This window comes from Paenibacillus cremeus (assembly GCF_007786445.1).
Taxonomy (GTDB): Bacteria; Bacillota; Bacilli; order Paenibacillales; family NBRC-103111; genus Paenibacillus_G; species Paenibacillus_G cremeus.
In genome coordinates this window covers 1-86379 of record NZ_VNJI01000030.1, presented here as the reverse complement: position 1 = coordinate 86379, position 86379 = coordinate 1, and the positions used below count along the sequence as shown (strand labels likewise).

The following is an 86379-nucleotide window of genomic DNA, read 5'->3' as shown; positions in this document are numbered from 1 at the left end:
CGAATCATGTGCTCTCACCCGCTTTTTGTGATGACTCAATTATACGACAAAAAAGGTACAGCCTCTTCAACTTTCTTGAAGGGCAGTACCTTTTTCTAAGAGCTAGACTTTTTCAGTGGCCTCGTCAATTCCCTACAGGCTTTGGGCGTGTGATTAACATTTTCTGCATGATTGCAGTGATCGTAGTCACCATCATGGCCTATGAAACCATTCTCGAAGGCTGGCATTTAATCCAGCATCCGGTTACCAGCGGCAGCGGCATTTGGCTGAACATCACCGTGTTATTGATGAACCTCGCGATCGACGGAAGCATCTTAATTAAAGCGATGAAGGAAATTACGAAGGAAGCCCGATTGGAAGTCAAAGGCATGGCGGTTGTTGCCGCCGCGTTTAAAAATGTAGGTCGCGCGGCCCCGCCCACTCGATTGGTGTTTTATGAAGATCTTGTCGCCGTGTCCGGCGCCCTGCTAGCCATGATCGCGGTTGTGGTTATTTCCTTGACCTCGTTTCAGCTTCTGGACGGTGTGGTCACCATCCTGATCGGGTTATTGATGGTCGGCGTGGCGTTCCGGGTCGGTTATGATAATATGATCGGGCTGATCGGTGTAGCGGCCCCGGCGGATGTCGAGGAAAAAGTAGCCCAACTGATTCTCTCCGAGAGCTTCGTAACGGATATTTATCAGATGCGGATTCTTCAGGAGGGGCGTTATTACCACGTGGAGGGGCTAATCGAGCTAAAACCGGGACTGGCCTTGGCGGAGGCCGATGATATTAAATTTAAGGTCCGCGCTCTCTTGCTTGAGGATCCCGATATTACGGATGTTACCTTAGGCATTCTGGAAGACAATGGCGTGAGAAACTGGGAGCCGGCCCACAGCCGCGTTTAACCGTGATAAAAAACCAGAGCAGCCTGCTGAATACAGCATGGACACTCTGGTTTTTTTGGGGGGATGTTACCAACCATCCCTTAGGTATGGTTGACCCTTAAGCTGTGATCGGACGGTTGTCCCGCCGCCGCAGGCTTCGGCTTGAAATGCTTCATATTGACTTTAATCAGCTTCGCGAGCTGCAGCAGATGCTCATCCTGGACAGGGATCGTATCGACGCTCAGCTGTCCATCCTTTAGCTCCGCCACCCGGAAGGCCGGGAGATCGAGACAGGCCGCGGTTTGCACAAAATGCCAATGCTCCCGGCTAGCGATCGAATGAATATGATTATGCCCACAGAAGTAATAGCCTGGAGCGGGCGTTTTTTTCAGGCTCGGCCAAATGTCGTCTTCCGGGTGGATGCGCAGCATGTCCAAATCCGATAAAGCCGTGGTCTCCGGGATCGGATGATGCCCGAACAGCAGCACCGGCTTGCTTCCAGCCTGAAGCAGCTCCTTGTCCAGCCAAGCCCTTTGCGCAGGATCGATTTCGCCGCCGTAATCCTTGTGGTCCATCTCCTTCGACGTATCGAGGAAAATCAACCGCGCTTCATCCGTGTCAATGCTGTGGTATCGCTGCTGACCCGTTAGCGCCAAGATGTCCGGCTTCGGCATCGAGTAGGTGTCATGATTTCCTAGCACATGGATGAACCTTCGCTGGCGCTCATCCTGACGCAGAAGGCCGTACAGCGCGCTGAGCTCCTCCGCCGCTCCGAAATTCGAGAAGTCGCCCAAGGAGATGTGGTAGTCCGCTTCGATGTCCAGGAACGCCTGAATCATTCCGCTAAAAAACACATCGCGTGCCTGAAACAGTTCCGAGTCGGCATCGGCATGATCCAGCCTCGGATAGTGAAAGTCACCCATTAACACTAGCTTCATCTTCTTTGTCGACCTCCCGTTTCAAGACTGTGGGCTATTCCGCCTTATCTGGTTTTTTCGCATGTCCTTGCTCCTGCCCATGAATCGCCTCGGCTGGGAGCAGACGGTCAATGGCATATAGATTCGCCAGCCGGGTCGGCGTGAAATCCGAGGCGAAGCCGAACGTGAGTTGCGCCTTCTGCGGATGCTTCAGGTCCGGGATGCGGATCGCCATGCCTTCCGGCTCCCGGAACGTGAGCGACTCGCCGGCCGAAATCAGCTGCTTATCCATCACCTCGCCCGTGCTCAAATCGACCGCGGTGATGTACGTGTTGTTGACAGGAACCGTGCCGTAGGAGGTGCCCTCCAGCAGGTACAGATAGCCGCCGTAGGAAGCGAAGCCCTGGAAGGTGCCGACCTGCGGCTGCGGCACGTCGGCCACCGGCGTGTAGTTGCCCGCCTTAACGTCGCTCAGGTTATAGACGCCGTAACGGAACGAGCCGTTCAAGCGGTATCGCATCGTTAGCAGGTTCGTCGCCGGATCCACGTTGACGGTAGTCCGGTCCGCCCCTTCGATCAAGCGGTACTTGGTAAGCTCTGGGGAGGTCGCAGTCAGCACCTTGCCGTTCTCGAAGGCGAATCGGGCGATCTGCGTTCCCCAGCCGCTGGTGCCCTCGGTAACTGAGTCGGTTTCGGTCCAAAGGTAGGCGGTTTCCCCGTCCGGCTCGACCCCGATCTGCACGCCGTGGCCGAAGCCCTTCAAGTACATATAACCGAGCTCATTGCCGTCCATATCGAGCTGCGTCAGTGCCAGGTCGCCGTTCTTGTCTCGGTTCGCTCCGCTCACCGCAGCGGCTTCCCCTGCCAGCTTCTGTCCGCCGGCCATCAGCTGAACGACATAAATGCGCTGATTGACGTTGTCAATGGCGAAGGATTGCAGCACCGTCCCGTTGTGCAGCTTGCGATTACGGATCAGCTCCGACGCCGGCTCCTGCAGTACGAACATTTTGGATTCCAGCGCTGACCTCTCCGCCATCACACCGGGTGCGGCAATGGGCAGCAGGCTTGTCATCGTCAGTCCGGCCAGTAAGGACAGGAGCCGGCGCTTGCGTAATAATCCACGTTTATTCACGCTCAATCACACTCTTTCCGCTATAGTTTTTACTTGGCCAGACTCTCTTGACCGCGAATTTTCATCGCCGGAAACGGATTATTGCACGTCATTAGCGTAGCCCCGCAGCCGATCGAGTAATAGACCTGGCGGTCATTATCCGGGCAATACGACCAGGCCAAGAGCCCCATCTTCTGATAGTCAGCGACCTTCTGAGGTGTAAGCAGCTTCATGCTCATGGCCACGGCCCACATTTTGGAATAGGTTCCTTCCGGGCCCGGCACGAAGTTGTACATGACCTCCTCCGGAAAGCCCTGCGTCCTCAGGCCGTAGGTGTCATGAAGATATGCGACAAGGTTGGCGTCAAAGCAGGTAAACACGCAGCGCGGCAAATCGCCGTATTCCTTCAGCATGGCGACCGCCTGATCGGCGGCCTGTACTGCGTCCGGACTCGATTTGATTTCCACATTCAGCAGCACGCTTGGGTATGCCCGAAGGAGCTCTAAGAGCTCCGCGAACGTTGGAATTTTGAGTCCCTCGAAGGGCTTGCCGAACCAGCCTCCCGCATCCAGCTGCTTCAGCTCCGCCAGCGTCAGATCGCCGACCCGGCCGGTGCCGTTCGTCGTGCGGTCTACCGTTTCATCGTGAATAACCATGACAACTCCGTCCTTGGAGCGGCGCAGGTCGAACTCGAGCATGTCGACACCGGCTTGCAGCGCCTTCTGGAACGCAAGCAGTGTATTCTCGGGATAGGAGCACTTCAATCCTCTATGGGCCGCCACCACCAGGGAGGCGTCGTTCTGCAACCGATCGATCATGAGTTTCTTCCTTTCTCTCTGCGGTTCAAGCCTTGTGGCATGGGGTGGCTCTACACCAGAATGACGTTCACTCCGGAATCACGGAACGGCTTGGCTTCGATCTCGGAAACGTCTTTGCCGGTAATGAGCGTATGAATAGCGGAGGACGGTGCGACCGCGTGCAGCGAGAGCTTGCCGATCTTCGATTCGTCAGCGACGACGATCACTTCCTGAGCTGCGGCGATCATCCCCTGCTTCGCCAATACGAGCTGGGCTTCCGGGTGAGTGAGACCGTGCTTCGGATGAACCGCCGGCGTGCCGATGAAGGCTTTGGATACGTGCAGCTGACCGAGCACCTGATTCGTGAACATGCCGTTCAGCATATAGCTGGACGGATACAGCTCGCCGCCGGTAACCATCACCTTGACGCCCGGAGCATCGCGCAGCTCTGCGGCTACATTGATGTCGTTGGTCACGACCGTTAGATTGGAGCGGTGCACTAGGTTCTTGGCGATCTGCAGCGTCGTCGTGCCCGAATCGATAATAATGTGATCGCCGTCTTCCACCAGGCTTGCCGCCATATGACCGATGCGCACCTTCTCGTCCAGCCGAACGTTCGAGCGCTCGTTAAACGGGGGCTCCCCCTGCGTCAGCTGCTGGACGATCACGCCTCCATGCGTGCGTTTGAGCGCCCCTTCCTGCTCGAGCTCGGCCAGGTCTCGGCGGATGGTCGCCTCATGCACCTCGAACTCAGCGGCCAGCTTAGCAACCGAAGCTACGCGCTGCAGCCTCACATATTCAATAATTCGCATTTTGCGTTCTGCGCCCAGCATTATGCTTCCCCCTCCTTAGCACATTGCGCCTTTATGTATAATTAATATTTAATTTATGTTTAATATTGCGCAATATTGATTTTAGGTTACTGCCGGAGCTTCAATATGTCAAGACATTTTATATAAATTCACCATTTCTTCGCGCATAGTTATTTTTAATATGAGCATATATGAGCATTTAGCATTTATCCGAATCCCCCTTAATAAATTAGGCACAAAAAAAGGCCTCCGAGACAATCCCCGGTGACCTTCGAACGGTGCCGCTTCTGCTTTATACCTTAATCTGAACCTTGAGTAAATCGGAATTCTTCCCGAGAATCACGAGCGCCTTCATGTTAAGCGGCCTCCCCCTCTAGATGACTTCGAGAAAATCCTTATCCGGTAATGGCGGATGCGGGACATGAGGCTCGACTTGATACCAATAGGCCACAGAGGCGATGTCATCTTGCAGAGGCAAATAACGTCGTCCCGCCGCCTCGCTGCGGCTCCTCCAGCCGAGCGCTTGGATCGTGACCCGCAAATCCTCCTTAAAGCGGATCGGGTCCATGATGTGCCAGCGGTACATGCCGAACCGTTGTTGGCTCTGATACAGACCGTCGGGGCGAATGACCTGCGGCAAGCCTAGATAGGCCGTCGAGAATTCACTGTACCGGCCATTCTCGCCCTTAGGAAACTCGAAGTTCCACGCGCCTCCGAAGTAATCTTCCGTTCCTGTGCCGCATATGGTAGGAAACTCCTTGTCCCCATCCATATAAAATTTGATTTCTCCCTCGCCCCACCAGTTGTTGTTATTCACGCCCCAGGCCATATACGTGCCGACATAATGCCCTTGCCCTTGAATATGTTCGACAATGGTATGTACTTCTTTGTAAGGCAGCGGATTGCTTCGGTGCCAATAGGCGTGAAAATAAGCCGCATCGTCCGGAATGTCCGTCAAGGAATACGTAATCTGAAAGTAGACCGTAGCCGGCTCTTCTCCCAGATTCTCGAGCGTCACCTTCGCCGATTGGCGGAAAGGCATTTCCCAGTAGGAATTAAATCCGCCATCGGGATTGGAGATGATCGGCATCGAGTTGACAGGCGTGTATTCACACCATCCATTGCAGAAAAAATCGCCGTAAGGTACTTGTACGGACGCATCCGATTCGTTATCCCAATAGCAGCGGAATACCAGCTTGCGCCAGTTTGTTTTATGCGTGGTGATCCAAATGTGCTGGATGACTCCCGGTCCTGCAATATCGGCGAGCGTGAATGTCGAATTGCCTGGAAGAACAATGGAAGGGGAGATCTTCCATCCTTGCCCCAAATCTCTACCCGGCTTCGCCCCCGTCCCTTCCGTGGCCATGCCGGCTTTGCCTTTCTCGCCTGTAAAATTCTCAGCGCTTATGGATCTTGTCACGGCATTCGAGATCCGCGAAAGATTTCCTAGTCCCATTCCTAAGCCGTTAAAGCTCATGAGCGATTTCCCTCCAAGCCTACTGCTTTAAACTTTCTGGTTTGCTCCGTGATCGCCACTTCCGTAGGCAGGCGCTCGATGCTGGAGGCTCCGAAAAAGCCTACGACACCGCTCGTTCGGCTAAGCACATATTGCGCGTCCTCCGGCTCTGAGATCGGCCCCCCGTGGCAAATGACCATAATATTCGGATTGACGGATTTGCCGGCGTCATGAATTTTTTGCACCAGCTCAGCCGATTCATCGAGCGTCAATGCGGTTTTGGCGCCGATGCTTCCCTTGGTCGTCAAGCCGACATGGGCCACCAGGACGTCCGCGCCGGCCTTGGCCATTTTCATGGCATCCTGCTCGTTAAATACATAAGGCGTGGTCAATAAATCGAGCTCGTGAGCTAACCGAATCATCTCTACTTCCAGATCGTAGCCCATGCCGGTTTCCTCAAGATTTTGCCTAAACACACCATCGCAAAGTCCGACCGTCGGGAAGTTCTGCACGCCTGAGAAGCCCATCTCTTTCAGCTGCTTCAAATAGACGTCCATCAGACGAAACGGGTCCGTTCCGCACACTCCGGCCAATACAGGCGTATGCTTGACGATGGGCAGCACCTCTCGCCCCATGTCCACGACAATTTGATTCGCGTCCCCATACGGCATTAACCCTGCTAAAGATCCCCTTCCAGCCATCCGATACCGTCCGGAATTGTAAATAATGATCATATCCGCGCCACCGGCTTCCGCACACTTAGCGGACAACCCGGTCCCTGCGCCCGTACCTACAAGGAAGTTCCCCTCTTCCAGCTGGGAACGCAGCCTTTTCAAAGCCTCTTGTCTTGAGATCGCCATCGTCTGTTCTACCTCGTTTCCTTTTCGAGCATATTCAGTAAGTGCTGAGCTATCGTATCGGCTACGGCCGCATCATTAATGTCCTGCTCCATAACCAGCAGCGTAATGTCCGCACGTAAATTGTGCTTGATGCCTTCATACAGTGCTTGCCTTTCCTGCGTGCCCTCGAACGCCTTGGAGGTCATATCCAGCAGCGACACACCGCCCTTCGGGAAAATGACGACTGTCGGCGCAGCGCTTTCGTTCAGCTTGCGCGCCAAAATTCGGCCCAGCTCCCGATTCTCCTCTACCGTGGTTCGCATCAAGGTCGTCGTGGGGTTATGCTGGTAGAACGTCCGCCCCTTAAACTGCTCGGGAACCGTCTCCGGCGGGCCGAAGTTCACCATATCCAATGCGCCGACGGATACGACCTGAGGGATGCGGGCTTGGCCTGCCGCCTCCAGTCGAGTGGGACCCGCGCTGAAGATGCCTCCGACCAATTCGTCCGCCAGCTCCGTCGTTGTAATATCGGCAACGCCCTTGATGTACCCGGCGCGGATCAGCTCCTCCATGGCCAGTCCACCGGTCCCGGTAGCATGAAAGACGAGCAAATCGTAGCCCTTCGCCTCTAAGGTCTCACGGACGCGGGTAGCGCAGGGGGTCGTCACGCCAAACATCGTGATGCCAAGCGTCACCTTGTCCTCAGTCGCTTCCTGCTCAGACTCTCTTTGCTGAATCATACCGGCCAGCGCATAAGCGGCGTTGCTCAAGATCGTTCTTGAAAGCCGGTTAATGCCGGCGATATCGACGACCGAGTACATCATCATAATATCTTTTACGCCGACATACGGTCTTGTATTCCCCGAGGCAACGGTGGAAACCAGAATTTTCGGAACGCCGATCGGTAAGGCCTGCAAGGCCGAGGCGGCTACGGTCGTCCCCGCGGTTCCTCCCATGCCAAACACGCCGCCAACGATGCCCTGCTCTTGAATTGCCGTCATGATCTGGGCTGCACCGCGTGTCATGACCGCGACCGCCGTGCCCCGATCGTTTAAGCTGCGCAGCTCGGCAAGCGCCATGCCGCCGGCCTTCGCCACCTCAACGCTTGAAATATCCGGAGCAAACCGGGGATCACCTAGGACCCCCGTATCAATCACGAACGTTTCAACCCCGCAAGACTCCAGCCTCGTTTTTACGAATAAAAATTCTTCGCCCTTCGTATCCAGCGCCCCGATCAAAACAGCTTTTTTGGCCATCGTATCCACCCTTTCGGATTATTCCCCGATCGTCTGACGATCTGCGGAAGAGTATGCAATAATCATCCGGCACGGCTCCCAGCTGGTGGTCTTGGCATTGTGCGGCACCCCGCGCGGAATGCGGAGCATCATCCCAGGCTCCAGATGGAACGATTCATCGCCCAACGTATGGTCGCATTCACCGGACAGGACGAAAATAAACTCCTCGCAATTCGGATGCACATGTCTTGGATTGGATACCCCTGCGTTAATGTACACCATGCCAAAGGTCATCTCGGCTTCGGGATCGATTTCTTTCCCGCAGAGCCATTGAATTCTACCCCAGTTTTCCTCAATCAACCGACTTGGATCTTGTTGTCTTAAGTCCGAAATCGTAGCCATATCGTCACACTCTCCTTTTTAACCTTCGTTAATAACGGCTTTCGTACCCTCTGGCGTAGTTCGATAAGCTTCGAACAGCTTCGCAATTTCGAGCGATTCCTCCAGAGTACCCTTTTGCGGCGGCTGGCCGGCTAGGATGCTTTCGCAGAAATGAAGCACTTCCGGAACATAGCCGAGATAGAAAATATTTTTGTTATACAGCTGGCCCAGCGAATACTCCGGCTCCCAATGCAGCGGTGCTACTTCATCATCGACAAGGTAGGAGGCCGATCTGCCATAGGCCGGACGATTCGCATTGCGGTAATACGTCAGCTTGACGCCGTTCTCCACGACCACATTGGCTCCATTGCCGACGACCTCCAGCCGCTCCAGCGGACTGCTTCCGGAGATGCCCGCCGTCAAATGCAGCGTGCCGATGGCACCGTTCAAAAACCGCATATTCGTGACCGAACCGCCGTTAAAGGGCTCCCGCTCGTAGGACATCGTTCCGATTTTGCCCATTAAATAGTTGATGATGGCACCTGGATGATATACATGGTCAAGCAAGCTTGTGAGCTTCCTCAAATCGCTGCGCTCGGAGAACTCCGGCATGCTTTGCGGATAGCGGACATAGATCGAGGACGGCGTTCCGAACTCCGGTGAGCTGATGATCTCCTTCGCCTTGGCAATAGCCGGGAAAAACACCTTCTTCAGACCGCTCATCGCAAACCGTCCGCTTTCCCTGCTGGCTTGGATTAGCTGCTGCACCTCATGGACGCTGGAGGCGGTCGGTTTTTCCATCCAAACGTGAACTCCGGCTCGAAGCGCCTCAAGCGCGATATCCGTAGCCTGCACCCGTCCGTCCGGGTGGTAGGATGTAACGATGAAGACAGCGTCCGGTTTTTCCTTTTGCAGCATTTCTCTGTAATCCGTGTAATGTGCTTTGGCGCCGAATTGACGCGCATACGCTGCTGCCCGCTCGGCATTGACGTCGCAGATGGCGGCCAAATCGACGGGAGCATATTGAAAGGTCGGATAAATATTGCGGAACGAATGCCCGCCTGCACCGATAAAGCAAACCTTCACTTTATTGTCGTACTCGAAGTTGTACTTCACTTTGGACTGTTCCACTTGAATCTCTCCTCTAGGCTATTTTAGTGAACCACTGGCAATGCCTCGTACGAATGATTTTTGCAGCAGAACGTAAATCAGGATGGAGGGGATAAAGGCCAGCACCACACCGGCAAACACAACGCCGTAATCCGAGGTGTTAATATTGGAAAACCGCACGAGCCCAAGCGGTATGGTTCTTTTCTCGTTGCTCACCAGCACCAGCAGGGACAGCAGAAACTCGTTCCACGACCCGAGAAAGCTGAACACGGATAGCGCCATAATTCCTGGCTTGGATAGCGGAAGCATCACCTTGCGAAAAACGCCCCAAGTCCCCGCTCCGTCGATGTACGCCGCTTCGACCAGCTCATCGGGCAAATCGCGGAAAAAGTTACGCATGAGATACACAGCGAACGGGACCTCAAGGCCAACCTCCGCAATAATGAGCCCTGCCAGACGGTCGATAAGTCCATAGCTTTTGAGCTGATAAAACAAAGGAATAATGACCGATTGCGCCGGCATCGTCATGCCGAACAGAATCAGGTAGAACACCCACGGATGCTTTCGGAGCCGCATTTTGGCGAAGGCGTAGCCGGCCGGGCAAGCAATGAGGGCAGTAAGCAGCATGACACTAACGGCTACTGTAAGGCTGTTCCAGAAATAAACGCCAAATTTCCCTTCCGTCCACGCTGTATAAAAGTTTTCCCATTGCCACGATCGGGGTAGCAAGGAGGCGCTGCCGAAAATTTCCGATTGGGTTTTGAAGCTGCTGGCGAGCACCCACAGGAACGGGGTGAGGGTAGCCAGCGTTAAGATGATCAAAACGAGGTAGACGGTATATTGATAAGCGCTGATCGAATTTTTAAACACGGACTAATCCCCCTTCCGATCCCGCCATTGGTTAAACAGCACCGTGAGCACGATGACGGCAAATCCGAGCGTTAATGCAGCAGCTGACGCCTTGCCGATCTCCGAGCTTTGAAACGCGTCGCGCCATACGTACACGGCTACCAGCTCCGTCGAATTGCTCGGACCTCCGCCTGTCATCGCCCAAACCGTGCCGAACCCTTTCAGCGAGCCGATGAACGCCAGGCTGAGCACCAATGTCATCGTGTTGCGCAGCGACGGCAGGGTAATGTACCAGAACTTCTGCCAAGGCCTCGCTCCATCGACGACGGCCGCTTCGTACAGCTGCGGGTCGATCCCCTGCAAGCCGGCCAGGAATATCACCATATAAAATCCGTAGGCCTGCCAAGAGCTCGCAATACTGATCGAAGGCAGGGCCAGCGTCGTATCCCCCAGCCAGGTCGTTGCCAGAAAGCCTGCGCCCATTTTTTTCAGCATGATATTAATGAAGCCGATGGTGGGATGATACAGCTGCGCCCAAATGATCCCGACGACGGAAAGCGAAAGCACATGCGGCAAAAAGCTCAAGGTGCGGAACAAGCTCTGACCGACGCGAATTTGGGCAATCAGCAGAGCCGTGACCAGCCCTCCACCGACCGCAAAAACAACGTGCATCACCCACCAAACCAACGTGCGATATAAGGAGGCGAGAAACCGCGGTTCCGACCATAGCGCCGTGTAATTGGAGAAGCCGACGAAGTCCATTCGGGGCATCATCCCGTCCCATTCGAACAGGCTGAGCTGCACGGATACGAGTAGAGGAATGAGAATGATGGCTGCATAAAAACCAAACGCCGGCAAAGAGAACAGGAGCGCCCAGCCATAGTCGAAAAGCTTCTTCCCGGAACGTGAGCGAGCTTTAGAGATTTGCTTGATCTCAGATTCAACGGTCGCATGCATTCATGTCTTATCTCCTTTCTCTAGCAGTTTCTAACTGCACTCACTTCTTAGCCGCAGCTTGCTTGGCCTTCGAAAGCTCCGCTTCGACCGCTTTCATGGCCTCTGCCGGCGGAAGCGTACCTGTCACAATGCCGTCGGCTGCGGCGTACCAGGCATCCTTCGCTTTGGCAGGCAAGTAGACGCTCGGATTGTAGCCTGCGCCGTTTTTCAGCATGGCTGTAGCCGCTTCGATGGCGGGGTCGTTCTTCACCTTGCTGGCCGCTTCAATGACAGGCACCAGGGCTCCCCCGTTGGCTGCGGCGATTTGCAAATATTCCTCGCTCGACACCCAATCCAGCCATTTATCGGCGGCGTCCCTATTTTTCGTCGTGGCGTTCACGACCCAGCTGTGGGCTAGACCCGCGCTTGGCCGTGCAGGACGTCCGGACTCCCGTGACGGAAGAAGGAACGAGTCGAACTTGCTCACATCGCCGCCCTTTTTCCGTTCGGATGCGATAAAGCCTTGCGAGGAAATCGTCATCGCCGCTTGCCCGTTGATGAAGGCGGCTTGCGCTTGGGCCTGATCAATTGCGCTGGCTTCCTTGCCGTCGACATAGCCTCCGTCCACGAGCTGCTTCAGCATTTCTCCGCCAAGGATGATTTCCTTCTGATCAAATTTTCCATTGCCGTAGATGACGTCCGTCATGCGGTCCTTCCCTGCGGATGCTTCCAGCAAGTTGCCGAGCATCCAACCGCCGCCGATGCCTTTGCGGAAGCCTGCAGCTATAGGGGGAACCTTGGCGCTTTTCAGCTTGGCACAAATGTCCAGAAATTCTTCCCAGGTGGTTGGGGGCTTTAAATTGTATTTAGCGAACATTTCCTTGTTGTAGTAAACGGAGAAGACATCGACCCCTTCTACCAGCTCGAACACTTTGCCGTGGCCTTGCGTTCGGGTTTGATCGATAACCCATTTCTGGTAGCGGCTCTCAATGTTGTACTTTTTGAGTGTATCTTCGATCGGAAGAATCAATCCGGCATCCGCTAGTAACCCGATCCGTCCGGGGCCGGAGCTGGCGACCATCACATCCGGTCCGCTTCCGGAGCGCAGCAGCGCCTGAATGGAACCGTCTTCAAAATCGTTATTGCCGGGGTTGAATTCAACCTTGATATTCGGGTTTTTCTTTTGGAAGGCTTCGATGACGGCTTTCGTATACTGGTATTCGATACCGCCGATCTTGAGGGTGACGGGTCCACTGGGCTGGGCGGAAGGCTTGGGAGCTTCGCCTTCTTGAGATTTGGCAGGAGCAGAGGCGGGAGGTGCACTGGCGCCGGGTGCGGCAGCACTGCATCCGATCATGGAGAGCATCGCTAAAGAAGTCACAACTGAACACGAAATTCGTTTCAAGTGAAACACCCCTTAGTTATTAATGGTTTTAAGTTCATCTTCCATACCCTAAAGTCATCTAATTCCTCCTTAGCAGTTTTCGTTTGTTCAACATTCATTATTTTTATTCAACTAAGTTTCATTGAGTTCATTATAATTCCCGTAGGCTATTATTGCAATCGTTTTCTTTCCAAATTTTAGGGCGGATGGCGACTAGATTTCCCAACCTAAAACTAGCCATTTTTCTTAGTTTAATGCTAATTTTCGATATATTTCCCCCTATTTATTATCAATTTGCGAGTCGAAAAGTCATGAAACAAAGTTGAACAACAATAAACTTACAGCAAATCGACCCTCTCCACCAATCACTTCATGCCGCCGATGCGTAGTTGACCTAAATTCAATCTTGTTTCCAGATTATCCTAAGTGATATAGTTTAAATAAACCGTGTTGAATGCCCTATGGAGAGGAGAGTCGCTTATGGACCTGGATCTCGGTAATAAAATCAGAAAACTAAGAATTGAACAAAACCGGAACTTGGCGGAGATCGCCAGCGTGTGCGGCTTTTCCAAGAGCTTGCTTTCCAAGATTGAAAATGGAAAAACGATCCCCCCGATCTCCACCTTGATGAAAATCGCCGAAGCGCTTGGCACCAAGGTCTCGGTCTTACTCGATGATCAGGCGAAGTCGGGCACCATTTTTACCCCCAAGGAGACCAGTCAAGCCAATTTGGTGAAGACGGAAAAGGGATATTCGTTTTTTACGTTTGCCGTTGAACGGGGAGAGAAATTAATGCAGCCCTTTCTCTTCGTCTCGAGGAAGGATGAGAACGATAAACGAAACGTATTCAGTCACAATGGGGAAGAATTTATTTACATTTTGGAAGGCAAAATGAATTATAAGGTGGGGAATATTGAGTATACCCTGAGTGAGGGAGACAGCCTCTATTTCGATTCCGTCGAAAAGCATACGTTATCTCCGATTACGAACGAGGTTAAATATTTGGCCGTCTTTACGCAATCGCAGCAAGCACAGCCCAACTAAAAGCAGCCGCAGCGCTCCAGAAGAGAGGAACGCTGCGGCTGTTCTTTGTCCGATAGGGAAAAGCAGTTGAAGCTATGCTTATTGATGTCTGATTCGCCTCATTTGCTTCATAACACTGTCTGTACGTTTGCCAAATAGATCATGCATTTCTTTATAGCAAGCGTACATTTGCTCATATATTTCCACGTTTGCAGCTATCGGCTTTACCGTCTCCTGCTGCACTCGGGCCATATGCCTTGCCGCTTCTTGAAGGGAGGAATAGCCCCCCGCCTCGGCGCCGGCAGCAACCGCTGCGAACATCGCAGAGCCGATGGCCGGCGTCAGCTCCGTATCGGACAGCGTAATCTCCATCCCGGAGACGTCGGCGTAAATTTGCATCAGAAGCTTGTTGCGCTTGGGCAGACCGCCGCAAGCATAAAGCTCGTCGACGCGTAATCCACCGCTTCGAAACGCCTCGACGATCGTCCGCGTGCCGAAGGCCGTCGCTTCCAGGAGTGCCCGGTACATATCCTCCGGCTTTGTATTCAGCGTCATCCCGAGCAGCATGCCCGAAAGCTCGGCATCCACCAAGGGCGAGCGGTTACCATTGTGCCAATCCAAAGCAAGCAGGCCGTGCTCTCCCGGCTGCTGCCGGGCCGCTTTGGCTTCCAGCAGCTCGTGAACGGATACCCCTTGCTCTCGTGCTTCTTCCGTGATGTAGGCGGGGACCGATTCATCTACGAACCAGGCGAACATATCACCGACGGCCGCTTGTCCCGCCTCATAGCCGAACAAGCCTGGGACGATTCCATCCTCTACAACGCCACAGATACCTTCAACCTCTTGTTCTTCCTCGGATAGCAGCATATGGCATGTAGACGTTCCCATTACCATCACCATTTTGCCTGGGGAAACAACACCGACGGCAGGAACGGCCGCATGCGCATCAATGATGCCGACAGCGACGGCAATGCCCGGGCAAAGCCCCAGCTGCTCGGCGATCTCGGGCAGGAGGCTCCCCGCACGGCTGCCCAGCGGGGATACTTCTCCCCGGAGCTTCGTAGCATACAGATCCGCCAAGCCCGGATGCAGCTGCCTGAGAAAGCTGGGCTGCGGGTAGCCTTCGCTCTTATGCCACAATGCCTTGTATCCGGCAGTACAGCTGTTCCGGCGCAGCTCCCCCGTCAATTGGGCGACGATCCAGTCGGCCGCTTCCACGAACCGGTCAGCCTCCGCGTAGATTTCAGGATCCTCTCTCAAGATCTGCAGACTCTTCGCCAGCATCCATTCGGAGGATAGTCTCCCCCCATAACGTCTCAGCCACTTCTCGCCCCGCTCCTCAGCCAGCTGGTTAATCTCCGTCGCTTCCTCCTGTGCGGCATGATGCTTCCACAGCTTCACCCAGGCATGGGGACGCTCTTTCCATTCGTCCTGCAGGCATAACGGCCGCAGCTGTTCATCGATCGGCAGCATCGTGCAGGCGGTAAAATCGATGCCGATCCCGATCACTTGGGAGGGGGCGACGCCCGAGGCCTGCATGACTGCAGGCACGGAGGTACGAAGCACCTCCAAATAATCATTAGGATGCTGAAGCGCCCAATCCAGCTCCAGCTTGCTCCCTGTAGACGGCAGCGTCTCATCGAGCACGCCATGCCGATAGGGAGTCACATGTACAGCCGCTTCATGTCCGTTCGATAAATCCACCAAAACGGCGCGACCCGACTGCGTGCCATAATCGATGCCAATGGCAAATCGTTTGTGAGAAAAATCGGTCATGAGCTCTCCTCCTCTTGTCCATAGCTTCCTCTTCATAGCCTATATCATTTAGCTTTTTTTGCCAATCAATAAAAAGGTGCTCTGCATCCGCAGAGCACCTTGCTGCAAGCATTATATTCCAGTACCGTCGTCATATGATATCCAGCGGCACTTTCGTCTTAGGGCTCGGGAACGCCGCATCAAGCCGCCGCAGGTCCTCATCGGTCAATTCGACCTGATCGGCGGACGCATTTTGCCTCACGTGCTCCTCGTTTGACGCTTTCGGCACAGCCATGATGTCCCCGCTTCGGATACACCATGCGAGCAGCAGTTGAAACGGCCCGATACCATGCTCAGCCGCGATGCTTTGGACCACTTGATTGTGCATCATTTCCCGCCGTAAGCTGCCGGCCTGCGCCAAAGGCGAATAGGCCATCGTCAGGATTCCGTGCTTTCTTTGCCAAGGAAGAAGGTCGACCTCGATGCCGCGGGAGCCCAGATGATACATCACCTGATTGACGGCGCAGTGAGATCCTTTACTCACCGCATGGAGCTCCTGCATATCATCCGTGTCCAGATTGGACACCCCCCAGCGCACAATTTTTCCCGCTTGGATCAGGCGCTCCATCTCCTCCACCGTTTCACTAAGCGGGACACGGCCTCGCCAGTGCAGCAGATACAGATCGAGCCGGTCCGTCTTTAACCGCTTCAAGCTTTGCTCGCAGCTCCTCGTGAGCCGATCTCGGCCGGCGTTGTGGGGATACACCTTGGAGACAAGAAACACCTGATCTCGAATCCCCGATATGGCTTCACCGACTAGCGTTTCGGACAAGCCCTCACCGTACATTTCCGCCGTGTCGATGGCCTTCATTCCTAGCTCTATGCCGAGCCTCAATGTCGCAATCTCTTGCTTTCGCTTTGAAGGACTATCTCCGATGTTCCAAGTGCCTTGTCCGATAGCCGGTAGAATCGTGCCGTCCGGCAGCTTCACCGTATGCTTCACAGCAATCCCGCTCCTTCATTCTCGTTTTCCATGCACCTCTCATTGCAACCGTTACAACATGGCTCAGTTGTCGGTTGTCAAATATTAGTATACACCTCTTTGAAATAGAGAGCATGCTGTGTTCCACGACACCGACGGCGCCGTAAAAGTTAAAAAATAATCAAATCTTTAAGGTGATTTTGAGAGGGATAGACAGCCCTTTTGTCGAAGATTATGGAATACATTTCACGCAGGGAGTTTTTTTCTATGTCCGACACACAATCATACCTGACGACCTTACGATATCATAAAGACAAAATTATAAACCAATGGTACAAGGGATTAGACGAGCATTATCCGGGCTTTTATGACCGAGAGGCACTGCTGCAGGCGACCCATGCCTATTATGAGTTTTTGTTAGATATCGACATCCCCCTAGAAACCCATCCATTACACAACATCATCCCAATGCAATGTGAAATCCTGTTAAAAAAAGAAATGCCGCTGGCTCATATTATGCATAGCAATCAGCTGTGGGTGGATGCGCTGTTATTTTTTGTACAGGATCCGATCGGCCAAACCATCCCCATGAGCTTGATTCGAACCATTATTCAACGCGTATTTAGCTATGAAAGAATATTCCTCAGTCATTATCATGGCCTATTAAAAGATCAATTAATGACCAATGAACGGACCATAACAGACCTGCACGAATCCCGATTGACCATCGCAGGCAAAATGGCGGCAAGCATGGCGCATGAAATCCGAAATCCGTTAACCGCCATCCAAGGGTTTCTAAAGCTGATACGCAATGATCTTTCAAAACATACGACAGCCAAATTAAGCAGCTACCTCGATATTATAGAAAGCGAATTTGTTAATATTCAAATGCAAATTACAGGCTTCCTCAGCTTCTCCAAAAGGAATATTGTTGAAGAGCCCGCGGTTACGATCTCATCCAACACATTGATCAAATCGGTTGTCGCTATGATCACCCCAAGAATCATTAACGATAATATTCATTTTGAATTTTATGATGGGAATGATATTGAGCTTAAGGTGCAAAAAATTGCGGTTCAGCAGGTGTTATCGAACATTCTCAACAATAGCATCGATGCACTTGCCGAAATCGGGGAGTATAAAAAATTGACCATTACTAGTGAAATGACATCCGATCATACGTACGTCATATCGATCACTAATAATGGTCCTGAGATTCCTGAAGCCATTAAAGATACGCTGTTTGAGCCGTTTGTTACCAGCAAAAAAGAGGGAACCGGGCTAGGCCTCGCCATTTGCAAACAAATCATGACTAAAAATGATGGCGATGTGACGTTTGCTTCGAATGCAAGTGAAACTACGTTTTATATGATATTTCATCTAAGAGCGTAGTCTTCAGCTCTCGGACAAGACCATGCCTTTCACCCGAACGGGACCGAGGAGTCCGCTTGGCTCCTGCTGCGCAAAGGCCGACAAGAAGTCTCGCTGCTCTTTTACCAGCGTATTGGTAACCTCAATGACAAGCTTATTGGGGCCCTTCCGGATCAGGCCGTGGATCTCCAAGCGGTAAGGTGGACAGATGCGTACCCCTGCACGCTCACCGTTCAACCACACCTCAGCCGTTTCGTAAACCTCTCCCAAATCCAGCTGTACAAGGCCTGTAGATTCGTTCCACTCAAATTCCGTTTCATAACGGAAGGTCCCTGAAAATCGTGGCAACAGATCAGGTCCGCTCATATTCGTTAATGCCGCCAGCGGTCCCCATTCCTTGAAATGAGGATATTGCTCCGAATCCGCAGTGGAGATCGTCCATTCGCCATGAAGCTCTAGCTCAAGCTCAGGAATCGCCTTAACGGCGGCATAGCTTGAGGGGAGTGCAGCGCAGCCCTCAAGGCTAGAGCCATGGAGCAAGATAATCGATTCATACGGATGAAGGACCAGCTGCACCGTACGCTCACCGTCCCCCTCTTCTGCACTTAGACCGGTCAACCGATTCAAAAAGGCATCATAAGCATAGACTTCGCCTTGGAGCGGCAGCACCACCTCGGTGCGAATCGTTCGATTCGGATGCTCGTTAAAGAACATAAACACATCCAAACCGTCATGTAGATAGTGATAGCTTCGAAGATACGGCTCGTATTGGCCGGTTCGAATCTCGTAATGACCGTCTGCGAAGAGGCTTGGCGCCAGTTCGTCCAAGGCAACAAGCTTAACGTTCCGATGGGTTGCAAGAGAAGACAGTACGGGAGTGACATCCGTACCCTCGCTCGATCGCAGCGGCAGCCCGTCAACGAAGCGAATGGCTAGTCCTTGCTCGGCAAACTGGACCAACTGCCGAAGCATCGCCGCTGGTAGCGCTTCTGCATAGGGTACGATCAGGCACTCGTAGTCCTCTCGATGGACATGCAGCTTACTGTCTTGCACCCTCGCACTCGCCGCTTCCAATAGAGCATCGACGGGAAGCACATCGCAGTCAATCTGATGCTGCATCAATTGCTTCACCGGCTTGTGAAAATACATCGCTTCCCCGGACCATTCCGCTTCAGCATGATACAAGACGGCCGCGGACGCCACGTGCCTTCCGCCTGAAATCAGGTGGCTGATTCGATTGATATATTGATTGAGCTGCTTGTAGTATCGGTACTGCGGATTTTTTCCGCTCGCATACATATGGGGCGGACAATCCGGATCCGGGAACGCCTTCTGGGTAAACGCATGCGGGACAAAATAATTGACGCCGTGGACCAGCATATGGTCCGTGATCCATTTCATCAGCTTTAAGCCTTCCGTCCAGCCATACGCCCCATACACCTCACACATGGTCCGGCCTTGTTTTTTCGGATCGATGTGGCCAAGCGATACCCCAAGCTTAGCGAGGCCGTAGTGGTAAAATTCGCCATCAGCCTCGCCACTCGTGGGTTGGCGGAAAGACATTTCATCAAAGCCGGGAACGATTTGCCACAGCACCACATCAAGACCTGACATGTCTTGTCCCCAGAGCGATCGGAAGAAATGCCCGGCGCTGGGGCCGAGCCTAGCATGAACGTTATTGTCTTCAAGCACATGTCCAATGTATTCTACCCCGCGGGCTCTGCACCACGCTCCGATTTGATTGCAGAAGTTTTCCCCATAAAGCCTGCTGACGATATTCATATAGGTGTACCGCACCATGCTCGACTGTTCTCCTGCATCATGCCAGAGAAGATGCAGGTACATACGATAGTCCTCACCCAACGCCTGCTCAAGCAAAGCAGGCATTTCGCTGCTCCAGGGAAGTACAATTCCTTTTTTTCCGGGTCTCGAATGGAAGTCAAAGGTTGTTTTATCATTGTAAAATCCAGGCTCGTCCGAAAAAAATCCGGCAAAGGTCTTGCCGAAATCCGCCTTGTAACGTTTATACACAGCCTCATATACCGTATCGAGCAGAATCCGAACGGAAGCCCGATCCAGCGGGTTCAAATAATCCTCCTGAAGCTGACTGCCGCCATCCGTATTCTCCGAAATAATAAATACCCGCCAATACCCTTCAGGGATATCCCAATACAGGATGCCGTCTTGTACATGCTCCGTGATGTCAACCGAGTCTGCGGTCAAGGATCCATCGGATGCCTCTCGGCGGACAGCGACTACGGAGATCAGCTTATTTTTACCGCTCGCGTGCCTAGGATCCGAGATGGTCGGTCGAAGCCCTTTCATCAGCATCGTTTCAAGCAGCAGTGATGCTCCTTTGGCGGGACCGATGGTATCCATATAACGTTCACCCAAAAACTTGCGATGAAGCTCTTCCGGAGCCTCCTTCACCTTGCCTGCCGCATGTCCGGTTGGAAAATGATCGTCATCCAGCAGCCATACCTTCATGCCTCGCTTTCGAGCCTCATCCATAATGATGTCCATATCCGACCACCACTTCGGTCCAAGAAAATCAGGATGCGGCCGCGCCTCGACGCACACGGCGCCGATTCCTGCTTCATGAACACGGGCCATCTCTTCCCGGAGCACCTGCTCATTCTCACCATGCTGCCAGAGAAAAGGAAGGATATAATTCAGTTCTTGCCCCTCAAGCACTTCCCTAAGTCGATTGCTCATATTAACCCCCAGTTATTGAAATATCCGCCCGTCTTCGAATCGAAGCAAGGCGGATATTTGTAATCAAACGATTATTTTTTCATTTTCGCATACCAGTCTCTAGCACGCTTCGTAACCTCTTCGCCACCCGATTTGTTCCACTTGTCTACGAATTCATCAAATTTGCTGATTGGATATTGGCCAAGAATAATCTTGCTCGCGTATTCCACGTACATCGTTCGATTTTGAATGTCCGCGAAGCCGTCGTAAACGTTGGCCGGCATGCCGTCTCCGGCAATGAACTTGGCATATTTTTGAGCTCCCTGCATGTTTCGGACGGATTGATCAACCATCCACATGTCGTCCGCCGATGCCGTGCTCTTAAGAAGATCGGTTGTAAAATCAAGTGTCGCCACACTTGAAGCCGGGTTAAAAAGCCCTATATTCTCTTGGGTGCTCTTGTCATCCGGAAGCTTGACGGCTTTGCCATCCTTCATCGTATAGTGCATTCCTTCTACACCAAGGTACAAATCCTTCCAGTTCTTTTTGTCGTACATATTGTTAAGCAGCTTCAAAGAGGCCAACAGCTTCGCCTGGTCCTTACTGTTCTTGAGGACCCATTGCGGATCCATCCTTCTTTTCGCCGTATAAAAACCCTTATAGCCCGAGACTTCTGGAATGGGGAGTACAGTGTAGTTGCCCTTCACACCGGTGTTCTTTTGCAAACCATCCAAATAAAGATTGGTTTGTTCAGCCCACTGGAAGAAGACGCCCGCCTTGTTAGCCGTGACCTTGCCGTCCCACTTGGCCTTGTCGTTCAGAAGGGATTCCTTATCCAATAATCCATCCTTGTACAATTTTGCAGCGAATTCCAAGGCGGCTTTCATATTCGGTGTTACCGCGGAATATGTCAGCTTGCCGTCGTACAGGTCCCAATCCGGATAGCCCTCGAATATAGCCACACCGTACATGGCGAACAAGTGATCCATCCAACGCGCCTCCTGACGGCCACCGGTAGGAAGGTCATCCTTCTGTCCGTTGCCATTCGGATCCTTATCCCGAAACGCCTCTAGAACTTTTACAAAATCCTCTTGCGTCTTTGGCATCTGCAAGCCCAGCTTGTCCAGCCAATCCTGACGAATCATACCAGCGTATCTTCCGTAGTCAATGATATTAGGAATATAGTAGATTCTGCCCTGACCGGTAGGGTCGTTGGCTTTGACGACATTCCAAACATCCTGCGGAATGGCTTGCCATACATTCGGCGCATATTTGGGCAGAAGATCGGTCAGATCGGCGATAGCACCGTTTTTGGCCAAGTTATTTTCAATGCCCTGATAGGGTAAAAACAAATCGGGCGTTTCGCCGGCTGCGATCTTCAGGTTCAATTGGTTTAAGTAGTTGGTGCCCCCATTCCATTCCACATACGGGCTGATCACACCAACGCCTAGCTTCTGCTTAATAAAATCATACGTCTTACTGCCCTTGGTGATGGGTTTGTAGCCGATATTGGTTCCCCATACTTCGATATCGACATTGTCATCGACGCCTGCGGTCTGATTCTGGGCAGGACTTTCGGAAGATTTCGTGTTTCCAGTACAGCCGGTTACAGCAGTAATAGCAAGGACACCTGCCGCTGATAATAAGCCCATCTTTTTAAGCTTCATGTGATGTTCCCCCTCATGATTTTCTTAATCATTACCCTTTAACAGAGCCGATCATGGCTCCTTTGACGAAATACTTCTGCAGGAATGGATATACCATAATGATCGGGACGATCGCAAAAATGACCGTCGCTGCCCTTAAGGTCCGCTCATTGTAGTTGAGGTCAGCCTGTGAAGCCGCACCCGCCATAATGACGTTGTCGTCCGTGATGAACTGCCGGATCTTGATCTGCAATGGGAACCAGTCGGGATTTTGCAGGAAAAAGAGTGGATGCTGGAACTGGTTCCACAGCACGACCCCGTAGAATAAAGCTAGTGTCGCCAGCACGGCCTTGGACAGCGGCAGCACGAATTGGAACAGCATCCGGAAATACCCGCAGCCCTCAAGGAAAGCGGCTTCCTCCAATTCCTTGGAAAATTGCTTGAAGAAGCTTCGCATAATGATTAGATTGAACGGATTCAAAATATGCGGTACAACCAGAACCAGCGGATTATTGTACAGCCCAATACCGCGAACCGTCAGGAAGTACGGCACAATCGGCGCCTTAAAGATCATTGCGATCACCACGCCAACCATGATGACGCCCCCCCAGCGGAACTCGACCTTCGACAGCGGATAGGCCAGCAACGCGGTCATTAGTAGTGCAAGCACCGTGCCAATCACCGTCGAACCAAGCGTTAGGAAGAACGACTTCCATAGATCCGGACGGTCGATCATATGCCCCCAAGAGTCCAGCGTAAACTGCTTCGGCCAGATCGTGACCAGGTTCATATCCACAGCACTTTTGGAGCTAAACGAGATGGAGATCACGGATAGGAGCGGTATGAGAGCGATGATGGACAACAGGATGAGAATGACCGTAATGGCTGTGACGAATGCTTTTTCCCCTCTCGATTCAAACATGTCTACCAGAGCCCCCCATCCGAAACCTTCTTCGACAGCTGATTGAAAACAAATACCAGAATAAATCCAATGACCGACTGAAACAAGCCTACCGCCGTTGCGAAGCTGTACTGCGCCTGCTGAATGCCTGTCCGGAACACGTACGTATCCAGAATATCTCCTACACTGTAGGTCATCGGGGTGAGGAGATTAAACACTTGATCGAAGCCCAGGTCCAGAAAGTTGCCGATCTCCAGCAGGAACAGCACCAGCACCGTAGGCAGCAGAAGCGGAAATGTAATGTGGCGAATTTGCCTGAATTTCGACGCGCCGTCCATCATCGCCGACTCATAGAGCTGAGGATCGATCGCGCTGATCGCGGCCATATACACCACGGTCCCCCAACCGGCATCCCTCCAGATGGAGGCCGTCACGTAAACGGGCCGAAAAAACGCGCTTTCCTGCATGGCCAGCACCGGCTCGTGCCCGAACCATCCGGCGATGATGTTGAACAGTCCGCTGAGCGAAAAGAAATCGAAGACGATCCCGGCCACGATCACCCAAGACAAAAAGTGCGGAATGTACAACGCGGTCTGGATCCCTTTCTTCAGTGCCGATTTGCGAATCTCGTTGATCATCAGAGCCAGCAGAACCGGTATCGGAAAGACCAGCACGATTTTGAGAAAGCCCAGCATCAGCGTGTTGCCGAATACCTTGGCGAAGTCAGGATGGTGAATCAGAGTCTTAAAATGCTTGAGTCCTACAAATGGGCTATCAATAAACCCTTTGAACACCGAATAATCCTTGAAAGCGATAACCGCGCCGGCCAGTGGAATGTATTTAAACATAATCAGAAAAAGAATTCCCGGAACGGCCATCACATACAGCGGCCAATACACCTTCATTCGATGAAATGCAACGGCTTTCAACTTCTTCCCCCCTCTATCTAGCTGTTGAATTCGCTTACACAGTTACTATACAGCCAGGGGATGCGTCCCTCAATCGGTCATTTTTAAGTTAAAACCGGGTCATTTTTAAGGAGATTTAAAAAACCACCCCTGCACGGAGTGGCTAAATACGCTTATAGTTTCGGCAGGTTCCTGCGGTATTCGCTAGGCTTGCACCCGGTCAGCTTCTCGAACAGCCGCGCAAAGTGCTGGGTATCCGAGTATCCTACCAGCTGGCAGATCTCATACACCTTCAAGTCGGTTTTCTCCAGCAGCTCCTTCGCTTTGCCAATTCGAAGCTGCGCCAAATAATTCACGTACGTGTCCCCGGTCTTTTGCTTGAAAAACTGGCTTAAATAATAGGGGCTAATGAAAAAACGGGCAGCGAGCTCGGCAAGGCTGATCGATTCATTGTAGTGCTTCGATAAGTAATCCTTGATTTGGGTAATCATATCCTTTTTCTTGGGAATATTATGCTCCAGCTTAAACGCAATCATTCGGCGGATCACTTGAATCATCCATTCCTCTAGACGCTCCAGCGTCCGAAACCGGGCAATCCCCTCCAGAGACAGGATATGCCGGCCCAAAAAATCATTCTGCTGTAGCTGCTGGAAGGACATTTTACGAACACTGGAGAGCAGGATGTTCAAGCACTGCAGCTGGAGCTCGGCCGGACTCATGCTGGGTTCTCCTTCCATCCATCGGAAGATCTCGCGGATCGTGCCCACACATTCTACCTCGTCCATGTTGTCGAGGCCAGCCTCCAGCTTCGCTTCGAGCTCTTCAGGAACGGGGTGACTTCGCTCATTCAGATCCATAATTTCCGGATATGGAATCACGGTGTCCAGTCCCTTAACCACTTTATAGCTCAAGGCATAACGGGCCTCCTCAAACGATTGACTGATGCCGGCGGCCCGCTTCTGAACCGTACCGATGCCGACGGTCATGGACAGCTTTAAATCCCTATAGACGCCTTCCTTAAGAGTTTTGATCCTATGAACCAAATCACCATATCCGATGGCTCCGCTATGGCTAACCACCACGGCGACCTGGGAGCCCGAATAACGGAACCGGTACACGCCGCGGTACGGCTTTAAGGCTAGATCGATTTTACACAGCACCTGCTGAAAGCTCATTTCCTTCAAAGCATCGGCATGGCCGTCGAATTCAAGCAGAATGCAGGCGAAGCTGGCCCCATCCGTCGGCAGCTGCGCAGCCTGAAGCAATTCTTCCATCAGCTCTGCATTTTCGCTGCCGACATCCAGCATATCCCTCAAGGCGCTCTCTTGCTTGCGGCTGTGAACCTCCTGCTTCAGATCGTCCACCTCCCGGAGCTTGGCCCTGTCCGTTTGGATCGTCTCCATGACTTGATGCACACAGTCCCGCAGCTGCTCTTCTTCCACCGGCTTGTTGATGTAAAATTGCACGCCCAGCTGCATGCCTCTTCGAGCGTATTCAAAATCAGCATAGCCGCTCAAGAGAATGAATTTCGCCTTGCTGCCCTCATCCCTGAGCATTTGGATCATATCGAGACCATCGGCTTGCGGCATGCGAATATCTGTAATGACAACGTCGGGCTGCAACTTTTGAATTAGCTTCACGCCCTCCAAGCCATTGTGAGCAACGCCGACCACCTTACATTCCGGGAGATAACGTCCGATCATTTTTTTGAGACCGTCCACAATGCCCTTCTCGTCGTCCACCAAAATCAACCTCATCCCAAAGCCCCTCTCCGTCTACTTTCGAATCTGATATCAACCTAAAGCTTGGGGATTAAAATCTCGACCACCGTTCCACGTCCTATTCCAGGACGAATCGTCAAATCATACCGATCTCCATATTGGAGCTTGATGCGCTCTGCGATATTTTTGAGTCCTAGCCCTTTACTTTCCGGTTCGCTGTTCTCCTCGAGCTTGTATTTGTCCGATTCCGCGTCCCCCAATAAGGCCAGCAGCTCCTCTTGCTTCTCTTGAGACATGCCGGCCCCGTCGTCCGTGATCCGGATTAAAATGTCCCCTTCTTCCGTCCAGATCCCTTCCATCTCGATATGCATAGGCTGGCTGTAATCCACAAAACCATGATTAATGCTGTTCTCCACAATCGGCTGAAGTACGAGTGGGATGATGCTGCAATGCAGCATTTCATCCGGGATCCGGAGCTCCAGTCGGAACATATTATCGAAGCGGATATTCTGAAGCTGCAAATAATTGGCTGTATACTCCAATTCATGCTTTATCGAATGGTGTCTGCCTTCCTTGCCTAACGCCAAACGGAACATGCGCGCCAAAATTTTAATCATGCCCGCGGTTTCCTCGTCATCTTTGACCAGCGCCTTCATGCGGATCGATTCCAACGTGTTGTACAGCATGTGGGGGTTGATCTGATTTTGAAGCGCGATGAATTTGGCTTGACGCCGCTTGATTTCCGCGATATACACGTCTTCGATCAAGGTTCGGATCGTAATGATCATTTTGTTGTAGCTGTTTACCAAGCTTCCGATCTCGTCGTTCGCCTGCTCTTTCTCGATGGGCACATATTGGCCTGCTTCCGCCTGCTTCATGCTTCTGCGCAGCGCCTTGATCGGCCTTGTGATCGTATAGCTTAAAGCAAGCGAGATCAGCGTGATGATCAGACAGCTCATCAGAATCACGATGACAGTCATGCCTTTGATCTGATTGATTTTCTGCAGCAGCTTCGAGCGTGGAATCTCAGTTTTGATCAACAGCTCTCCATTCGGGGTGCTTCCGGATAAAACAATCCGATCTTGCCCTCCGCTTTCGTTGATATAATCCGCACCGGATTTGAGCACCTGCTCCCAGGACAGCCGGCCGCTGGCCGCGTCGGAATGGTAGATGATCTCGCGTTGCCGATTGCTGATGATGACACTTATGCCGTACTTGTCCCGCGCCAAGACGAAATCATGATCCAGCTGCAGCAGCGTAAACGGATCCAGATCGATCAGAAGCATACCCGCATAAGCCCCGTTGGAGCTGAACAACACCCGGCCTACCGTCACGACGGCCCCCGCACCTTTATCCTCGTAATAGGAACGATCATGCAATCCGGTAATGAAAAAGGTATCCCCCGAATTGCGGAGCCGCTTGTACCACTCCTGAGATAAAACCATGTTCTCGTTCACTCGGCTTGTGGTCGTCGTATACTGATACACATTGTTATCGCGGCTGACGAGCATCACGGTTCCGATCTCCTGCTTGAGATAGGCGACCCGCATCAGCAGGCGCTGGACGGCCACCCTCTGGTTAATCAGCTCATCCATGGATAATCTTCGCTCATCTCCGAGCTTGTAGATTAATTCACTGTCGACCAAGACCGACTTCGTGACCTTGTCATATTCTTTAATGAATTCGTTTAGCGTAGTCCTAATCTGGGACGTATACAGAGAGGCGAATTCTTGAGAGGAATCCTCGAGCCCTGCTGCCGATTGATGAAAGATGATGGCGCTTACACCTAGCAGTGGAATAAGACAAGCCAGCAGATAGCCTGCGATTAATTTGGTTTGGAACTTCATGTTTCGTATCATTAAAATGGCCCTTCGTATCCATCGATTATGCACCATGCCTAGCCCTTCCTTTGTTCAACGTCTTCTACTTGCCTATTGTACATGCCGCGATGCTTCGACGCTATGAAAGTATTTGGGTGGCGATTGTTGTATCCGTTTACACGACACTATACTTGAAAGCTGCACATGAATCCAAGAGGCATTTTTAAGTTTTTACACGGACATTTTTATGATTTTTTTCAGTTCACCTAGCTAAAAAGCCTGCGAAATTCGCTTCGCAGGCCGCTTCTAAACCTTATATTCACACCGTTTGACGATCTGTTTCAGGCTGTCCTACGCCCAAAATGGGCGGCTTGCGCCGCCTTGATGGACCAAATTGCAGAGATCGATTACCAGCAGCGCCGGCCTTCGGCCGATCCACGTATCCCTCCGGTAAGCCTTGTAAATGTCCGGCAGCTCTTGATTCACAACATCCTTCCAGCAATGGTCTTCAAACCGATCTATCCTGCTTCAGCCTCCTCGTATATTCTGCACTCCGCCGCCGGGGCCTGTACCCGCTTGCGACCGTAAACCCAGCCACGGCTGCGAGCAGAACGGCCCCGCCGGTATAAAAGGCTGCGGATAGCCCCATCGTCTGGCCCAGAAGGCCGAACATCGCAGGACTCATCAGCTGGGATAAGCGATTTACCAGCAGCCTGAGCCCCATCACCTTTCCACGGTCCCCATCCCCGGTATCGTTCACCATGATCATGATGCTGACCGGCAGGTTAAGGCCGACGGCACCTCCCAGCACGACGGTCAGTAGGGCGAAGGTTAGCCCGTGCCAGGATGCTGGAGGGATCACGATCAAGCAGATGGCTGCGAGCCCTCCGGCGGCCAAAAGCAGCCTTTCCAGGCCGGCGCGCCGGATCAACGCATCCAAACAGAACCGGGACAGCAGCCCTGCCAAGCCATTCAAGGAAACGACCAGGGAAATTTGCCAGGCGGGGTACCCGGCCGCATTAAGAAACAGCGGAATAAAGCTCATGGATAACGCCTGAATGAACATGATGAGGAAGGTTCCGGCCAAGCCGAATTGAACGCCTCGAAGTCGGGACAGGCGGAAGCCGCTTGCGTAGCTGTCGATCATCCGGCTGAGCTGGAACGCTTCCCGGACGCTAGATCCCGAAGAAGGGGCTGCAGCTGCATGTTCGCCGCGAACCGGATTCGAAGCAGCTTTCGCACTGGCGCTTCTAAGCATTGAAGCTGCAATCAATGAAAGCGCAGCGGCGATCGAACAGGCCAGCGAGACCCAGAACGCCATCCGGTATGCTTCCGAGCCGCTGCCCGCCATCGATACGACAGCGCCTCCCAGCAGCGGTCCCAGCATCCCCCCGGCGGACATCGCCATGGAATAATTGTTAATGCTCCGGTTGCGGGAAGCAGCCCCGCCGCCGGATACGAGCACCTGCAGAGAAGATGAAGAGATAATGATGGAAGCGCCCATGAGTACCTGGGACAGCCCGAGCCAGAGCGGCGAGGTGCCGGTCGCCATGAGCAGCAGGGATAGCACCAGACTGAGAAAGCCTACGCGGGACATCGTCATGGCGCCGAGCGAATCGATCAGCTGTCCGACCGGCATGGCAATGAAGAGCGGCAGCAGTGAACGAAGCATGACGAGCAAGCCGATCTCGGCCGTGGAAGCACCTAGCGATTCCGCATACAGAGAGAAGAAGGGCTGCGCAACGGACGTCACGGTAAAAAATACAAGTCCCGCCCAAATTCCCACCTTGGCATACAGCCTTTCCTGCGGCGTCAAATCACTTCCCACGGCAGAAGCAGCTTCTTCTGATTCCCCCTTACGACTGAGCAACATGACAAGCCGCCTTTCGTTGCCCAAACTGCATTAGCACGGGCTTCTCCTCCCGGCAGCGGGTCGATACCAGAGGACAACGGCTGCTAAAAGCACAGCCGGCCGGCGGATTCGCGGGGCTAGGCAGATCCCCGGATAACAGCTCGACCGCGCGGCTTCGTTCTTTGACCGGATCCGGGATGGGCACCGCCGCGAGCAGCGCTCTTGTGTAAGGATGCATCGGGGACTGAAACACCTCCTCAGCCGGGCCCAGCTCCACGATCTCACCTAAATACATCACCGCAATCGTGTCGGAGATGTAGCGAACAGTGGACAGGTCGTGGGAGATGAAGACGAAGCTGATTCCCAGCTCCTTCTTTAAGTCGCTGAGCAGGTTGATCACTTGGGCGCGGACAGATACATCCAAGGCGCTGGTCGGCTCATCGGCCACGATGACGTCAGGCGAGAGGGCCAGCGCCCTGGCAATGCCTACCCGCTGCCGCTGTCCGCCGCTCAGCTGACTCGGAAACCGCTCGAGATAGGCCGGATCGAGCCCTACCTTTTGAATTAAATCGTAAGCTTTACGTCTGCGCTCCGGTCGGGTTCCGATTTTCATCACATCAAGGGGCTCGCAGATGATCTCGGAGACCGTCATCTTGGGATTGAAGGAAGCATACGGGTCCTGGAACACCATCTGCACCCGCTTGCGGTACGAGAGCCAGCTCTCTCCCTTCAGCTCCGTCAGCGGCTCGCCGTTTACGGCAATCACCCCGTCCGTCGGCTCCTCCAAGTGAAGCAGCAGCCTGGCCGTGGTACTCTTGCCGCAGCCGCTTTCGCCCACCAGCCCGATGGTTTCTCCGCGGCGCAGCCGAAGGTCGATGCCGCTCACAGCCTGAACCTTCACCGCCTGCTTCCAGGGCACACCCGGCTTACGCAGAAATTGCTTTCGCAGCCCGAGCACGGACAGCACATCGTCACCCGTTGCCGTCGCATCGCTAACGGAACCTGCATGCAGGCTTGAAGACAGCCACTCGTTCCCCTGAGGTCCCAGTGGTCCCGAGCTAGTCAGTCCCCCTTCCACCCAACACGCAGCGAGGTGACCGGCCCCCTCCGTGCTCCCTCTTAATTCAGGCGCCTCCACCGAGCAGCGCCCTTGCGCTGCGGTACATCGCTCCTTGAAGGCGCACCCGCTGACCGGGAGCCGCATATCCGGCGGCAGTCCTTCGATCTGCAGCAGTCTGGACGGCTTGGGCCCGGTCATGCTTGGAATGGTCCGGAGCAGGCTTTGCGTGTACGGATGCTGGGGGCTCTGGAAGACCTCCATTACCGGTCCCATCTCCACGATCTTCCCTGCATACATGACCGCTACGCGGTGGGCAAACCTGGCCACCAGGCCCATATCGTGGGTAATAAACAGCATGGCGCTGCCCGTGGAAGCCGTCAGCTGCTTGAGCAGCTCCACGATTTGAGCCTGGATGGTCACATCCAGCGCCGTAGTCGGCTCGTCGGCAATAATCAGCTTCGGGTGGCACGCGATCGCCATCGCAATGAGCACCCGCTGGCGCATCCCTCCGCTCAGCTCGAACGGGTATTGGCGAAGCCTTGCCTGAGGGTCGGGGATGCCAACCTGGGCCAGGAGCTCGGCCGCCCGGGCGGAAGCCTGCTTGGAGCTTAAGCCCAGGTGCCGGCGAATCGGCACGACCATCTGATCCTCGATTCGCATCACCGGATCGAGCGAGGTCATCGGATCCTGAAACACGGTTCCGATGTCTCCGCCGCGCAGCCGGTTCATCTCCCGCTCCCCAGCCTTCAGCAGGTCTTGGCCTGCAAAGCGGATGCTGCCGGACACGATTTTCCCCGGATAGGAGACGAGACGAATCAAGGACATCGCCATCGCGCTCTTACCCGAGCCGCTCTCGCCTACGATCGCCATTCGTTCGCCCGGGGCCAGCGTGAACGAAACGCCATTCACCGCCCTGACGATGCCGCCCTCCGTCTCGAAATGCGTATGCAGACCGTCAACCTCTAAAACCGCCTCTAACGCTGGTGACGTAACAGAATCCGTAAGCTCGTGCAGAACCGTCGTTTGGTGCTTTAGAATCGCATTTTCCATATCGGCTGCCTCCACTCTCTATTGGCGGGATTTCGGGTCCAACACGATGCGTATGCCGTCGCTGAAAAAATGAAGCGAAATGGTAATGAGCAGAATGACCAAGCCGGGCAGCACGGAAATCCACCATGCCTGCTGAAGGTACATTTGTCCATCATGGATAATATTGCCGAGGGAAGGGGCAGGCGGGGTAATGCCAAGGCCGAGAAAGCTCAGCGCCGCCTCGGTCAGGATCGCATTGGCTGCCGTGATGCTTCCGGCCACCAGCATGGGTGCCAGCGTATTGGGCATGATGTGCTTCCACATCAGCCAGCTCTTGGGAGCGGAGACGATCCGCGCCGCATCGATGAAGGCCCGCGATTTTAAGCTCAGCACGATCGAGCGCTGCAGCCGAATCATCCTTGGCAGGTCGGCTATGGTGATGGCCATGATGACGGGCAACGTGCCGGCTCCGAGCGTCGCTACCAGCCCTATGGCCAGTAATAGCGACGGGAACGATAAGAACACGTCTACGGCAGCCATAATGGACCGGTCCACCCGCCGGCCGAAAAAGCCGGACAACGTTCCGATCAGCATCCCGCCCGCCATCGCCAGAACCGATACGGTGATCCCGACCAACAGGGACACGCGGATCCCGGACAAGGTTCGGCTCAGCACGTCGCGTCCAAGCTTATCCGTGCCGAACGGATGCTGCAGCGACGGTGCATTCAGACTGGCGCGGACATTGGACTCCAGGGGCGGAGACAAAGGTAAAAGCGGCGCAAGCCATGCCAGCAGGATCAAAGGAATGAGCAGCAGCAGCGCCCATCGGGCTTGTTTGTTGCGGAGCAGCGCATGCAAATAGGGAAGGCGCAAGCGAGCCGGTTCGAATAGGGGCCGCTGAGTCACAACAGTAGGTGTTCCCGTTTCCATGGTTTTCCCTCCTATTTTTCCCCGATCATCGACTCGTGCCACTTGTGGCTAGAATTGAACGCGGGGATCGAGCTTTTTGTACACCAGGTCCGTCACTACATTCACCAGGATGAACAAGGCGGCGTACACCAGAATCACGTTCTGCACGAGCGGGTAATCGCGGCTGTTGATCCCGTTCACCAGCAGCGTTCCCACGCCCGGAATCGAGAAAATGAACTCGGTAATGACGGTCCCGTTGAGCAAATGCCCAAAGCTCAGTCCGACGACGGTGACAATGGGCAGCGCCGCATTCCGCAGCGCGTGACGGAAGACGACCGCCAGATTCGGCGTGCCGAGCGCCCGCGCCGTCTTAACGTAGTCCTCGTTCAGCACCTCGAGTACGCTGGTCCGTGTAATCCGGGCCAGACTCGCAATCTGGCTGATGGACAGTACGGCGATCGGCAGCGCCATCCGGCGGAGCATGAACTCCGGGCGATCGAACGAGATCGGGCCGGTCGCCGGCAGAAGGTGAAGGCTCAAGGACAGCAGCAGCATGAGCAGCAGCGCCATCCAAAAGGACGGCATCAAATCGACGACCATGGCCAGCGACATGAGCGCATTATCCAGCATTTTTTTGCCCCGGTTCGCCATATATGCCGCCAGCGTCCCCAAGGGAATCGCCACCAGCACGCTGAAGACAACGGTGCATACTGCAATCAGAACCGTGATCGGCAGTGCTTTTGCGAGCAGCCCTTTAATCGACAGCGAAGTGGTGATGGTATTGCCAAAATCGAGCTGAACCAGATGCCCCAAATACTGCAAATACTGCTGCCACAACGGGCGGTTCAGTCCGAGCTTCTCGCGCAGGTCGGCCATGGCAGCCGCCGAGAGGTGATCTCCGGCGAGCGCCGAAGCGGCGTCGCCGGGGATCAGCCGGAGGGCGAAAAAGACGAGCGTGACCACCCCGAGGAGGGTAAGCGCCATTTGGGCAAGCTTTTTGACGGAATAGAGCACCACGGACAGTCACCTCCTAGCAGAATCGCAAAGCCTTACTTGGTCCAAGACACGTCATGAAAATTGACCTGAGCCAGCTTGTTGATGACGACGCCGCCGATCTCCTTCTTTCCCGGCCAGTAAACATTGCTTGTGTACTGCGGAAGGTACGGAACGTCCTTCATCGCAATCTGCTGCACCTCTTTGTACAGCTCCGTCCGTTTGCCTTTATCGACCTCGGCGCGCGCCGATTCCAGCTTCGTGGTCAGATCCTTATTGTCGTAACGGGCGCCGTTCAAGCCCTTGGGAGCCAGATTATCCGGGTGGAAGAAGCTGAAGAGCAGCGTATCGGGATTAACCGCAGGCAGCAGCCTTGAGGTGGTATCAAAATCACCGTCATTCCGCCGTTTATTGAAGGTAGGAGTATCCACAAGCTCAAACTCTAGGTTAATGCCTACCTTCGCCAGGTACTCCTTCTCCAGCTGCATCGGGTCGGTGACTCCAGTAGCAGAGGTGGTTAACTGCTTAATCATGATTCCCTTATCGTATCCCGCATCCTTCAGCAGCGACTTGGCCTTCTCCGGATCGTACTTGTAATGGACCGTGTCCTCCGTGTACCCGTCCATCCAATCCATTAACAAGCTGTTAGCGGGCGCTTGAAGCTTCGGCGAAATCGATTTGGCGATGGCATTGTAGTCCACGGCGTAGGCGTACGCTTGCCGTACCCGAATGTCCTTTAAATAACGGTTGGACAGATTGAATACCTTCAGGGACGCGGCATAATTGTCCACATGGTTCATTTTGAAGCCGGCGGACTCCAGCTGATCGAGCGATTCCTGCCTGCTGATCCGCATGGCCAGGTCCACTTCCCCATTTTGCAGCGCGATGGTAGCGGTCTGGTCATCCTTGATGATGCTGAAATCGAGCTTTGGAATCGGGGCTGCACCGCCAAAATAGGCTTCATGCCGCGTCAGCACAATGCGGGAATTGGGGTCAATGCTCTCCAGCGCATAGGGCCCCGTACCGACGGGATGCCATTTGAACTGGTCCCCGTATTTCTCCACAGCCTCCTGCTTCACGATTTGGCCCTGATGGTAATTAGCCACTTGATGAAGGAAGTTGCCATCGGGCTTTTTGAGCGTAATGACGACGGTATAATCATCCGGCGACTCGATGGTCGCTACATTGTTAAATTCGGCTTGGTAGGGCGATGCCGTTTTCGGATCCAGGATGCGTTTGTAGCTGTAGAGAACGTCCTTGGCCTTGAGCTCTCCATACCCGCCTTGCCACTGCACGCCTTTTCGCAAATGGAACGTCCATACCTTGTTGTCGGGGCTCTCCCATTTTTCCGCAAGATCCGGGACCACTTTACCGGTTTGCGAATCGTAGGTGGTCAGACCACTATAGATGTTGAAGGCGATATTTTCGTTTTCGATACGGAAAATGGAGGCCGGATCAAAGCCCGCCGGATCGTCGTAAAACCGGACCTTGAGCGCCTTCTGCTCCACAGCGGCTCCGGCTCCGCTTGCTCCGGTTTCTGCCGCAGTTGGCGGTGCGTTTTCTCCGCCGCAGCCGCCCAGGAGCAGCGCCCCGGTGAGCAAGAGTCCAATGACCGATAAGCTGCGTTTAGTTCGTCCTTTTGTATTTTCCATTCGGACTCCTCCTCGTATCGGTTTAGATTTTAGATGGCCTGGGAAACCGCTTTGCGTTCAGCCGCAAGGCTTCGAAAATAGGCGATCGCCTGCTCCTTGTTCACGACGTCGGCGTACTTTTGGTGCATATCATACAGATTCATGTAATGGGAAGCCTCCGTTCGATCGAAGCAGCATTCCGAGACCGCTCCCATTTTGAACCGGAAGGTCGCACCGTCCACTACGGTGGCCCGGACACAGCCGCTGGTCGTTTCCCCGGCACAGATCACCGTATCGATCCCCAATGCGTTCAGTTGGAACAGCAGGGGCGTTCCGTGAAATGCGCTGGCCGCCGCCTTTTCGATCACGAGCTCGCCGGGCAGCGGCTTCACCTCGTCGACAATCTGCGTGCCGAGCCGCTTTTCTTCCTCCGTCAGCGGAATTTCCCCTTTGCGGCCGCCTCCGCGTCCCCAATGCACAACTCCCGTATGTAGGCCTTTCACATGAATGACCGGAATGCCGTTCTCGCGGGCGGCGGCCAGCAGTCCTACCGTTTCATCCACCGCCTGCCAGCCTTCAAGCCCCGTGCTCATCGGCCACTTTCGGACGGATTCGAGGATCGGCTCCCTCGTAAGCCCCAATACGCTGTAGTAAATGTCGATCAGGAGAAGTGCAGGCTTCTTCCCAAAGCCCGCCAGCTCCTTCTTTCCCCACAGCTTGTCGTGCTCTTGATCCCGCTCGCTTAAGTAAGCTTCCCATCCGTACATGTCCGATTCCTCCTCTAATGGATTCCGTTTGGCTTATAGGTTCACAGCACTCTTAGCGGCGATTCGATTAAAATAATTCACGGCATAATCAAGGTCCACCACGTCGGCGTATTTCTGATGCATGTCGTATAAGTTCATATGGTGGGAAGCCTCAGTCCGGTCAAAGCAGCATTCGTCGACGACACCCATTTTGAACCGGTACGTCGCTCCATCCACGACAGACGCTCGGACACACCCGCTCGTCGTTTCTCCTGCACAGATGACTGTATCGACGCCAAGCGCGACCAGCTGGAACAGGAGCGGCGTCCCGTGGAAAGCGCTGGGAGCCGATTTCTCAATGACCAGCTCGCCGGGAAGCGGCTTCACTTCCTCCACGATCTCCATCCCCAGCTTCCGGAGCTCCTCCGTCATGGCCGGGTTTTTCTCGCGCTTGCGGCGCACCCACGGCTCAATGCCGCTCATCCCTTTCACATGAATGACCGGTATGCCGCTCTCGCGAGCCGCTACCAGCAATACGGCCGTCCGGTCAACGGCTGCCCAGCCTTCGAGTCCAGTGCTGGATGGCCACAGCTTCATCGATTCGAAGATCGGCTCACGCTTTAAACCGAGGACACTGTAATAAATGTCGATCAGGACCAGCGCCGGCTTTTCTCCGAAGCCTGCCAGTGCTTTTTTGCCCCACAGCTTGTCGTGCTCCTTGTCGCGTTCGCTTAAGAATGCCTGCCAGTTTGCTTTCATACGGTTTCCCTCCATCGTCTATTTTGTCAAGTTAATGTTAATTTATATAACACTAACTAACCTTGTCATAACTATAAAACGAGACTGTTTCGATGTAAATGACGTAATTTTCATGTTTTCATTCATTAAATGAATATATAATGTTATAATATATAACATATAAACTGGATGGAGGGAGCGCCATGACACTGGAGCAAATGGAAACCTTCGTAGCCATTTATCGTTCGGGCAGCTTTCAGAAGGCGGCTGAGAAGCTCTATATTCCTCAACCGACCGTCTCGCATCGAATCCATCAATTGGAGAAGGAGCTGGGGAAGTCCTTATTCTTGCGAGGAAGACGGGAGATCAGGCTGACACCGGAAGGGGAGGCGTTTCTGCCTTTTGCGCTCAAATCGCTCACAGCGGTCCATGATGGCCGGGAAGCCGTAGAGCTTGTCAAGCGAGGCGCTCAAGGGAAGCTGTCGATCGGCTGCAATAACTCGTATGCCGCATGCGTTTTGCCAGACATTATGGCTTCCTTTCTGTCGAGATACCCGAACATTTCGGTCCAAGTGCATACCTATGCCGCTAATGAGCTGGTCCGACTGATCAAAAACAAGGAATTCCAGGTCGCCATTACCCGTTATACCTCCAACGATCCTCATCTGTCGTATCACCTGCTTCACAGCGAGCCGACCATGCTGATCGTCTCCTCCTCTCATCCCATGGCTCGTGCGGCGTCCGTGTCCCTTGAAGATGCGGTCCACGAGCCCATCATCTCTTATCCGCGCGATACGCAGTACAGCAAGCAGCTGGAGGCTTCCTTCAACAAACAGAACATCAAGTTTACTACGCGCTTCGAAACCAATAACCTTCAGCTGATCAAATGGCTTGTGGCCCGTAACGCTGGCGTATTCTTCTATTCCCCCTCCTATATGAAGCAGGAAATCGAGCGTGGGGAGCTGACCGCTGTTCCGCTGCAGGACGATCCGTTCTTTCAAAGTCAAACGTATCTCATGTATAACGAGGAACCGCTTAACAGCTTGGACCAGCTGCTGATTCGTCATATGAAGGAGCATTATTGGAGCTTGAGCGGCAGTTAACTTGCTTGCGGGACGGGGATAATAAAAAGCCGGACCCCCGTAATCCGGAGTCCGACTCTTATTGGTCTTATTAATACATTGGATTGTTCGTCATGATCCAGATGGAGCCGATGACAACCGTAACGACGATGATCAATCCAAGGATGAGCGTCATTAGGTTGTAGCGTGGTCCCTTTTCCTCACGCAGATGCATGAAGAAGAGAAGCTGTACCGCAAATTGCAGCGCCGCCGTACCCAGAAGTACGACCACTGCCGCCGTTCCATGCAGCCAGCCCTTCATGACTACCATCAGCGGGATGATCGTCAGGATAATGGAGAGGGCGAACCCAAGGACATATTCCTTTAGCGATCCATGATGGCCGCCATGGCCGGAATGGCCGCCGTGCGTGCTGCCGTGCTTCGCCATCTCACATCACCCCCATCAAGTAGACGATCGTGAATACGAAGATCCACACCGCGTCGAGAAAGTGCCAGTACAGGCTTGTAATGTGCACCTTCCGCATGGTAACCGGCGTGATCCCGTGCCGCGCCAGCTGAATGATCAGCGCTGTGATCCAGCACAAGCCAAGCGAAACGTGAAGCCCGTGCGTGCCTACAAGGGTGAAGAAGGCGGAAAGAAATGCGCTGGAAGAGATCGTATGCCCTTCTTCCACCAGCTTGGCGAACTCGGTGACCTCGAGTCCGATAAAGCAGGCGCCCAGCAGTACGGTTACGGCCAGCCAGCCGATCAGACCTTTGCGGTTGCCGGCGTTCATGGCGAGGACCGCGAGTCCGCTGGTAAAGCTGCTGGTCAGCAGGATGAACGTCTCCGCAATGACGCCGGGCATTTCGAACAGTTCCTTCGCCCCCGGCCCCGCAGCTGTATTGCCTCTAAGAACGATATAGGTCGCGAACAGCGCCGAGAATAAGATACAGTCGGTAATCAGGAAAATCCAAAATCCGAATTTACGAAGCTCCTCCTGGTCATGATGACCATCGTGGCCAGCCTCATGAGCATGAGCCGTCGAATGGGATACGTGAGCTGTATGTGCCATTAGGCTGACCTCCTTGCCGCAGCTTCCGTGCGTTGAATTTCATCCACCGGGATATAATAATCGGTATCGTAGTTAAAAGAATGCGCGAGCATCGTCACAGCAACCCCGATGAGCCCAGGAATCGCAATCCACAGCCAGTGGAAGACGAAGCCGAAGCCGACCGCGAACCAGCATACGGATTGAATGAATGGGATCGCCGAATTTTTCGGCATATGGATCGGCTCCAAAGCCGGCTTCGGTTTCGGTGCCATCCCAGCCGCAATGCGTTCCTTCTCCTCCCACCAGTCGTCGCGATCCGTGACCTGCGGTGTTGTGGCGAAGTTGTAAAGCGGCGCCGGGGATGGAATCGACCATTCCAGCGTACGAGCGTTCCATGGATCGCCTGTCGTATCCTTTTCCATGAACTTAATGCTGTGCGCGATCTGCCATACTTGGAACAAGAAGCCGAGTCCCATCAGGAAGCCGCCGATGGTCGACGTGAAGTTCAATCCCCACCAGCCGGTATCCCAGCTGTACGTGCTCACGCGGCGAGTCATACCGTCCAAGCCGACAAAGTACTGCGGCATGAAGCAGACATAGAACCCGATGTTCCAAATCCAAAACGCCCATTTGCCAAGCGTTTCATTGAGCTTGAAGCCGAACATTTTCGGCCACCAGTAGTACAACCCTGCGAAGTATCCGAACGCGACGCCGCCGATCAGCACCTGGTGGAAGTGAGCGATCAGGAAGTAGCTGTTGTGGAACTGGAAGTCCGCCGGCGCTACCGAGAGCATAACCCCTGTCATCCCGCCGACAACAAAGCAGGGGATGAACGCGATCGACCACAGCATCGGTGTGCTGAACGTGATGCGGCCGCGGTACATGGTGAACAGCCAGTTGAAAATTTTGACCCCCGTTGGGATGGCGATGATCATGGTCGTAATGGCGAAGAACAAGTTGACATTCGCCCCGGAGCCCATCGTGAAGAAATGATGCAGCCATGTGAAATACGACATCAAGCTGATGCTCATCATCGCAAATACCATAGAGGCGTAGCCGAACAGCCGCTTTTTCGAGAACGTTGAGACGATCTCCGAGTAAATCCCGAAGGCCGGCAATACGACAATATATACTTCAGGATGGCCCCACATCCAGATCAGGTTGACGTACATCATGGCGTTGCCGCCGCCGTCCATCGTGAAGAAATGCGCCCCAAGATAACGATCCAGGAACAACAGCGCCAGCGTAACGGTCAGTACCGGGAACGCAACGATAATGGTGATGCAGCTGGACAAGACCGACCAGGTGAACATTGGCACCTTCGACCAAGTCATGCCAGGAGCACGCATCTTGAGAATCGTAACGATAAAGTTAATCCCGGTCATGAGCGAGCCGATCCCTGAAATTTGAATGCCCCAGATGTAGAAATCCTGCCCTACACCCGGACTTCCTGTCATCTCCGACAGCGGAGGATACGAAAGCCAGCCGGCATCCGCAGAGCCGCCGATGACAAACGACATGTTAAACAGCATTGCGCCCATGAAAAACAGCCAGAAGCTAAGCGAGTTCAGGAACGGAAAGGCTACGTCGCGCGCGCCGATCTGCAGCGGCACGGCAATGTTGAATAATCCGAACATGAGCGGCATCGCCATAAACAAAATCATGATCACGCCATGCGTCGTGAATACCTGGTTATAGTGCTCCGGCGATAGAAATTTCATATCCGGAAACGCCAGCTGCGTCCGCATCAGCAGCGCATCGACGCCTCCCCGGAACAGCATGAGCAGTGAAGCGATGATATACATAATCCCGACGCGTTTATGGTCGACCGAGGTCAGCCATTCGCGCCAGAGCCAGCTCCACTTTTTGAAATACGTTACAACGAAAATGATGGCGACGGTTGTCAAACCGATGGCGATGTCCGCGCCGTAGATGAGCGGATCGCCGGTAACGAAAAACCACGAGGCAAAGTCTTTAATTTGATCTAACATGGAGTCACCCTCCTCTCCTTACTAATGATTCATAGCTCCGCTTTGCATGTTCATATTCATGTTCATACTGTGGCCGGAATGGCCTCCATTACTTGGAGCTTCTTTTGGCGGCTGATTAGCCGGTGCCGATTGACCCTCGCCAGCTTCTTTAGCGTGCTGCTCGCTGAGCGTTTGCGCTCGTTGGCGAATACCAGCCACCGCGCCGCGGCTCATGGAATAGTCGTGTACGATTCGCCCGAACAACCCATCCGGAATCGAATTGTAGGTGAGCTGCACCGTCGTGCCGGGCTCCGCAAGCTTTTGATACCCTTCTTCCGTCAGTGCTTTTCCGCTGGCTTTCGCTTGCTTGACCCATTGGTCAAAGTCGGCTTGAGTAACAGCCTTGGTATTAAAGCCCATCTTGCCAAAATCACGGCCTGTAAAATTAGCCCCGGTCCCCATATAATTGCCCGGTTCATCCGCTTGCAAGTACAGCGTAGTCGCCATACCGGACATCGTATAAATCATCCCGCCGAGCTGTGGCACCCAGAAGGAGTTCATCGGACCGTCCGAGGTCAGTTCGAAGCGGATCGGCGTGTCTTCCGGAATGACAAGGTAGTTAACCGTAGCAATGCCCAGCTCCGGATACTGAAACAGCCATTTCCAGTCCAGCGATGTCACCTGAATGGTGATCGGCTTGACCTTGGATTCGATCGGTTTGGCTGGATCCAACGCATATGTATAGCGCGCCGTTGCCCCCGCCAGAATCAGAATAATGACGATCGGAATCCCCCACCAAATCAGCTCCAGCTTCGTGCTGTGCGCCCATTTGGGCTGATAAGACGCCTTATTGTCCTTCTTGTCGCGGTAACGCCACACAATCCATGCCGTCAGCAGCAGTACGGGAACCAAGACAATGAGGCAGAGCAGCATCGTAAAATAGATCAGATCGCGCTGCTGAGCGCCGATCGGTCCTTTCGGATCGAACACGATCATCGATTCGCATCCGGAGGCGAGCACGGAGATTCCCGCCAGCATGCCGAATGCGGTGAGCCTTTGCATGATCTTCGCAATATTCATATAATTCATCTCCCAAGTTCACTATGTTAAATTGTCATCCGCCATTCGGATATGACATAAATCACAGTGCGCTATGCGTTTGTGAAAAATATATCATGTTCATCTTTGCTTGTGGGGGGTGTTAACAAATGCGTCAACAGACTGCCTTATTTCCGTAAAAAGTTGTTAACCATTTCGACAAACAAAAAGAGCCGTTTCCAGTTGGAAACAGCCCTTCGATGATGCCGTATGCATGTTATTTAGTTCTCGGAGCCGGAGTTTCGCTTATGCACGAGATTCATTGCCGTACCAATCGTATAAATGAACACGCTGCCTACCATGAAACCGATCCCGGACATGAGGGAGGCATTGTTGTCGCTGAAATCATGGACATTAACGAGACACAATACCAGGCCTATACAAAGAGCCGCCCATGCACCGATCTTCATCGCTAAAAACAGCGACTTTCCTTCTCGTTCGGTTTGAATTGCTGTCGTCTTAGTTGTCACGATATCTTCACTTCCTCAAGAATTAATGAACTTTCTGTGATATAAATTCATTATAACACAAATAAAGCGTTTGCGTTCAAAAAATATTCATTTTTTGATCATTTTTTGGACACACTCTTGAGTTGAAGGAAATCGGGCAGATCAGAACCCAGAACGACCGCGGCGAACGCTCTTTACGTCAAGTGAATTTGGCTCCCGCCTTTGACCTCCACCATCTGATTATCTACATTCAACCAGACCGATGCCGCCGAAGGATTCCATACAAAATCACTGGAGGCTGAGAACTTCAAATTTTGAAAGGCACTCATATAGTCTACGATTTCCATGTTGGTTGCATACCAAATATCCTGTCTGCCGCCCATGTATTCACAGAAGCCCTCGATTAAATCCCAGTTGTGATCGAGATCAAACTCATAGCTGTGTCCCCATACGTACATCATATAGAGATACTGCGTTTTATGCAGGGCTACAAAGCTTTCTGCGAGGCTCATCAAGTTGGCCTTGTGATGGCAAGTAGGTTTCCACTCCATCCAATCGTCAGGCATGCCAAATTGTCCGGTGCTTTGTACCGATCGGGCATACTCGATCCCCAGATAAGGCAGCATCGCTTTGATTTGCTGATTAAACGAACCGTTCGGATAGGAAAGTCCTCTTACCGTATACCCGACGATTTGCTCCAGTCTTTTGCGATCCTCGAATACTTCATGTACAAGCTGCTCCTTAGGACTCCTAGCAATCGTAGGATGCGTCAGCGTATGCGCAGACACCTCGTGCCCGCGATACAGGTCGGCAATTTGATCCGCCGGGATCCGATCCCCCTCGCCAAGCATGCCTGAATTAATATGGAAGCTTCCTTTAATGCCATGCTTGTTAAACAGCTCCACCAGCCGAATGTCTGCAGCTCGGCCGTCATCATAGCTCATCGTTAACACCTTATGCTTTCCCTGGGGGAAAGCCACCATGATTTTGGGCATGGGAATCACACTCCTCTTCAAGTTACTTGATACTTCCTCTTTGGATGATGCCAGCCATCATGGCCGAATTCGGATATTGCACCTGCTCATACAATTCAATGACCTTCTCGTTAGAAAAGGAGACCCGCTCGATCGACGTGCTCACATTTCCTTCCGATACCTCTACTATAGCGTAGGATGCTTTTGGCATGCCGTCAAAAGGAAGCCCTACACTGCCGAGGTTGATCAGCGTTTTTCCACCTATGTACCGAATATATGGCCTGTGAATGTGGGCATACACATAGATGTCGGCCTCCGCCGCGGACATGAGCTTCTCTTCCAGCACCGTGTCCTCCGTGTCCGGCGGAACGATTTCAAATAAGCTGAAAGGGGTAGCATGAAACGCGTGGATGAACACAGCCCCCAGCTGGATATGTAATTCGGTTGGCAAACCGCCCAAATAATGCAGGTCAGCTTCATCTAACTGAGCCACGGTCCAATTGCGCTCCTGATTCATCAGCTCCAGCGCCTGCTCTGGAACCTCGCCTTGACGAACTCCGCGAACAACCCATTCGTCCGCATTTCCTTTAATCACTTCAGTTTGCAGCGAGCGCACCAGATCCAGAGCTCTCTTAGGCTCCGGCCCCCTGAAGATGAGGTCTCCAAGCACATATACCCTACTCACGTCTTTCTTAGCGATATCCGCTAACACCGCTTCAAGCGCCACCGCATTCCCATGGATATCCGAGATAAAAGCAGCCTTCAACACCGTTCCCTCCAAGCGACTTTTTCGATTTCACTGCATCAGGTTCTTTTTTGACATCGGGGTTCATTTTCCCTTTTAATTATACTCGGATATTCCAAAACAAAAAAACTTGCCTGATCACTGGGCAAGTTTAGTCAACGACATACCAAGCAGCGGCGAAGCCTCTTCTAATTTACTTAAGGGTTATTCCGCTCATCCTGCTGCTCCTCTTTAAAAAAATTTCATCGCCACTGGCTGCCCAAGCACCTCGACATTCGGCTTTTCAAGCGCTTCCGGAAGCAAGCTTTCGGAGATCCATATATGCTTTAAATCCAGCGTGTTCTTGATTCGAACCAAGCGGACATGATTCATGTCCATGCAGTTACAGGTTTTGATAGCCGCCCTTATTGCCCCTTCATCGGTATCCAGAACAAGCGGGATTTTGACCATCTCGAGCACCGTGCTGGTCAAAGCGTTGACGTAGCCTTTCGCCGCATCCATCTGCTTGATGGCCCGGCTTGTGGTGATATCGGCCAGTCCAATACCGTTCGCGTTGCCATGCGTTTGCTCCGTTAGACCGAGAACGGCGATCCGCGTTACGGCGGGACCACCGCTGGCATAGGGGGTTCCATAGCGGCCGGTAATATTCGGATCCATGCCGTCGCCCGATATATTTTTGCCGATCTCGTCGACTACAAGGACATCGATGGGATCAAACAAAATGGAGGGCATCAGCCGCTTCGCTTCGAGAAGAAGCTTAGGCTCTTCCACCGCTAAGCGCTCGGATGGAACCGCGACAATGCGGGCCGGCCGATCATACGCATTCTCGATCGTTGCCAGACCGAAGATGACCGGAACCTTGGACAGCACTACCTTGGCCATCTCTACAATGTGCTCGGCCATATATTTAAAGCTGTAGGCATGGGCGGAGTCCGCCCCTTTTTGTTTTCCTAAGCCGATCGTGATCATTTTCGTCAGTCCGCTTTCGACTGGCCCGCGGAAGGCAGTGTGAGGCTTTACTCGGTTAATCACAATCACCTTATCCGCTTCGAGGGCAAGGCGTGACGTATAGACCGGAAGGCCGTTGGGCAGCCTTCCCACTTCAATCACATCCATCTCCGCATGAATGGGTGCCTCAACCGTTGCGGAGGTTACTCCGAGCTGCTCCAGCACCTCCAGCTGCCCTTCAGCGGTAGCCCCTCCGTGACTGCCCATCGCTGGAAGGATGAATGGCTGGCCCCCCGCCATTTTTACAGCTCGGACAACTTCACGTGTGATCAGGGCAATGTCCGCGACCCCACGGCTCCCGACGGCAACGGCCACTCGATCGCCTGCAGCAATTCGGTTTAATACGTCCGCTTGGGCGAGGGCTTCCCGTACCGCCGCCGGTACGTCGGCAATCTCCGGTGCATGAAATGTTTGTTTGACCTCCACCATTCTAGGTAGTGGAATATGATTTAGCAGCTGCTCCATGATGTCCATAGATGACCTCCCGTAACGTTTGGAATTTATTTAAGATTACTCCATTGAACTCAAAAATACTGTCGAAATGAGGCAGAAAAGGCCACCATTCCATCGGCAGCCTCATGATCATGCTACTATCCCATTGTTTATGCTCAAGCTAACTGTTCGTTGAGGAAGGCAAGAGTGCGGGCAAACGCATCCCGAGCGGCATCCACGCGATAGCTTGCTCGAGTGTCGTTGAAGAACGCATGCGGTGCTTCGGGATACACATGCGGGACGAAGCTTTTTCCCGCCGCACTCATGGCTTCGCTAAATGCAGGTACCGCATCCGTGATTCGTGCATCCTTGCCGCCATAGAAGCCGATGATTGGACAAGCGATCGTTTGGAGTTGTTCCGCCCCGGGCGCACTACCATAGAAAATAACCGCTCCAGCCAGCTCCGGATCATGGCAAGCCAGCTGCGCCGACAAGCCGCCTCCCAGGCAAAAACCAACCGATGCAACCCTTCTCCCACGCGAGGTCGGCTCTTGTTCACGCAAAAACGTCGCTGCTTCCGTAATTTTTTGCAAATACCCTTTCATATCTCGTTGGAACATCAGCTTCTGGGTGTCCATTAAGCCGTTCCGTTCTTCCTCCTGCAGTTCGGCTAATGCCTGCGCACGTGCTTCTTCATTCATCCACACCTCGGGGGGCAGCGAATCCCTGAACAGCTTAAACCGTGTAATGCTCTCGGGTGAAAGGGGTTCCGGATGCTTCCCATTGATCGAGTACAAATCGGGTGCAAAGGCGACGTACCCTGCTGCAGCAAACCGTTCCGTCACACTCCGAATATGCGCGTCCACACCCCAAATTTCTTGCAGCACGATGACGGCCGGCAGCGAACCGAAGTCCCCTTCGGGTTTAGCCAGGTACCCGCTAAATTGATCGTCTGCGCCATACTGAATCCAAGTCGTTTGTAAATTCATTTTTATCACTCCTATGTAGGCTTTATCATGAAGTTTATCATTAACAGGACGAGTATTGGTGAGAAATTCCATTCATAACCGAAATTTTATATAGAAAAAAGGAGAAGGAATCACCCTTCTCCTCGCTGCTGCTTCAATTACTCAGAGCTTTCGCGTTTTGCTTAATAAAATTGATCCCCATCCATATGGCGAGAGCCCCTCCATCGTGCCAGAATGAAAATGCTGAAAGGCAATTTCGTAACCGCGTAAACCACAGCCAGTCCAACTAAATTATTCAACATATGAAGGTTCATCAGCATGAAAAAGAGTGGAATCCAGCCCAAGCCACAGTGGACGCAAACAAACAAAGAGCTAGGCGAACATGCCGCATAGCTCCTTGATTTGATCCAAATATCATCTTAATACATCGGGTTATTTTCCAAAATCCAGATAGAGCCGTAGATGACGACGACGACGATAATCAGCCCGAGGATGAGCGTGACCAGGTTATACCGCGGCCCGTTCTCTTCCCGCAGGTGCATGAAGAACAAGAGCTGCACTGCAAATTGCAGAACCGCCGTGGCAAGTAACACAAGGATCGTCGCGGTTCTCCCGAACCAGCCGTTCAGGACCGAGAGAATCGGTATAATCGTCAGGATGATGGAGAGCGCGAAGCCGAGCACATACTCCTTGAGCGAGCCGTGGTGCCCTGCATGGCCGCCATGACTACCGTGGCCTACTGCGTTATTGTGCGCCAAGTCACATCACCCCCATCAAGTAAACGAACGTGAACACGAAAATCCAAACTGCGTCCAAAAAGTGCCAGTACAAGCTCGTAATATGTACCTTGCGCTGGGTGACGGAGGTGATGCCGCGCCGGGTTAACTGGATAATCAGCGCTGTGATCCAGCAGATGCCCACCGACACATGCAGCCCATGCGTGCCGACCAGCGTGAAGAAGCCGGACAAAAACGCGCTGGAGTGAATCGTATGTCCTTCACCTACGAGCTTCGCGAACTCGGTTAATTCCAGCACGATAAAGCAGACGCCGAGCAAAACCGTCACAATGAGCCAGCCGACCAGCCCTTTCCGGCTGCCCGCATTCATCGCGAGCACCGCTAGACCGCTGGTGAAGCTGCTGGTCAGCAGGATGAACGTTTCGGCAATGACCCCGGGCATCTCGAAGAGCTCTTTAGCTCCCGGCCCTCCCGCGGTGTTCTCGTGCAGGACGAGATAGGTAGCGAACAGGGCAGAGAACAAGATTAAGTCGGTAATCAGGAAAATCCAAAATCCAAACTTTCGAAGCTCCTCTAGGTCGTGATGGCCATCATGGCCTCCTGCGTGGGCATGAGCCTGCGCATCATTGTAGGTGTTCGCCATCAGACAAACCTCCTTGCTTCAGCTTCCGTACGCCTAATTTCATCCACCGGGATATAGTAATCGGTATCGTAATTGAACGAGTGCGCCAGCAGCGTCAGTGCCACCCCGATAAAGCCGGGAATTGCAATCCAGAGCCAGTGAAAGATGAGCCCAAAGCCGGCTGTAAACCAACATACCGATTGAATGAACGGGATCGCCGAGTTTTTCGGCATATGGATCGGCTCCAGCTCAGGCTTCGACTGCGGCGCTTTCCCCTTGGCGATGCGTTCCTTCATCTCCCACCAATCGTCGCGATCCGTCACGAGAGGGGTGGTCGCGAAGTTATACAGAGGCGCAGGCGACGGAATCGACCATTCCAGCGTGCGGGCTCCCCACGGATCGCCCGTTGTGTCCTTTTCCATAAACTTGATGCTATGCGCGATCTGCCAAACCTGGAATAAGAAGCCGAGGCCCATCAAAAAGCCGCCGATCGTAGATATGAAGTTGAGCGCCCACCATCCGGTATCCCAGCCGTACGTGCTGACGCGGCGGGTCATGCCGTCGAGGCCCACCACATATTGCGGCATAAAGCACACATAGAAGCCGATGTTCCAAATCCAGAACGCCCATTTGCCGATCGGTTCGTTCAGCTTGAAGCCGAACATTTTCGGCCACCAGTAATACAAGCCCGCGAAATAGCCGAAGGCGACGCCGCCGATCAGCACTTGATGGAAGTGCGCGATTAGGAAATAGCTGTTATGGAACTGAAAATCGGCAGGCGCAACCGAGAGCATCACCCCGGTCATGCCACCCACGACGAAGCAGGGAATGAAGGAAACCGTCCAGAGCATCGGTGTTGGGAACGAAATCCGGCCGCGGAACATCGTGAAGAGCCAGTTGAAAATTTTGACCCCGGTTGGAATCGCAATGATCATGGTGGTAATCGCAAAAAAGAGATTGACGTTGGCTCCCGAGCCCATCGTAAAGAAGTGATGGAGCCATGTAAAATACGACATGAGGCTGATGCTCATCATCGCAAACACCATGGAGCCGTAGCCAAACAGCCGCTTCTTCGAGAAGGTCGCCACGACTTCCGAGAAAATCCCAAAGGCGGGTAGAACGACGATGTACACCTCCGGATGGCCCCACATCCAGATCAAGTTGACATACATCATCGCGTTGCCGCCGCCGTCCATCGTGAAGAAGTGGGCGCCCAGAAAACGGTCTAAGAACAGCAGCGCCAGCGTGACGGTCAGCACAGGAAACGCAACGATGATCGCGATGCAGCTTGAGAGCACCGACCACGAAAACATCGGCACCCTCGACCACGTCATGCCGGGAGCACGCATTTTGACGATGGTTACAATAAAGTTGATCCCCGTCATTAAGGACCCGATCCCGGAAATCTGAATCCCCCAGATGTAGAAATCTTCCCCGACGCCGGGGCTGCCTGTGAGCTCCGACAATGGCGGATACGACAGCCAGCCGCCATTCGCCGAGCCGCCGATTACGAACGACATATTGAACAGCATGGCTCCGAAGAAGAACAGCCAGAAGCTCAGCGAGTTCAGGAACGGGAACGCGACGTCGCGCGCGCCCAGCTGCAGCGGTACGGCGATGTTAAACAAGCCGAACATGAGCGGCATCGCCATGAACAGGATCATGATGACACCATGCGTGGTGAATACCTCATTGTAATGCTCCGGCGTCAAAAATTTCATATCGGGAAACGCGAGCTGCGTCCGCATCATCAGCGCATCGACACCGCCGCGGAACAGCATGAGCAGCGCAGCGATGATGTACATAATCCCGACGCGTTTATGATCGACGGTCGTCAGCCACTCGCGCCATAACCAGCCCCATTTTCTAAAATACGTCAATACGAAGACGATGGCGACCATCGTCAGCGTGATCGCGACGTCCGCCCCGTAAATCAGCGGATCACCCGTCACGAAAAACCATTTAGCGAAATTTAATATTGAGTCCATCCCGAAAAGCCCCTCCTTTCATTTGCCATGATTCATATGCATGTTGTGGCCGGAATTGCCCATCTGATGGATATCCTTTTGCGCATTATTGCCGGGCGGCAGCTGGCCGCCTTCCGATTGCTCCAAGGCTTTCTCCCCGCTAAGCGTCTTTGCCTTCAGGGTTATTCCCGGAGGTGCTCCGCGGCTCATAGAGTACTCGTGGACAATTCGCTCGAACAAGCCGGACGGGATCGAAGCGAACGTCATGAGGTCAGACGCCCCGGGCAGCGCCAGCTTCTGATAGCCCTCTTCCGTCAGCATGTTTTTGCTCGCCTTGGCTTCTGCGACCCATTTATCAAAATCCGCCTGAGCGACGGCTTTCGTAGTAAAGCCCATTCTCCCGAAGTCCCGGCCTGTGAAGTTGGCTCCTGTACCCATGTAATTACCGGTTTCGTCCGCTTGAAGATAAAGCGTCGTCGACATGCCGGACATCGTGTAGATCATCCCCCCGAGCTGCGGCACCCAGAATGAATTCATGGGACCATCGGAGGTCAGCTCAAACTTAATCGGCGTACGCTCCGGAATGACCAGATAGTTGACCGTTGCAATCCCTTGCTCCGGATACTGGAACAGCCATTTCCAATCCAGCGATGTCACCTGGATTCTGACGGGCTTCTTCTCCGATACGAGAGGCTTCGCGGGATCTAGGGCGTACGTGTAGTGTACTGTGAAAAGGGCCAGCACCAATATCACTGCGATGGGGATGCCCCACCAGATAATCTCCAGTTTAGTGCTGTGAGACCAGATCGGCTGATAGGGCGCGTTGTTGTTTTTCTTGTCGCGGAAGCGCCATACGATCCAGGCCGTAAGGATCAGCACCGGGACCAATATAATGAGGCAGAGCAGCATCGTAAGATTAATCAAGTCACGCTGCTGGGCACCGATGGGCCCCTTCGGATCGAAGACGATCATCGACTTGCAGCCCGCAGCTACGATCATGGTACCCGCCAGAATGCCGAACGCAGTGAACCGCCGCATCATCTTCGAAATAGTCATAAGTTCCTCATCTCCTATACATCTCCTTAGATTCACCTAATTTTCCCCAGAATTGAGATCAATATTACAGTGTCTCCAGCGATGTGAAAAAAATTAGGACTGTCTCCAATGAAGGAAACAGCCCTTAATGAACGATGCTGCTTATTCGGACTCCGCCTTGCGTTTATGCACCAGGTTCATCGCCATCCCAATCGTGTAAATGAAGACGCTGCCCACCAAAAAGCCGATTCCAGCCATTAGGGATCCGTTGTGGTCGTTGAATTCATTGATATTGGTAAGGCACAAAATTCCACCTATAATAAGCGCTGCCCATGCGGCGATCTTCATGATTAAGAACAATGAGCTCCCCTCACGTTCTGTATTTTGCCCAGCCGCGGATTTCGTTGTCACGTTCGCTTCACTTCCTCAACGTAGTAAGTAGCGTGCTTTCTCCCGCCTATTTTAACCCAATTGATGTGACTTCAATCACAACCCGAAAGCAACTCCACTTGTTAAACTAGAAATGGAGATCATGCTGCGGGGAGGTACATTAGTATGGCATACATTGAGCGATCTTATTCCGATCAAGGAAGTGAAGAAAGACGAAGCAAAGCCTTCTATATATGAACAGTTTGGGGGAGAGGAGACCAGATTGTAAATACGACTGAAGGTGTAACTATAGAGGGGCGAACGATATGATTTTTAAAATTGACGGCGATTCCATACAGCACCTATCTATCGAATTGAATAACCAGTGTAAAAGTGTCTATTGTCAATCCGGCAATCTGATCTATATGACACCAAATATCCGTTTGCTTACCAATAGTACGGGTCGACTTAGTGAAATGATTAAGCGCGTGATTGCAGGCAACAACCCTTTTATTAACCATTTCGAATTAATATCGGGCACTAGCGGCGAGGTTGTGTTTAGTACTCGTTTTCCAAGCCAAATCATCCCTCTCCAATTATCTGGAAAAGAGATCGCGGTTCAGCAGCATAGCTTTCTTTGTGCCGAAGAGGAGGTTCATCTTGAAACGCAGGCTGGCATTAAGGGAACCGGATTGTTTGGAGGAAATGATGTCATTTATAACAAGCTTTCCGGCCAGGGGACTGCTTTTGTAGCGGTCGAAGGGGAGTTGATTACGAAGAAGCTCGATCACGACGAATGCATTCTGGTTCATCCTGGACACCTAACGGCGTATGAGTCCAGTGTTCGCATGGAACTACAGCGGCAGATCGGGATCAAAAATATGTTTTTGAGCGGCGAAGGCGTCTATTTCTTTAAAGTTACCGGCCCGGGAGAAATCATGCTGAATTCCATCTCGATCCATGGGGTAGCTGAAGTCGTATCCAGTCACTTACTTTTATGAGCTATGTGCAGGCGTGATAGTTCCATAAAAGAAGCTCCCCTTCCAAGTAGCAGGTGTTTAACCTGTCTACCGTAAGGGGAGCATCTCCTTCTCACGGTCATCTTTTTGAAGCATACAAAGGATTGGCCACTCTCACTAAATCTCCATATTCCACTTTCAGCTCTTCAAATGCTTTCAATACATTTATAGGGATATCCACATGGGCAATATAGTTTTTTCCGTTCGGACCATACCCATGGATATCATCTAATAGTCTTGGAATTTCTCCCATCAGTAAAGAAACATATCGTTCTATTTCCCACATCCCCCAAATACCTGTCGGTTCCATTACTAGTTTTTCATTTTTCACTTCCACTCTAGCCTGATAGGAAGCAAAATTTATTACTTCAACCTTTGGATCTTGGAGATATTTTCGAAACCCCGCATCCATCCTACACTGCATCGTTGAGTCTTGGACAATAATAAGGTTGTTTAGGGAAAGATTATTTTGTTTTATAACATCTAACGCGTAAGTAATGTTATTTCCACAATTCGTTGAATTTCGCTCTATTAAAATATTGTCAATATCATACTTCCATTTTATATATTCACTCATTAGATCTGCTTCCATTTTTCCCGTAGTTTCTATTTCAGGAACAGCATTATGAATGGTTCGACGTAAACTTTCCGTAGTATGTCCTTCTCCACCAACAATCATAAAGTTCTTGACAATATGGTTTGAAACGGCTTGTCCAACTACATCACAACCATAGGCTATACTACCGCCAAATAAAATCAGCAAATCCGTTTGTGAAATTCGATATTTTTCTTCTAGAGCCTGACTTGTCAACGTGTCTATATCTCTTTTTCCAAGAAAGCCACTTAATATATTGATATTCTCTGCCATTTGATATAAATCCATTTTACCGGCCTCCGTTCACGAACATAGCTTTAAAGTCAAGTCTATCATTCCCCTTCCATGTAGACAACGGACCTGATGGCATTTCAATACAAGCGAAGGCCTGGCGATCAACCGACCACCAGACCTTTTCATTAATCAAGCAATTCGTATCTTCAAAATATTCAACATAAGCAAAACAACCGACGCTTTAGGAGCTGTGACCGTAAGCTCTGAACCCACATCCGGCGATACGATATGTTTCACCGGTGTAACCTTATACGGTTCCTCAAACGTATTGCCATCCTTATGGCTGGAGGAAGATAAGACGACCATCGTCCCCTCCCTCGCGCATTGTCCGCCATACAGATCAAGCTTAACCTCCTGATCTTCGTCAATAGCTAAGTTCACTAGTGTAATTGCTAATATGCCGTCCTTAACCGATGCAGAGCATGAGATGCTTGGAATGTAGTGCAGCTCGCCATCTATTGTATAGGTGATGTTCTTGCAATCGACCTCTGTTTTAAGGCATATTGCGTTCTGGTGAATTTTATACATATCAAACACATAGTAGCTAGTCGTTGCCACACAAGTATTTCCCTTGGCAAGAAACAGGGAATGAATACAGTTAACCAGCTGCGCTAGGTTAGCCATGACGACCTTATCGCAGTGATTGTTGAAAATGTTCAATGAAAGCGCCGCCAGAACCGCTTCTCGCATCGTGCTCGGCTGCTCAAACAAGTATTTGCCCGGCAGTGGATGCTTGCCGTTCTGCAGGTGCCACACTCCCCATTCATCGACGATAAGTCCTATCGAGCTGCTTGGCATCGCAGTGCGAATCATTTCATACTGCGACTGGATAAACGGCTCCATGTCCAATCCAATGCGTATCATTTCATACCACTGAGCGTCGGTATAGTCCAGCTCCGAGCCCATGTTTCCGGAGTTAGTTACATAGTAGTGAAGCGAGTATCCAAACATCGGGGGGATCCGCCCTACCGTATACATCTCCTGGTATTTATTAAAAAACTTTTCCGTCCACTCTGGAATACCTTCATACGGTCCGCAAGCGATGTATTGAAGATCCGGTCCGACACTTTTACTAATAATGCCGTATTTTCTGTAAATATGGCAGTAATCCTCGGGTGTCATACAACCGCCGCCACCCCAATTTTCGTTGCCCAAGCCCCAATACTTTACATTGAACGGCTCAGGACTTCCGTTCTTTTCTCGTTCTTGGGCAAGTGTGGTTGTCCCCTGCGGCATATTGCAATATTCAATCCAGTTTCTAGCATCTAATACGGTTGTTGTCGTAGCATTTACGGCAAAATACGGTTCGGCATTAACCAGCCTGCAAAACTCGATAAATTCGTGGGTTCCGACCTGATTGGATTCAAATTTCCCGTCATTCATATACCACCAATTCACAGTTGTGGGACGCTGCTCTCTCGGGCCGATGCCGTCTCTCCAGTCGTACGTCTCCGCAAAGCAGCCGCCCGGCCAGCGGATCACCCCGGGTTGAATGGCCTTCAATTTTTCTACGAGCTCCTGCCTGAATCCATGGATATTAGGAATTTCGGAGTCTTCGCCTACCCAAATCCCATCGTACACAACTCCACCCAAGTGCTCGACAAAGTGTCCGTAAATATTGGGATTAATGCGTCCTATCTCTTCATCCAGCCTGATGCTGATGGAGGTCATCGTCGTTCACCCGCTTTTACCATTTAGGAGTTAAAGGATAGGGGCAGACCCTATCCTTTATCTTAGTCCGAATTTGTACGAGACAACCACAATATTTGCATGTCCCACCGTAAACATAACCAGTGCAGCTCAAGCATTGGTCAAGCCGTTTAGCACTCGTTTCCTCATCGGCGAGCTCTACATTCCGGGATGAAATGAGCATTTGCAGCATGGCTTCGACTTTCTCCGGCGAAACCTCTATCGATTCCGAGCAGCCCTTGCATGGACCTTGCTTAGACAACGGACGTCGTCTCCTCCCGGTTTAATGGATGGTCAAGACAACGACAGACATGGGCGGGATATCGGCATAAAATCCTTCTTCCGTCAGCTGTACGCTGGTAAACGGCTCCGGCTTGACTTGATCCGGATTTTCAAATGTATTATGACTATTCATCGAGGACGAGGCCAACATTCTGCCAGCTACCTGCTTACCCGCAAATTCTCCCGTAAGGCAATCCACCGGAGCGGAATGATTCGGATCCGTATTGCAAAGTGTAATGTTCAGCTTGCCTGCGGCATCCACCGAAGCGGATACGCTGAGCTGCGGAATTTCCTCCCCGTTGTACGTGTACGTGCCGCTGCTAATTTCCACCGGCTGCAGGATCGCATCCTGGTGCACGTTAAACATCTCGAAAACATGATAGGTCGGGGTCAGAATCATTTTTTCCCCTTCCGTTAAAATCACCGCCTGCAGCACGTTAATCGTCTGGGCAATATTCGCCATTCTTACACGGTCGCAGTGATTGTTGAAAATATTCAGGCTGATCGCCGCAGATACAGCGTCTCTCATCGTATTTTGCTGATACAAGAAGCCAGGATTCGTTCCGGGTTCAACGTCAAACCACGTGCCCCACTCGTCGATGATCAATGCCACCTTCTTGTCGGGATCGTACTTATCCATAATAGCGGAGTGCTTGGCCACCAGCTCTTCTGTGAAATAGGCGGCCTTCATAATACCGAACCATTCACTCTCGTCGAAGTCGACGGCTTGGCCTCTCACTGCATCTGGTTTTTTCAAATAAATCCGGTTTCCGTCAGGATTTTCGATTACGATGCTGTGATCTCGCAGCCTTGTGTAATAATGGAGCGCCAGCCCGTCCATGAAATGCCCCGCTTCCCGCATAAGCACTTCTGTCCAGTGGTAATTGTCTCCTCTTGGACCCGCAGCAATTTTATAGATCGCATTCTCTCCATAATCTCTTACATACGTGCTGTACTGTCTATACAGATCCGCATAATACTCCGCTCTCATGCGGCCGCCGCAGCCCCAGTTCTCGTTGCCGATTCCGAAATAGGTCAAGTTCCAGGGCTTTTCTCTACCGTTTGATTTTCGCAGGTCAGCCATCGGCGACTCGCCGTCGAAGGTCATATATTCAACCCACTGCTGCATCTCGTAGACCGTGCCGCTTCCAACATTCCCGCAAATATACGGCTCGGTTTCCAGCATGTCGCACAAGTCGAAAAATTCATGCGTTCCGAAATGGTTATTCTCCACCACGCCGCCCCAATGCGTATTAATCATCCGTGCTCTCGATTCCTTGGACCCAATGCCGTCCTTCCAATGATACTCGTCGGCGAAGCACCCTCCCGGCCACCGCAGGATTGGAATTTTCATATCCTTTAACGCTTGAACGACATCGTTTCGGATACCTCTCGTATTGGGAATGTCGGAATCCTCGCCGACCCAAATCCCCTCATAGATGCAGCGGCCCAGATGCTCGGCAAAATGGCCGTAAATGTTTCGGTCGATTTTATGAGCTGCCGCTTGCGTATTGATTTTAATGCTGCTTTTCATAGTGTTAGCCTCCTGAAGTTTAATGGTATATTTTTTAATGGTTTAACCTTTAACGCCGCCGGTGGACAAGCCTGAAATAAAGGCCTTCTGATTTAGCAGGAACAACAGGATGACCGGAATGATTGCGAGCACGGCTCCGGCGATCAGCATGTCATAGTTGTTGCCGTAAGGGGACATCAGTGAGGCTAGGCCAATTGGAACCGTAAACATCGTATTGGTACGCAGAACAATTAACGGCCATATAAAGCTGTTCCAGCTTTGCATGGCGAGCAGGATGCCCATGGCACCGAAGGCCGGCTGCATTAAGGGGGCCATAATTCGGAAAAAGATGCCGAACTCCGAGCATCCGTCAATCCTTCCCGCATCCATAAAGTCTTTTGAGATTCCCGTGACATACTGCCGGAAGAAAAAGATGGCCATGGGCGAAACGACAAACGGTAAAATGACCCCGTAGTACGTATTAATGATCCCCATTTTGACAATGAGCTTATAGAGAGGGAGCATAAGAATTTCAAGCGGCACCATCATGACAAACAAGACCAGCATAAAAATGATATTTTTTCCTTTGAAATGATATGCTCCTAAACCATAGCCAACCAATGAGGATAGGAACAGAGAACATATCGTATGAAGAGCGGTTATGCCCAAGCTGTTCCGGTACCAGTACAAATAAACGCTGCCCTTGCCCGTGAATAAAAGCTTATAGTTGTCAAGGCTCATTAGACTCGGAATAATTCTAAAATCCATCCCGTTACGGAATAGTTCCTTAGAGCTCTTAAAAGAAGCCATAAACATGTAGTAAAGGGGAAACAGGACGATCAGGCATACGATGAGGAAGAAAGCAATCATCAATATCGTCTGCAGCTTTCCTCTTTGTCCAGGATTCACCGTCAGTCCCCCTCCTTTTTAAAAAGTCCGAACAGTTTAAGCTGCACCAGATTAACCGTGAGTACGATCAGTAGCAAGGTAATGCCGATCGCCGATCCCATTCCCATATCATTTCGCTGAAAGGCCTGCTGGTAAATAAACCTGACGATGGTCAGTCCGATATCCCCCGGCATTCCTTCATTCCAGAACACATAGCTTTCGCCGAACATTCTGTACCCTTCAAAAATACCTATCGTTAAGGTATAAATGATAATGGGTTTTAAAAGCGGCAGCGTGATCCAATAAAACTTGGATATGACATTGGCCCCATCCATTTCGGCTGATTCATATAATTCCTCCGGGATGCTTTGAAGCCCGGCAAGGTAATAGACCATGTTAATGCCGGCGACTCTCCATGTATTGAGAATCACCATCAGCATCATGCCCGTACCATAGTTAAGCATCCAATTTTGGGGTGAAATCCCCAGCTTGGCAATAACGGAGTTAATGAATGCCGTATCGGCTTCCCCGAACATGAGCCTAAAGGAAACACCAGCTACGATAACAGAGGTCAACGCCGGGATGAAAATAACCGATTTAAACAGTGTTTTGCCCTTAGCCAATTTCGAATTCAGAAGAACAGCGAACAGAATCGGGATCGGAATTAATAACAATAAGGATAAAACCGTGTAGATCGTATTGGTTTGCAGCGCATTGAAAAAATGCTCATCAAACATTCTCCGGTAATTGTCCAGGCCTATAAATTTGGTGCTGTTAAGCCCGTGAACCTCTTGAAAGCTCATGGTGATCGTGGAAGCCGTAGGGTACAGAAAAAAGATCAGAAACGATAAGACAAATGGTGATACAAAGAGATACGGGGCAAGCTTTTCCGAGTAAAATAACCTTTTCAAGCGGTATCCTCTAGCTTTTTGACCATAAACCTGTTCAACTGTTACTTTAGTCAAATCGTTCACCTCCATCAGCATGACGGCCACCAAAAGCGCTTACATATTCTTTTCAGCAGCCGTCAGCCATACGATCCGCCAACGCCGGGTAAGACTCCTAAAAAGCTATTTCTTTTGCTTGCGAAGCTCATCGGCAGCAGCCTTCAATGCCTGTTCAGGAGTTTGCGACTGGTCCTTCAACGCTTTGAACATGACATTCGAATTAACCAAATCCTGGGAAGCCGAGCTAAGCTCACTCATATTCGGCGATTTGATTTCGTCCTTCATGTCCAGAAGTACATTGAATATTTTTTCATTGCTGAAGTAAGGGTCGGGCTTCTGAAGCTCCGGATCATTCCAAACATCCCAACGGATCGGATCAAACTTCAGCTCCTGCCAAATTCGAATATTGGATTCTTTACTTAATTTCGCATACGCAAGAAACTTCATGGCCAAGTCCTGGTTTTTGCTTTGCTTGGTAACAGCAGTACCCGTTCCCCCCATGCCTGCCGATCTTACATTTCCCTTTTCCCAAACAGGCATCGGTCGAACCAGGACTTTGCCCTTCAAATCAGGCATATACTCCAAAAATCTGCTCATGTACCACATTGGCATAATTAGCGAAGCTGCTCCACCCTTGTTCATATAAGTGAAAAACTCCTCCGCTCCGGTATTTCCACCCGGCATAGGCACAGCAATCTTATCCTTATAGATCATATCCTTCATGGTCTGCAGTGTCTTTACATTGATCTCGTTGTCAAGCGTAACGTCACCTTTGGCATCCAAATAGTCGGAGCCACGCTGAACGATCATAGGCCAGAATGGTCGTTGACCTGTCACCTCGAAAGCGGTCATGGGCTTGCCGGTGGCAGAGACGACCTTTTTCCCTGCCTCGATATAATCGCTCCAGGTCTTGATGGAATCCGCATTCACGCCTGCTTTGTCCAGAAGCTCTTTGTTATAGTAGACTACTGTAGCACCGACGTGGAAATCGATACCATAATACTTCCCATTTTTGCTGTAAATATCGAGTCGTGATTGGACAATCTTATCTTTTTCAGGCTCAATAATTTTGTTCAGTTCTACAAGCTGAATATCCCCTTTAAGAAAGTTTTGGAAGTAGTTAATGTTGATATCAGTAATGTCGGGCGCTCCCACTCCAGATTGTAGGGCGATGAGCAGCTTATTATGCATTTCCGCGTTGGGATACGAGTCAATCGTCAGCTCAATGGGCTGATTGGGGTTATTTTTATTCCATAGCTCCGCCGTTTTTTCATAGTACTTCTTATGAAGATCCTGGAAGGTCCACAATGAAAGCTTGACCGGCTTCGAGGTGCCCGAATTACTTTCCTTGGCCTGGTTGGCACCTTCGCTGCTGCAGCCTGATAAGATGGATGTCATCAGAACCGCTGATGCAACAATAGCAGATGCTTTTCTCATACGATCGTTCCCCCTTGATAAAGAATTTGTTAGGTAAACGCTGCGAAATGATTTACCTAGATCCAATTATAAGAACTACTGCTTTAGGCCGGACTCCATTATATTGCAATACACTATAAATTTTTGATATGTGTTTCGTATTCAAGGGGGGTCATCCCCGTTACTTCCTTGAACACTTTGAAAAAGTAGTTATAATTATTAAACCCGACTCGGCTGACAATTTCCTTCAGCTTTAAATCGCCGTTCTCGATCCACTGCTTGGCATGCTCTACCCTTACATGAGTTAAATATTCTGCAAAACCCATACGGCATTCTTCCCTAAAAAGCCTACTGATATAAGAGCTGCTTGCACCGGCAAAATCAGCGGCATCCTTCAAGGAAAAGTCGCTGCCGTAGTTGCGGTGGATGTACTCGACGGCCTTCTTGGTTATATCGCTTAGTCCGCTCCCTAATTTCATTAGCTTCAGCATAATGAGCAGTTGATTGTATAAATTTACGATCCAAGCTTTAATATCCATTAGGGTTTCGTATTTTTGAATCAAATTATAAGGAATATCCTCCGAGGTATACAGCTTGGAGATCTCCATCCCCGTATCTTTGCAAACTTTGTTTACGATATTGATCAATTCGGCACAAATCATCTGGGTTGATTGGCTGCCTAGCCTCTGACTCGCAATTTTATCGAAAATATCATCTAATCGTTTCATCAGGTCCTTCTCATCCGAGTTTCTCAGGGCAGCATAAATAGCCTTTTCATCCTTAATATCCAAACAGAAAAAGCTATCATTTTTGCTAGGAGGCGTGCTCTCGATAAAAATTCCATTTTTCCCTTTATAAAACTTGTCCTTTAATATGGCATCCGCCTGCTTATAGGCTTGAGGCAATTGGGTAATTTCCGCACAAACCTTGCTTACTCCGAAGCACGCCGTTATATTCAAATATTTCTTGATCTCCGATCTTATCCGGTTCAAGCACGTATACAAGGCATTATAAACATACATTGTGCTTTTAAGATGACCTAAGGAGAAAATAATCGCAAACCTCCCTTTTGCCATAGGTACAATGACGGATTTCTCCCAATCCGTTAGAATGGCTTTGGATATTTCCATGAAGGCTTGGAGCAATACGTCCACTTCTTTCGAGGTGAACTTATCTTCAAGCAGCCGGAAATCATCGATCTCAGCCACGGTCACCATCAGGTTTTCCGATTCCAATTTCATTTCAAATCCACTTAGCTTATGTACGATCTCCTCCCCTTCCGAAATCCCCCCCTCAAGGAGCTTTAGAATAAACTGTTGTTGCAGCACAGCTTTGCTGGTTTTCAGTTCTTTATGAATATCGCTCTGCCTGTCAAGCTCACTTCGGTAAGAGAAGATGGAGCGTTTGACGATATTCAATATATCGATTAAAAATTTTGCGTCCAGGCGATGCTTCAGTACGTAATCCATGGCGCCATTTTTCATGCTTTGCCTCACATAATCAAAATCATCGTAAGCACTCAGCGCAATAATTTTGACTTGCGGGAGGGTTTGTTCCAAATATTCGATCAAGCCGATGCCGTTTAATCCTGGCATATTGATATCGGTAATCACAAGATCGGGGGGGTCCTTTTGGATCAGCTGGATCGCATGGTTTCCATTATGGGCATCTCCCATGATATAAAACCCCTCGCGTTCCCAGTCGATCATCGTCTTCAAATCGGTTCTGGAAACCGCATCGTCATCAACTATAATCACTTTCAGCATAGTTGAAATGGCCTTCGCCTCCCATGGCTGGTATCGTTATTTCGATCGTCGTATACAGATTGGGAACGCTTTGAATGGAAACTCCAAATTTTTCACCGAAGTACAGCTTGATTCTCTCATCAACATTTCTAATCCCAATACCGCTTAAACCGGATGTTTTATTCGATGAAGGCTGCTGCAGCAAACCGTTTAACGTCTCATCGTTAATCCCAACACCATTATCCGTTATTGTAATTTTTAATTCATGGTCATTCCGATAGCCCTTAATAATAATCAGACCCTGTCCTTCCATGGGCTCAAGCCCGTGCAGTAAGCAATTTTCCACGATCGGCTGCAAAGTAAACCTCAAAATACGACAATCGATCATTTCTTCCTCCATCTCAAAATGCACCTTGAACTTGTCATAATACCTGTAAGCCATGATGTTTAAATAGTTTTTAACGTATTCGATTTCCTCCCTGATACTGATGAGCTCACTGCCTTTCCCCATGCATCCATGGAGCAGCTTGATCAGGGAAGTGATGAGGTTCGATATGTTATCAGCCTTCTGGATATTGGCAAGCCATCGGACGGTATTCAAGGAATTAGACAGAAAGTGCGGGTTGATCTGTGCTTGTAACGATTTCAGCTCGGCAAACCGTTTCAATCGTTCCTTCATTTTTACTTCGTCAATCAAATAGTGAAGCTCTCGGACCATTTGGTTAAAATTGGTCGTCACTTTTCCCAACTCATCGCTGCTTGGATCATCAATCTGAACGACTAAATTGCCGAGCTTTACGTTGTTCATAGAATCAACAAGACGCTTCAGAGGATTGGAGATACTTTTAGATACGTAGTAAGACAGAAGCAGCGCAAGCAAAAAACAAACTACACCTAAAACCATGATATAGACGCTGATTTTTACGGATTCATGATCCAGATAGGAAAATGGTATGGTGCTTACCACATACCAATCCGCACGTGGGATATAAGTATACGCGATCAGATTACGCTTGTCTGAAATCGTACTGTTGAACGAATACGTACTGTTTTCCATGTTTAGTTTAAGCTCATCCATCAGCTTAGGATCCGGGTACGCCTCAGCAGCCTTTAGACGCGAATTTTGACTGGATATCACGGTCCCTTTACCGTCTACGATAAAAATATCCGAGCCAGTGCCCAGATTCATATCTTTAAATTTATCAAGAATGTATTTTTCATCTATTCTCATGATCATATACCCGACCGGAAGCCCTTCGAAGGATTTAAAGCTTCTGGACAACAAAATGCCCGCTTCCCCGTAATTACTGGTACGATAGCTCGTATTCCAAGATCGCTCTTCGTTATTCTGATTTTCGATTGACCAGACGGGAACGCCATTATTCGTCGTTGATTCATCTAATAGCCGGTTTAAGTAATCGGATTTCAAATTAAACTTAAAGTAAATATCTCCGTAAGCAATTACTTTCTCTTTACTTCTTGTAAACACCAAAACATCGGACACACTATGAAAAAATGAAAATCGTTTGGCAAGCATCTCCTGCATTTTTAATTGCGCAACGTTCCTTTCCCACTCACTCATTGTATTGAAACCAGTCAGAGTTTGTTGAACAAGATCGGAGAATACGATGTCAACGCTGTCATTTTCAAGCTTAATAAGCTCATTTAAAATATTTTTACTAACTTGGTTCATCAGTTGGATCGACGAGGTGCTAATTTTGGTTTTTATCGCTTCACTTGATATATGGTAAGAAAAAATTCCTATTATTAGCATGGGGAGTAAAGAAAGTAGAGCAAACGAGAGGAACAATCGATTTTGAATTTTAATTTTACGGATCAATCGGTTTATGTTGAAGACCATGGACTATGTCATCCTTTGTCTAGGGAATAAGTGCCGAAGGCAGAACATTCCCGTATGATGGCAGCTAATTTGATTACGGTTAAACGCCAAAGACCAGAGGCTGATCCTCCGGTCCCGATATAGGAAGCCGAGCTTCACTTCATTCGTTTTGAAACGCCAGAACAACGATAGACATCGGCGGTAAACAGACCACGATTCGACCCTCTCTCCGTTCAAAGCCGGAAAATGGCTTGGGAACTACGCTGTCCGGCTGCTCGAATGTATTATGCGAGGTTTGGCTTGCTGCCGTCAGAACGGTTCCATTAATCCTTGCCAGGTCAGCGATGTTCTCTAGCTGAATGTCCAAATGGGCCGGGCTGCCGGGATCCATGTTACAGAGGCTCAAATGAATGTTCCCGGATTTGTCCTTTGAAGCGGACCCGCTAATCTTCGGAATCGTCTCTCCGGTTCTCCCATAGCACCCCTTCTCAAATTCAAAGGTAAGACGCTTGGCATCCTGATGAACCTTAAACATTTCGAACACATGATACGTCGGAGTCAAAATTAGCTTCGACCCTTCAGTCAGAATCATGGCCTGCAAGACATTCACGGTTTGAGCGATATTCGCCATATGAACCCGGTCACAATGTTCATGAAAGATATGCAGGGTAATGCCTGCAACCAAAGCATCCCGAAGCGTATTCTGCTGATAGAGAAAGCCCGGGTTCGAGCCAGGCTCGGCATCTAGCCAGGTCCCCCACTCGTCTACGATCAAGCCGATTCGTTTATCAGGATCGTATTGATCCATAATTTCACCGTGCTTCCGAATTAGCTCATCCATGAACAGCGCTTTCTTCATCGTGATGAACCATTCGTCCTCCGTGAAATCCGTCGCTGCCCCCTTCTTTTGCCATGTACCGGGGATGGTGTAATAATGCAGACTTAGACCGTCCATGTAGCGCGCCGCTTGTCGCATCAAGGTCTCCGTCCATTCGTATCTTGCATCGGGCGCCCCGCCTGCAATTTTATAAATTTTGGAGTCCCCATAATTTCGCACATACGTTTGATATCTCCGGTAAAGGTCAGCGTAGTACTCCGCTCGCATATTTCCGCCGCAGCCCCAATTTTCATTTCCAACACCAAAATACTTGAGCTTCCATGGCTCGTCGCGTCCATTTTGTTTGCGAGCCTCGGCCAGTGTGGAATCGCCTTCCAGGGTCATATACTCGACCCAATCGGACATTTCCTGAACTGTTCCGCTGCCCACATTTCCGCAGATATAGGGCTCACAGCCCAGCATTTCACACAGCTCCATGAATTCATGGGTACCAAAATGGTTATTTTCAATTACTCCGCCCCAGTGCGAGTTTACCATCCGCCTTCTTTCGTTGCGGGGTCCGATGCCGTCTTTCCAATGATATTCATCTGCGAAGCATCCGCCGGGCCACCGGAGTACAGGAATGTTCAGCTTGCGGAGCGCCTCCAGCACATCGTTTCGAATGCCGCTGGTATGGGGGATAACGGAATCTTCGCCCACCCAGATCCCCTCGTAAATACAGCGGCCCAGATGCTCCGCAAAATGGCCATACAGGTTGCGGTGAATGGTTCCCGTTTCCTTGTCCGTGTAGACGGTTGCCTTCAACACATCAACATCAGGATCCCGTTTGTTGTTTCCATTTTCCACTTCAGCAACAGCCCCTTAGCCTGTCTTATTTTCGCATAGCATCCCGATATTCCTGAGGTGTCACCCCGGTCGTTTTTTTGAAAAAACGGGTAAACGAGTGGGAAGCCTCGTACCCGACAAGAACGCCAACCTCAGCAATCTTCAGTTCATCTTGCTTGAGCAGTTCTCTTGCTTTTTCAATTCGGACTTTTTCAATATATTCCGAAAGATTTAGTCCGCACTCCTGCTTAAAAAGCCGCGATAAATAGGAGGGATTAAAGTGAATGACTTTAGCTAATCGTACGAGAGACAGATCCTCGCCAATATGGTTGTCAATGTACAAGCGTACTTTCCCTATCGCCGCAGCCGCTCTATTGCGTTCCCCATTCCGTCTTAGGTCAAACAAGGACTCTGCTGTGCGTTTCAGAAACTCAAAGCTTTCATACCATGAAGTATGCATATCGCTACGCATGAGACTAATGGTCGCAACCTTATCATGGAGCTCCCAGCGGTTGATGTATGATAAAAGAAGAAGGGCGATCGTGAAATAGAGCTCAACAAAGAACTGCCCCCCGCCTCCACGATCATCCAGCACCAGCCCACCTAGCTCTTCCAGCAGCTCGAGGAACTCCCCCCTTCTCCCGCTATCCAAATGTGCGGCCAATGCCTCCGCTTTATCCCGCAGTGATCGCGATTTGGCCGCCGTTTCTACAGTCCCCATGCTAACCGTCTGAACCATCTGAGTGCCGTCGCCCGCGCGCAAGTGCTGCTCTCTTCTAATTCGGTCATACACCTCGGAGAGCTTCTTCCAATCGCAAGGATCGCAGCAAAGGGTAATTGAAACCGTCAATTGCATCGAATCAGTGCAAGCATGCTGGAGAAGCTCAAATTTGCCTTCAAGAAATTTGACCGTTCGGGCAAAATCCTCCTCAGCTCCCATGTCCGTGTCGCGGATCGGTTGGATGAGCCAAATCAGATCGCCGTAACGATCGATAATTCCAAGAGCCGCTGCCCTTTCAGCAAGAAACGACTCTGATAAAAACTTAACGGCAAGCGCTGCCTCCTGTCTGTCGGCGAAGGAATGGTTCGGTGCGTGATGCTGCAGATCTCCAAGCGCAATGAGTACAGGCAAGGTAGGATCTAGGGATATGCCCAGCTTGCGAAAATCGTCTTCCAGCTCCCCCACAGCTCTTGTGCCTTGAAATAAATATTGAAAAAAGCTGCCTTGAGCAAGAGTTTCGAGGGTGGTAAGCTTCTCCTCTGACTTCTGGATCAGATGGTTGAACTTCAGACTGCTTTCAAGTTCTGCAATGGCATTGGTTACCGCATGGATGATCTTCTCGTATCCTTCGCTCTTGAGGAGGTAGCTTACTCCCGTCGATTGAATCGCTTGGTATACATAATCAAAATCATTATGTCCGGTCAAACACTGCCCTTCTTGGGAAAACGGATCATAACCATCAGCCCACCGAGCTCGCTCCGGCGTACTTCCAACCCGTACTTGCCGCCGAACAACATGCATCTCTTTACTTGGTTACCCGTTATTGACAAGATGCAAGCGTTTTCTTTTATACGCAGCCAATGTCTGGTAAGGAGAGGCCTTCCACCCTTATCGATGGGATGAAGCGGATTGGCCTCCCAATTATCGTAACAAGAAAAACATAGTTTGTATAGTAAACAAACTATGTTTTTTCTATTTTCAACTATTAAATTTCGTATCATTCCACGGCTTCGAAGCGTTCAAAGGATTAGGACCATACCCATTGGTATCATCTAAATGCTAGCGCGATAGAAATAAAAAAGGACTCTTTCGAGTCCGAAGCAACCGACAACCACTTCCTTCTGAGCAGGCTCCCCGCTCAATGTGGATTAGAATTATATCCTATTATAGCTTTTCGATATGGGTGCCCTTGATCCCACTCGTTATGTTGGGGAGCAAGCTCTTGCCAGCTTCAGTCCACTGCACGATATGTAGTGAATTGATCTGGTCGACGGCCATCATTAATTTGCCCGAATCCGTTACTTTTAAGTTAAATTGGAGCAGAATCGTCGGCGTACTACCGGATTCATTCGCAGCCTCCGGATCGGGTATCATTTTCACATTGACGATCTGAATACCTTGGTCACCGAATTTGGAAGCAATGGTACCGAGAACGCCCGGATAATCGAGCGCTTTGACCGACACATCGTGGCTTCTCCGGTGGCGCAGCAAATGCTTCTCCCACTTATTCAGCAGCAGCAGACTAATTAGTACCATCAACGTGGCATAGAACGCTGCATACAAAAAGCCAGCACCGACACACAATCCAATCCCAGCGACCACCCACACGGAAGCAGCAGTCGTTAATCCGCTAATGACCGACCCGTTGCGCAGGATAGCGCCTGCACCAAGAAAGCCAATTCCGCTGACGACTTGGGCAGAAAGCCGCGCGGGATCGATACGTACATTAGGTTCGTTTACAAACTGGGAAAATCCGTAAATCGATAGCAGCATAATCGTTGCCGAGCCAAGGCAAACCAAAATATGAGTTCGAAACCCCGCAGCATGGTTGCTCCATTCCCGCTCCAATCCGATTAATCCGCCAAGCACGGCCGCAATCAGCATTCGGAGCAGCAGCTCTCCATGTGAAATGTACCATAAACCTGATACTCCGCTCATCCCTTTCACCTCCTCTCATAACCACCAATCCAAAAGAAAAAGCAGCCCGATCTTTTAAGGAGCAGTGAAGCCGTTAAAATAGGCTACGGCGTCGTGAGCGGTATCCGACGGGTCTGTTCTTCGGTTGCAATTGAACCAGAGATACCCATTGGTACCATCGATGCCAACACTCTCAATCTCAAACAAATCAGGATATGTGCTGGATGTAACGCGGAACGATAGATTATCGTCCGCATAGATCGTGCCTGTGGCCGTAGATATATTATGGTAAACCAATACAATGCTAATGTTTTGATAGGTAAACGGAACATAGAGGGTATCGTTATCATATCCGAAGCCCTGGCCTGCATACGAAGTGATGTTCGATATGGTACTTCCGTTGACCTTGGCATCTTCGATATTTAAGTAAAAGCCATCGGTTACGTTAATTGTGCCGCTGTTTGAGGTCAGTGGGAGTGTTCCCCTATAGTAGGTTCGCCCGGATTTGAAGAGAAAGTAAATGTTGCTTGCGTCTTTGCTGGTAATTTTCACCCCTGACATGGACTTGTCAGCGCCGTTGTATTGAATGGTGTAATTCCCAACCTTGTAATAGGTCGTACCGACATACTTCAGTTTTACGAGGCTCATACTGCCGGCGTTCATCGTGACGACGAACATATAAAATTCCCCGTCGAGCGTGCTGAGCACAACATCATTCGCATGGCCTAAGTAGGTTGCGTAGGTGGTTCCAGTATCTCCGTTGGTCATGAGTGTAGTGGTGCCATCGCTCATCTTTGTTCTGTAAATATCCGCTTTCGTCTCGTCACTGTTGACTTTTACGGAATAGACATAAGTAGATCCCACGGCAAAGCCTTCTGCTGCGTTGGCTCCATTGGCATTGTCAAGCGTTGCGACGGTGGTATAGGTGTTATAGTAGGCTGCACTGGCTGTGATGGGCATCATGACTGTGCATAGGAGAAGGAATACACTGAGAAAAAAATGCTTTCCGGCAAACATACGCTTCATACACCATTCCTCCATAAACGTGATTTTTCCACTTTGCTTTACATCAAACACCTCATATCCATGAATTCAACATGTAACCAATTGCGAAACGGCCGCATCACCCCTTTCAACTGTCGTTCATACCCTAATTACATGGATACCGACGTCGGTAAACGACTTGAGCTCGGCTTCCGACGCCCCATTCCCCGTAATAAGCGTATGTATGCTGTTTATAGAAGCGACGGTATGCGATCTCCTCCGTATCTGAACTGCTTCTCCCATTTGCACGTGCGTCGATTAATTCGCTTTAAAAAAATAAACCTGATCCATCGGGTACTTGCCGGCGGAGCTGTAAATTCCGGCCCCCGATTCAAACGTAACCGCTACCTGGCTGCCGACAGGCTGAAGTCCCTCCGACATGGGCGGCATCGCCAGCTGATCCTTTAGATCGGAGCCGTCCAAGAACCAGAGTGGTACCTCCCGGTCAGCAAGCTTTACCTGAGCATGCGGCTTCTCGCTGCGAACATCGCGATAAATCAGAAGCTGGCTGTCATTGCTCCTGCCGGCCGATTGACTCAGCAGCACCTTACCTTGGGAGACGGCAAAGCCCTGGATTTTGTCTGTAATGGAAAATATATAATCAGGAACAAGCCGCCCCGAATCGGATGGGGTTTCCTTGCGCGGAAGATCTGTTGCGGAATCAAGGCGGTACCCGACCGTCCATGCCTTGTAAGCTTTCTTGTCCGTGCTCTGCATAAGATGGCGCTCGGCCGTCGGGTTCGGCGTATCGTAGAAATCTCCGGCCCAAAGCACGCCGTCAGAGGAATAGGCGATAAACGATGCCTTTTTTTCCGGCTTGAATTTTTCGTTGAAAACAACGTGTCCCCCATCTTCGGCTTGCACGATATCCTTTAAGGAAATGGCCCGAACCAGGTTTTCCGAGCCCACCCACAGATGGCTGGCCGAAGCGGTAATACCGCCGGCGTGCCCTTTGTATGGAGTGCTGTCGTTCTCGAACATCTTCAGGGTTTTGATCAGCTTGCCAGTCGCCAAATCGACAACGGATAGTGTGCTAGCCCCTCCGTCATATCGGTAAGAGGCGAAGACAGCCCAATTTTGCTCCGGCATATAAGTGATTCCTTGCGGTACAAGTCCCTGCTTAAGTCCCGGGATGACCGGTCCGAAAGAGCCTGCTTCAAAAAAACGTTTATAAGCAGGCGGCATGGCGGGCGAGCTCGTAACGGCTTTCTCCTGTGTAAATTCCCCTACCGTAACCTTCTCTAAAAACGGCTTCGCAGCAATCTGCGGTTCGGCTGAGGCTGCCGCCGGCTTCGCCTGTGATATCGGAGCTGCCTGCCGAGGCCCTACGGTGCAGCCGGTCAACAGCAGTGTACTGGCAATCGCCGCTCCTGCTAAATTTCTTACTGTCAGCAACTGAATCGCTCTCCCTCTCTTTTGATAACGCTTACAAATCGTCCATTAAACTTGGTACTCTCTTGCTTCCTGCCTCTTTTATCTTTTCTTATGCACACCAACGCTTAAATATGTTTGTTAGTATGTAAATTATGTTCAATAATGTTTCTTTTTATCATATTCTAGTATTTTAAAAGTGTCAAGACGGATCAGAGACATGCAGTACATGCCGATTTCATAGGCAGTATGGGCGACAAGATCCTTCAGGTGCTCGGGAAGTCTTGTAAACTCCTGGTGCGTTTCAAAGGTGAAATCTCCCTCATAGCCAATTTCGGCCAACACTGGCAGCAGCTCGTGCCAATCTACGCTGCCGTGGAAGGGAAGCATGTGCTCATCTTCTTTGCCATAGTTGTCGTTGATATGGGTCGCCTTCAGCCGTTTGCCGAGCAGGCGGAGCTCATCCCGCTGATCCCTTGTAATGAAATTAGAGTGGCCAAAATCCCAGCAGGCGCCTACGCCCGGATCGTTAATGCTGTCGATCAGGCCCACGAGCTCGGCCGCACGGCTTGAAAATCGTCTCGTCGATCTCTCGATCATGTTTTCAAACGCGATACCGACGCCGCACTTCTTCGCCAGCTCGAGGGCCGGGCCGTGAAACTCCAGGTTTTCACGGATGATGGCTGCTTCATCGAAATCGGCTTCGGGCTTGCCCGGAATCGGATGGAGCACGGCCCACTTGACACCAAGAATCGAGCTGGCTTCTATGGAGCGCCTCATCATCTCGTGATAAATTTCCAGCTTTTCCGCGGTGTATTTGCCGATATGTCCCGTCAAAAATACGGGGTGAGACTGCGTAAACACCACGCCGAGCTTCTCCGCCTCATCGCGCAATTGTTCGATCCGTTCACGCCAGTTATCCTCCGCCAGATCCGAAGCGCCGTTAAGAGACGCGCAAAAATTGACGTCCAGCACATGAAAACCCGCGGCCTTACACCTGCTAAGCGCCTCTGCAAAAGGCGTATACTCTCCACTCAACCGATACGCGAAAAAATTTGTGGACGTCGACAGTCTCATTCGTGAATCATCCTTTCTGCCATATGATCTATTATGTTTATTTAAATATAAGTATTGCTCACAATTGCTTATTTAAAGGTAATATATTTGTTCTTTCAGTGTCAACTAGAATTTGACATAGCAAAAAACGGAACCATGTTTGTGAAATGGTTCCGTTTCGCTGTTATTGAAGCTGTTACTTAACGATGCTTAATCTCGTTCCAATCTCTCGCAGCCGCTGTATCCCGTATCCCGTTCGAATATCACTTATCGGCTGATTAATTGCGCCTTTTGCAGCAATCGCAGCACCACTGCAGCAGTCTCGGCACGAGTAATATTCGCACCTGGCCTGAGCTCATCCAGATCGCCTTGGATCAATCCACGGTTCAGCGTCTCTCTGACGCTTTCCTTCGCCCAATCCGCTACATTAGCCTGGTCCTTGAACGAGGAAAGGCTTATCGGCTGACCTTCTTGAGGGACAGTGACGAGCTTGAGGGCCCGGGCGATCATCACCATCGCTTCTTGCCTTGTAATGCCGGCAGTAGGACGAAGAGTTCCATCCTCATAGCCGTCCATGATGCCATATTCCTGAGCGGCTGCCGCGTAGGGGATGAACCATTCGGAGCCGGCTGCATCGCGGAAGGATGCGCTTGGGGTCGCACTCGCCAGACCTAGGGCCCGAACCATAACAGCACTGAATTCAGCTCGAGTAATCTCCCGGTCCGGAGCAAAGTGTGCGATATCCACGCCCTGCAGAATAAGTCGGCTTCCCAGCTCATTAGCCGCCTTCTGGCTCCAATGGCCATTAAGATCACTGAAGTCCAGACTATGCTGAACCACAGTAAATGTTCCGTTGGTCAAGCTGCTGATGACAGCATAGGTCTTTCCTTCATTCCTCACTAATTTCGTTGGTTCATGTGTCAGCGTCCCGACTTCCTTTACCAGCACGCCGGTAACGACCTCATTCAGATCCATACCTGCGGGAAGAAGGATGCTTCGTTCCGCGTAGCGGCTGAGCTTGGGCAGCTCCACCGTTTTTTCATTCTTGGTGATAGTAACCTGGAAATCAAGCGGTCCCGCTAACATCCTCAAGCGATCTTTTTGGACGCTCTGCTCCACTTGCTGCACCTTAGAGAGAGAAGGCTTCGCAATTCCAATCTTCACTTTCACGTCCTTTGAGCTGCCTTGGCCGCCCAGCTCCGTAGTCAAGGCATCCAAGTCTAGCTGTCCTGCCGTGAGCTTGTAGGAAGCATTGTCCTTCACAATCTCCACCGAAGACGACTTTTGCTCGAGGCTCTTCACCAATTCACCTGTAAGCTCCACGACGGTGAAATCCGCTTGGCTATTTACCGGTACAATCAGAACAGCCTTATCGCCGGATTGCTTCAATAATTCGCTAAGCTTCTGCTCATCCAAGGTGACCTTCGCTAGGGTTCGATTGCCGCTTGCCGTTGTGTCCTCGTGGATCAAGCCGCTGCTCACAACAACCGTCCTTTTCGTGCCGGCGCCGTTCCCCGGATCGCTGCTGACATCCTCGCCCCTTGAGGCAGCGACTTCTTCCGGATTGCCGGAAGTTCCTGTACTGCTTGACGAGCCCGATGCGAAAGGCATACCATAAACCGACACACCTACGGATTCGTCACCAGCCGTATTAACGGTTTTGATTACAAAGTGATAGTTGGTCCCATTGATTAAATTAGGGATGGCCGCCTCGTAAACTCCCTTGGTGACGGTGGTCGACAGCTTTAATGGCTCGTTAGCCGCTGCTGAATAAATGTTGACCTTGTCAAAGCCTTCGAAGGTAGGCTCTGCCCATTTCAGCGCTACCGCCCCATTGCTCGGCTGAACAGCCGCCTGCGTTACTTCCGTGCCTTCCACTTCCATCTTCAAGCTATCGTAAACAATCGCCGAGCCCAGATCCGTAATGCGGGTTCCTTTACTGTCATACATGGTGCGGCCGTAATTCAGCTTCAGCACATTCTCCCCATTGACCAGCAAGCCCGTATCAAACGGGATTTCCAGCAGCTTATAAATCCCCTGGCCACCGGAACGGATCAGTGCGGAATCATCCGGCGCAAAAGCCGCATCGTTGTAGCTGTACAATTTAATGACGGTGTCGTTGAGCGATATAGACAGCTGCGGCGCTCTGGAAGCTGCGATCGCAATCGACAGCAAGCCTTTCCGGCCAACCGGCTTCTGATCCAAATCGAAGCGTACCTTCCAGACCGAAGCTTGATCATTCATCGGCGCCTTCAGCCAATCCCGGGTTCCCGGCGTCAAGGTGGGCAGCTGGGCATATTCCCAATCGTTCGCCTCGACACTTTGACCGATTTTGAAGTCCACGCCATTCGGGATCTCAAACGGATATTGCAGAAACCAGCCCCAGTTTCTAAACTCCTGACCATGCTTAAACTCGGTGCTCTTCCGGTCGGCCACGCCAATCTGCCACAATTTCGGGCCGAACGTCTGGTGATTCCAAACGACATCGCCTACATTTAGCGACTGATTCGCGTCGACGGTAATCGTGGAATCGGATGTGAAGCTCTTGAACAAGCCGGTCTGATAAGCAGAGATGCGATACGTGCCCGGCATCACGTTCTTGATGGTGAAAGAACCGTCCGCCTCGGCCTTGGCGTAATAGTTGTAGCTCGTATAAGCTCTCTGCCAATCCGTATTCGGATCCGACAAAATGACAGTTGCGCCTTCCGCCATGGTTCCGTCGGAGATCACGAGCTTCCCGGAGACCGTCCCTCTCTGATCGGCTTTGTATGCCGTATCGGAAACCCAGCTGTACGGCCATTGGTGCTGCTGCGCTTCCTGCTTGCTAAGGGCGTCCTGGAACGCCTCCTGATACGTGGCTCCTTTATTCGTATACACGAACAACGGTCCCCACACCTTTTTATAGCCGGCCGGAACCTCCGGAACACCGCGACCAAAATGAGCCGAGCTCGGAGTCCAGTTGATAATATTGGAATAGGCGGTCTGATGCGTACCGATCTCCTGTGCCGTTGGCATCCCGTTCACGTAATCATGGCCCGCGTTTAAGAACCAAAGTCCGTACTGTTTGCCTGTGAGGCCATAAACATGCGATTCACTCTCATAAGAGCTGTAATCGTATTTGGAGGAAATGGTATTATCAGGGAGCCTCCATGTGCTGTCTGTTACGGTTGCACGGTCCGTAATGAGACTGGAATCCGGCAGTCGGCGTCCTTCGCCTTGGCCTTCGGTCATCTCATAGAAGAATTTGTCCGTGTCGGGACGGATGGACCAGCGGGTCTGACCGAATCCCCACGCGTATTTGCCCGGTGTTGCAGGCGCCGTCGGATCGTTATAAGCGTTCATGTATACATAAATCCCCGGCTCGGACTTACGAATCACGTAGTGCAGCTCATATTTCATCGGTCCGAAATTGGCATTCAAATCATGCGAGAACGTAATCTCGGCCATATCGGCATTACTTGCAATCTGATATTTGGCCAAAACTGTAGTGGACGTGTTGCTCGTGCCAAAGCTTAACGACAAAGTAGTCTGAGCATCTTTAGTCGGGTCGGTTTTGTACACCGGATTGGCTAGGAAATACCCCGGATTGCCTTGATTTAGCAGAGATACATCCCCCGGGTTATGAAGCTCGACCAAGTTACTATTCGTCTTATCAATGGTTGCCGAGATGTACTTCGTCCTCGTGGTAACCAGATTCCCCTCATCTCGAGTATACAAATAGTCCGCCGTAGAGGAAGGCAATCGATAGACATATACTTTGTAGGTCGTTTTACCGTTTACCACAATCGTAATCGTGTTATCGCCTTCGGTCAGCGGAATCTTGGAGGTACTCTGGCCGCTGGAGACCGGTTGTCCGTTTACAGTGATCGAAGCCGCAGGATCCATGGCTGCCGGCGTTAATACGATATCGCCGGTGCCAGCCGGGACATCAATATAGTGTGTAAACAAGTCGGGACGAAGATCTCTCGGAGCAATCCCCACATCCGAGGTCAAGCTTCTTAGGAAGCTCGCATCATAGCGGTTAAAGTTTAACGTATATTCCGTTTTGTTGGTCAATGCATCGGATTCATATACGGAAACGAAGACGGAGTTGCTTCCGACATTCAGCGGCACCACGGCATTCGTGCCGCTGACAACCTGCTTGCCGCCGACATAAATCACATTCGCCGAATTAGCCGCTGTCGGAGTCAGGATCACCTTATCCACCGCATAATCTTCGGCAATATTATTGTACGATAAGGTTCTTGGCTCGAAGAAGCCCGATGAGCTGTCCGGCTTCCCTTCGCTCAGCTTCAAGTCCAGGAGCAGATTCCGCCCGGTCTTGATCACATTGCGGAATTGATAGGTCCGGTTGATCTCCGGATTCTTCTTGCTTGCAACTGTGATGCCGATATTGTCCAACGCTGTGAGCGAATACGCAAAGAAGTCGGATGCTTGTCCACTGGCTACCGGTACCCCGTTCACAATAATATTGACATCCGCGGGAGCCTTGGCTACTGCGGTAGCTCGAATTTTGGCCACGTCCTCCGGGGAAACCAAGGAGTAGTTAAGATCCACGCCGTTGAAGGGCTGACGAAGCGGCATCTCTACGATATTGCCGCCCGAGTCCAGTCCCTCGAACTTCACCTGCTCCAGACCCAGCTCCACCGGCGGTGTTGCGGAGAGCTTCACCCCGGTCGTTTCTGAGCCGTCAGCCCGGACCCCCCGGATGAGAGTAAAGGAAGCTTTTCCGTTCGTCAGGCCTGTCACGGTATACGAATTTACACCACGGCCCTTAGTATCCAGCAAAGTCGAGGTCAAGGTATTGGCATCATATTTGTAGATCCTTATCGCTGAAACCGAAGAGTCGAGCGGATCGTCCCATAATACGGTATATTGGTTATCCGCATAGGTAACGCGCGCGTTCCTTACGTCCGCTCTACTGCTGTCATCCACGTTTACGGTTGCAGCCGCCGAAACTCCGCTATCGCTCGTAGCGATAATATAAGTGGTCCCAATACCATTGGCTGTCACCTGACCGCCGGCATCCACAATTGCCACGGACGGATTCTTCGATGTCCAGGTCACGTTCTTATAGGCCGCATAGCTCGGAGCCGCCGTCGCCGTGATGGTCCCCGTCTGACCCGGGAGCAGGTTTAGATTGTAGGAATTCAGCGTAAGGTCGGTAACCGGGTATAGATCCGGTTTGCTTGTAATCGTTACGCCGGTTGCTTCCTCATTCAAAGTGCTAACGGCTTTCAATAGGAATGTGTAAGGAGTTCCGTTCGTTAGGCCACTGAATACGGCCGAATAGGTCCCCTTTGTTACCGTAGTCGCGGGAACAGCGGAGCCATTCACGTAAATATTTACCTTGGCATATTGAGCGTCCGCCGGTTCGCTCCACTGCAGGGTTACTTGGCTATCGCTAGGGATTGCGCTTACATTCGCCACATTGCTTACGGCTACAGGAGCTTCTATGACCAGCTGCTGACTGGCAGCAATGGTCAAATCCGAAGTAAGCTGTGCTCGGATCGTGACGGTCTTTGGCGTACTTACCGCTGAAGAGATCGTCACCAATCCGTTGCTATCTACTGTAATTCCACTGGCTGGATTTTCAGCATTTTTATTGTCTGCATCATAGACAGACCACGTTACACTTTGGCCTGAAATCGCGTTGCCCAGCACATCGGTAACGGAGGCTGTGTATTGTGCGGTAACGTTAGCGTTTGGCTTGCTGTTCGTCGATGCGGGACCGCTTACGCCCAGTTGATAATTAGGCACATAAATATTCACATTATCTACATTGAGTACCGCGCCATTCAATCCGGGACGGAATTGGATTTCCCCCACCGTATTTACGGTCGTATTATTGAAGCTCAGGTAGCTGGCCGAGGAAGACAGCTCCGTGCTTCCATCCGTAACGGTTAGTTTATATCTGGCGTTCGCGGGGTCTATAATCGCCTTGAAGTGATACCACTTGGACGTATTGTAGCCGCTTACCACTTTCACTTGCGAGCTTCCGTTATAAGCGACAATATTCCCGCCGCTGTAGGCCAGACGAAAGGTAACGCTGCCGTTATTAAAGGAAGTGCCGCTATACATTTGCACCTCGGACACGGCGGTCGGAGATGGATTGTTCAAATCAAATTCAGTTACGAAAATTCGATTCTGTGCCGAGGCAAAGGGCTTGCCAAAATACCCTTGCGTGGTCGCATTGCTGTTCGTAACGGATGCATACTTCTCAGTTCCGTTATCCTTCGAGGCCACGCTAAGCGTTCCTCCCGTGCTTTTCCAATAATTCGTACTGTTTAGCGGGATGGCTGCATCCGTGGCATAGCTGCTAAAATCATCAGCTACAATGGTCTGCTCAGCCGCAGAAGCAACGGGGGTAAAAAATCCGCCCAGATTTGCCAGCAGCAGCGTGCAGAGAAGCATCCATTTCATCCCGCGCCTAAGCTTGGTTGACATATCCAATTCTCCTTCTCATGTACAAATTCATACATGTTCGTATGAACGACTGAACGTTCTTCAGCATAGGTCACGCGGTATCTGCAATCAATTGAATTTTTTTTGCATTCCGTCCTAACGAAGCCATATCGGTATTGCACTTTTTTGCCTAAATATGAATTCGTTGCATCAGTACTTACAGAGCAGCGTAGGCCATACCTCATCGATCGCTCCGACCTCTCCTCTGTTCATGCAAGCGCTAATAAAGTGCATCATATAGAAAAAGAGCCCAACCTTGGGCTCTTTCACAAAATGGTATTTAATGGCTTCCTTCAATGCTGCCTTGAGAACCGCCGGATGGTCGCTTGGCATTGTCCTGATTGAAGCCTCCCTGCTGCTGTCCGGGCCCCTTGCGTACTTGGCTGCGGTCGGGATGCACCATTTTTCCGCCAAGATCACCCGTATAGGATAGAAGGCCGACACCAACTAACATAACCAGCAGATACACAAACGACTTTCCAATATCTATTTTTTTTCTCCAAAGTACCCCTAATCGGACTAACGTAAGCAAAATGGCAAGGATCATGGTTATCTTCCCGAAGAGCTCATGCTGAGGAAAGAGCGGGTTGCGTTCCCCCTCCGGTCCGGTCGCGACAGCTGCGATAGCACCCAAGGTCCCGACAATAAGGCAAAGCAATCCCGCGGTATGCCAATCCTTCTTCTTGAACATCAAGGCCAGCAGATCAAACACAAAGCTGAACAGCAGCATGGCAATCGGGATGTGAATCACTAAAAAATGCGCATTTCGAATCAGATAACTCATAGTCTTCTTTTCCTCTCCACCATCAAAATGTAAAGCTGAAAATTAGTATCGAATGATTGCACACTACCCTGTACTTCGCCTTTCAGAACGATTAACAGCGAAGCGTGATCTAAAGAAATGATATAGATTTGCGCTAATCAGCCCTGCAAACAAATAAGATAATCCGCCGAAGGCACCATAAACAATTGCCCCTACAACAGCCGCGAGGATACTGTACTGAATTTGATCCTTAATTTTTGCCGGTGAGGTTGGCGGATCGGTCAGCATGAAGAATGCAAAAAAGAGAGACGCGTTTATAAAAGGCGGCCGGAACGCATCCGGAACCTCTTGAACATGACAAATCCCCATAATAAACAGCAAGATGAAATAAACGCCAAGAAATGTAAACACCTGCGGAAACTTATTTACCCGATGGACTACTACATAGCCTCCAAGCACAAGAATAGCGATGGTCCAGGCCGGAAGATCACCGAAGGCTCCCCACCAGCTTTGACCCGAACCGAATAACCAAATGGACATCAGCAGCCCAAAGACAGCGGGATTGAAAATGGGCTTGTTTTTATAGGCTAATACATGCTTGGACAAAATGGATATGACCGAGGTCGCTGCCACGATGTACCAAGTGTTGGCAGTACCTAGGATTAACGAAATAATTAATCCCGTGATGATCGCACTATCAGGCAGAGAATGCTTTCGGTTTCTCTTGGTATATATACCGCAAGCCACATCCGCCGCTATGCATGCCCCGACAGCAATCAAACCGTTCATAATTCCTTCTACACTACGAGCTCCGATGGAAGCTATAACAAGGAAAACCGTCATGAGTAATACGACATATCCCTTAGGTGTTTTGACCCATGAAGCGGCCTTCATTTCAAATCCCTCCAACCGTTACAATTTGCAGATCCGGGGTCACCAGTACCCCTTTCAGTTCCATGTTCTCGATGAATGTCTGCGCTTCTGGCCCATAAACAAATGATGCGGTTGAAGCCGCGTCCGCGAGCATGGCGAATGGGGCGACTACACTGCAGCTGACCCATGTATTCGGCGAATATTTGCTCGTAGGATGAATCAAGTGATGTATTTCTGGGTTTGTCGCGCTTTTGCGTTCGTAGCTTCCGGAGGTGCAAACCGCTTCGTTCGAAAGGGAGAGCTTGTATAGGATGCGCTCCGGCTCTGTCGGGTGCTGAATGCCGATCTCCCAAGGCTCGCCTCTATCGTTATGCCCTCCTGCATAAAGATCGCCGCCGGCATTTACGATAAATCCGTCGAAGGGCTCCAGCTCCTTAGCGGCCAAATCGATCGCGAAGCCTTTAGCGATAGCGCCCAGGTCGATCACGAGCGGTTTGCATAAATACACGGTGCGATCCTGTTCATTTAAGAGAATATCGCGATAGGATGTATGATCCGCGGCAGGGCTCTGAATGCTTTGACCGGTTAAATAATGACGATTGAAGCCATACTCCTCCATCACCTTACCCACGGCCGGATCAAAGATTCCGCCAGTCCATTCAGCAAATTGGAGTGCAAAGCAAAGAAGCTCAAATAACAATGGACTCACCGGAACCGGAGTCATTATCTGCCGGCAAGCCGCCATTAATTCACTATCCGGGCTAAAGCGGCTGCAGGTGTCTTCAACCTTTCGAAAAGCATCGAAAGCCCGTCGGATCCTTGCTTCGGCCTCCTGCTCGGAGTTTCCCGGTATTACTTGAATGTCTACCACGGTGTCCATATACAGCTTGGTTCTTCGCATTAAACGACTCATGGTCATATTTTGGCCTTGGATAGTGCATCTTGAACGGCATCCTCGAAGGCTTGCGTACTGTACGTGGCCCCGGATACGTTATCCACCCTCGCACTTTGTTTTTGCAGCACCTCATTAGGCAATCCCACTACATCTCTCTCCGAATAGTGCATGGCAAAATTGCTGATTTCTACGTCCGTAATCTTATCTTGTTTAATGGTCACCGTCACCCCGATCGAACCGCGGCGGTTTCTCCCGGAGCCAGTGTAAGTACCGTCTTTGTAGACCGCTTTCGCTTTCGTGGTCTGACTAATGCTGGATTGTGGACTGCTGGTTTGAACCGCTTGCGGCGGCAGCTGCATCGCCTGAGATTCCGTTGCGAAATAGCCGGCTGCATAGATTGCACTAATGGCAGTGGAGCATAGGACGATCCACGGCTTGCTCATTTTGGCCATCCCTGTCATCCTCCGTTCTGACTGTAATCTATCATTATTGAATCCTGCATACAGCAGTATACCACTCAATTATTTAATTTTGCTTAAAATCGCTTATCCGCGGGAAACTGGATTAAAATTTCCGCTCCCACCCCCACTTCCGACTTCACGCGGATGGTCCCATGGTGCGCTTTAACAATCCATTGGGCGATCGATAGCCCTAATCCGGTCCCGCCTTCCGTGCGGGAACGAACCTTATCCCCCCGGAAAAATCGTTCAAAAATATGCGGCAGGTCTTCCTCCGGTATGCCGCAGCCGCTGTCCTTCACGCTAACCTGGATCGCATTAGCAGTACTATGACAAGAACATTCGATCGTGCCGAGTGGAGGAGTAAATTTCAAGGCATTGTCCAGCAAAATGATAAACATTTGCCGGAGCCTGCCCTCATCCCCCCACACTACACTCTTTTGACAGTTCGTGTGAATTTGCACATCCTTGGTTTCAGCCAAAAGCCGGAAAGAATCTGCAACTTCCTGCAATACTACATGAAGCGGCACAACCGCGGCATGAATTTGGAGCTCATTGGAGTCGGTCCGGGCCAGTGTAAGAAGATCGTCGATCAACTTGCCCATCCGATTGCTTTCTTTCAAGATAACGGCGATGCTGGGGCTTTCCTCTTCGATGGTATGCTGGGGATGCCGGAACAAAAGCTCCGTTCGGGCTTTGATGACGGCCGTTGGAGTCCGCAATTCATGGGAGGCGTCGGCAACGAATTGCTGCTGCTTTTCCCAGGCGCGCCGAATTGGCTTTAACGAATGTCCCGCCAAAAAATACCCGGCCAGGAGTGAAAACAGTACCCCTACGATGCCTCCTAAAGCGAGATCCGTCTGCAGCGCTTTCAGCATGCTTCGCTCCGACTCTTGATTACGAACAATGGAAACAGCATTCACATGAGTAGTTGATCCCGACGGTGAACCTGGATTAGTAAATTGCAACACCCTATACTGTGTATCCTCATAATAGATAGTCTTGAATTGATTATCCCCCGAAGTTAAATAAAAGGATGCTGCCGGGTTCAATTCAGTAGACTGCCCCGGGAATTGCTTGATTAAACTTCCATGCTCGTCCCATAATAAATAGCTTATTGTCCGGTCGGCTTCAGGCTCGAAGTGATTGCTGCGGAGCATGGAATCAATCGATCGCATCAAGATCCGCTGTTTGACCAGCTTAAGGGCTTCGTCGGCCTGATGGGTCAGTTTGAACTGCATGTGGGTATACAGTAAAAGGCCCAGCGCAAGCAAGATTAGAATAAGAACTCCGGCATTTAAGAGAAGCAAACGTAATCTAATTCTGCTAAACATCGGGCTCCCCCTTGAACAAATAGCCCACTCCCCGGATCGTTCTTAAATATTCATCTACGCCATACGGCGCTAATTTCTTTCGTAAATGATGGACGTAAACGTCGACAGCCGATGAGGCGGAATCGGAATCAAAGCCCCAGATTCGGTCGAAAATCTGCTCCCGGGTTAAGATCTGCTCCTGGTTGCATAAGAAAAACTCGAGCATTTCATATTCTTTGGCTGACAGCTTTAACGATTGCTCTCCCGCCATGGCATCCCGCTGTGATGGATTTAACCGAAGCGGTCCGCAGGTCAATCCTCCTTGATGGTCCAAAGTACCGTATTTCCGGAGGGCGGCTCGGGCTCTGGCGAGCAGTACGCTGACAGCAAAAGGCTTGGTGACATAATCGTCCGCACCCGCGTCCAAGCCCTTTACGCAATCTTCTACGCTGTCTTTGGCAGTCAGTAAGATGATCGGGGTCAATATTTTGTTTTTTCTCAGTCTTCTTACAATTTCAATCCCATCCATTCCGGGAAGCATGATATCAAGGATAATAAGATCATAGGTGGTTTGCTCCGCTTTAAAACATCCCTCATCCCCGGAAGATACTCCTTCGGCCACAAATGATTCGTTCTCAAAGATTTCTTGAATCGCATTCAGCAGCGAAAGATCGTCTTCAACGACCAATACCTTCATTTGGCCTACCTCCGTTTGAATAAATGCCACTATATACTAAACGACTTGTATTCAGTATACGGATTAATTATTGAAATTACCTTAAAACCGTCGGCAGCGGCAGAACACCAAAAGGCCTGCTATGTTTAGCAAGCCTCTTACGACTCTCGACGCGCGTTAGAGTGGAATAATTTCACTGGTTAACAGACCTAATATTAAATAAATAAATTCACTTTTGCATCCGTTGCATCGCCCAGATATGCAGCAACTCCTGCATATTCAATGCCATCCAGCAATTCTTCCTTTTGCAAACCAAGCAAGTCCATGGTCATTGTGCACGCTACTAATTTAACCCCTTGCTCTTGAGCTAATTCAATAAGCTGGGGAAGAGACAGAGCATTGTGCTTTTTCATTACATGCTTAATCATTTGAGGTCCCACTCCGCCAAAATTCATTTTGGATAATCCAAGCTTATTCGCCCCGCGCGGCATCATTTTTGCAAACATTTTTTCCAAGAAGCCCTTTTTAACGAATACTTGGTCATCTTTGCGAAGTGCGTTTAGTCCCCAAAAGGTAAAAAATATGGTCACTTCATGGTCATACGCAGCGGCTCCATTGGCAATAATAAATGCCGCAATAGCTTTATCTAATTCTCCACTAAACAGAACAATCGTAGTTTTTTCTTTATTTTCTGCCATCAGCTGATCATCCCTTCTTTGTTGTGCTTATTGGGTAAAAAAAAGGAGAATGACACCGGATCCTATCATTCTCCGTTCATTTCTTACGCCTTTTTAATCCAAAACTTATATACACCCTTTTCTTCTGCATCACTCAGCAATTCATGTCCCAAACTTGTAGCCCAAGCCGTAAGATCCTTTTTAGCACCTTTATCGGTTGCATGGACCTCTAATACTTGACCGGATTTGAGTTCTTCCATTGACTTTTTTGTTCTGACAATTGGCATCGGGCAGGCCAAGCCTTTAGCATCCAATACTTTATCGCTGTTCATGGTTTTTCCTCCTTATTTATCGTGAACTGCACAGCGGTTCGGACCTATTTCCATTTCTCGTTGTTCTTCTTCATTTGGATTCATTTTCCCCATATTGGTTTGGCGAATTTCTTGGTACGAATTGGGTTGAGGCGGTAAGTTTTCAGTTACTGTTTTACGGAATTCGCTCTCATCTTGAATATTCAATCCCGGATTTTCTTGATACAAAGCTCCTAAGCGACCGGATACAAGTCCTCCTTCACCAAGTTCGGATATATTACCGAAATGAGCAGGCAGTACAACCAGATCCTCGGATAGATCTTTATAGCGGCTGTACAGTGTCTCGCGAAGGTCATCTACCCAATCTTCCGCGAGTCCCGCCAAATCAGGACGGCCGATCGATTCAACGAAGAGAATATCTCCAGTCAAAAGGTACTTATTATCGATAATGAACGATGTCGATCCAATGGTGTGCCCCGGTGAATAAATGGGCTGCACCTTAATCGTTTCATTACCAACGTAAATGTCTTTACCTTCTTCTAGTTTCTCGTATTTAAACGTCACCTCCGTCGCATCCTTTGGCGGCAAATGATACGTGGCACCGTATTTCTCAGCCAGCGCTCTTCCCCCGGAGATGTGATCCGCGTGAAGATGGGTGTCGATCGTGTGCATGAGCTTGACATCTTTTTCTTGCATAAATTGCTCATATTGATCCATCATGCGGCTTGTATCAATAATGGCGGCTTCTCCATTGGAGAGCACCAGATATGACAGGCAGCCTTTCCCAATACGTACAAATTGGTAAAGCTCTCCTCCGCCGGACAGATCCGACACCTTAACAGGCTCAAGGTACTCGCTCCACGATTTCATGCCGCCTTCCAGGTAAGAAACATGATTTCTCCCTGCCTCAGCGATCTGCTCCGCGACCATGATAGACGAGCCTTCTTTCGCGCAAACTACCAGAACCGGCCTACCGTCCGGAATTTTCTCCAGAGCTGGAGTGATGTCATCCAATAAATCAAAGTATGGGATATTAATGATTTCCACACGGGTACCTTCAATTTTCCAATCGATAAAATCAGCTTCATTCCGTACATCGAGGATAAACAATGCTTCGTTACTGAGGACCCTGTTTGTTACTTCTTTTGCTGTCATTTTTGAAATCGTCATTGTTGAATTCATCCTCCTGTTTTAGAGTTTTAGAACGTTAATGTGATGCTCAATCTTTTTCTACTTCGCCAGTCCATTCCGTCATGCCTTGAACCGCATTTTTCACATTTTTAAAGCCTTTCTCCGCTAATGCCTGACAAGCTATATCACTGCGGTTCCCTGAACGGCAAACCAGATAATATTCTTGGTTCGGATCGAGCTCATGCAGCCGTTTTTCAAGCTCGCCTAAGGGTATGGATTGGGCTCCAGGAATTCGGCCGAAAGCAAATTCAGCAGGCTCGCGCACATCTACAATGTTTAATTTTTCGCCAGTGGACAGTTTATTTTGGATTACTTCATTGAAAATCGTATGCGGGAATTTGGTTTCCTCTTTCGTTTCAGTTGGATTCGATTTACGCAGGTAATGGCGATAGATACCATTTTCTTCTTTCAATCCAATATATTGATGCCCGGTACGCTTCGCCCAACTCTGAAGATCCGCCACAGAGCCCCTGTCGGTTGCGCGCACCTCCAACACTTCACCGGTTTTCATCTCCTCGATCGCTTTTTTGGTACGAACCACCGGCAGCGGACATGCTAAACCTTCACATTCCAATGTTCGATCAACTTGTACAATGGTCATTTTATAGCCTCCTAAAGTTTTTTACCGTAAGACACGTCTCCGGACCATTCCAACATGCCTCCAAGCATATTAACGACGTTATAACCTCCCAATACCCCATGGGGTATATTTTTAAGCAAAAAAAATTAGTAGTCCAGTGAACTTATCATTAATTATTAATACCCATACCCGTTAAGGTATGTTAATACTATAATCAATTCTTTCGTTTACGTCAACCCCCTGTTGCGAGTTGGTTTGACGCGCATTTTTCCTTACTCAAAGGGCACAATATAAATGCTTTTATACAACATTTTCTTCAATTGAGGTGACTTAAGCATTGGAATGCAATGTGGGTAAGACTGAGCAAGTGATTCGAATAACCATTGGTTCAGCCATACTTCTTACGGGTTTACTTAATAAAAGTTGGTGGGGCCTGCTTGGAGTAGCACCAATTATTACGGGAACAATCCGGTATTGTCCTTTGAATTCGGCACTGGGAATTAATAATTGCGAAGTCCAGCGTGCTTGAAAGAAAGGTTCACATTTCAGATTGAAATGTGAACCTTCAGGCTGTCGAGAAAGTCTCTCGATAGCCTTTTTAATAACCATAAAATTTAACACGACACCGCGTTAATGTGATATAATTGAGTTACTACTTACGAACGGATGGTGCTTGTTATGCTTCGCTCTAGCCGCGATAAACAACAAAATTACGAGTTGGTCTCCATCGAGGAGTTGGTCCCTGCCGATCACTTACTTCGAAAGATTGATAAGCACATTGACTTCACTTTCATTGATGAGAAAGTTCGTCATCTTTATTCCTAGGACAATGGTCGGCCCGCTATTGATCCTCTTGTTCTTTTTAAAATGATTTTTCTTGGTTACTTTTACGGGATTCGTTCAGAGCGGCAGTTGGAGCGCGAAATTCAGACAAACCTTGCCTACCGATGGTTTCTAGGGCTTGGGTTAACGGATCGCGTTCCAGACCATACCACGATTAGTTGGAACAGACGAACACGATTTAAAGACACGTCGATCTTTCAAGATATCTTTGATGAGATTGTGCTTCAAGCGATCTCTCACCGCATGGTAGGTGGTCGTGTCTTAATTTCGGATTCGACACATGTAAAAGCCAACGCCAACAAGCATAAGCACACCAAAGAGCAAGTGCAGCAAAACACACGGGACTATTTGGATGAACTCAATGCCGCCATT

General features: G+C 50.8%; 74 protein-coding genes and 1 pseudogene. 7 read left to right on the top strand and 68 right to left on the bottom strand.

Going from position 1 to position 86379, the window contains the following annotated elements; all coding sequences use genetic code 11:
• Positions 1 to 8: 8 nt before the first annotated feature.
• Positions 9 to 887 (top strand): cation diffusion facilitator family transporter, encoded by an 879-nt coding sequence (locus tag FPZ49_RS21655; protein WP_391563850.1) that lies wholly within the window; start codon positions 9 to 11, stop codon positions 885 to 887.
• Positions 888 to 967: 80 nt separating this feature from the next.
• Here the strand turns inward: FPZ49_RS21655 and FPZ49_RS21650 are convergent, their stop codons facing one another.
• From FPZ49_RS21650 to FPZ49_RS21595, 12 genes are all read right to left on the bottom strand, one after another.
• Entirely contained in the window at positions 968 to 1804 is an 837-nt protein-coding gene (locus FPZ49_RS21650) for a metallophosphoesterase family protein (protein ID WP_144850850.1), read from the bottom strand.
• Between the two features lie 34 nt (positions 1805 to 1838).
• Complete coding sequence (locus FPZ49_RS21645) at positions 1839 to 2915, bottom strand: phage baseplate protein (protein ID WP_144850848.1); 1077 nt, start codon at positions 2913 to 2915, stop codon at positions 1839 to 1841.
• A gap of 29 nt (positions 2916 to 2944) precedes the next feature.
• Positions 2945 to 3712, bottom strand: a complete 768-nt coding sequence (locus FPZ49_RS21640) for a glycerophosphodiester phosphodiesterase family protein (protein ID WP_144850847.1) — start codon at positions 3710 to 3712, stop codon at positions 2945 to 2947.
• A gap of 50 nt (positions 3713 to 3762) precedes the next feature.
• A complete protein-coding gene (locus FPZ49_RS21635; protein ID WP_144850845.1) occupies positions 3763 to 4524 on the bottom strand; it encodes a DeoR/GlpR family DNA-binding transcription regulator in 762 nt (253 codons plus the stop codon).
• A gap of 352 nt (positions 4525 to 4876) precedes the next feature.
• The gene (locus FPZ49_RS21630; RefSeq protein WP_144850843.1) at positions 4877 to 5980 is read right to left on the bottom strand and encodes a glycoside hydrolase family 172 protein; all 1104 of its coding nucleotides are present in this window, start codon (positions 5978 to 5980) and stop codon (positions 4877 to 4879) included.
• Positions 5977 to 6819: a phosphoenolpyruvate hydrolase family protein gene (locus FPZ49_RS21625; protein ID WP_144850841.1), complete on the bottom strand. Its 843-nt coding sequence runs from the start codon at positions 6817 to 6819 to the stop codon at positions 5977 to 5979. The genes FPZ49_RS21630 and FPZ49_RS21625 overlap by 4 nt, the downstream gene beginning before the upstream one ends.
• Before the next feature lie 8 nt (positions 6820 to 6827).
• Entirely contained in the window at positions 6828 to 8054 is a 1227-nt protein-coding gene (locus FPZ49_RS21620; protein ID WP_144850839.1) for a Tm-1-like ATP-binding domain-containing protein, read from the bottom strand.
• An 18-nt stretch (positions 8055 to 8072) separates the two neighbouring features.
• On the bottom strand, positions 8073 to 8435 hold the full coding sequence (locus FPZ49_RS21615; protein ID WP_144850837.1) for a cupin domain-containing protein: 363 nt from the start codon (positions 8433 to 8435) through the stop codon (positions 8073 to 8075).
• Between the two features lie 18 nt (positions 8436 to 8453).
• Positions 8454 to 9545 (bottom strand): Gfo/Idh/MocA family protein, encoded by a 1092-nt coding sequence (locus FPZ49_RS21610; RefSeq protein ID WP_222429942.1) that lies wholly within the window; start codon positions 9543 to 9545, stop codon positions 8454 to 8456.
• A gap of 18 nt (positions 9546 to 9563) precedes the next feature.
• Complete coding sequence (locus tag FPZ49_RS21605) at positions 9564 to 10394, bottom strand: carbohydrate ABC transporter permease (protein ID WP_144850832.1); 831 nt, start codon at positions 10392 to 10394, stop codon at positions 9564 to 9566.
• Between the two features lie 3 nt (positions 10395 to 10397).
• Positions 10398 to 11330, bottom strand: coding sequence for a carbohydrate ABC transporter permease (locus FPZ49_RS21600; RefSeq protein WP_144850830.1), 933 nt, complete (start codon positions 11328 to 11330; stop codon positions 10398 to 10400).
• Between the two features lie 40 nt (positions 11331 to 11370).
• Entirely contained in the window at positions 11371 to 12714 is a 1344-nt protein-coding gene (locus FPZ49_RS21595; RefSeq protein WP_144850828.1) for an ABC transporter substrate-binding protein, read from the bottom strand.
• A gap of 459 nt (positions 12715 to 13173) precedes the next feature.
• On the opposite strand from FPZ49_RS21595, the gene FPZ49_RS21590 reads away from it, so the two are divergent.
• Positions 13174 to 13737: a helix-turn-helix domain-containing protein gene (locus FPZ49_RS21590; RefSeq protein ID WP_261381525.1), complete on the top strand. Its 564-nt coding sequence runs from the start codon at positions 13174 to 13176 to the stop codon at positions 13735 to 13737.
• Positions 13738 to 13815: 78 nt separating this feature from the next.
• Here FPZ49_RS21590 and FPZ49_RS21585 read toward each other — a convergent pair whose 3' ends face one another.
• Positions 13816 to 15492 carry a ribulokinase gene (locus FPZ49_RS21585; protein ID WP_144850826.1) on the bottom strand — a complete coding sequence of 559 codons (1677 nt, stop codon included), beginning with the start codon at positions 15490 to 15492 and terminating at the stop codon, positions 13816 to 13818.
• A gap of 130 nt (positions 15493 to 15622) precedes the next feature.
• On the bottom strand, positions 15623 to 16474 hold the full coding sequence (locus tag FPZ49_RS21580) for an aldo/keto reductase (protein ID WP_144850824.1): 852 nt from the start codon (positions 16472 to 16474) through the stop codon (positions 15623 to 15625).
• 246 nt (positions 16475 to 16720) lie between these two features.
• Between FPZ49_RS21580 and FPZ49_RS21575 the strand changes: the two genes are divergently transcribed.
• Positions 16721 to 17845, top strand: coding sequence for a sensor histidine kinase (locus FPZ49_RS21575; protein ID WP_186445983.1), 1125 nt, complete (start codon positions 16721 to 16723; stop codon positions 17843 to 17845).
• Positions 17846 to 17848: 3 nt separating this feature from the next.
• Here FPZ49_RS21575 and FPZ49_RS21570 read toward each other — a convergent pair whose 3' ends face one another.
• The 14 genes from FPZ49_RS21570 to FPZ49_RS21510 form a co-directional block, all read right to left on the bottom strand.
• Complete coding sequence (locus FPZ49_RS21570) at positions 17849 to 20539, bottom strand: glycosylhydrolase-like jelly roll fold domain-containing protein (protein WP_144850820.1); 2691 nt, start codon at positions 20537 to 20539, stop codon at positions 17849 to 17851.
• A 71-nt stretch (positions 20540 to 20610) separates the two neighbouring features.
• On the bottom strand, positions 20611 to 22185 hold the full coding sequence (locus FPZ49_RS21565; protein ID WP_144850818.1) for an extracellular solute-binding protein: 1575 nt from the start codon (positions 22183 to 22185) through the stop codon (positions 20611 to 20613).
• A 31-nt stretch (positions 22186 to 22216) separates the two neighbouring features.
• Positions 22217 to 23086: a carbohydrate ABC transporter permease gene (locus tag FPZ49_RS21560; protein WP_144850816.1), complete on the bottom strand. Its 870-nt coding sequence runs from the start codon at positions 23084 to 23086 to the stop codon at positions 22217 to 22219.
• Between the two features lie 2 nt (positions 23087 to 23088).
• A complete protein-coding gene (locus FPZ49_RS21555; RefSeq protein WP_144850814.1) occupies positions 23089 to 23994 on the bottom strand; it encodes an ABC transporter permease in 906 nt (301 codons plus the stop codon).
• Between the two features lie 152 nt (positions 23995 to 24146).
• Positions 24147 to 25730, bottom strand: coding sequence for a response regulator (locus FPZ49_RS21550; protein WP_144850812.1), 1584 nt, complete (start codon positions 25728 to 25730; stop codon positions 24147 to 24149).
• 41 nt (positions 25731 to 25771) lie between these two features.
• Entirely contained in the window at positions 25772 to 27553 is a 1782-nt protein-coding gene (locus tag FPZ49_RS21545; protein WP_261381524.1) for a sensor histidine kinase, read from the bottom strand.
• A 312-nt stretch (positions 27554 to 27865) separates the two neighbouring features.
• Positions 27866 to 28000, bottom strand: a complete 135-nt coding sequence (locus FPZ49_RS36935) for a hypothetical protein (protein WP_261381523.1) — start codon at positions 27998 to 28000, stop codon at positions 27866 to 27868.
• Between the two features lie 22 nt (positions 28001 to 28022).
• A complete protein-coding gene (locus tag FPZ49_RS21540; RefSeq protein ID WP_144850809.1) occupies positions 28023 to 29387 on the bottom strand; it encodes an MFS transporter in 1365 nt (454 codons plus the stop codon).
• Positions 29371 to 31476: an ABC transporter ATP-binding protein gene (locus FPZ49_RS21535; RefSeq protein WP_144850808.1), complete on the bottom strand. Its 2106-nt coding sequence runs from the start codon at positions 31474 to 31476 to the stop codon at positions 29371 to 29373. The genes FPZ49_RS21540 and FPZ49_RS21535 overlap by 17 nt, the downstream gene beginning before the upstream one ends.
• A gap of 18 nt (positions 31477 to 31494) precedes the next feature.
• A complete protein-coding gene (locus FPZ49_RS21530; RefSeq protein WP_144850805.1) occupies positions 31495 to 32385 on the bottom strand; it encodes an ABC transporter permease in 891 nt (296 codons plus the stop codon).
• A 48-nt stretch (positions 32386 to 32433) separates the two neighbouring features.
• Positions 32434 to 33381 carry an ABC transporter permease gene (locus FPZ49_RS21525; RefSeq protein ID WP_144850803.1) on the bottom strand — a complete coding sequence of 316 codons (948 nt, stop codon included), beginning with the start codon at positions 33379 to 33381 and terminating at the stop codon, positions 32434 to 32436.
• Positions 33382 to 33413: 32 nt separating this feature from the next.
• Entirely contained in the window at positions 33414 to 35009 is a 1596-nt protein-coding gene (locus tag FPZ49_RS21520) for an ABC transporter substrate-binding protein (RefSeq protein WP_144850802.1), read from the bottom strand.
• Positions 35010 to 35038: 29 nt separating this feature from the next.
• The gene (locus FPZ49_RS21515; protein WP_144850800.1) at positions 35039 to 35755 is read right to left on the bottom strand and encodes an isochorismatase family protein; all 717 of its coding nucleotides are present in this window, start codon (positions 35753 to 35755) and stop codon (positions 35039 to 35041) included.
• Positions 35756 to 35788: 33 nt separating this feature from the next.
• Entirely contained in the window at positions 35789 to 36493 is a 705-nt protein-coding gene (locus FPZ49_RS21510; RefSeq protein ID WP_186445982.1) for an isochorismatase family protein, read from the bottom strand.
• Positions 36494 to 36675: 182 nt separating this feature from the next.
• On the opposite strand from FPZ49_RS21510, the gene FPZ49_RS21505 reads away from it, so the two are divergent.
• On the top strand, positions 36676 to 37575 hold the full coding sequence (locus FPZ49_RS21505; RefSeq protein WP_144850796.1) for a LysR family transcriptional regulator: 900 nt from the start codon (positions 36676 to 36678) through the stop codon (positions 37573 to 37575).
• Positions 37576 to 37645: 70 nt separating this feature from the next.
• On the opposite strand, the gene cyoD (FPZ49_RS21500) is transcribed toward FPZ49_RS21505, so the two are convergent.
• From cyoD (FPZ49_RS21500) to FPZ49_RS21430, 14 genes are all read right to left on the bottom strand, one after another.
• Positions 37646 to 37981: a cytochrome o ubiquinol oxidase subunit IV gene (cyoD, locus tag FPZ49_RS21500; RefSeq protein WP_144850794.1), complete on the bottom strand. Its 336-nt coding sequence runs from the start codon at positions 37979 to 37981 to the stop codon at positions 37646 to 37648.
• Position 37982: 1 nt separating this feature from the next.
• Entirely contained in the window at positions 37983 to 38609 is a 627-nt protein-coding gene (cyoC, locus tag FPZ49_RS21495; protein ID WP_144850791.1) for a cytochrome o ubiquinol oxidase subunit III, read from the bottom strand.
• The gene (locus FPZ49_RS21490; protein ID WP_144850789.1) at positions 38609 to 40579 is read right to left on the bottom strand and encodes a cbb3-type cytochrome c oxidase subunit I; all 1971 of its coding nucleotides are present in this window, start codon (positions 40577 to 40579) and stop codon (positions 38609 to 38611) included. Before FPZ49_RS21490 ends, cyoC (FPZ49_RS21495) begins: the two co-directional genes overlap by 1 nt.
• 21 nt (positions 40580 to 40600) lie before the next feature.
• Positions 40601 to 41638: a ubiquinol oxidase subunit II gene (gene cyoA / locus FPZ49_RS21485; RefSeq protein ID WP_144850787.1), complete on the bottom strand. Its 1038-nt coding sequence runs from the start codon at positions 41636 to 41638 to the stop codon at positions 40601 to 40603.
• A gap of 239 nt (positions 41639 to 41877) precedes the next feature.
• The gene (locus FPZ49_RS21480; protein ID WP_144850785.1) at positions 41878 to 42126 is read right to left on the bottom strand and encodes a hypothetical protein; all 249 of its coding nucleotides are present in this window, start codon (positions 42124 to 42126) and stop codon (positions 41878 to 41880) included.
• A gap of 173 nt (positions 42127 to 42299) precedes the next feature.
• Positions 42300 to 43100, bottom strand: coding sequence for a polysaccharide deacetylase family protein (locus FPZ49_RS21475; protein WP_144850783.1), 801 nt, complete (start codon positions 43098 to 43100; stop codon positions 42300 to 42302).
• A 22-nt stretch (positions 43101 to 43122) separates the two neighbouring features.
• On the bottom strand, positions 43123 to 43845 hold the full coding sequence (locus FPZ49_RS21470) for a metallophosphoesterase family protein (protein WP_144850781.1): 723 nt from the start codon (positions 43843 to 43845) through the stop codon (positions 43123 to 43125).
• A gap of 210 nt (positions 43846 to 44055) precedes the next feature.
• A complete protein-coding gene (locus FPZ49_RS21465) occupies positions 44056 to 45306 on the bottom strand; it encodes a lactate racemase domain-containing protein (protein ID WP_144850779.1) in 1251 nt (416 codons plus the stop codon).
• A gap of 134 nt (positions 45307 to 45440) precedes the next feature.
• Positions 45441 to 46253 (bottom strand): dienelactone hydrolase family protein, encoded by an 813-nt coding sequence (locus FPZ49_RS21460; protein ID WP_144850777.1) that lies wholly within the window; start codon positions 46251 to 46253, stop codon positions 45441 to 45443.
• A 398-nt stretch (positions 46254 to 46651) separates the two neighbouring features.
• On the bottom strand, positions 46652 to 46990 hold the full coding sequence (gene cyoD / locus FPZ49_RS21450) for a cytochrome o ubiquinol oxidase subunit IV (protein ID WP_144850775.1): 339 nt from the start codon (positions 46988 to 46990) through the stop codon (positions 46652 to 46654).
• Between the two features lies 1 nt (position 46991).
• Positions 46992 to 47612, bottom strand: coding sequence for a cytochrome o ubiquinol oxidase subunit III (gene cyoC, locus FPZ49_RS21445; RefSeq protein ID WP_144850773.1), 621 nt, complete (start codon positions 47610 to 47612; stop codon positions 46992 to 46994).
• Complete coding sequence (locus FPZ49_RS21440; protein ID WP_144850770.1) at positions 47612 to 49579, bottom strand: cbb3-type cytochrome c oxidase subunit I; 1968 nt, start codon at positions 49577 to 49579, stop codon at positions 47612 to 47614. The genes cyoC (FPZ49_RS21445) and FPZ49_RS21440 overlap by 1 nt, the downstream gene beginning before the upstream one ends.
• Positions 49580 to 49597: 18 nt before the next feature.
• Positions 49598 to 50614, bottom strand: coding sequence for a ubiquinol oxidase subunit II (gene cyoA / locus FPZ49_RS21435; RefSeq protein WP_391563849.1), 1017 nt, complete (start codon positions 50612 to 50614; stop codon positions 49598 to 49600).
• A 141-nt stretch (positions 50615 to 50755) separates the two neighbouring features.
• Positions 50756 to 51004, bottom strand: a complete 249-nt coding sequence (locus tag FPZ49_RS21430) for a hypothetical protein (protein WP_144850768.1) — start codon at positions 51002 to 51004, stop codon at positions 50756 to 50758.
• 284 nt (positions 51005 to 51288) lie between these two features.
• On the opposite strand from FPZ49_RS21430, the gene FPZ49_RS21425 reads away from it, so the two are divergent.
• Complete coding sequence (locus FPZ49_RS21425) at positions 51289 to 51963, top strand: AIM24 family protein (RefSeq protein WP_144850766.1); 675 nt, start codon at positions 51289 to 51291, stop codon at positions 51961 to 51963.
• Positions 51964 to 52060: 97 nt separating this feature from the next.
• Here the strand turns inward: FPZ49_RS21425 and FPZ49_RS21420 are convergent, their stop codons facing one another.
• The 26 genes from FPZ49_RS21420 to FPZ49_RS21295 form a co-directional block, all read right to left on the bottom strand.
• Positions 52061 to 52864 carry a YdcF family protein gene (locus FPZ49_RS21420; RefSeq protein WP_144850764.1) on the bottom strand — a complete coding sequence of 268 codons (804 nt, stop codon included), beginning with the start codon at positions 52862 to 52864 and terminating at the stop codon, positions 52061 to 52063.
• Positions 52865 to 52999: 135 nt separating this feature from the next.
• Entirely contained in the window at positions 53000 to 54541 is a 1542-nt protein-coding gene (locus tag FPZ49_RS21415) for an alpha-N-arabinofuranosidase (RefSeq protein WP_144850762.1), read from the bottom strand.
• Positions 54542 to 54557: 16 nt separating this feature from the next.
• Positions 54558 to 54743, bottom strand: coding sequence for a DUF6171 family protein (locus FPZ49_RS36440; protein WP_261381527.1), 186 nt, complete (start codon positions 54741 to 54743; stop codon positions 54558 to 54560).
• Between the two features lie 99 nt (positions 54744 to 54842).
• Positions 54843 to 56375 carry an alpha-N-arabinofuranosidase gene (locus FPZ49_RS21405; protein ID WP_144850758.1) on the bottom strand — a complete coding sequence of 511 codons (1533 nt, stop codon included), beginning with the start codon at positions 56373 to 56375 and terminating at the stop codon, positions 54843 to 54845.
• Between the two features lie 42 nt (positions 56376 to 56417).
• Complete coding sequence (locus FPZ49_RS21400) at positions 56418 to 57224, bottom strand: carbohydrate ABC transporter permease (RefSeq protein ID WP_144850859.1); 807 nt, start codon at positions 57222 to 57224, stop codon at positions 56418 to 56420.
• A gap of 41 nt (positions 57225 to 57265) precedes the next feature.
• On the bottom strand, positions 57266 to 58207 hold the full coding sequence (locus tag FPZ49_RS21395; RefSeq protein WP_261381522.1) for a carbohydrate ABC transporter permease: 942 nt from the start codon (positions 58205 to 58207) through the stop codon (positions 57266 to 57268).
• Between the two features lie 105 nt (positions 58208 to 58312).
• The gene (locus FPZ49_RS21390; protein WP_144850756.1) at positions 58313 to 59626 is read right to left on the bottom strand and encodes an ABC transporter substrate-binding protein; all 1314 of its coding nucleotides are present in this window, start codon (positions 59624 to 59626) and stop codon (positions 58313 to 58315) included.
• A 113-nt stretch (positions 59627 to 59739) separates the two neighbouring features.
• Positions 59740 to 61371: a response regulator transcription factor gene (locus FPZ49_RS21385; protein ID WP_144850754.1), complete on the bottom strand. Its 1632-nt coding sequence runs from the start codon at positions 61369 to 61371 to the stop codon at positions 59740 to 59742.
• The gene (locus FPZ49_RS21380) at positions 61349 to 63211 is read right to left on the bottom strand and encodes a sensor histidine kinase (RefSeq protein WP_144850752.1); all 1863 of its coding nucleotides are present in this window, start codon (positions 63209 to 63211) and stop codon (positions 61349 to 61351) included. Before FPZ49_RS21380 ends, FPZ49_RS21385 begins: the two co-directional genes overlap by 23 nt.
• Before the next feature lie 139 nt (positions 63212 to 63350).
• Entirely contained in the window at positions 63351 to 64874 is a 1524-nt protein-coding gene (locus tag FPZ49_RS21375) for an alpha-N-arabinofuranosidase (RefSeq protein WP_391563848.1), read from the bottom strand.
• 25 nt (positions 64875 to 64899) lie between these two features.
• Entirely contained in the window at positions 64900 to 66279 is a 1380-nt protein-coding gene (locus tag FPZ49_RS21370) for a response regulator transcription factor (protein WP_186445980.1), read from the bottom strand.
• A 459-nt stretch (positions 66280 to 66738) separates the two neighbouring features.
• Positions 66739 to 67512 (bottom strand): MgtC/SapB family protein, encoded by a 774-nt coding sequence (locus FPZ49_RS21365; RefSeq protein WP_144850748.1) that lies wholly within the window; start codon positions 67510 to 67512, stop codon positions 66739 to 66741.
• A gap of 54 nt (positions 67513 to 67566) precedes the next feature.
• Complete coding sequence (locus tag FPZ49_RS21360; RefSeq protein ID WP_222429941.1) at positions 67567 to 68517, bottom strand: hypothetical protein; 951 nt, start codon at positions 68515 to 68517, stop codon at positions 67567 to 67569.
• Between the two features lie 276 nt (positions 68518 to 68793).
• A complete protein-coding gene (locus tag FPZ49_RS21355; protein ID WP_144850746.1) occupies positions 68794 to 69930 on the bottom strand; it encodes a hypothetical protein in 1137 nt (378 codons plus the stop codon).
• A gap of 135 nt (positions 69931 to 70065) precedes the next feature.
• A complete protein-coding gene (locus FPZ49_RS21350) occupies positions 70066 to 70983 on the bottom strand; it encodes a sugar phosphate isomerase/epimerase family protein (protein ID WP_144850744.1) in 918 nt (305 codons plus the stop codon).
• 246 nt (positions 70984 to 71229) lie between these two features.
• Positions 71230 to 77409 (bottom strand): S-layer homology domain-containing protein, encoded by a 6180-nt coding sequence (locus FPZ49_RS21345; protein ID WP_144850742.1) that lies wholly within the window; start codon positions 77407 to 77409, stop codon positions 71230 to 71232.
• A gap of 298 nt (positions 77410 to 77707) precedes the next feature.
• Positions 77708 to 78211: a DUF2231 domain-containing protein gene (locus FPZ49_RS21340; protein WP_144850740.1), complete on the bottom strand. Its 504-nt coding sequence runs from the start codon at positions 78209 to 78211 to the stop codon at positions 77708 to 77710.
• 63 nt (positions 78212 to 78274) lie between these two features.
• A complete protein-coding gene (locus tag FPZ49_RS21335) occupies positions 78275 to 79084 on the bottom strand; it encodes an RnfABCDGE type electron transport complex subunit D (RefSeq protein ID WP_144850738.1) in 810 nt (269 codons plus the stop codon).
• 1 nt (position 79085) lies between these two features.
• Positions 79086 to 79964, bottom strand: coding sequence for an FAD:protein FMN transferase (locus FPZ49_RS21330; protein ID WP_144850736.1), 879 nt, complete (start codon positions 79962 to 79964; stop codon positions 79086 to 79088).
• A gap of 14 nt (positions 79965 to 79978) precedes the next feature.
• Positions 79979 to 80410 (bottom strand): FMN-binding protein, encoded by a 432-nt coding sequence (locus FPZ49_RS21325; protein WP_144850734.1) that lies wholly within the window; start codon positions 80408 to 80410, stop codon positions 79979 to 79981.
• Positions 80411 to 80493: 83 nt separating this feature from the next.
• Positions 80494 to 81750, bottom strand: a complete 1257-nt coding sequence (locus FPZ49_RS21320) for a sensor histidine kinase (RefSeq protein ID WP_144850732.1) — start codon at positions 81748 to 81750, stop codon at positions 80494 to 80496.
• Positions 81743 to 82426: a response regulator transcription factor gene (locus tag FPZ49_RS21315; RefSeq protein WP_144850730.1), complete on the bottom strand. Its 684-nt coding sequence runs from the start codon at positions 82424 to 82426 to the stop codon at positions 81743 to 81745. Before FPZ49_RS21315 ends, FPZ49_RS21320 begins: the two co-directional genes overlap by 8 nt.
• 194 nt (positions 82427 to 82620) lie before the next feature.
• Complete coding sequence (locus FPZ49_RS21310) at positions 82621 to 83103, bottom strand: DsrE/DsrF/DrsH-like family protein (protein WP_144850728.1); 483 nt, start codon at positions 83101 to 83103, stop codon at positions 82621 to 82623.
• A gap of 83 nt (positions 83104 to 83186) precedes the next feature.
• Positions 83187 to 83414 (bottom strand): sulfurtransferase TusA family protein, encoded by a 228-nt coding sequence (locus tag FPZ49_RS21305; protein ID WP_144850726.1) that lies wholly within the window; start codon positions 83412 to 83414, stop codon positions 83187 to 83189.
• A 12-nt stretch (positions 83415 to 83426) separates the two neighbouring features.
• A complete protein-coding gene (locus FPZ49_RS21300) occupies positions 83427 to 84563 on the bottom strand; it encodes an MBL fold metallo-hydrolase (RefSeq protein ID WP_144850724.1) in 1137 nt (378 codons plus the stop codon).
• Positions 84564 to 84612: 49 nt separating this feature from the next.
• Entirely contained in the window at positions 84613 to 85185 is a 573-nt protein-coding gene (locus FPZ49_RS21295) for a sulfurtransferase TusA family protein (protein ID WP_144850722.1), read from the bottom strand.
• Positions 85186 to 85513: 328 nt separating this feature from the next.
• Here FPZ49_RS21295 and FPZ49_RS21290 point away from each other — a divergent pair, with 328 nt between their 5' ends.
• Complete coding sequence (locus FPZ49_RS21290; protein ID WP_261381526.1) at positions 85514 to 85693, top strand: YgaP family membrane protein; 180 nt, start codon at positions 85514 to 85516, stop codon at positions 85691 to 85693.
• 149 nt (positions 85694 to 85842) lie between these two features.
• Positions 85843 to 86379 (top strand): annotated as a pseudogene (locus tag FPZ49_RS21285) (transposase); the annotation flags it as partial.

Excerpts from the sequence above, each read along its gene's own strand:
- FPZ49_RS21650 (WP_144850850.1), bottom strand. The coding sequence starts at position 1,804 with ATGAAGCTAGTGTTAATGGGTGACTTTCACTATCCGAGGCTGGATCAT.
- FPZ49_RS21640 (WP_144850847.1), bottom strand. The coding sequence starts at position 3,712 with ATGATCGATCGGTTGCAGAACGACGCCTCCCTGGTGGTGGCGGCCCAT.
- FPZ49_RS21635 (WP_144850845.1), bottom strand. The coding sequence starts at position 4,524 with ATGCTGGGCGCAGAACGCAAAATGCGAATTATTGAATATGTGAGGCTG.
- FPZ49_RS21630 (WP_144850843.1), bottom strand. The coding sequence starts at position 5,980 with ATGAGCTTTAACGGCTTAGGAATGGGACTAGGAAATCTTTCGCGGATC.
- FPZ49_RS21625 (WP_144850841.1), bottom strand. The coding sequence starts at position 6,819 with ATGGCGATCTCAAGACAAGAGGCTTTGAAAAGGCTGCGTTCCCAGCTG.
- FPZ49_RS21620 (WP_144850839.1), bottom strand. The coding sequence starts at position 8,054 with ATGGCCAAAAAAGCTGTTTTGATCGGGGCGCTGGATACGAAGGGCGAA.
- FPZ49_RS21615 (WP_144850837.1), bottom strand. The coding sequence starts at position 8,435 with ATGGCTACGATTTCGGACTTAAGACAACAAGATCCAAGTCGGTTGATT.
- FPZ49_RS21600 (WP_144850830.1), bottom strand. The coding sequence starts at position 11,330 with ATGCATGCGACCGTTGAATCTGAGATCAAGCAAATCTCTAAAGCTCGC.
- FPZ49_RS21590 (WP_261381525.1), top strand. The coding sequence starts at position 13,174 with ATGGACCTGGATCTCGGTAATAAAATCAGAAAACTAAGAATTGAACAA.
- FPZ49_RS21585 (WP_144850826.1), bottom strand. The coding sequence starts at position 15,492 with ATGACCGATTTTTCTCACAAACGATTTGCCATTGGCATCGATTATGGC.
- FPZ49_RS21575 (WP_186445983.1), top strand. The coding sequence starts at position 16,721 with ATGTCCGACACACAATCATACCTGACGACCTTACGATATCATAAAGAC.
- FPZ49_RS21570 (WP_144850820.1), bottom strand. The coding sequence starts at position 20,539 with ATGAGCAATCGACTTAGGGAAGTGCTTGAGGGGCAAGAACTGAATTAT.
- FPZ49_RS21565 (WP_144850818.1), bottom strand. The coding sequence starts at position 22,185 with ATGAAGCTTAAAAAGATGGGCTTATTATCAGCGGCAGGTGTCCTTGCT.
- FPZ49_RS21560 (WP_144850816.1), bottom strand. The coding sequence starts at position 23,086 with ATGTTTGAATCGAGAGGGGAAAAAGCATTCGTCACAGCCATTACGGTC.
- FPZ49_RS21550 (WP_144850812.1), bottom strand. The coding sequence starts at position 25,730 with ATGAGGTTGATTTTGGTGGACGACGAGAAGGGCATTGTGGACGGTCTC.
- FPZ49_RS21545 (WP_261381524.1), bottom strand. The coding sequence starts at position 27,553 with ATGATACGAAACATGAAGTTCCAAACCAAATTAATCGCAGGCTATCTG.
- FPZ49_RS21540 (WP_144850809.1), bottom strand. The coding sequence starts at position 29,387 with ATGTTGCTCAGTCGTAAGGGGGAATCAGAAGAAGCTGCTTCTGCCGTG.
- FPZ49_RS21535 (WP_144850808.1), bottom strand. The coding sequence starts at position 31,476 with ATGGAAAATGCGATTCTAAAGCACCAAACGACGGTTCTGCACGAGCTT.
- FPZ49_RS21530 (WP_144850805.1), bottom strand. The coding sequence starts at position 32,385 with ATGGAAACGGGAACACCTACTGTTGTGACTCAGCGGCCCCTATTCGAA.
- FPZ49_RS21520 (WP_144850802.1), bottom strand. The coding sequence starts at position 35,009 with ATGGAAAATACAAAAGGACGAACTAAACGCAGCTTATCGGTCATTGGA.
- FPZ49_RS21515 (WP_144850800.1), bottom strand. The coding sequence starts at position 35,755 with ATGTACGGATGGGAAGCTTACTTAAGCGAGCGGGATCAAGAGCACGAC.
- FPZ49_RS21510 (WP_186445982.1), bottom strand. The coding sequence starts at position 36,493 with ATGAAAGCAAACTGGCAGGCATTCTTAAGCGAACGCGACAAGGAGCAC.
- FPZ49_RS21505 (WP_144850796.1), top strand. The coding sequence starts at position 36,676 with ATGACACTGGAGCAAATGGAAACCTTCGTAGCCATTTATCGTTCGGGC.
- cyoD (WP_144850794.1), bottom strand. The coding sequence starts at position 37,981 with ATGGCGAAGCACGGCAGCACGCACGGCGGCCATTCCGGCCATGGCGGC.
- cyoC (WP_144850791.1), bottom strand. The coding sequence starts at position 38,609 with ATGGCACATACAGCTCACGTATCCCATTCGACGGCTCATGCTCATGAG.
- FPZ49_RS21490 (WP_144850789.1), bottom strand. The coding sequence starts at position 40,579 with ATGTTAGATCAAATTAAAGACTTTGCCTCGTGGTTTTTCGTTACCGGC.
- cyoA (WP_144850787.1), bottom strand. The coding sequence starts at position 41,638 with ATGAATATTGCGAAGATCATGCAAAGGCTCACCGCATTCGGCATGCTG.
- FPZ49_RS21475 (WP_144850783.1), bottom strand. The coding sequence starts at position 43,100 with ATGCCCAAAATCATGGTGGCTTTCCCCCAGGGAAAGCATAAGGTGTTA.
- FPZ49_RS21465 (WP_144850779.1), bottom strand. The coding sequence starts at position 45,306 with ATGGACATCATGGAGCAGCTGCTAAATCATATTCCACTACCTAGAATG.
- FPZ49_RS21460 (WP_144850777.1), bottom strand. The coding sequence starts at position 46,253 with ATGAATTTACAAACGACTTGGATTCAGTATGGCGCAGACGATCAATTT.
- cyoC (WP_144850773.1), bottom strand. The coding sequence starts at position 47,612 with ATGGCGAACACCTACAATGATGCGCAGGCTCATGCCCACGCAGGAGGC.
- FPZ49_RS21440 (WP_144850770.1), bottom strand. The coding sequence starts at position 49,579 with ATGGACTCAATATTAAATTTCGCTAAATGGTTTTTCGTGACGGGTGAT.
- cyoA (WP_391563849.1), bottom strand. The coding sequence starts at position 50,614 with ATGACTATTTCGAAGATGATGCGGCGGTTCACTGCGTTCGGCATTCTG.
- FPZ49_RS21425 (WP_144850766.1), top strand. The coding sequence starts at position 51,289 with ATGATTTTTAAAATTGACGGCGATTCCATACAGCACCTATCTATCGAA.
- FPZ49_RS21420 (WP_144850764.1), bottom strand. The coding sequence starts at position 52,864 with ATGGATTTATATCAAATGGCAGAGAATATCAATATATTAAGTGGCTTT.
- FPZ49_RS21415 (WP_144850762.1), bottom strand. The coding sequence starts at position 54,541 with ATGACCTCCATCAGCATCAGGCTGGATGAAGAGATAGGACGCATTAAT.
- FPZ49_RS36440 (WP_261381527.1), bottom strand. The coding sequence starts at position 54,743 with ATGCTCATTTCATCCCGGAATGTAGAGCTCGCCGATGAGGAAACGAGT.
- FPZ49_RS21405 (WP_144850758.1), bottom strand. The coding sequence starts at position 56,375 with ATGAAAAGCAGCATTAAAATCAATACGCAAGCGGCAGCTCATAAAATC.
- FPZ49_RS21400 (WP_144850859.1), bottom strand. The coding sequence starts at position 57,224 with ATGATTGCTTTCTTCCTCATCGTATGCCTGATCGTCCTGTTTCCCCTT.
- FPZ49_RS21390 (WP_144850756.1), bottom strand. The coding sequence starts at position 59,626 with ATGAGAAAAGCATCTGCTATTGTTGCATCAGCGGTTCTGATGACATCC.
- FPZ49_RS21385 (WP_144850754.1), bottom strand. The coding sequence starts at position 61,371 with ATGCTGAAAGTGATTATAGTTGATGACGATGCGGTTTCCAGAACCGAT.
- FPZ49_RS21380 (WP_144850752.1), bottom strand. The coding sequence starts at position 63,211 with ATGGTCTTCAACATAAACCGATTGATCCGTAAAATTAAAATTCAAAAT.
- FPZ49_RS21365 (WP_144850748.1), bottom strand. The coding sequence starts at position 67,512 with ATGAGCGGAGTATCAGGTTTATGGTACATTTCACATGGAGAGCTGCTG.
- FPZ49_RS21360 (WP_222429941.1), bottom strand. The coding sequence starts at position 68,517 with ATGAAGCGTATGTTTGCCGGAAAGCATTTTTTTCTCAGTGTATTCCTT.
- FPZ49_RS21350 (WP_144850744.1), bottom strand. The coding sequence starts at position 70,983 with ATGAGACTGTCGACGTCCACAAATTTTTTCGCGTATCGGTTGAGTGGA.
- FPZ49_RS21345 (WP_144850742.1), bottom strand. The coding sequence starts at position 77,409 with ATGTCAACCAAGCTTAGGCGCGGGATGAAATGGATGCTTCTCTGCACG.
- FPZ49_RS21340 (WP_144850740.1), bottom strand. The coding sequence starts at position 78,211 with ATGAGTTATCTGATTCGAAATGCGCATTTTTTAGTGATTCACATCCCG.
- FPZ49_RS21335 (WP_144850738.1), bottom strand. The coding sequence starts at position 79,084 with ATGAAGGCCGCTTCATGGGTCAAAACACCTAAGGGATATGTCGTATTA.
- FPZ49_RS21330 (WP_144850736.1), bottom strand. The coding sequence starts at position 79,964 with ATGCGAAGAACCAAGCTGTATATGGACACCGTGGTAGACATTCAAGTA.
- FPZ49_RS21325 (WP_144850734.1), bottom strand. The coding sequence starts at position 80,410 with ATGGCCAAAATGAGCAAGCCGTGGATCGTCCTATGCTCCACTGCCATT.
- FPZ49_RS21320 (WP_144850732.1), bottom strand. The coding sequence starts at position 81,750 with ATGTTTAGCAGAATTAGATTACGTTTGCTTCTCTTAAATGCCGGAGTT.
- FPZ49_RS21315 (WP_144850730.1), bottom strand. The coding sequence starts at position 82,426 with ATGAAGGTATTGGTCGTTGAAGACGATCTTTCGCTGCTGAATGCGATT.
- FPZ49_RS21310 (WP_144850728.1), bottom strand. The coding sequence starts at position 83,103 with ATGGCAGAAAATAAAGAAAAAACTACGATTGTTCTGTTTAGTGGAGAA.
- FPZ49_RS21305 (WP_144850726.1), bottom strand. The coding sequence starts at position 83,414 with ATGAACAGCGATAAAGTATTGGATGCTAAAGGCTTGGCCTGCCCGATG.
- FPZ49_RS21300 (WP_144850724.1), bottom strand. The coding sequence starts at position 84,563 with ATGACGATTTCAAAAATGACAGCAAAAGAAGTAACAAACAGGGTCCTC.
- FPZ49_RS21295 (WP_144850722.1), bottom strand. The coding sequence starts at position 85,185 with ATGACCATTGTACAAGTTGATCGAACATTGGAATGTGAAGGTTTAGCA.